Raw genomic sequence first — 115,343 nt, 5'->3', positions numbered from 1 at the left:
AGCTCGCCATTGAGATTGACCGCGATCACTGCCCGGGCGCCAAGAGCGCGTGCGGCGGAGACGGGCACGGGGTTGACCAACGCGCCGTCCATCAGCCAGCGCCCACCGACGCGCACGGGCTCGAAAATGCCGGGCAGGGCATAGGAGGCCCGCATGGCGGTGACCAGATTGCCGCGCGTCAGCCAGATTTCATGGCCTGGGCCGATCTCGGTGGCGATCGCGACGAAGGGAATGCGCAGGTTTTCGATCTGCACACCATCGAGCCCGTTCTGCAGGAGAAGGGCCAGCTTGGTGCCGGACATCAGGCCGCTGCCACCGAAATTGAGATCGAGAAAATTGAGAACCCGGCGCTTGGTGAGACTGCGAGCCCAATCTTCGATGTCGTCGAGCCTGCCGGCTATATAGCAGCCGCCAACCACGGCTCCGATCGAGGTGCCAGCTATCACGTCGACGTCATAGCCCGCCTCGACCAGCACACGGATCACGCCGATATGGGCAAATCCCCGTGCAGCGCCGCCGCCGAGGGCAAGACCCAGAACAGGGCGCGGCGGCTTGACGATTTCGTTCTTCGGAGGCGGAGGCAATTCCGCCACGTTACCCTGACCTCGCCACGGCAAACTCTGAAACATGATGCATTCCTGACCCGAGAAATACGCCACTGGAACCGATAAGGATATGGGCAATCCATCCGGATAGAACAGGGATGGCACCCTTAATGGCGCGACAATAGCACGTGATCGGGCGATTTGCCCTGTATCATAAGGTCTACGACTTGCCCCGAATCAGGCATTTTCGGTAAGTCAACCGCATGGATGAGATGGACGATCCGCCGGAAGGCGATGGAGTCAGGACGGTCAATCTGCGCTCGGAGCTCGAGCAGCGCTACCTTGCCTATGCGCTCTCGACGATCACGCAACGTGCCTTGCCCGATGCGCGCGACGGCTTGAAGCCGGTGCATCGGCGCATCTTGCATGCCATGCGCCTGCTACGCCTCGATCCCGACCAGGCCTTCAAGAAATGCGCCCGCGTGGTGGGCGACGTCATCGGTAAATTCCACCCCCATGGCGACCAGGCTGTCTACGACGCGCTGGTCCGTCTGGCGCAGGATTTTGCCCAGCGCTATCCACTGGTGGACGGGCAGGGCAATTTCGGCAACATCGACGGCGATAATGCCGCTGCCTACCGCTACACCGAGGCGCGGTTGACCGAAGTCGCCACGCTGATCTTGGAAGGGATCAACGAGGACGCTGTCGATTTCCGCCCGACCTATAATGGCGAGGACGAGGAACCGGTGGTGATGCCCGGCGCCTTCCCCAACCTGCTCGCCAATGGCGTGCAGGGCATCGCCGTCGGCATGGCCACCTCGATTCCTCCGCACAACGCCCATGAATTGTGCCAGGCGGCGCTGCACCTGATCGACAATCCCAACGCTTCCACCGCCGACCTCCTGCAGTTCGTCAAGGGACCGGATTTTCCCACCGGCGGCATCTGCGTGGAGAGCGCCGGCTCGATCCAGGAAAGCTATCGCACCGGTCGCGGCGGTTTTCGGGTGCGCGCGCGCTGGCATAAGGAAGATCTCGGGCGTGGCACCTGGGTGATCGTGATCACCGAGATTCCATGGGCAGTGCAGAAAGGCCGCTTGATCGAGAAGCTGGCCGAGCTTCTCGAAGAGCGCAAGCTGCCACTGGTCGGCGACGTGCGCGATGAATCGGCCGAGGACGTCCGCATCGTCATCGAGCCGAAATCGCGCAATGTCGACGAGGCCGTGCTGATGGAATCGCTGTTCAAGCTTTCGGAGCTCGAAAGCCGCATTCCACTCAACATGAACGTGCTGGTCGATGGCCAGGTGCCGCGTGTGCTCTCGCTCGGCGAGGCACTGCAGCAATGGCTCAGCCATCGCCGTGTCGTGTTGGTCCGCCGCTCCAAGTACCGCCTGGCCGCTGTCGAGAAGCGCATGGAGGTGCTGGCCGGCTATATCGTCGCCTATCTCAATCTCGACGAGGTCATCCGCATCATCCGCTACGAGGATGAGCCGAAGGACGAACTGATCAAGGCGTTCGACCTGACGGATGTGCAGGCCGAGGCGATCCTCAATATGCGCCTTCGCAATCTGCGTAAGCTCGAGGAGATGGAACTTCGCCGCGAGCATGACGATCTCGCCAAGGAAAAGACCGGCATCGAGAAGCTGCTGGCCTCCGAGGAGCTGCAATGGAAGACGGTGGGCTGGCAGGTTAGCGAAGTCGCCAAGAAGTTCGGCCCGGACACGCTGCTCGGCAAGCGCCGCACCGAGATCGATGCCTCCAAGGCGGGCACCATCGATCTGTCGACGGTGACCGAGGCGATGGTCGAGCGTGAGCCGATCACCGTGATCGTCTCGGAAAAGGGCTGGATCCGGGCCCAGAAGGGTCATCTCAGCGATCTCTCGGGGCTGAGCTTCAAGGCCGACGACCGGCTCAAGCTCGGATTCCAGTCCGAGACGACGGCCAAGCTCCTCATCCTCGCCACCAATGGCAAGGTCTATACGCTGGAGGCATCGAAGCTCCCGGGAGGGCGCAGCATGGGCGAGCCGATCCGCCTGATGGTCGATATCGACGAGGGCGCCGATGTCGTCGACGTATTCGCCTATCAGGGCGGACGCCGGCTGCTGATCGCGGCGACCGACGGACGCGGTTTCCTGGTGCCCGAAGACGATATTCTGGCCAATACCCGCAAGGGCAAGTCGGTGCTGAATGTCGATGCGCCGTCGGAAGCCAAGCTGATCGTGCCCGTCATCGGTGACACGGTCGCCGTGATCGGCGAGAACCGCAAGATGCTGGTCTTCCCGCTGCACCAGATCACCGAGATGTCGCGGGGTAGGGGCGTGCGGCTGCAGAAGTACAAGGACGGCGGGCTCTCCGACGTGCGTGTCTTCGACAAGGCGCAGGGCTTGACCTGGAGCGATTCCTCCGATCGGACCTGGACCGTCACCGACCTCGTCGAATGGACCGGAAATCGTGCCGATGCCGGGCGCCTGCCGCCTAAGGGCTTCCCCAAGAACAACCGGTTCACGGGCAAATAGGGGCTGTACCACAGCCTCTGGACCGTCTTGGACGGAATCGGTCTCTCGGCCCGGATGCCTCAGTCGAGCAGCGATGTCACGCGATCGAGAAAGCTCTCGATGTCATCGGGGCTCGCGTCGATGGATATCGGCCTATCGGCGTTAGGCCAAAGGCATCCGCGGGTCAGGTAGACTCCCGGCTGCTCGAAAACCTCGCCCAGTCGCATCTGGACCGCGTTCCAGTGCCCGATGCAGCCGATCACGGTTCCTGGCCCGGCAAAGACGGAGCCATGCATTGCCGAGCCATATTCGCCGATGAGAGCGCAGGCCTGCGAGAGCATTGCGATCTGATCGGGCAGGCTCAATTCTTCGGGGCGGATGACCTCGAAACCGCGCCGCCTGGCGTTCTCCTCAAAGAAATCCCGCTGCCTGAAAGGCCTGTTGGCCGAGGGGCCGGGCCCTCCTCGTGAAAGGCAGAGGCGTCGGCGAGCCTCCCCCGCAGCCGGGGCCAGCGACCTGTAGAACTCACGCATATAGGGGTGGAAGGTGTATTCGCCGGAAAAGCAGAATGTCGGTATCACCGCGCGCGCGAAGAGCAATCTCTCCTGTCCCGGTGCATAGCGCAGGATTGCATGCCGCGGGACGTTGCAGGCCGACAGCAGCAGGTCCTCGACCCAGGACGGTGTGTCTTGGGGCAGCGGGATGATCCACTCGTCACGCAGCGATGCGAGCAACTGGCTGGCAATGGACACCCGCGGCAGGAATTCGGCGAGCCAATGGCCCCAGATGCCGTATCCAGGGCCGGCCACGACGAGGGCAGGGCGGTCGACTCGCCTTGCCGCTGCCTGCTCACCGAAACGCGAGGGAAAACCCGCATCGGCGCGCGCCACGAACAAGGCGACATTGGTCGACAGATTGGCATCGTCGACGACCTGACCGCCGTGGACGAGGATGCCGGGACGCCAAACCTCGATGTCGCGCAGCAGAAAACAGCCTATCGCATCGACCGTGGCTCGTGGCTTCTTCCAATGCAGGCCGTAAGCCCAGCCGGCCGTCCCGCCTTCGCCCAACATATGCGCGGGACAAGCCTTGGCGGCTTCCTGGGAGGGGCGAAACTGGAGAAAGCCGCGCCATTCCTGCGCTGCGGCCCCGCCAGGATCCGGCGTGGCCAGGGCGGATATTGGAAGCGTGACAAAGCTCATGGCGCGCTGCCCTCAAGGCGTGGGAGATGCCTTTGATGACGAACTCACGGCGAAGGATATAAGATGCCTTTCCGCAAGGACGACCGATCCCATCTGAACGCATGCTGAACAAATGGTTAAAAAATAGCGACTTTCTGCCGCTGCTATTGCCACAATTACGCCCGTCGTTTCCGGGATTGTCACAGCCATCTTGCCTTGCATTGCTCTGCAGGGCGCAACCCCGGGCGTTCTTCCGGGACGTGTGGTTCTCGACATGACGATTGCAAGAAAAGCGCTTTTGCCCGCCCTGGCCCTCCTGATGATTGCAGGGACGGCCCATGCCCAAGAGTGGGGCGATCCTCCGGACGACGGCTATTATCAGGACGATGGCTTCTCCCGTCCGCGCCAGTGGCGGGAACCTCAGCCGACCTATCGGGCTGATCGGCGTTTCGAGGAACCCTATGACTACCAGGACGATCCCAATGGCTATTATGGCGATCAGGAGGGCGATGTGACGCCCGGCCGACGCCCCCAGCGTCAGGCCTCGATCGATCCGAACAGCATCTCGCCCAATCTCGATTCCGGCATCAAGGACGACGGCCAGGCGATGCTGGCCAGCTCGCCGATCCCTCGCACGGTGGTGCCTTTCTCAGGCTACAGCCCCGGCACCATCGTGATCTCGACCAAGGAGAAGCGGCTCTATCTGGTGCAGGAGGATGGCACGGCGCTCAGATATGGCATTGGCGTCGGCAAGCAGGGCTTCACCTGGAAGGGCACCGAAACCATCAGCCGCAAGGCCGAATGGCCGAGCTGGACACCCCCCAAGGAAATGATCGCCCGGCGCCCCGAACTGCCCGATCGCATGGAAGGGGGCCTCAACAATCCTCTGGGCGCGCGGGCGCTCTATCTCGGTTCCACGCTCTATCGCATCCACGGCACCAACGAGCCGAACACTATCGGCCGGGCGGTGTCCTCCGGCTGCATTCGCATGGCCAATCCGGATGTCATGGATCTCTATGAGCGCGTCGGGGTGGGTGCCAAGGTCGTGGTGCTCTGAATTCCTAAAACGTTTTGCCATTTGAGGAAGTCGCCTGGAATCGCAACGGCGCGTCGAAGCAAGGAACTAGGGAAAATAAGCGTTCAGGCATGAACGCTCTTTGTCTGGCGACCGCAGAGATGCCGGTTTCTTCGGGGTTTGCTACGATCCGATCATGACGATACCGAATCTGATCACCATCCTGCGCTTTTGTCTGGTGCCGCTGGCGGTATGGTGCATCGCCTCGGGAGCGTGGGGCTGGGCTTTCGCCATCTTTCTGACGGCGGGTATTTCCGACGGTGTCGACGGGTTCATCGCCAAGCGCTTCGACATGCGCAGCGAGTTGGGAGCCATGCTCGATCCGCTGGCCGACAAGGCCTTGCTGGTCTCCATCTTCGTCACGCTGGGGATCGTCGGCGTGGTGCCCGCCTGGCTGGTGATCCTGACCGTGTTCCGTGATTTCATGATCATTGGCGCCGTGCTGGTGTCCTGGGTCATGAGCCAGCCGATACAGATCGCGCCGCTGATGCTCTCCAAGCTCAACACCGCGGTGCAGATCGCTTTCGTCGCCCTCGTGCTGTTCGCCAAGGGCACCGGATGGCCGTTTCCTTTCCTGATCGAAGTGGGGTCCATTCTGGTCACGCTCTTGACCATTGCATCGGCTGCCGCCTATCTGCGCCAGTGGCTCAACCATATGGCCGGATGAAAATTCCGTCCGAGGGAGGCCATCCGCCACCTCAGCCGTCTCGGACGACGCTTGTTTGGCCGGAGGAGAACGGTTTGGATCGAGCTTCAGGAGCGTGTGGATGAGCCTTCAAAGGCAGGTGTTCTTCTGGCTCGGCGCGCTGGCCTTGTTCGTCGCGCTGATCTGGCTGCTTCAGGGCATGTTGCTGCCCTTTATTGGCGGCCTCGCGATCGCCTATTTCCTCGACCCCGTCGCCGACAGGCTGGAGAGCCTCGGCTTGCCGCGCTGGGCCGCCGCCTCCGTCATTCTGCTCGGCTTCATCTTCGTCATCGTGCTGGCCATCCTCCTGGTGGTGCCGATGCTCGGCGAGCAGTTCAACGGCTTGCGCGAGCGGCTGCCGAGCATCGTCGCGTCCATGCAGCGCATTCTCGGTGAACTCAACCAGGGCTGGCTTGGCGGGATCTTCGCCGAGAGGCTGCAGAACATCCAGAAATCGCTCGGTGACTATGTCGGGCAGGGCGCCCAGCTTCTCGGCACCTTCGTCTCCTCGATCTGGTCGGGCAGCCAGGCGGTCATCGGGGTGATCAGCGTTCTCATCGTCACGCCGGTGGTGGCCTTCTATATTCTGCTCGACTGGGACAACATGGTGGCGCGCGTCGACAGTTGGCTGCCGCGCGACCATGTCGAGGCCATCCGCGGCATCTTCCGTGATATCGACGCCGCCATCGCCGGCTTCGTGCGGGGCCAAGCGACGGTCTGCCTCCTGCTCGGCCTGTTCTACGGTTCCGGCCTCACGCTGCTCGGCGTCAGTTTCGGCTTCCTGATCGGACTGTGCACCGGCCTTGCTTCTTTCATTCCCTATGTCGGTTCGATTCTGGGCTTCGTTGTCACCGTCAGCGTGGCACTGGTCCAGGTCTGGCCCGACTGGCATCTGCCTGTTTATGTCGCCCTCCTCTTCGCGGCGGGGCAGATCCTCGAAGGCTATGTTCTCTCGCCCCGGCTGGTCGGCGGCTCGGTAGGCCTGCATCCTGTCTGGCTGATGTTTGCCCTGCTGGCAGCCGGCAGCCTGTTCGGCTTCATCGGCCTGCTGGTCGCCGTGCCGGTGGCGGCGGCGATCGGTGTCCTGGTGCGCTTCGCCCTCTCGAGCTACCTCGCCAGCCAATACTACACCGGTCATGTCAACCACGATGGCTCTCTCTCTTCGGACCATTCGTCGTGACGACACCCCGCCAATTGGCACTCGATCTGCCTTTGCAGGTCTCGTTCGCCCGTGAGGATTTCCTGGTCTCGCCCTCCAACGAGGCGGCCTATGCCTTCATGGAACGCTGGCCGGACTGGCCTTCCCGCCGTGCTCTGCTGATCGGCCCGAGCGGCTCGGGCAAGAGCCATCTGGCGGCAATCTGGTCCAAGCTGGCGGGTGCGGTCACCCTGGCAGGCGAGGCGCTCGGGGAAGAAAGCGTTCCCGAACTGGTTTCGCACAAGGCGGTGGTGATCGAGGATGCAGGACGCGGCGTCGACGAGACGGCGCTTTTCCATCTGCTCAACCTCACCGGCGAGGCCGGCGCCTCGCTGCTGATCACCGCCCATGAGCCGCCCGAACGCTGGGGCCTGACGCTTCCCGACCTCATCTCGCGCCTCAGGGCCATGACGGCGTTGACCATCGCCACGCCCGACGATGATCTCTTCCGCATGCTGCTGGTAAAGCTCTTCCTCGATCGCCAGCTCATCGTCGATTCGAGCCTGGTCGACTTCCTCGTCCGGCGCATCGAGCGCTCCTTTGCCGCAGCGCGCCAGGTCGTCGCCGTGCTCGATCGCGAAGGTCTTTCGCGCGGCCGCCGCATCACGCGGGCACTGGCCGCTGAACTGCTCAAGGAAGTGCTTGCCTCTCCGCTGGACGATGAGTGAGGTCGATGGCGCCTCGTCGCGGTCCGCCCGTCATTGTGCGAGTTCTATCGCAGACGGATGCACTGGCCGACGGTGTTCATCTGCAACTGGCCGCCGGTGAAGGACGCCGCGCCGACGATATGGACAGGGGAGCTCTGCGTTCTCGTAGTGAAATCGAACGCGAACGGACCGACGCCCCTAATCTCCGGGCTCGACCATTCACCGGTTTCCATGAACATGCCTTGTCCAGGGGCGGCCGGCATCGAGGCGGGCTCGGTACTGAAAGCTCCCTGAAAGGCATGAACCTTGGCATCCCTAGCCGGCAGGAGCTGGAGCCGGGCATGACAGTTCCACACACCTGGCCCGAGAGAGAAGGTCCCGATGTCGTTGACCGTCCCATCGGTCATATCGACTGGCGGCGGTGATATCTGCACGAACTCGCCAGCGAGGCCCTGATAGAGGGCCGATTGGGCATCCGAAGCGGCCCATGAGAACGCATTGGAAGGCGGCGGCCCTGGCTTGAAGAACTCGGTAAAGAGATTTCCTGCGACAACCACTCCGCTGGTACCGGCGGTCTTGACGATCATGGCCACTGAGGTTGTCAAGTTTCTGTACTCGATCTTATTGTTCCTGATCTGCACGTCCGATGCACCGGCTCCGCTCGGAATGCCGCAGGAGTCGGCGGTAACATTGATCAGGGAGCGAACCCCGAGAGCCTGGGCGTTGTTGGAAATCCAGGCCCCCTCGAGGCGTACCGTGGAAGCGCGGCAAAAATTGAAGAAGTTCTTGCCAGCCGGGCTCCACGAACCGGCGGCGGGGTGGATCAGCCAGTTGCCGCCCTTGATGGACAGATGCGAGACCTGTCTTGCGTCGACATGCCCCTCATAGGCATCGCAGGAGAAATTATCCGCCACATATTGGAGGGGAGAATAACCCTTGTAATCGGAATCGATCTGGATGCAGGTGCCTACCTCCCCGGCCGCCGAATTGATCAGGCTCTGATCCTCGAGCCCTAGCATCTTTGGGGGATTGGTCGACTGGAAGCGATATCCGACCCTGTAGTGCTGTGTCAGCGTGTTCTGGATCCGATTGACGAAGGTGTTCGTTCCGCGAAACCAGATGCCGGTTCCCGCGGTGGCGAGGCCTTTGCGCGACGGTCCGGCAGTGATCATCCCGCCCTCGATCGTGGTGCCGGCCGAATTGACCAGGACCATGCCGGTGTTGAAGTTCTCTAGGGCGAAGTTGGAGTAGGTTCCATTGACGCTGGGTGCAAACCTGGCGTTGATTCCGATGGTGTTCGTGGAAGCGGTATCGCTGGACTGGAACTTGATGCCTTGGAGTTCCAGCTTATCTCCCGTCGGGGCGCCGGCATGGCAGTGATCCCAGCCATTACTGGCGCCGAAGCGAAATATGGTGAGTTCCGGTCCGGCTCCTTCGAAACGAATGCTCTTGCCGCAGGGAGAGGTGATCGGCGCGGAGAAACGCCCAGTCAGAGGGCCTAGACGGAACTTCAGGGCGCCCGGCCTCGTCTGGATCAGCGAGTTGATCACGGTGCCGTCGATCTCATCCGAAAGGGCGCGGGCTGCCGGAAGTATCATCTGCCACTGTGCCAGGGACCAGCCGGCGGTACTGCGGCCGTTGAGAGTGGCGACGCTGGACAAGGGGTGGTTGCCTCCATCGCCTACAAACCCATAGGATCTCAGGACGCGCTCGTCGATATCTCCCTGATTGCGGAGGTTCGAAGGCAACTCGAAAGCGCCCGTCGTTGGGTTGAAGCAGCCGATGAGCGCGGTTCCATTTCTATTCGGATCGCCGGAATCCCGTACCGAGACGCATCCGGATGCGCCGGATTGATCGGCTTGGAGGGCTGGGCTGGTGTTGGTCCGGGCCACAATGTGCATCGGTTGAAGGAGCAAGACGGTCAGGATGACCATGGAGAAAAATATGAGCCTGCGCATGCCGGATTTGCTCCTATGCAAAGTCCTCTTGATTGAACCATGGTTACAATCCAGAGGACTCTGCAAGACACCAAACATTTGCGAGGTTTATCGGCAAGGCCTGTCCGTGGGTCTTGTCGGTAAACTCTGCTTGGAACGGACAAATCGTTTCGTCCGTCGTAGATGGACGATTGGAGGGCCGGTCGGAAGATACCTTATACAGTCCGGTCGGGGCCAGTTCGTTCAGCCAATCCGGGGAGGCTCCACAGGCGATGGGGAGGAGTTTTGCGAATTTTCCCCATGGCGGTCATTTTATGTGACAGCATTGTCATATAGGCGGCCTAAGCAGATTTCCCCATGACGGGCAGCGATTCCGACCGGCGGGACCTGTAACGCCGGCCTAAAGCGTTTTACGATTTGGCGGTCACGCCAAGAATCGCAAGGACGCGTCGAACCAAAGAGCGAGAGCAAACAAGCGTTTCCGTCTAAACGCGCTTTGCTCCGGGACATAGTGAGCGGCATTAACGACCATGACCAGCACGGCACAGACGGCGGAAGAGAGTGTGATGCGAGGCGAGACGGCGCGCGAGGCGGCTCCTGCTCAGGACCCGATCGCACTGCGCGTCAGCCCGGATCGCTTCATCAACCGCGAAATTTCCTGGCTGCAATTCAATCGCCGCGTGCTGGAGGAGGCGTCCAACAAGAGCCATCCTCTGCTTGAGCAGTTGCGCTTCCTATCGATCTCGGCCAGCAATCTCGACGAGTTCTTCATGGTGCGCGTCGCCGGCCTGATCGGCCAGGTGCGAGAGGACGTCACGGCGCGCAGCCCCGACGGCCTGTCGCCGGCCGAACAGCTCGTCAAGATCGGCGAGGCCGTATCCAAGCTTGCCAGCGACCAGCAGAAACGCTGGACCGAGTTGCGCGACGACCTATTGCTCGAAGGCATCGTGATCACCGAGCCGCGTGACCTTTCCAAGGCGGAGCGCGCCTGGCTGGACGATTATTTCCTCAGCTACATCTTTCCGATCCTCACCCCGCTGGCGGTGGATCCGGCCCATCCATTCCCCTTCATCCCCAATCTCGGCTTCACCATCGCCCTGCAGCTCAAACGCGTCAGCGACGGGCGCATGTTGAATGCCCTGATCCGCGCGCCGCACAAGGTGGAGCGCTTCATCCGCCTGCCGGATTTCGCCGAGACAGGGGCGGCCCGCTACATCACGCTCGAAAATCTGGCGGTGCTGTTCATCGCCAAGCTGTTTCCCGGCTATACAGTGAAAGGGCAGGGCTCCTTCCGCGTCATCCGCGACTCGGATCTGGAAGTCGAGGAAGAGGCAGAAGACCTGGTGCTGCTGTTCGAGACGGCATTGAAACAGCGCCGGCGCGGCGTGGTGATCCGCCTTGAGATCGAAGCCGGCATGCCCGACAGCATCCGCCAATTCGTCACCGAGGAACTCGATGTCGCCGACGACGCGGTCTTTCGCGTCGAGGGTATGCTCGCCCTCAACGAATTGTCGCAACTCGTCGGGCTCGACCGTCCGGACCTCAAATTCAAGCCCTATTCGCCGCGTTCGCCCGAACGTATCCGCGATCATGGGGCCGATGCCTTCGCCGCCATCCGGCAGAAGGACATCCTGGTGCACCATCCCTACGAATCCTTCGACGTTGTGGTGCAGTTCCTCAACCAGGCGGCGCGCGATCCGAATGTGGTCGCCATCAAGCAGACACTCTATCGCACCTCCTCCAACAGCCCGATCGTCAAGGCACTCGCCGAGGCGGCCGAGGCCGGCAAATCGGTGACGGCGCTGGTGGAACTGAAGGCGCGCTTCGACGAGGAAGCCAATATACGCTGGGCGCGCGACCTCGAGCGTGCAGGTGTGCAGGTGGTGTTCGGCTTCATCGAGCTGAAAACCCACGCCAAGCTCTCGCTGGTGGTGCGGCGCGAGATGGGCCAGCTCGTATCCTATTGCCATGTCGGCACCGGCAACTACCATCCGATCACCGCACGCATCTACACGGACCTATCCTTCTTTACCGCCGATCCTGTGATCGCGCGCGACGTCTCGCGTATCTTCAACTTCATCACCGGCTATGCCGAGCCGGCGGCGCTGGAACGCATGGCGGTCTCGCCTGTCTCGCTGAAGCAACGCATCCTCGATCACATCAATGCCGAGATCGAGCACGCGAAGGCCGGCAGGCCAGCGGCGATCTGGGCCAAGTGCAATTCGCTGGTCGATACCATGATCATCGATGCGCTCTATGCCGCCAGCCAGGCGGGAGTGCAGGTGGATCTGGTGGTGCGCGGCATCTGCTGCCTCAGGCCGGGGGTATTGGGCCTGTCGGAGAACATCCGCGTCAAGTCGATCGTCGGCCGCTTCCTGGAGCATGGCCGCATCTACGCCTTCGGCAACGGGCATGGCCTGCCGCACCAGAAGGCGGCCCTCTACATTTCCTCGGCCGATCTGATGGAACGCAACCTCGACCGCCGCGTCGAAGCGCTCTGCCCGATCCTCAATCCGACGGTGCACGAGCAGGTCCTCGATCAGATCATGATCGCCAACCTTATCGACAACCAACAGAGCTGGAGCATCTTGCCCGACGGGACCGCCGAACGCATAGTCCCGCAGCCTGATGAAGAGCCCTTCAACGCCCATAAATATTTCATGACCAATCCCAGCCTATCGGGACGAGGCAAATCTCTTGAACACAATTCTCCCAGAACGCTCCTCAGCCGCAGACGCTGATACCGTTCCTCACGTCCAGGCCGCCGATATCGCGGGTCCGAGGCCGTGGCAGCCCGGATTCGCACAGGGCCGCATCTGCCAGGGCCCGCCGATCGCGACCATCGACATCGGCTCCAACTCGGTTCGTCTCGTGGTCTATGAAGGGCTGACGCGCAGCCCGACAGCCGTCTTCAACGAGAAGGTGCTGTGCGGCCTCGGCCGCGGCGTGATGACCACCAAGCGCCTTGATCCAAGCGCTGTCGCCAAGGCCTATGCCGCTCTGGTGCGCTTCCGTGCCTTGTGCGACACCATGGGCGTGAAGGACCTCTATGTGCTGGCGACGGCTGCGGCGCGCGATGCCGAGGATGGCGAGGAATTCATCGCTCGCGCCACGGCGATCTGCCGTGCTGAGATCGAAGTGCTGTCGGGTAAGCGCGAGGCGCGCCTGTCGGCTTATGGGGTGATCTCGGGCTTCCACATGCCGGATGGTGTCGTGGGCGACATGGGTGGCGGCTCCCTCGAACTGATCGAGGTGCATGGTCATCGCGCCGGCGCGGGCATGACGACGCCTCTCGGTGGGCTCGCCTTGCAGGACACCTCCGGCCAGTCTGTGCGCAAGGCGGCGAAGATTGCGCAGGAAAAGCTCGCCAAGGCGGACCCACTGAAGCATCTGAAGGACCGCACCTTCTACGCGGTCGGCGGGACCTGGCGGTCGCTCGCCAAGCTGCACATGATGCAGCTCGGCTATCCCCTGCACATCATGCATGGCTACAGCGTGCCGGCGCGCGAGATGCTCGACTTCTGCAAGCTGATCATGCGGGTCGACAACACCACCTTGATCGGCAAGGACACCGTCTCGACCGGGCGCCTGCCGCTGCTCGCCTATGGCGCGGCGGTGATGAGCGAGGTCATCAAGGCCGGCAAGCCGCGCGATGTGGTGATCTCGGCCCAGGGCGTGCGCGAAGGGCTGCTCTATTCGTTGCTGGACGAGGAGAGCCGTAAGCTCGATCCGCTGATCAGCGCGGCGAGCGAACTTAATATCCTGCGCTCGCGCTCGCCCCAGCACGGTGAGGAACTGGTGCGCTGGGGCGACCGCTTCATGGCATCAACCCATATCGACGAAACCCCCGACGAAAAGCGCCAGCGCCATGCGGCCTGCCTGGTGGCCGATATCGGCTGGCGCGCCCATCCCGATTATCGCGGCGAGCAGAGCCTTAATATCATCGCCAACGCCGCCTTTGTCGGCGTCGACCATCGCGGCCGTGCCTATATGGCGGTGGCGAACTATTTCCGCCATGTCGGCCTGAACGAGGAGGAGCTGTCTCCCCGCATCCGCGAGATCGCTACCGCGCGCATTCTTGACCGGGCGCGCATCCTCGGAGGGTTGATGCGGGTGGGGTATATCCTGTCCGCTTCGATGCCGGGCGTGCTGCCGCGCGCCCCGCTCTATGTCAGCCACGGCAAATTGTTGCTGGACGTTCCGCGGGACCTGGAGGGGCTGGTGGGCGAGCGGCTCAACGCCCGCATGAAGGCGCTCGGCCGCCTGATCGGCCGTGAGGCGACGATCCGCATCATCGATCCCGCTGACAACGTTACGGTCGCGGCGGAGTAGGGGGCGTTAGGCGGGGCATCCACCGTTTTCAGGTCTTCCCACTGTTCGAAGGGATTTTGCTCGCCATCTCGCCAATGAGGCCGCGACAGCGCAAAGTGTCGAGAACTTGTTCGCGACGTTTCGCGCTGGCGGTCTGATCGCGACCATAGATGCTTGGTGCTTTGATCAGGCCGGCGAGAAAGGCTGCGTCTTGGTCGTTGAGTTGGCTCGCGGCTTTGCCAAAATAGACCATGGCGGCGCAGCGATAACCATAGGCCCCCATACCGAAATAGACCCGCTCCAAAAACGCGCGGTCGATTTCAGCCCGGGCGTGGGTCAGACGTAGTTGCAAGGCCCTCACCCAGCGCAACAGGTGGTTCCGGCCTTCGGAAGCATCCGGCGGAAATGTCTGATCCGCGACATAGCCGACTGGCATGTCTGGCGATATTGACCAGAAACGATCCGACGGATCGCCCCTTTCGATGGCGAGAACGAAGCGCGCCACTTTGTCGGTTAGATCCGCCGAGCCTTCGGTTCCAGCGATGGGGCAGGCCGCGAGAGGGCGGAGATCGTTCAAGCTGATCGCCGGCAGATCTCGAACCAGATACCAGCCGAGGCAAAACGCCGTCCCGCTGAGGAGGGCGAGGGGGATCAGGATGATGATAAACAGGCGGCGCGTGCCGATACCTGACGTGTGATCGTTGCTTTGCGCCCTCGCTGCCGGCGAATTGAGGCGCGACTGGCTCGCGCGGTGGCGTTTTCAGGTTTCAGCCATACCGGCTCAGCCCCAGATCCGAGACGTCGATCTCCGGCTTCTTGCCGCCGACGATATCGGCCATCACCCGGCCGGAACCGCAGGCCATGGTCCAGCCCAGTGTGCCGTGGCCGGTGTTGAGCAGCAGGTTCTTGTAGCGGGTGCGGCCGATCACCGGGGTACCGTCCGGCGTCATCGGACGTAGGCCCGACCAGAAGCTCGCGGCGGCGAGATCGCCCGAGCCGCCGAAAAGATCGGTCACCGACTGGGCTAGCGTGTCGCGGCGGGCCGGCGGCAGGTCCTTGCTGAAGCCCGAGATCTCGGCCATGCCGCCGACGCGGATGCGGTCACCCAGCCGGGTGATCGCGATCTTGTAGGTCTCGTCCATGATGGTGGAGACCGGCGCGCGGCTCTCATCGACGATCGGAATGGTGAGGGAATAGCCCTTGATCGGATAAACAGGCACCTTGAGGCCGAGAGGCGCGACGAAATCGGGCGTATAGCTGCCGAAAGCCGCGATATAGGCATCGGCCTTCTCGACGCCGGCACCGGTCTCGACACCCTCGATCTTGTCGCCGGCGAACAGCAACCGCTTGACCTCGACACCGTAACGGAAGCGCACGCCGAGCGTTTCGGCGAGTTGTGCCAGCGCTCCGGTGAATTTGTAGCAATCACCGGTCTCGTCATTGGGCAGCCGCAGGCCGCCGCGGATCAGGGAGCGAACATGGGTTAGAGCCGGTTCGGCGGCGATGCAGCCATCCGCGTCGAGGACCTCGAAGGGAACACCGTCGCGCTTGAGCACCTCGACATCCTTGCCGATGCCGTCGAGCTGCTTTTGGGTGCGGAAGAGCTGCAGCGTGCCCTGCATGCGCTCGTCATAGCTGATGCCGGTGGCGGCCCTCAGCTCGATCAACTTGTCACGGCTGTATTCGGCAAGGCGAACCATGCGGCTCTTGTTGATCGCATAGCGCTCTGAGGTGCAGTTGAGCAGCATGCGCCAGACCCAGGCGACCATCGCCGCATCGGGGCGGGGGCGCAGGATCAGTGGAGCGTGTTTCATCAACAGCCACTTGATCGCCTTTTGCGGGATGCCTGGAGCCGCCCAGGGCGAAGCATAGCCGGGGGAAACCTCGCCGGCATTGGCGAAGCTGGTCTCGAGAGCCGGGCCGGACTGGCGATCCAGCACGACGACCTCATGTCCCGCCTTCGCCAGATAATAGGCGGAGGTTACTCCGATCACGCCGCTGCCGAGAACCGCGACCTTCATTTATGCCCACACTCCTGCTTGCGCCGCGCCAATACGGTCAGTGAATCCAACGATTCGCCCAGCTTTCGCTTGGCTGATAGCGCAAGTCAATTACAGGCGGCTATCGGCTAATTGCCGCGACCTTGCCGCGCTCGATCGCCAGCGCGAGCTTCCCATGCTTGAGGGCGAGCGCCTTCTCGCCGAACAATTCCCGGCGCCAGCCATGCAGCGCCGGAACGTCGGCGGTGTCGCTGTCGGCGATCATGTCGAGGTCATCGGTGGTGGCGATGACCTTGGCGGCGACGCCCTGGCTTTCGGCTACCATCTTCAGCAGCACCTTAAGCAGTTCGACGGTGGCGCCGGCTCCGTTGCTCGCAATGCGCGGGGGAGCCTGACGCGGCAGGCTGGCGGGATCACGCGCGAGGCCCGCCTTGACTGCCTCGATCAATTCCAGGCCGGGACGGGAGCGCTCCCAGCCTTTGGGGATCATGCGGATGCCGGCGAGTTTCTCCGGCGTGTCAGGGGCCTGTAGCGCGACTTCGGTGATGGCGTCATCCTTGAGCACGCGCGAGCGCGGTACATTCTTGGACTGGGCCTCTCGCTCGCGCCATGCCGCCACTTCGATCAGAACGGCGAGATCACGCGGCTTGCGCACGCGCCCACTGACCCGGCGCCAGGCATCTTCGGGGGCCTGCCGGTAGGTATCGGGCGATGTCAGGATAGACATTTCGTCGCCAACCCAATGGCTTCTCTTTCTTTTCTCAAGCGATGCCGCAAGCTTGAGATAAACGTCGCGCAAATGGGTGACATCGGAAACGGCGTAATTGATCTGCGCGGGGGTGAGGGGGCGCTTCGACCAGTCCGTGAAACGAGAGGACTTGTCGATATGGGCGTTGGTGATGCGCTGGACCAGTTGATCATAGGCAATGGAGTCGCCATAGCCGAGCACCATGGCGGCGACCTGCGTGTCGAACAGCGGTGCGGGAATGAAGCCGGCCAGGTGCCAGACGATCTCGATGTCCTGCCGGGCGGCGTGGAAGACCTTCAGCACCTTCTCGTCGCGCAAGAGCTCGAACAGGGGGGCAAGGTCGAGCCCCTCGGCAAGGGCATCGATGACCACGGCTTCCTCGGGGCTGGCGACCTGGACGACGCAGAGCTTGGGCCAGAAGGTGGTTTCACGCAGGAATTCCGTGTCGACGGTCACGAACGCATGGGCGGCGAGACGGGCGCAGGCGGCTTCCAGATCCTGGGTTGTGGTGATGATGGCGGCGGGGTGGGCGGAAGATTGTGGCATGAATATGCTTATCGGGCACGCAGCGTCACATGGCAAGGTTTTAGGCCCTGAATGCACGTTCAGGGCCGTCCGATACCGGAGAAGGCAAGCTCAACCTTGACGGCGACCGTGGCGTTGGGGTCTATGACCTCAAACTCCAGAGCGAAGCGCGTTTCGGCGAAAACGCACTTATACTCTGGCACCATAATTTGACGCGTCTTTGCGATTCTCGGTGGTACCGTCCAATCGCAAAACACTTTGTCCGGAAAGACACCCTTATGCACCGTTACCGTTCTCACACCTGCGCCGATCTTCGCCTCGACCACGTTGGGCAGGACGTGCGGCTTTCCGGCTGGTGCCACCGCATCCGCGACCATGGCGGCCTGCTGTTCATCGACCTGCGCGATCATTACGGCCTGACCCAATGCGTGGTCGATCCGGATTCACCGGCCTTCAAGGTGGCCGAGACCTTGCGCTCGGAATGGGTCGTGCGGGTGGACGGCAAGCTGCGCAGGCGCCCCGAAGGCACTGAAAACCATGAAATGCCGACCGGTCTGGTGGAAATCTATGTCACCGAGATCGAGGTGCTCGGCCAAGCGGCGGAATTGCCGCTGCCCGTGTTCGGCGACCAGGACTATCCAGAAGAGACGCGCCTCAAATATCGCTTCCTCGATCTCAGGCGCGAACGCATCCACAACAACATCATGCTGCGCGGCAAGGTCGTCGATGGCATGCGCACCCGCATGAAGGCCGCTGGCTTCAACGAATTCCAGACGCCAATTCTGACGGCCTCCTCGCCGGAAGGCGCGCGCGACTTCCTGGTGCCCTCGCGCATCCATCCCGGCAAGTTCTACGCTTTGCCGCAGGCGCCCCAGCAATATAAGCAGCTTTTGATGATGGCGGGCTTCGACCGCTACTTCCAGATCGCTCCCTGCTTCCGCGATGAGGATCCGCGAGCCGACCGCTTGCCGGGCGAGTTCTACCAGCTCGACCTCGAAATGAGCTTCGTCACCCAGGAGGACGTCTTCGCCACGATCGAGCCGGTGATCACCAGCATCTTCGAAGAATTCGCCGGTGGTAAAAGCGTCACCAAGGGGTGGCCGCGCATTCCTTATGCGGAGGCGCTGCGCAAATATGGTTCGGACAAGCCGGATCTGCGCAATCCGTTGATCATGCAGGAGGTCTCCGAGCATTTCCGTGGCTCGAACTTCAAGGTCTTCGCGCGCATGCTCGAAGATCCTGCCAATCAGGTTTGGGCCATTCCTGGGCCTGGCGGTGGCCAGCGCACCTTCGCCGACCGCATGAACTCCTGGGCGCAAAGCGAGGGGCAGCCGGGCCTTGGCTATATCCTCTTCTTCGACAAGGCGACAGACGAGACCAGCAAGCAGGCGGATCCGAATGCCGAAGGTGTCGGCGCCCGCGGGCCGATCGCCAACAATATCGGACCTGAAAGGGCGGAGGCGATCCGGCTGCAGCTCGGCCTGAAGGCCGGCGACGCCGCCTTCTTCGTCGCAGGCGATCCGAACAAGTTCTACAAGTTCGCCGGCGCCGCCCGCACCAAGGTCGGCACCGATCTCAAGCTGGTGGACGAGGGCCGCTTCGAGCTCGCCTGGATCGTCGACTTCCCGATGTTCGAGTGGAACGAGGACGAGAAGCAGGTCGATTTCGCGCACAATCCCTTCTCCATGCCGCAGGGAGGCCTCGAAGCGCTTACCACTCAGGATCCGCTGTCGCTGAAGGCCTATCAGTATGACATCGCCTGCAACGGCTTCGAGATCGCCTCGGGCGGCATTCGCAACCACAAGCCGGAAGCAATGGTGAAGGCCTTCGAGATCGCCGGTCACAGCGAGGAGACGGTGATCGAGCGCTTCGGCGGCATGTACCGGGCCTTCCAGTACGGCGCGCCGCCGCATGGCGGCATGGCAGCGGGTGTCGACCGCATCGTCATGCTGCTCGCGGGTGAGCAAAATCTGAGGGAGATCTCACTGTTCCCGATGAACCAGCGCGCCGAGGATATCCTGATGGGCGCTCCCTCCGAGGCGACGCCCAAGCAACTGCGTGAGCTGCATATTCGTCTGAACGTCCAGGAAAAATAGCAGCCTTAGGGCTGGCGGCCGCGACGTCATGCGCTAAAACGAACAAGGCCAGGGCCGAGTAGGCCCGCGGCCCAGAGCGTCTACCGATTTGAGGAAGCCACCGAGAATCGCAAAGACGCTTCAGTCAATCCGTCGGATTGGCTTGGAAACAAAGAGCTGGAGTAAGGCAGCGTTCTGTCATGAGCGCATTTTGCTCCAGCCAACAGGACGGGAAACGCAATGTCAGATGTCCAGCCCGGCTCGGCACCTCCCACGAATTCCTCGACCATGTCCGAGGATCTGCGAACTGGGGCGCTGATCTATCATCGCTATCCCAAGCCGGGGAAACTGGAGATCCAGGCGACCAAGCCGCTCGGCAACCAGCGCGACCTTGCTCTGGCCTACTCGCCTGGTGTGGCCGCCGCCTGCGAGGCCATCCACGCCGATCCGCTCGAGGCCGCCAACCTGACCGCGCGCGCCAATCTTGTCGCCGTCGTCTCCAACGGCACCGCCGTGCTCGGCCTCGGCGACATCGGCCCGCTCGCCTCCAAGCCCGTGATGGAGGGCAAGGCGGTCCTGTTCAAGAAGTTTGCTGGCATCGATGTCTTCGACATCGAGATCGCCTCCAGGTCGATCGAGGAGATCGTCACCGTCGTCGCGGCGCTGGAGCCGACCTTTGGCGGCATCAACCTCGAGGACATCAAGGCGCCCGAATGCTTCGAGGTCGAGCGCCTCCTGCGTGAGCGCATGGCGATCCCGGTCTTCCATGACGACCAGCATGGCACCGCCATCATCGTCGGTGCCGCCGTGCGCAACGGCCTGGAACTCGCCGGCAAGGCGATCAGCGAGGTCAAGATCGTGGCGTCGGGGGCCGGCGCGGCGGCCCTGGCCTGTCTCAATCTCCTGGTCTCGCTCGGTGCGAAGCGCGAGAACATCTTCATCTCCGACATCAAGGGTGTGGTCTATAAGGGCCGCGCCGAACTGATGGATCCCTGGAAGGACGTCTACGCCCAGGAAACCGAGGCGCGCACCCTCAACGACATCATCGAGGGAGCCGACGTGTTCCTCGGCCTCTCTGCCGGCGGCGTGCTCAAGCCCGAGATGATCGCGCGCATGGCGCATAATCCGCTGATCATGGCGCTCGCCAATCCGTTTCCGGAGATCATGCCCGAACTCGCCAAGGCGACCCGCCCGGATGCCATGATCTGCACGGGGCGCTCGGATTTCCCGAACCAGGTCAACAATGTCCTGTGCTTCCCCTATATCTTCCGCGGCGCCCTCGACTGCGGGGCCACGACCATCAACGAGGAGATGAAGCACGCGGCCGTCGAGGCGATCGCGGCGCTCGCCCGCGAAACACCGTCGGATGTGGTGGCGCGCGCCTATGGCGGCGAAAGCCGTCGCTTCGGTGCCGATTCCCTCATTCCTTCGCCCTTCGATCCGCGCCTGATCCTGCGTATTGCCCCGGCCGTGGCGCGGGCTGCCCAGGAAACCGGCGTGGCAACCCGTCCGATCACCGATCTGGAAGCCTATGCCGAAAGCCTGACGCGTTTCGTCTTCCGCTCCGGCTTCGTAATGAAGCCGCTGTTCACCGCCGCCAAGGCTGATCCCAAACGCGTGGTCTATGCCGAAGGCGAGGACGAGCGCGTGCTGCGCGCGGCCCAAGTCTTGTTGGAGGAGGGGCTCGCCCGCCCGATCCTGATCGGTCGCCCTTCCGTGATCGAAACCCGCATCCAGCGCTTCGGCCTGACGATCAAGCCGGGGCAGGATTTCGAGGTGATCGATCCAGCGGATGATCCGCGCTACAAGGATTACTGGTCGCTCTACCACCATCTGGCCGGGCGCGGTGGTGTTACGCCGGACACGGCGCGTACCATCGTGCGCTCGAACACTTCGGTAATTGCGGCGCTGGCCCTGCATCGCGGCGATGCCGATGCCATGATCTGCGGGCTGGAAGGGGCCTATATGCGCCATCTGCGCTATGTGCGTCAGATCATCGGCCTGGCACCCGGCGTACGCGATTATTCAGCCCTGTCCCTGGTGCTGACGGCCAAGGGCGCATTCTTCATCTGCGACACCCAGGTCAAGCCCGACCCCTGTGCGGAGGAGATCGCCGAGATGGCGATCCTGGCGGCCGAGCATGTCCGCCGCTTCGGCATCGACCCGAAGATTGCCCTGCTGTCGCATTCCGATTTCGGCTCCTATGACACCGAGGCGGCCCGCAAGATGCGCAGGGCTCTGGAACTCCTGGTCGAGCAGCGCCCCGATCTGGAGGCCGATGGCGAGATGCAGGCGGATACGGCGCTGGATGAAAGCCTGCGCGACCTCAAGCTGAGTTCATCGCGGCTGCGGGGCGAGGCGAATGTGCTGGTCATGCCCAATCTGGATGCCGCTAACATTGCTTTCCAGCTCACCCGCATGCTGGCGGATGCCCTGCCCGTCGGCCCCATCCTGATCGGTGCCGCCAAGCCGGCCCACATCCTCAATCGCGCCGTCACGGTGCGCGGCGTGGTCAACATGACGGCCGTGGCCGTGGCCGAGGCGCAAGCCACGCAGGGGTGATGCCGAACCGCCGGGGTCGCAAGCGTTCCCGGCGTTTCACCTCAGGACAGCATCTGGCCGAGGCCGCGTATGGTGTTCCAATTGCGCGCGGTGCCGATGCCGAGCCGTTTGGTGGAGAGGGCGCTGGCCAGGCGGCTTTCGCTCGGGCGTCCCGCGAAGGCGATCCATAGATCGCCTTCGACCAGGGCAAGGCGTTCGCCCTTGTCGAGATAGCGCTCCAGCTTGTTGACCAGAACGTCTTGGCCGAGCGGTGCGCGCATCAAACGGGCAATGACGAGGCTGCCGTCACGCTCGGACTCGACCGGAAACGGGTTGCCGGCAACCGTCCGCAGCCAGTCCTCCGTGCAGCGTATGATGATGTCGACATGTTTGCCGTAATGGCTCAGGAAGCCCGCCTCCAGCCGGGTTTCGAGGGTCGTGATGTCTTGTTCGGGCGCTTCGAAGACGAGATTGCCGGTCGAGGCCAGGGTACGGGGATGCTCAAACCCGCAGCCAGTGGCGATCGCGCGCAATTCGTCCATCACCACCCGCCGCTGCGGCGTCAGCACGATGCTGTAGAGGAGGGCGACATAGCCGGCCATGGCAAGGGGTTCGTCGGCAAAGGGTTCGTCGAAATTGTCCGGCAGGTCTTGAGGGCCCGCCGGCTGGCAAGAAAATCAGGAAGAGGCCACCGGCTGGAACCGCGTTTCGATGGATTCCACATCACCCCGGGTGGGCAGCTTGGCTTCGTTGCCGAGAAACTGGATCGCGTGGGTAGATGCACCGCGCGCGAAACGGAAATGCTCCTCCCAGCGCGACAGGGGGCGGCTGAGATAGGAATACATATAGGCGCCATGGAAGATGTCGCCGGCACCGTTGGTATCGACCACCGCGGCCTTGGGCACGTTGAGAGCGGGCAGGCGCTGCACCTTGCCGCTCTCGTCATACCACAGCATGCCACGCTCGCCGGCAGTCACGCCGGCGATCTTGCAGCCCTTGCCCTTAAGATAATCGAGCATCTCGGTCTCGGACAGGTTCATTTGCTCGCACAGGCGCTCGGCCACCACGGCGACATCGACATAGTTGAGCAATTCGTCGGTGTTGGAGCGCATGCCACCGCCATCGAGCGAAACCAACCGGCCGAGCTTGCGGAATTCCTTGGCATAGTAGAGCGCGGCATCCGCCAGATGGCCGTCGAGATGCAAGGCGCGGCAATTGCCGAGATTGAGATGCGGATAGGGATGCAGATAGTCATCGTCGCGGGCGCGAACGATGGCGCGCTTGCCGTCCTTGGGCATGATGAAGGAGAGCGAGGAGCGCTTGACCTTGCGAGGATGGACGGAGATGCCGTACTTCGCCGCCATGTCCATGAACATGCGGCCGAGCCAGTCGTTCGAGTTGGTGGTGATCAGATCGGGTATCACACCAAGCTTGGCGCAGCAGAAAGCGGCCGTCGTGGCGTTGCCGCCGAATGCTACGGCATAGTCCTTGGCTACCGACTTTTCATCGCCGCGCGGCATGTCATCCGCCACGAAGGTCACGTCGATATAGGCATGGCCGATGAAGAGCGCTTCCATCGCTTGTCGCTCCAAACTATCTAGATATCCGTACATTCCCGCTTAATCGTCATGGCGCGCTGGTGCAAGCGGCCTTTTCGCAGTTGCGAGAGAAGCGCTGTTCAAGGCTACTTTCCGACCCTCGAAAGGCACTGGTACACGAAGGGGAACTTGTCTTCGCCGTAGAAGTTAGTATGTCGGTGAGATGCGTCATTTCGGTTGAGTCGGCAGTGAAATGCTCCGGCCCAGGCTGAAAGCGATGGCATCTGAAGCACGAGCTATCCTTACCTAGTCATTCATCTCCGGTTCATGGTGTGCATGATGTAAGAATCGGGCTTTGCACTCGGTTGTATCTGTATATGATCGATACGGATCGGCATCCACGGAGGATCTCCCATGAAGAAGCTTTTGATCGTAGCAGCTGCAGGGCTTTTGCTCGCGGGCTGCTCGGAATATTCGCGAGGTGACCGCGCGCTCGGTGGCGCTGCCATCGGTGCTGGTGGCGGCGCGCTGATCGGTGGCCTGGCCACGCGTTCGGCCGGCGGCGCCATCGTCGGTGGTGTGCTCGGCGGTGCTGCCGGTGCCATTGTCGGTGCCGAAACCACGCCGCGTGCTTGCACCCGTCGTTACTATGACTACTACGGCAACGTGCGGTATCGCCGCGTGCAGTGCCCGTAAGGGGTGAGATCCCTTAGAGCAAAGCGCGTTTTTGCGAAAACGTACTTTTGCTCTAACTCCTTGTTTGGACGCGTCTTTGCGATACTTGACGATTTCGTCAGATTGCAAAACGCTTTGAGGATTTTTCATCTGACGCAAGTCGCACCCACGCAGTCCACTGCGTGGGTTTTTCTATGGAAAGGCCAGCCTTGTCGTTCTCCGATCTGACCTTGCCGGGTTTGGGCGTGTTGGCGTGGGCCTATTTCTATTCCGAATGGGCCGTGCGCCTCGTCATGATCGTGGTGGTGCCGTTCCGTCGCAATTCGGACGCGGCGCGAAGCTGGCTGCTGCTGGTGATGTTCCTGCCCTGGCCGGCGCTGGTGCTTTATCTCCTGATCGGGCGCGCTACCTATCCGCGCTGGCGGCGTAAGCGTTTCGAGCGCCTGCCGGATATCCTGAGCCTGTCCGCGGACAAGGTTCGCGAACTCACCGAAGTCGCGCGCGAGCGGCTGCCCCGGCGCTTCACGCGTGCCGCGGTGCTGATCGAAAGAGTGGGCAAGCTACCGGTCGTCGATGGGGCGAGGGTGGATTTCCTGGCCGACTATTCGCGGATGGTCGATCGGCTGGTGTCCGACATCGACGCCGCCCAGCATCATGTCCATCTACTATTCTACATCTTTTCCGACGACGAGGTCGGACAGACGGTGATGCAGGCTCTCGGCCGCGCCCAGGCCCGTGGCGTGAAGTGCCGTGTCCTCATCGATGCCGTCGGTTCCAGGCAATGGGCACGCAGCGTACTGACGACGCTTGCCGAATATGGCGTCGAAGGCCATCCCATACTTCCGGTCACCTTCTTCCGGCGCAAGTCGGCGCGGGCAGACCTGCGCAATCATCGCAAGATTGCGGTGATGGACGGGCGCGTGGGCTATGTCGGTTCGCAAAACATCATCGCGGCCCGAACAGTCCTCGACATCTCCAACCAGGAGTTGATGCTGCGCCTGGAAGGGCCAGTGGTGTTGGAACTGCAAGCCGTCTTCATCGCCGACTGGTTTCTGGAGACGGAGGAGGCGCTGCCACTCGACAGCGTGATGTCGCCGACATCGGCCTGCGGCACGCTGGCCATGCAGGTGTTGCCGAGCGGGCCGGATTATCGGATCGGGGGCATCGAGAGCCTGATGGTCACCGCCATTCATTCGGCCCTGCAGCGGGTGGTGATCGTCACGCCTTATTTCATTCCGAGCGAGGCCGTCCACAAGGCGATGCAGATTGCGGTGCTGCGCGGCGTGGCCGTGCATCTGGTCGTGCCCAAGGTTTCGGACCATCGCATCGTGCGTTTCGCCCAGCAGTCCTATTATGGGGGACTGCTTGCGGCAGGCGTGAACATCCACCTGTTCCGGGACAAGTTCCTGCATGCCAAGAACGTGTCGATCGATACCGAAATTGCCCTGATCGGCTCGAGCAACATGGACATGCGCTCCTTCGTCCTGAACTCGGAGGTTACGGTCGTGATCTACGATCGCGAGGTCACGCTGCGATTGCGGCGCATGCAGGACGACTATTTCGCGGGCAGCGACAGGCTCGACCTTGGAGAATGGCGCCGGCGTCCCTGGATCCGTAAGGTCGCCGAGAATCTCGCGCGGCTCGTCAGCCCGCTTCTATAGCGGAGCGTCGCCAACGGCCAGGGAGCGCGCGGACCGCGGCGCACAGACCTGGGCCAGCAGCGCTATGATCACGGTGAAGATGGCGGCCACGTAGAAGATACCGGCGAACGAGGTCACATGGGCGACGGTTCCAAGCAGCGGCGGAGCCACCAGCAGGCCGGCGTAGCCCATGGTCGATACCGTTGCGATCTGCACCTCAGGGCGGGGCATGGCGCCGGCCGTGCTGAACAGGACAGGCACCACATTGGCAAAGCCGATGCCGGTCAAGCCATAGCCGACGATGGCGACATAGACATTGCCGGAGAGAGGCCCCATCAAAAGCCCGATCACGGCGAGCAGGCAGCCGCCCCGGACCAGATAGACGCCGTCGACATGGCGGCGGATGGGATCACCCAGAAAGCGCACGCTTGCCATCGCTCCGGCGAAAGCGGCATAGCCGACATTGGCAAGTTCCTGGCCCGCTCCCAGTTGCTCGCGCAGGAAGACGGCCGCCCAATCCAGCACGACACCTTCTCCGCTGAAGGCGAGGGCGGCCATCAGGCCGACCACGACGGCAAGGAGGACCGGGCGCAAGGAGGGTGATTTACCGCCGCCGACAGCAGCCTCGACCTTGCCGGGGGCAAGGCCTCTCTGCCCCCAGGCGAAGATCGCGACCAACCCCACCGTGATGATCAACGCCTGGGAAGCGCCATCGGTCCAGCGCAGCAACAGGGTGGCGATACCGGCTCCGGTCAACCCTCCGAGGCTCCACATGCCGTGGAACGAAGACATATAGGGGCGCCCGACCTGCTTCTCGATCCTGGCTGCATCGGCATTCATCGCCACATCCATGCAGCCGCCACTGGCACCGAACAGGAAGACGACGGCGGAGAGAAGCCAGACGTCTGGCATGAGGGGAATGATCGGCAGCAGGGCCGCGAAAATCACGCCACTCAGCCGGATGAGTGCCGCCGTGCCGATACGCTGGATGATCCAGCCGCTGCCGGCCATGGCGAGCACGGCTCCGGCGCCGAGCATCAGCAGGACGATGCTCAGCACGATGGGGTCGAGCCCCAGCCGTTCCTTGGCGAGAGGGATCTGCGTGGCCCAGACGCCATAGAGCGCGCCATTGACGTAGAAGCTTGCGGCGGTCGGGTGCCAGACCTGCCAGCCAGGCCGATAAAGGGACGTTTCAGACAAGGTGGATCTCCACGCCGCTTTCGCTGTAGCGCTGCAGGATTGTGTTCGAGGTCGCATTCTCGGTGACCATGTGATCGAGGCGATCGAATGGCATCACCTGATAGGCCGAGCGTGTGTCGAGCTTCTCGGCGGTGATCAAGGCCACCGTCGAGCGGGAGGCGGCGACCATGGCGCGCTTGAGACAGGCATCGTCGTGGTCGACCACGGTTACGCCCTCGACCCGATCGACGGCGCAGGCGCCAAGGAAGCATAGATCGGGCTTGAGGAAGGCAACCTGTTCGAGCGCCCCGGCACCGCTGGCGCTGCGGGACTGGGTATCGACCTGCCCGCCGATCAGCACCAATTTGCCGACGCCGCGGTCGAGTACGGCGACTGCGATATCGGGCGAGGGGGTAATCACGGTGAGGCCGGCCTCGACCGGAAGCTGGTGCGCCAGCATCAAATTGCTGGTGCTCTGGTCGAGCAGGACGACCATGCCCCGTTCGACGAAACGCAAGGCGTAGCCCGCCAGCTGTTTCTTCTGCGCCTCGCTGCTGATCAGGCGCCGATCAAATCGATGTGAAGTGCGGGACTTGCGCAAGGCACCGCCATGCACGCGCTCGATCAGGCCGGCGTCGGCGAGTTCCTTGAGGTCGCGGCGGATGGTGTCCTCCGACACCGCGAAATCCAGCGCCGCCTGGACGGAAGCGATGCGACCATCCTGTTCGATACGCTGCAGGAGCAGGCGCTGCCGCTCGGCAGGTATGAGGCTGGTGTCGAGAAGGTTGGAGATTTCCATGGCGGGCGCGAGATCCGATGAGCAGGCTGCTTATGTCGCTTAAGCGGGAGCAATGCAAGTATGAAAATGCAGAAAGACGCATAAACGCGCGCATTCGTGCATTGCTTCGGCCGCCATGCTCATGACCGGCTTACCCTTGAGGATGACTCTGCCAGATGACCGGCTATAGTCGAGGCGGAGAGTGATTCATGGTTGCACAATCCGGCGGGAAGCCTGCCGACGCGCCGAGCAACGAGCCGGACAAGTCCGGGCAGTCTGAGCAGTCGATGGGTGGGCTGCTGCTGCAGCTCAACATGATGGCCCGCGCCTTCGTCACTTCGCCCCATCGCAACCAATTGCTGCTGCTGCTCGTCGGCGTCGTCCTGGTAATCCTGGTCACCAGCTATTTCCAGGTTCTGCTGAACGCCTGGAACCAGCCTTTCTACGATGCTTTGGCCCGTAAGGACCTCGCTGAATTTCTGCAACAGCTCCTGGTGTTCGTCGCCATTGCCGGCGGCCTGTTGACCCTTAACGTCACTCAGACCTGGCTGAGCTGGATGGTGAAGCTGAAGTTGCGGCAGGGGTTGGTTGAGGATCTCATCAGCCAATGGATGAAACCTCGCCGCGCGTTCCGCCTCGCCAATTCCAGCAAGTTCGGTGTCAATCCGGACCAAAGATTGCATGAGGACGCCCGCCATCTGACCGAACTGTCGACTGATCTCGGTATCGGGCTCTTGTCGGCGTCGATCTATCTGGCCAGTTTCATCACGGTGCTGTGGAATCTCTCAAGCGGATTCGTCTTCAATGTCGGTGGCTACAGCTTCGCTATTCCCGGTTATATGGTCTGGGCGGCGCTTTTTTATGCCGTCACCGCCTCCCTGCTTTCCTGGCATGTCGGTGGTCCGCTGATCGGCTTGAATGCCGATCGTTATGCCCGGGAGGCCGAGTTTCGGTTTTCACTCGTCCGGGTCAGCGAGCATGTCGACGCCATCGCATTGAACAATGGCGAGAAGGACGAGGAGCGTCAGCTCAATCTCGACCTCAAGGCCGTGCTGCAGGCCATGCGACGGCTGGTGACGGCGACGGCCAGGCTCGCCTGGGTGAGTTCGGGCTATGGCTGGTTCACTCAGGTGGCGCCCTTCCTGGTGGCGGCGCCAATCTATTTTGCGGGCAATCTGACCTTTGGCGGGCTGATGGTGGCGGTGGGCGCCTTCAATCTGGTGCAGGCGCAATTGCGCTGGTTTGTCGACAATTTCGGCACCATCGCAGACTGGCGCGCGACTTTGTTGCGTGTCGCGAACTTTCGCTATGCTGTCACCCAGATTGACAGCCAGCAGGCCGAGGCGAGCCATATCGAGTTCACTGAGACCGAAGATGAGGTGATCCGTCTCGATGATCTGGTGGTCGAAGCCCCAAGCGGGCGCAGCCGGCTCAATGAAAGCAAGGTAGAGATCAAATCCGGAGAGCGGGTTTTGGTCGTCAGCGACGCTGGTGCCAACAAGACACTGCTGTTTCGGACCATTGCCGGCCTGTGGCCTTTCGGTTTCGGCCAGGTCGGCCTTCCCAAGGATGGGCACGTCACCTTCATGCCGCGCCGCCCTTATCTGCCTCAGGGAACGCTCAGGCAGGTTCTGTCCTATCCCCAGCCCGTGGCGCAATTCGAGCAGGCCGATTTCGAGCATGCCTTATCTGCGGTGGGGCTCGGTCATCTGGCCGACGACCTCGACCGCAATGTGCGTTGGGACAAGGATCTGGCCGACGAAGAGCAACAGACCGTGGCTTTCGCCCGCGTCGCCTTGCAGAAGCCGGCCTGGATCGTCATCGACGAAGCCCTCGAAGGGCTGGACGAGGGCACCCGGGATAAGGTTTTCGCCATCTTCGAAAAGGATCTTGGCCAGTCCGCCATCGTCCATATCGGCCGGCCCGGTTCCAAGGCCAGCTTCTTTCCGCGCACCCTTCGGCTTCTCAATGAACGGACGCAAGCCGATCATACGGCGGACAAGACGGAGCAAGGCGAGGGGAGTGAAACCAAGGATGATGTATAAAAAGAATTTATTTTTCAGATAAATACGTAATTCTGTTAAAGCGTTTATCTAAAGATCGGTCACGCAAGTCAGCAAAGCTTGCAACGGGTGAAAGACGGGACGATGGCAAAGGACAAGGCCGGCAAGAAGAAGCCCTCCAAGGGTGACAAGAAAATCGCAGTGGAGAAGGTCGGCGAGGGCATGACGAAAGCCGGCTTGGCTGGGCAACTCTACAAGGCCGCCGATCTAATTGATCTGCCCGACGAGGAATTGCTGGAAGCCGTGCAGCGCCAGACCTTCCGCTTCTTCTGGGAGGGGGCGGAGCCGGCCAGCGGCATGGCCCGCGACCGTAGCACCCGCACGGTGGATACACCCAACGACCTGGTGGCCATAGGCGGGACGGGCTTTGGCATCATGGCCATGATCGTGGCGATGGAGCGGGGTTGGATCACCCATGCCGAAGGCTTGGAGCGGTTGACGAGGATCATCGACGTCATCGAGCCGACGACGTGTTTCCATGGCGCCTATTCGCATTTCATGCATGGCGAGACCGGCAAGGTCTGGCCCTTCAGCCGCAAGGACGACGGTGGCGATCTCATCGAAACCGCGTTCCTGTTCCAGGGCCTGCTTTGCGCCCGCGAATATTTCGATGCAGATTCCCTCGCCGAGACAAAGCTGCGAAAGCGCATCACCGGTTTGTGGGGTGAGATCGAGTGGAACTGGTATACACAGGGACGCCATGCGCTCTATTGGCATTGGAGCCCGAATAACGGCTTCGTGCTCGACCATGACATCCATGGCTGGAATGAGTGCCTGATCGCCTATGTGATGGCGGTGTCGGCGCCGCGCTATCCCATCGATCCCGCCGCCTATCATCGTGGCTTCGCCGCCAGCAAGGATTTTGGGGCGCCGCGCAGCTATTACGACATCGAATTGCCGCTCGGCCCCGATCGGGGGGGGCCGCTGTTCTGGGCGCACTACTCCTTCCTGGGCCTCGACCCCCGGGGATTGAAGGACCGCTACGCCGATTATTGGCAGCAGAACGTAGCCCATACGATGATCAATCATCGCCATTGCGTGCTCAATCCGCATGGCCACAAGGGCTATGGCCCCGATTGCTGGGGGCTGACGGCGAGCGATGATCCGGATGGGTACGCTGCGCATCAACCGAGCGAGGACAACGGCGTAATCAGCCCGACGGCAGCCTTGTCGAGCTTTCCCTATGCGCCCAAGGAAGCCATGGCGGCGCTGCGCCATTTCCTCACCAAGCATGGCGACAAGCTCTGGGGGCGCTTCGGCTTCGTTGATGCCTTCAGCGAAGAGCAGGACTGGTTCGCCGAGACCTTTCTGTCGATCGACCAGGGCCCCATCATCGTGATGATCGAGAATTATCGCACCGGCCTGATCTGGAACCTGTTCATGCGCATTCCCGAGATCCAGGCAGGTTTGCGCAAGCTTGGCTTCGAGAGCCCCCATCTCACGGCAGAAGCTGCGGCCTGAGAGGGGATTCGCGAGGCTCTGTGCGGCCCCTTCCCCTTACCTTCTCCCCGTAAGAACGGGGAGAAGGGGATCTCTATGGCGCGACTTATGAGGGAGCGACCTCATCTCGCTCAACCGTGGGGCGAGATGACAGGCTGGACGTCGCATTAATCTCGCAGCCGCCCGACATTGCGCACCAGCACTGCCGCCAGGATGATCAGACCGGTGAGGATGTCCTGCATGTAGTTGGGCACGCCGACGATAGTGAGGCCGTTTGCCACCACGGCGATGATCACCGCGCCCAGTAAGGTGCCGAGGGCGTTGGCGTCGCCGCCGCGAAAAGCCGTCATGCCGAGAAAGACGGCGGCATAGGCCTGCAACAGGAAGCCGTTGCCGCCGGTCGGATGAGCGCTGCCCAGCCTCGCCACCAGCAGGAGGCCGACAAGTCCAGCGAACAGGGTGCAGATCGCAAAGCCGAGCACCGTGCTGCGCACGATCGGAACACCGGTGAGGCGGGCTGCCTCGCGATTGCCGCCAATGGCCGCCATGCGCCGGCCGGGCTCGGTGTAATCCAGCAGGACGACGCAGATCGCCGTCATCGCGACGGCCCACAGCGTCAGCACCGGCACGCCGGCCAGCGTGCCGCGCCCGAGATCGCGGAATGCGGGCGGAATATTGCCGAACAGCGTCGCGCCGTCGCTGATCCAGAAGGTGAAGCCACCGACCACCGTGCCGATAGCCAGGGTGGCGATGAAGCTCGGCACACTCAGGCGCGATACAAGATAGCCGCTGATGCAGCCGACGATCGCGCAGGACACCAGCGTGGTGAGAATGGTGGCCGGAATGCCCCAGCCTTGCGCGAACAGGCTGACGGCCAGGATTCCAGCCCAGGACACCACTGCACCGACCGAGAGGTCGAATTCCGACAGCACCATCACGCAGGTCGCGCCAAGGGCTACGATGGCGAGCAGCGAGGATTGCTGGGTGATGTTGATCAGATTGGAAGGCTGGGCGAAGGAACCCGGTGAAAGAGCCGAGAAAACCCCGACTATGACGAAAAGGCCCAGAAGCGTGCCGTAGCGGGCGGTGAAGTTCAAGCTGTCCTCCGGGAGTGATCGGCCCGATGCGGTTTTGCCGTGCGAAAGGTTGCCGCGAGCACCTGCAGGCGGGATAGGCCGTCGGTGGGAGCGTCCAGCGCGATCTCGCCATTGGCCATCACCACAATGCGCCCGGCCAGGGCAAAGAGCTCCTCGATGTCGCTGGTGGCAAAGAGGATCAGCGTGCCGTCGCCCGCGAGTTGGCGGCAAAGCGCGTGGATTTCGGCCTTGGAGCGGACGTCGACACCCCGCGTCGGCTCGTCCAGCAAGAAGAGGCGCAACCCAGGCCTGAACCAGCGTCCGATCAGCACCTTTTGCTGATTGCCGCCGGACAGGGTGGCTATGCGGTCGGCGAGGCGGCCATAGCGGACGGCGAGCCGTTGCAGCATCGTGCCGGCATTGCGCCGCAGGGAGGGCCAGGACAGGAAGGGCAGGCCCGCCAGGAGCCGCCCGTCGGAAAGGCGGGGTAGGGTGGCGTTATCGAGGATGGAATGGCCGACCACCAGGCCGCTGCCACGGCGGTCTTCCGGTGCAAACGCGACCCCCGCCCGGATGCGGGAGGGGATGCCGGAGGCCGGCAGGGACCGTCCTGCCAATGACAACCCGCCGCGTGCCTGCGGCATCGCCCCCCAGAGCGCTCTCAGAAGGCTTGAGCGGCCGCTGCCGACGATGCCGTAGAGGCCGATGATTTCGCCGCCATGAGCGCTCAGTTGCAGGGAGCCATGGCGCGGCGAGGGCGAAAAACCGTTGAGTTCGAGCAGCCGCTCGCTCCGCCTGGGCGGAAGCGGAACAGCATCACGCAGCTGGCCGTCCCCCGCCATCATCGTCACGGCGGCATCAGGGGTGGTTTCGGCGATCAGGCCCTGGCCGACCGTGACGCCATTGCGCAGCACCGTGTAGTCCTGCGCGAGTTCGAACACTTCCTCCATGCGATGCGAGACGAAAATCACGGCACATCCCGCCAGTGCGAGATTGGTGACCACCTTGCGCAGGATGCAGGCCTCGCTTTCGCTCAGGGAGGCCGTCGGCTCGTCCAGCACCAGGATGCGCGCTTCGTCCATCAGCGCCCGCAGGATCTCGACCAACTGGCATTGGCCCACCGAGAGATGGCGAACCGGCACGTCCAGCGGCAGGGCGATGCCGAGCCTGTCGCTGACAGCCGTCAGGCGTCGTTGCATGGCTTGGCGATCGATCAGGCCGAAACGGCGCGGATAGCGCCGACCGACGAAGGCGTTCTCGGCCGCCGTAAAACCCGGGACCAGGGTGAGCTCCTGGTGCACGAAACGCAGGCCCGCGGCCTCGGCTGCCCTCGGATCGCGGGGAGCGTAGAGAGCACCGTCGAGCTGCATGGCGCCGCCATCGGGCTGATACACGCCCGACAAGCATTTGAGCAGGCTCGACTTGCCGGCGCCATTCTCGCCCAGCAAGGCGTGGACCCGGCCCGGCGCGACCGTGAGGTTGACGCCATCAAGGGCGTGCACGCCGCCGAAATGCTTCTTCAGGCCGGTGATCTCAAGCCGCGGAACGGGGCGACCGGAAGGCTGGCTCATTGAGGACAAGTCACGCCCAGGCTCGCGCGGTCGACCACCTTGGCCTCGACCTGGATCTCCTGTTTGCTGACGGGCTTGCCCTCCAGCACATTAGCGATTTCCGTCACGGCGCTATGCGCGATCCCCGGAAAGTCCTGGCGCACGGTGGCGATCAGGTCGGTGCACTGCTTGATCAGGTCGACGGCTTGCGGATTGCCGTCGATGCCAGCGATCACCATCTTGGAATCGGGCGCGTCGCTCTGCTGGGCGAGGAGGGCGCCGATCGCCGGCTCGTCCCAGGCGGCCCAGACGCCGTCGATCTTGGTGCCATGCTGGCGGATGAAGGTCTCCATGGCGAGACGGGAATCGTCGATCGGGCCGGGGACCTTCACATAATGCTCGGCGATCACCTTGATGCCGGGATTGGCGGCGAGCGCCTTGTCGAGGGCGAGTTCGCGCTGATGCACGCCGGGATGGGCCGAATAAAAGAATTTGACGATGTTGCCCTTGCCGCCCAGTTGCTTGAACAGCTTGTCCGACAGGATGGTGCCGAGGGCGAAATTGTCGGTGGCGATGCTGGCGGTCACGCCAGGCGCGAGGGCGCCATCGAGAGCAAAGACAGGGATCTTCTTGGCGGCCGCGGCGGCGACCTGGTCGGCGATCTGCTTGGGATCGACACTGACCAGGACGATGGCCGTGACGCCGGCATTGGTGACGTCTTCGACGCGGCTCGCCAATTGCTGAAGGTCGCCGCGCGTATCGACGACATTGACGTTCCAGCCCTTGCCGGCAGCATCCTTCTTGAAGGTCTCGACGATCTCGTTGGTGGCGACCGAACTGATATAGGGCGTCAGCACGGCGATATCCTCGGCCTGGGCCGCACTTGAGATGAGGCCAGCCAGAGCCATGGCCAAGATTGAAACACCGGTCTTCACGTGGATCCCCCCGATACCGCTCAACCCGGATCCGAACTACCGGGGCGGGTTCTTTGCGTTGCTATGGCATAGTCCGCGGCAGTTCGCGCGCGAAATCCGACGCAGCGCGATAGCTGTGATAGCGCCGATCCGCCACCTCCGCCCGGGCTGGATTCGGCTCGACCGTGACGCTGCCCGCCAATTGCTGCACTGGCTCGAAACCGAGCCTGGGCGCAAGCATGCGATAAATGCCGAGCGCCGGCATCTCCTGGCTTGCGGCCGGAGCGATCACGGGCTGGTTCAGCGCTTCGGCCAGGAAGCGTTGCTGTAACGGGCTACGGGCGCCGCCGCCGATCACAGTCAGCGGCTGGCGTGGCAGGCCGGCGGCTTCCAGATTGTGGCGAATGGCAAAGGCGATACCCTCGAGCACGGCGCGGCACAGCGCGCCCGGCCCGTGACCGCGATCGAGGCCGAGGAAAGCGCCGCGAACCGCGCGATCCTCGAAGGGAGAACGTTCGCCGAAGAGATAGGGCAGGAACAGGGGATGAGGGCCATCGCCATCAGCAGTGGCGTGATCCAGCAGCATTTCTACCGGCAGGGACGTGATCTCGCTCAACCAGTCGAGCGCCGCTCCGGCGCAAAGGAACGGCGTAATGACGATCGCGCGGCTGCCCTTGACGGGATCGGCCAGGGTATAGCTGTCACGAGGGGGGCGGGCATCGGCAAGGTCCATGGTGCCGGCGACCCAGCCGGTGGTGCCGACATAGGCATAGGCAGTGTTGGGCGCATCGGCGAAGGCGCCCCAGGTTGCGGCCGCGCCATCGCCTGCTCCGTTGTGGACGGGGATGCCGCGTGGCAGTCCGAGAGCGGCGGCGGCTTCATCGGCAAGCGGGCCGGCGACGGCATCCGCGGCCAGGATTTGCGGCATTTGCCCAGGCCCGACGCCGGCAACCGCCAGCAAGGCTTCGTCCCAGGCGCCACTCACGATGTTGTAGAGCCCGGTCGTGGTCGCGGTGGTGGGATCGATCACGCTGCGCCCGGTGAGCCGCTTGATCACGGCATCTTTGGCCCCGAAGAGAAAACCGGCGACGGTGTCGAGCGGCAAGCCGGGAAGGAAGCGATCGAGCCGCATCAGCTTGAGGATGGGATGGGCGGGATCGAGATGATTGCCGGTGCGCTGGCCGTAATCGCCGGGAAGTCGACCACGCAGCTCCGCCACTTCGTCTTGCTCGAGGCGGCGGTCGGAATAGAGTATCGCCGGGCCGACGGGTTCGCCCTCGGCGGAGAGGGCGATGAGGTTCTGCATCGAACCCGCCAGGCCGAGCGCGCAGACATCGGCGCGGAACGGCAATTCGCTCACCGCAGCCTGCGTTGCCGTCCACCATTGCCGTGCATCCTGCTCGACGGAACCATCGGTGCGGGTCTGCGTGGTCAGGGGGCGCGTTGCCGAGGCCACGGCCGCGCCGGCGCGATCATACAACACCGCCTTGAGTGCGGTGGAGCCCACATCGAGAATGAGAAGCTTGTCACCCAAATCTTGCTTCCAGGGAGCTCCGAAGGCGGCGGCCGGCAGCGGCGCCCTTCGCAATGCCAGTTCTTGAAGCAAAGTGCGATTTGGACAAATCGCACTTTGCTTCAACCTCTTGTTTCAACGCATTTTCTTAAGCGAAAAGGCCGCCGGCCTTTTTGGAAGAAGCCTTACGCTTCGTCGATCTGAAGGAAGGCCACGCAGGTCGGCGTACCGATCTGGATTTCCGTACCGGTCGGGGTCAGCTCGCCGCTCTCCTTGTTGATGGCAAAGACGGCGAGCTTGTCGCTGTTCTGGCTGGCGGCGACCAGGAAATTGCCCGAGGGATCGATGGCGAAATGGCGGGGAAACTGCCCGCCGCAGGGTACGCTGTGCTCCAGCACCATGCCGCCTTCACTGTCGAGGGCGATGACGCCAATGCTGTCATGGCCGCGATTGGCGACGTAGAGATAGGCACCGTCGGCCGAAATCGCGATCTCCGAGCAGAAGCTGCCCGACCCGGCCGATTCGGGCAGTGCCGAAATCGTGCTGACCGATGTGAGCTTGGCCTGGTCCGCCTCGAAAACGAAGGAGGTCACGGTGGAATCGAGTTCGTTGGCGACATAGAGCAGATTGCCGCGTGGGTGGAAGACGAAATGGCGAGGGCCTGCGCCGGCAGGAACAGAAGCGGCTCCGGCACGGGCGATCGCCCCGGTCTGGGCATCGAAGCGGTAAACGACCAGAAGGTCGAGCCCGAGGTCGGCAACCACGATGTGGCGGTTATCCGGCGTGACGCGTACGCAGTGGGGATGCGGGCGTTCCTGACGCTCCGGATCCGGTCCCGTGCCCGCATGGGTGGCATCGCCGACCGCGGCCTTCAGGCCGCCATCCTCGCGGATCGGCAATACTGCGATCGCCTTGTTGGGCAACTCGCCTTCCGGGGTCAGGCTGTAATTGGCGACGAGCAGGAAGTTGGCGTTGCGGTCATGGCTGTTGAAGGCCGCGATGCTGCCCAGGGTCGGCTGTTTGTTGATGTAGCTCAGCGTGCCGTCGGCAGGATCGACCGCATAGGCCGAGACCGTACCCTCGTTCCAGCCGAACACTTCGCTGTTGACGTGCAGGACTTTGCGTTTGGCGTCGACGCCGATCCAGGTGGGATTGTCGATACCTTCGATCAAACCGACCGGTGCGATGGCACCGGTTGCCTGGTCGAAGGAGAAGGTGGAAATGCCCTTGGCGTTGTTGGTTGGATAATACGGCGTTGGCCGCGTGGGGCCGCCGACATAAAGATAGGTGCGCTGTCCGGACATAATACCGCCTTGTCAGACTCAGAAACTCGATGCGGCGCCGACCATATGGGACAGGGATGGCCCGGGCAACCGGGCCAGGGGTAAGTTCGTGCCTTTCCGGGGTGGGAACCTGGTTGGCGGGCTGCCGCTCGCACTCTGCAACGATTGCTATTTGAATATATCATACAAATGCAGCTATCAATCGGGGGAGCGGGCGGGCACGCCTGAAATTGTCGTGCCCGCCGCACTACGCAGAATTTCCTGGTGAGGCTCGTGGATGGGCTTCGCCAGGAAACTCTGCAAATGTTTGATAACTTGCTGCTTCTTCCTGGTCGAGCCAAGGGCACGATCAAGAAGAAGCCGCTTGACAAGCCTTGAGCAAAGAGCCGGCTGAGCCGGAGATCGACGACGGAGAGTGAAATGTCCCAATCCTTGCAGGGCAAGACAGCCCTTGTCACCGCGGCAGCCCAAGGGATCGGCCGCGCTTCCGCGATCGCGTTGGCCCGCGCCGGCGCGCGCGTGGTCGCTACCGACATTGCCGAGGACAAGCTGGCAGATCTTGCCGGGGTTGAAGGCATCGTCGTCGAACGGCTGGACGTGCTGTCGCCGGAGACGATCGCCGCCTTCGCCGAACGTCATGGTCCCCAGGCCGACATTCTCTTCAACTGCGCCGGCGTCGTCCATGCCGGCACGATTCTCGACTGTACGGAGAAGGACTGGAATTTCGCCTTCGATCTCAACGTCACCGCGATGTTCCGCATGATCCGGGCTTTCCTGCCGCATATGCTGGAGCGCGGCGACGGCAGCATCATCAATATGTCTTCGGTGGCGTCGTCGGTGAAGGGAATCCCCAACCGTTTTGCCTATCAGGCATCGAAGTCGGCCGTGGTCGGCATCACCAAATCGGTTGCGGCCGATTATGTGAGCAAGGGCATACGCTGCAACGCCATCGCGCCCGGCACTGTCGAAAGTCCCTCCCTGCGCGAAAGACTGGAGGCGACCGGCGATTATGAGGCGGCACGCGCCGCTTTCGTCGCGCGCCAGCCGATCGGGCGAATTGGCCAGCCCGAGGAAATTGCCGACCTCGTCGTCTATCTCGCCGGCGCTACCTATACCACGGGACAGATCCATATCATCGACGGCGGCTGGACCGGCTGAAGGCGGTCGATCGAGATTTTCCGCAGCCATAGCTCTGTGTTGAAGGTAAAATTTAGCCCCGGCGCTCGGTAGTATGTGACATTCTGATCTGCCATAGGTCCGTTCCGTCATGAAATTGTCATCGAGCGGCCTGGTCGGCCCAAGAGGTGGCGTCGCTCGGAGTAAAGACGTGGAAACAGGCAGTAGACCCGCACCGGCAATGCCAGCACCGACATTGCCGGTCCCGGCTGCCAATCGGGAAATCGAGCTCAAGCTGCTGGCCCCCGCCGGCAGCTTCGATTCTCTGGCTGCAGTTCCGGTCATTGCCCAGCATGCGCGCAATCGCGGCGTCTTTCGCAATTTCGAGAACGCCTATTACGACACGCCCGATCGCCAGCTCTATCGCAACAAGATCGCCCTCAGGGTGCGCAAGAGCGGCAAGACCTTCATTCAGACCCTGAAACGCCCGACCAGCGGCACCAATCCCCTGGCTCGCCATGAATGGGAAGTGCCCGTGCCGAGCCTGGAGCCGGATCTGGCGCTGCTGCCGCCCGAGGCGCTGGAAATCGGTATGGACGGCGTCGGCAACGGCGTGCTCGAGGCGGTCTTCGTCACCAAGTTTCGCAGGCGCATCCAGGCACTCGACCTGCCGGCCGCCAATCTGGAGCTCGCCTTCGACCAGGGGGAGATACGGGTCGGAGAGCGCCGCGAGGCCATCTGCGAGCTCGAGCTCGAGCTCAAGGGCGGCGACGCCGGCGCCCTTTACGATGTTGCCCTGGCCCTGCTCGATGCCGCCCCTCTTCGCGTCGGCACGCTGGCGAAAGCCGATCGCGGCTACAGACTCGCCTATGATCCGCCCGCCGAGGGCGTGCGGGCCAGCAAGGGCAGCATCGGTGCCGGCGACAATGTCGACGAGATCGTCGCCAAGCTGCTCGGCGACTGCCACCGCCATATGGCGGCCAATCAGGCCGTGGTGGAGGAGGGCAGGACGCCCGAGGGCGTGCACCAGATGCGAGTGGCGCTGCGACGCATGCGCACCGCGATTTCGATCCTCCAGCGCCAGATCGGCTCACCGACCCTCGCGCTGCTGGCGGTCGAGGCCAAATGGCTGGCATCCACGCTGGGCCCCGTGCGCAATTGGGATGTGCTGGTGGTGGATACGATTCCCGGCATCGAAGCCCATTGCCCTGACGAGAAGGCCTTTGCCGCGATGCGGGCTCATGTCGAGCCGCGGCGGCTGCATGGCTATCAGCATTTGCGCGAGCTGTTCGCCGGCGCCCGCTATAATCGTTTCCTGCTGACGCTCGGCCGCACCGTCGAAAGGCGTGCCTGGCGCAACGATATCGCCAGCGGCTCGCTCGGCATCCTGGCGGAGACGGCCGACCTATTCGCCCGCCAGGCGCTCGAACGGCTGCATCGCCGTGCCCTGAAAGGGGGAAAGCATTTCAGGCGGCTGGAGCCGGTGGCCCAGCACGAACTGCGGCTCGTGCTGAAGAAGCTGCGTTACGGTGCCGAATTCTTCCGTAACGTCTATGATACCAAGGAAGAGGCGCAGCGTTATCTCGCCCGGCTCGCGGACCTCCAGGAAGGGCTTGGCCTCGCCAATGACGCGGCGACGACGGGTGGTCTGCTGACGGTGCTCACTGACGAATCGCCGGATGCGGCCCTGCATCGTGGTGCTGGCTTGATCAGTGGCTGGCAGGCCCGCGACAAGGAAGTCGCCGCCGGCTCGTTGCACAAGCTGTGGAAGCGTTTTGCCCAGGGCTCTCCTTTCTGGCTGCCATGACGGCCGATCGCAGGTTGTCACTGACCTGAATCTGCGGCACACCGTGAGGGTTGCCAAATCTTGGCCGAGTCTGGGCGGTGAGCTTTGCTGTCTGGTGCCGGCCGAAGCTTGCCCGAGGCCGTGATGAGCCGTATTGCCTATGTGAACGGGGTCTATGTGCCGCTGCGTGATGCCTGCGTGCATGTCGAGGACCGCGGTTTCCAGTTTGCCGACGGGGTTTATGAGGTCTGCGAGGTTTTCGGCGGTCGGCTCATCGACGAAACCCGCCATCTGGCTCGACTCAAGCGCTCGCTTTCGGAACTGGGTATCGCCATGCCGGCCAGCGAGGGGGCTCTCAGGGTGATCGCGCGTGAGACCGTCCGGCGCAACCGCGTCCGCGACGGCCTGGTTTATCTTCAGGTGACGCGCGGAGCGGCCCGGCGCGATTTCGTGTTTCCGGCGGCAGATACGCCGCCTACCTTGGTGGTGACCGCCCGCTCCGTCGATCGCAGCAAGGCGGAGGCCGGCGCTGCGAGCGGTATTTCGGTGATTAGCCTGCCGGATAATCGCTGGGAGCGGGTCGATATCAAATCCACGGGGCTTTTGCCCAATGCACTGGCGCGGCAACGGGCCAAGGAGCGCGGCGCCAAGGAGGCCTGGTTCATCGACAAGGACGGCTATGTCACCGAAGGGGCGGCCAGCAATGCCTGGATCATCACCCGGGAAAATACCCTGCTGACGCGCCCGGCCGAGAGCGGCATTCTGCGCGGTGTCACCCGCACCACGCTGCTGGACCTTGCCCGGCGCGACAATCTGCTGGTCAGCGAACGGCCTTTCACACTGGCGGAGGCCAAGGCGGCCAAAGAGGCCTTCGTGACGGCGGCGACGGCGCTGATCATGCCGGTGGTGCGCATCGACGATACGACCATCGGCGATGGCAAGCCGGGGGCCCTCACGGTGCGGTTACGGGCACGCTTTCACGAGGTGGCCGAGCGTTCACTTTAGTGGCGGGCATACCATTGCTGCTTGACAGATGACGGCTTGACCTCCATCTGCGATCATTCCGACAGATTGGGCGGAATGACGCGTTGGGATTGCAAACTTTTGCTTGCGCGACGCAGCATCCCCGTCGACTATGTAGGATGATTGCATGAAAGGCAGGCGCGTCAGCGTTGGCTGATTTTGCTTGTGAACGTCCGCGGACCAACCGCGGTCAAGGAGTTTCGGGGGTATTATGGCGGCGGAGCGCACCCAAAATCTACAGGACACGTTTCTCAACAATGTCCGCAAGAACAAGATCCCGCTCACGATCTTCCTGGTGAATGGTGTGAAGTTGCAAGGCGTTGTGACCTGGTTTGACAATTTTTGCGTGCTTTTGCGCCGCGATGGTCATTCCCAGTTGGTCTACAAGCACGCGATTTCGACGATCATGCCGGGCCACCCCGTCCAGCTCTTCGAAGGCGGTGAGATCGAAGGCGCGGACAAGCTTTGATTCTTGCCGTACCGGCGGTGGTGGGGGCAACCCCGCCCGAAAGTTGACGTTTGACAGCAAATACTCTCAAGGATCCGGCGCACCGCATCGATGCGCATGAGCTGGAAGTTGCTTCCGGCACAAGAACCTACGTCGTCGCTCCGGTGCTTTCGCGCCGGAGCGAAAGCGATTTGGTTCGATCACCCGAAGCCAAGCTCGAGGAGGCCGTCGGCCTCGCCGGCGCCATCGATCTCAACGTGGTCGGCGCCGTCGTGGTCACGCTCGGGGAAATCCGCCCCTCGACCTATATCGGCAAAGGCAAGGTCGAGGAGATCAAGGCGGTCGTCGAGGCCGAGGAGATCACCCTCGTGCTGATGGATTGCGCCCTGTCGCCCGTGCAGCAGCGCAATCTCGAGAAAGCCTGGGGCGCCAAGGTGATCGATCGCACCGGCTTGATTCTGGAAATCTTCGGCCGGCGTGCGCGCACCAAGGAAGGCACGCTGCAGGTTGAGCTCGCCCATCTCAACTATCAGAAGGGACGCCTCGTCCGGTCCTGGACTCATCTCGAACGCCAGCGCGGCGGCGGCGGCTTCCTCGGCGGTCCCGGCGAAACCCAGATCGAGTCGGACCGGCGCCTTCTGCAGGATCGCATCGTCAAGCTGGAGCGTGAACTGGAGCAGGTGAAACGCACCCGTTCCTTGCATCGCGCCAGCCGGCGCAAGGTGCCTTATCCGATCGTGGCGCTGGTTGGCTATACCAATGCCGGCAAGTCGACACTATTCAATCGCCTGACCCGAGCCGAGGTACTGGCGGAAGACATGCTGTTCGCCACGCTGGATCCGACGCTGCGCGCGCTCAAGCTGCCGCACGGCACCAAGGCAATCCTGTCGGATACGGTGGGGTTCATTTCCGAATTGCCGACCATGCTGGTCGCGGCCTTCCGTGCCACGCTGGAAGAGGTGCTGGAAGCGAATGTCATCCTGCATGTGCGCGATATCTCTCATGGTGATACCGAAGCCCAGGCTGGCGATGTGCGCTCCATCCTGGCCAGCCTCGGTATCGAGGAGGGCGCCGGGCAGTCGGTGATCGAGGTCTGGAACAAAGTCGATCTCATCGAAGAGCCGGCGCGCGAAGCGTTGTTGACGGCTTCACGGCGTGATGGCGAAAATCGGCCGATCGTCGTCTCGGCCGTGACCGGAGAAGGACTGCCGGTGCTGCTTGATCGGGTCGAGGCGGTGGTTGCTGCCGGGCGCCTGACGCTTGCCATCGATATCCCGCCAGCGGACGGGGCAGGCCTTGCCTGGCTCCATGCCAATACCGACGTGTTGGCTCGCGAGACTGATCAAGATGGCGTCACCCATGTCTCCGTCCGCGTGGCTCCGGAAAGAGCAGAGCAGGTCAGGCGGCGGTTCGGGATCGTGGCTGTTGAATGAGCTGAGCGCGCATTACACGGACCCGCGTCTTGCGGCTCTCTACGACGTACAGAACCCCTGGGGGCCGGATAGCGAGTTCTACCTCGCCTTGGCGGGAGAGCCGGCCCAGGCCATCCTCGACATCGGATGCGGGACGGGGATGATGGCAGCAGCCTTTGCCAGGCAGGGGCATGACGTCACGGCCGTCGATCCTGCTGCAGCCATGCTGGACATCGCCCGCTCGCGTCCGCATGGGCATCTGGTGCGCTGGGTTCAGGGATTGGTCAGCGACGTCCAGGGGCACTTCGATCTCTCGGTGATGACTGGGCATGCTTTCCAGGTTCTGCTCGACGACGAGACGTCGCTAGCCTTCTTACTGGCCGTGAAGCAAAGACTAGTGCCAGGAGGGCGTTTCGCTTTCGAGACGCGCAATCCGGACGCGCAGGCCTGGAAACAATGGGCCGGCCAATCGATGTCGGGCCCCTCGACAGGTGCCGGCACGGCTCATGTCGATGTCGAGAAGAGGGGCGAACTTGTATCGTTCCGCTCCATCTATCGTTTTGAAGATGGAACGGAAGTCTGCAGCCACAACACATTGCGCTTCGCGTCACAGGCCGCGATATCGGCGCTCGCCGCGAAAGCCGGGTTTTCGCGGCAGACATGGTACGGGGATTGGGATTATCAGCCAGTCAGGCCGGATAGCCGAGAGCTGATCCTGGTTGCCGGTTTCGACTAGGCTGAACCTGCCTTCAACACGGGCCGGGCCGAAGTGTCTGCGGGCCGGTGATGGTGCAATGGCAGTCCGAGCCATCCCAATGCACACTGTGCGACACCCATGACGGTCGCCGGCCGCAGGCATCGACCGGGGGCGAGCAGGTCGGGCAAACGAAGGCCCCCGCATTGTTCATGGTGATTTCGCCCGCTCCGTCCGCGGGCGTGATCGCTACGCCAAAATCCCCGGTGCGATAGAGAAAAACCCTCATCCGCCCGCGGCCATGCAATCCCTGCTATAGATCGCTCTGGGCGTTTCCAGATCGGCATCGACGGAAAGAAGCTTGCCGCCGGCGCCGGCCGCCTTCTGCAGGCCGGCGAAGTCGTGAATGTCTCGCAGCACGGCGGCCCAGGCGCTCGTGATGGCCACGCTCGCATCGGGCTGCCCGGAATCGCGAGGTGGCCACGGCGTCTGTTCCGACGAGAATGCCGGCGGCGCCGTGCAGATCGTCAGAATGACGGTCCCCGCCAGGCCCATGACCGGTCTCGACATCGAGGGCACTCCGCACATGCCGTAAAACGACAGCCGGACTATGGCGCTCGGCGGGCGCGAACGTCAATTGGAGGGGCGGAACTGGTACCAGTCCGCGTTGCCTCTGGCTGTCCGGCTGGCGCCACGGACTCTGCTTCCCAGAGCAAAGCGCGCCGTCAAATCGCAAAACGCTCCAGGGCGAGCTTTGAGCGCTGGCTTCAGAACCAACTGGTCCTCGCCGGCTCGGGCGTCGTGACGAGACCGACGACGGCGCCTGTGGTTGCCCCGATGGCGCCGCCGACCAACGCACCGGTGGTCGGCTGACGAGCGACCAGGCTGCCGACGATGGCCCCGCTGGTGCCACCGATCAGGGCCCCATTGAAGGCCCGCCCAGCCGGGCTGGAACTGCAGGAAGCCGTGCTGACGGCAAGACCGGTGATCAGGATCAAACCCGGAAGTCTCTTCATCCTTGAGCATCCTTACGCTACGCTACGATGAATAGCTCATTTACTGAATATTAACTGTTGGTCTCGAATCGGACAGAAGCAAGGCTCCGTTAGACAAGATTCAGCCCAATATATTAATGGCAACGGGTTCCGGCGTTGATTTGAGACGCTTTACCAGCTGAAATGGCGTTAATCAGGAACAAAGAGGGTAGTTTTTCTGGTTCTTGGCGGAAGGAATCGGGCAGTTTGCATTCGTGCAACATGGTTAATATTGGAGCCTTTGCCAGGTTGCAGTCCTGTCGAGATGAGGCTGCATGGCGGGGATTGGCGGGGGCCGGGCGCGCGACAAAAGTGGTCGCTAGGGTGCCGGAGCGCTGGGGTCGGGCAAGGCCAGCTTCTGGCGTAGCGCTTTCAATACCCCGTCCCCCATGGCCGCCTGGCCGAGGGCATTGGGATGGAATGAGCCGCTGAGAGTGGCGGCCAGGACCGGCTGAGCTCGACCGTTCATATGAGGATCGCCGCCACTGCCGGCCAGCGTGCGCATGGTGTTGGCGGTGAGGAAGGCATCGTTTGGCGTGACAAACCAGCGTTGGCGCGGCCGGTAGGCTTGCCAGGCCGGCGGCGAAAACGGGATCCAGCGTTGCCCCGTGGGATTGCTGACCGGAAAACGTAGCCCGTCCGGGGCATTGCTGCCGTCCGCCATGCCCGGCTGACACAAAGCGTGGCCCTTGAACTCCGCGGCGAAGCCGGTCACCACCTGCCAGCCTATGTCGCTACCGAGATCGCGGATCTTGGCATTGAGACCATCGACGAAGGTGACGGACTCCTGTCCAGTGGTCGGTTTGCTGATCCGGAAGATCTCGTGAAGGTCCATTCCAGCCGTTCCGGCTTCGCCGTTCGGGGCATGTGGGCAGGTGCCGGTGCCCGTGTGCAGCATCTGAGGATAGCCGGTTTGAATGACCTGGGACGCATTCAGGCCCAGGAGCCGTTCAATGGCTTGGCCCAGGATGCGATACCGCTCGGCCAGCGAACTCTCCATGGCGGTGGCGTCCTGGAAGGTGATTGGATCGACCCCCTTGATCCATAGTTTTTCGGCCGCCCGGCGGAGCGAGAGGAAGTTACTGCTCGCAACCAGGGCTTCACCGGCAATGACCCGTGAAAAGCCGATATCGTTTCCGCCGATGCTGAGCAGCAGGATGTCGGGTTTGCGCTTGAAGGCGGCGCAGCGTTTGAGATCGCTCTCCCAGGAAAAGCGCGGTGGCGGCGAGAAGCGGTTGAAGCCCTTCAGGGGCCTGGGACAGAGGTCACGCAAGGCGCGCATCAACTGTGGTGAGGCATCGTACTGACCCACTTTACCCCGCCGATCCTTGGGAACGTCGTCGCGGGCTGTCCAATAGCCGAGAAGCCCCTCGAAGACCTCCGCCCCGGTGCAGCCATAGCCCAGATAGGTCACACTGACATGCGGCGCTTCGAGCGCGATCGCCAGGGCGGCCTTGAGTTGGTGCGAATAGAGCGAGCGATGGCACTGCTGATTGATCCATAGGGCGCCGATCCCGAAGCTCTTGTCGAAATTGTGTTTGTCGCGGAGGGGATAAAGCCGCAGGCGGCCGCGCCATCCCGATTCACCCGGCAGGTGGGAAGATTCCTGGAAATTGTTGACGTCGGTACCGAGCACCGCAGCCTTGTCCGGATTGCCTTCGCCAGAGGCGAAGGAATCGCCCATGCCGAGGACGGTGATCGGCCGGATGATCTGCTCGGCCGCTTCGCCCAGCACCACGCCATCGGCCTTGACGCTCAGGGTAAAGACAGCATCGATGGGAATGCCGGCAAGGCGGATCTGCGCGGCGCCGCAGGCTGTCGCCGCCGCCACGGCGCCATTGACCAGCCATTGGCACTCACGGCCCGCAGGGGCCTCCCTGACGCTGGCGAGGATGTCGGCCTTGCGGGCGCCGACATAATCCTCGCCATTGGTCAGCTTGCAGGCCCAGTGCCCGCGATTGGTTTCGCTGAAACAGGTGCTGCGGGCAAGGGCGGAGGCCCAGCCGAAACGCCAGATCGTTGCGGGATCGCCAAAGGCTTTGCCGAGTTGCCTGGCATCGGCGCGTTTTTCGAGTTCGACCTCCAACGCCATCACGGGTTGGTTCTGCCGATCGGCCAGGGGGAGGCCTGCATAGATGCCGGCAAGAGCGCGGAAATGGTCTTCGTTGCGGAACAGCGGGAAGCGGTTGGCCACTTCCCAGGTGATGACGGGCGCGGCCTCGGCTGGGGCTGTGCTCAAGGCAAACCCCAGGGCGGCGGCGCAAAGGCCGGCTCCGTGCCCGATATGCCGCAGGCGCGATCGCCCAAGCCCGACAGTACCTTCATATGGCATGGCAGCCCCCTCGCATGCGATCGGTTCGCCAGATTAGGGGGAGGGGCGTGATGGCGCCGTTATGGCAGGAGGCGCGCCGGGGTCAGTCGGCCCGCATGAACCGAAATATCGCGTCGACGGTCGCTTGGACCGGCTGGCGGGTGTCGATCTCGAAATCGGCGGACTGGCGTAACAGCGGCTCGACCGCCGCGACCAGTTCGGCGACCTTGCGACGTTCTGCTTCGGCATGGCCGTAACCGCCACCGGTGCGGGCCGCGAGCCGCGCCAGGATGGTTGCGAGGGGAACCGAAAGCAGGATGGTGGCGTCGATCTTGGGAAGGAGCGCAACCATGTTCTCGGCGCAGCCGCTGACGAACACGGGCCCGGACGTCGACCGTGATAGCAGGGCCGCGACCTTGTCGAGTTGCCAGACCCAGTCCTCTCCCTGGCCGGGTATCAGATCGTCTCCCGGGGCGGCAGGGACCCAATGAGACCATTCCGGCGTGTCGAGGTCATGGGCCTCGTTGCCTCGGGCCAGCAATTCGCGGATTACCGAAGTCTTGCCGGTTCCGGACATGCCCGTGATCAGGATGCGTCTCATCGCCGCCTTGCTCCGAAAGGGACCTGAAAGGCCACCCCCCATGACTGCTCGCGAAGCTGTCACGCCCGTAACGCCGCTGCAACGGCGGCAATAAAAATGGCCGGACGAACCGGCCATTTTCAGGGGTAAGACGCTTGGCCTCTTGCAGGCGCGCCCGTTACATCATGCCGGTCGCCTTGGCGAGCATGAGGGCGACGATGCCGCCGATCACCGGGCCGACGACAGGCACCCAGGAATAGCCCCAGTCCGAACCGCCCTTGCCGGGGATCGGCAACACGGCGTGGGCGATGCGCGGTCCGAGGTCGCGGGCCGGATTGATGGCATAGCCGGTGGGACCGCCAAGCGAGACGCCGATGCCCCAAACCACCATGCCGACGATGAAGGGGGCGAGATAACCCGGCGTCGCCACGGCCTTGGAGCCGATGGCCGCGACCACGAACAGCAGGGCGAAGCCGCCGATGATTTCCGTCACCAGATTGGCGCCATAGTTACGGATGGCGGGACCGGTGCAGAAAACGGCGAGCTTGAGACCCTGGTCTTCGGTTTCGCCCCAATGCAGCAGATGGGCGAGCCAGACCAGGATCGCACCGATGAAGGCGCCGATGAACTGGGCCGCGATGAACGGGACGACATTGCTCCAATCGCCGGTCGCAGTGGCGAAAGCGAGGGTCACCGCCGGATTGAGGTGGCCCGGGGCACCGGCCGCAACGGCGACGAGCACGCCGCAGAGCACGGCGAAGGCCCAGCCGGCGGTGATGACGATCCAGCCGGAGTTCTGGCCCTTGTTCTTGGCCAGCAGCACATTGGCGACCACGCCGTCACCGAACAGGACGAGCGTAGCGGTGCCCATGAGCTCGCCGATAAACCCAACTGCCATGGTATGTTTCCTCTTGTTATGGGGCGGCACCCCCCGGTGCGGCCCTTTTGCCGGTGTTGATCAGTCGACCCAGTCGAGCGAGCGGCTGACGGCCTTGTTCCAGGCGCTGAAGAGCTTGCTGCGCTGCTCTTCCTTCATCATCGGATGCCAGCGCTTGTCGACGCCCCAGTTTTCCGAGATGTCCTTGGTGGAGTTCCAATAGCCCGTCGCCAGGCCGGCCGCGTAGGCCGAACCCAATGCAGTCGTCTCGATGACCTTGGGACGCACCACCGGAACATTGAGGATGTCGGACTGGAACTGCATCAGGAGTTCATTGACGACCATGCCGCCATCGGTCCGCAGTTCCTTGATCTGGACACCCGAATCCTTGGTCATGGCGTCGAGCACTTCGCGGGTCTGATAGGCGGTCGCCTCCAGGGCGGCACGCGCGATATGGCCCTTATTGGCAAAGCGCGTCAGGCCGGCGATCACGCCGCGGGCGCTTTCCTTCCAATGCGGCGCGTAAAGGCCGGAGAAGGCCGGCACGAAATAGACGTCGCCATTGTCCTTCACGGTATTGGCGAGAGACTCGATCTCTGGTGCGGTCTTCACCAGGTTGAGGTTGTCGCGCAGCCACTGCACCAGAGCGCCGGCGATGGCGATCGAGCCTTCCAGGGCATAGACGGGCTTGTTGTCGCCGAGCTTGTAGCCAAGCGTGGTCAGCAGGCCGGCCGTCGAGTGGAAGGGCTTGTCGCCGGTGTTCATCAGCATGAAGCAGCCGGTGCCATAGGTGTTCTTCGCCTCGCCCGGCTGCAGGCAGGCCTGGCCGAACAGGGCGGCTTGCTGGTCACCGAGAATGCCCGCTACGGGGATGTCGGCCAGCACGCCGGTGCATTTGCCGTAGACTTCGCTGGAGGAGCGGATCTGCGGCAGGCAGGCCCGCGGGATGTCGAACAGGTTGAGAATATCGGCATCCCAGTCCAGCGTCTCCAGGTTCATCATCTGGGTACGCGAGGCATTGGTGACGTCGGTCAAGTGCAGGCCACCCTTGGTGCCGCCGGTGAGGTTCCACACCAGCCAGGTGTCGAGGTTGCCGAAGAGGAGGTCGCCCGCTTCTGCGGCCTTCTGGGCGCCGGGCACGTTGTCGAGCAGCCAGCGCAGCTTCAGGCCTGAGAAATAGGTTGCCAGCGGCAGGCCGGTCTTGGCGCGCAGGCGATCCTGGCCGCCATCCTTGGCGAATTTGCCCACGAGCTTATCGGTGCGGGTGTCCATCCAGACAAGGGCGTTGTGCACCGCCGCGCCGGTCTTGCGATTCCACAGGACCGCCGTCTCGCGCTGGTTGGTGATACCTACCGATGTGAGGTTGGCCGTGGTCAGTCCCTTCTTTTTCAGGGCTCCGGCAATCACGCTCTGGGTGTTGCGCCAGATCTCTGCCGGATCATGCTCGACCCAGCCGGGCTTGGGATAGATCTGCTCATGTTCCTTCTGGTCGACGGAGATGATCTCGCCGCGACGGTCGAAGATGATGAAGCGAGTACTGGTCGTGCCTTGATCGATGGACCCGACATATTTGGTCATGCTTTCCTCCTCGATATGTTCTTGCAGTCCGGTTTGGTCTCAGAACGAGTTCAGTGGGGAACGGGCGCCTTCTGCCTGGCGGCGAGATAGGCGGAGATGTCACCGGCCACCTCGGGCGGCAGATGCAGGCCGAGCTTGGAACGGCGCCAGAGAATGTCCTCGGCAGTCACGGCCCATTCCTGGTCGGCGAGATAGTCGATCTCGGCGGCGGTAAGGCCCTTGCCGAAATCGCGGCCGAGATCGGCCATGCTGTTGGCGCCTTCCAGGAATTTGAGGGCGCGCGTGCCGTATGCCTTGGCAAGACGCCGGGCGAGGGCAGGGGACAGGAAGGGCTTGCGCGCCATCAGCGAGCGGATGAAGGCGTCGAGATCGGCGTTGGGCATGTCGCCGCCTGGCAGGGGCGCGTCCGCGGTCCAGGGCTTGCCCCTGGCGCCAAGCGTTTTCTCGATATGTTCGAGGATCGATTCCGACAGGCGGCGATAGGTGGTGATCTTGCCGCCGAAGATATTGATCAGTGGCGCGCCGTCGATCAACTCCTCCTTGATCACATAGTCGCGGGTGGCTGCCTGGGCGGCCGTGGCGTGATCGTCATAGAGGGGGCGCACGCCCGAATAGGTCCAGACGATATCGGCGGGCGTGATTTCCTTGGCGAAATACTCGCTCGCCGCCTTGCACAGATAGTCCGTCTCGCTGGGCGTGATCGCGACCTTGGCCGGGTCGTCCTTGTAATCCTGGTCGGTGGTGCCGATCAGGGTGAACTCGTCCTCATAGGGAATGGCGAAGATGATACGGCCATCGGGGTTCTGGAAGATGTAGCAGCGGTCGTGGTCGAAGAGCTTGGGTACGATGATATGGCTGCCCTGGACCAGGCGCACCTGGTTCGGCTCCTTGTGCGCGACCACGTCCGCCAGCACCTTGTCGACCCAGGGACCAGCCGCATTGACGACAAGGCGGGCGGTGACCTCGTTCTCCGCACCATTGGTCTGATCCAGCAGCCGGAGGCGCCATAGGCCGCTGTCGCGACGCGCAGCGACGACCTTGCAGCGAGTACGGACGACGGCGCCGCGGTCGGCGGCATCGCGGGCATTGAGGGCCACGAAACGGGCGTCATTCACCCAGCAGTCGGAATATTCGAAGGCCTTGGAGAAGATCGGCTTCAACGACTTGCCGGCCTCGTCGCGCCGAAGGTCCAGCGTCCGGGTGGGTGGCAGCTTCTTACGGCCGCCGATATAGTCGTAGAGGAAAAGGCCGATCCGCAGCATCCAGGCCGGGCGCAGGCCTTTGAAATAGGGCAGCACGAAACGCAGCGGGTGGACGAGGTGTGGGGCGTTGTGCCAGACGATCTCGCGTTCGGTGAGAGCCTCCCGCACCAGGCGGAACTCGTAATATTCGAGATAGCGCAAGCCGCCATGAATCAGCTTGGTAGCCTTGGAGGACGTGCCGCTGGCCAGATCGTTCATCTCGGCCAGATAGACTGAATAACCCCGCCCGACGGCGTCGCGGGCAATGCCGCAGCCATTGACGCCCCCACCGATGACGAAGACGTCGAAGATGTCGTTGGAGGATGCCTGCTCGCTCATCGGGCGACACCGCGGATCGTGACGGCAGTCAGGATGTCGATCGGGCGTGGCGAGATGGCTTGAACCATTGCGTTCCGTCTCCCTGCATTTCGCCCCTCATCGGCGAGGGCGTCACATTCGGGAGGCATGTTGGCGCGGTTTGGTATTTTCGCAATAGAAAATTTTACCTTTCGTTTCCCGGAAAACGAAAATTACAAACTGTTCCAAAAGTGAAACCTCTTTGAGGCGTCAATAATAAGATACCGACAGCATATGAGAGATTTCTTGGTTTGGGCTGCGGATTTGGCCCGCACACGTCGCATCGTGGATAGTTTAGGTAAAATAATAGGGCCTCGAATGTTCCTTCGAATTTTAAATTACAATCAATGGGTGTTGAAATTTGAATCGTCGCGCGACTGCTATTTTCGCAATGTTCCAATTCGAAAGGAGCCGCGGGCTGTTTTTTTCATGACAAACTGTGTCACAAATCAAGCCGGCCCTCTTCGAGGACGGCCCAACGCAGCGATGCCGGTCAGGCGCCGGCGATATGAAGCTCCGTGCCGCTGGTCGCCAGCAATTCGGTGAGCGCCCGAGGCGGCGCCTTGTCGACGAAGACGGCGCTGACTTCGGTGATCGACGCCATGCGCAGGAGTGGTCTGCGCTGGAACTTGGTGTGGTCGGTGACGAGATAGGTCTTGCGCGCATTGTGCAGGATGGTCTGGGCGGCGCGGATCTCGTCATAGTCGAAATCGAGCAGCGTGCCGTCGGTATCGATGCCACTGATGCCAATGATGCCGATATCGACGCGAAATTGACTGATCATGTCCACGCAGGCCGGGCCGAGCACGCCGCCGTCGCGGTTGCGCACCGAGCCGCCAGTGATGGTGATCTCGAAATCGGTGTGCCGCGAGAGAATCGTCGCCACGTTGAGATTGTTGGTGATCACCCGCAGATCCTGGTGATGGATCAGCGCGGCGGCCACCGCCTCGGTGGTGGTGCCGATATTCATGAAGATGGAGACATGATCGGGTACGTGGCGCGCCACCAGCTTGGCGATCTGCTCCTTCTCCGCCTGGTTCAAGATCTGGCGGGCACTGTAGTCGATATTGGCGACGCTGGAGGGTAGGCCGCCGCCGCCGCGATAGCGCGCCAGCCGCCCCTCGTCACTCAAATCGTTGAGATCGCGCCGGATCGTCTGAACGGTGACATTGAACCGGCCCGCCAGCATTTCGACGCCGACGAAGCCGTGCTGACGCACCAGATTGACGATGGCTTCGCGTCGTTCCTCAACGCTGAGAGCGGCGGATACATCGGTGGGCGGCGGGCTGGACGACATGGCGGATCACGCGAAGACGAGGAATGCAGGTGAGCCTGGTTTGTCGCATGGAATGCCGTTTGCGGCCAGTCAGGCCATGCGGGCGCCGGCTATGCAGGCCTGCCTCGGTGGGGCGGCGCGCTTCTCGGCAGAAGGAGCGGGGCTTATAGGCCCGCTCGTTTGGCCTCGTTCCACAACCCGTCCATTTCTTCCAGGCTCGACTGGGCCGGAGCCGTGCCCTTCTCGCTCAGGCGAGCCTCGATGAAATGAAAGCGCTTCTCGAATTTGGCATTGGCGCCGCGCAGCGCACCTTCTGCGTCGACATGGGCATGGCGGGCAATATTGGCGACAGCAAAAAGCAGATCGCCGATTTCAGCCGCCAACGCGTCTTTGTCGGCTCCCTCGTCGAGGGCGGCCTCGATCTCGTCAGCCTCTTCGCGCACTTTGGCGAGCACCATGCGAATGTCGTTCCAGTCGAATCCGACCTTGCCCGCCTTCTCCTGCAGCTTGACCGCCCGCGTCAGGGCCGGCATGGCGGCGGGAACGCCTTCGAGGGCACTCGTCGGGCCAACCGGCGGATGGCGGTGCGCGCGTTCGGCCTTTTCCTGCGCCTTGATCTCCGCCCATAGTTTCTTCACCTCCGCCGGCGGCAGGTTCCGGGCCTCGCCGAAAACATGCGGATGGCGACGGATCAGCTTGGTGGTGATCGCCTCGACGACATTGCCGAAATCGAAAAGACCTTCCTCGCGTGCCATCTGGGCGTGAAACACCACCTGCAGCAGGAGATCGCCAAGCTCGTCAGTGAGATCAGCCATGTCGCCGCGCTGGATCGCATCAGCGACCTCATAGGCTTCTTCGATCGTATAGGGGGTGATGCTGTCAAAATCCTGTTCAAGATCCCAGGGGCAGCCGGTGCCGGGAGTGCGCAAGGCGGCCATGATATCGAGCAGGCGCTCGATGTCCCGACTGGGAGCAACGGCAGTGCTCGATTTGGCGGTACTGTTCATCCAGGTCCTCCCACGGCTTCCGAAAGTGCCTTGCGATTGGACGGAATCACCTGGAACCGCAAAGGCGCATCGAAACAAAGAGCGTTTTGCTAGAGCGCACTGTCCTCTAAAGCAAACGGGGTTCGAACGGAATGCTCGTCGTGCCGGTGCCTCGTTTCGCCGCGCTTGTGTCTTTCTCGACATCTCTGCCGGGCTTTGCGCGGGCTTTTGCGTGTCAGATCGGTGATTTTCACGCTCCGATCGGCTGCGACTGAGACCGAAGAGATCGCGCAGATGACAGTACCCGTCACAAAGCTTGGGGCTCGTTGCGATTTTACCTTGATTGCCGGAACGGGATTGTCTATCCGGAGGGCATTGGAGACGTGGCCGAGAGGCTGAAGGCACTCGTTTGCTAAATGAGCATACCCCACAAGGGTATCCAGGGTTCGAATCCCTGCGTCTCCGCCACCCCCCTTCCCATGACATCCATATTGCCACGCAAGGGATGCAATCGAAGAGGCCATAGCGTCGCGCATCGCTGACGGCCAAGATATCCCGCCGGCCGATCGTGTGGAGTCCAGGAGCGTCACATGGTTCGACCCTACCTGGGGACACAGCTGAAAGTGCAGCTTTACACGGCTCTTCGTGCGGCCGGCATCACCCGCGCGAAACTGGCGCGCCGGCTTGGCTGGCAGCGGGAGTCCGTGGACCGCCTATTCCGGCTTGATCATGCGTCAAAGCTTGATCAGATCGATGCGGCGTTTGCTGCGCTGGGGCTGAACATAGAAATTCAGGTGCGGAGTGGCCCGGCCGCCCGATCGGGTGGAGCGGCGGCCCTGCCGGTGACTGCGCCGACAGGAGCACTTAGCTAAGGCGATCAGAATTTGTAGTTGACGCCGAGGCGTACGACGTTTGTTGTGACGTCGTGCTTATGCGAATAGCAAAGATCGGTAGCGAAGTTGTTGCACGAAGATGATTTTGTGCTTCCAAAGTCGGCATAGAGGTATTCAAGCTTCACTGACCAGTGATCGTTAATTGCTTACTCGACACCGGCCCCAATGGTCCAACCGGATTTGAATTCCGATTTTGACACACCCTGGAAACTACCCGGATAAGCTGACGAGTCACGAAAATCCAACTGTGTTCCCGCCCAACCGCCGGTGGCATAGATGAGTGTCTGATCAAATGCATAACCAAGGCGAACGCGGGCGGTATATAATCCCGTCGCTTTTCCAGTCTGGGTAACCGAATTGCTAGGGAAATCGGGGAGAAGGCTGCGGGTTTTGGAGAATGATTTCTGGTAGAAGTCGGCATCAGCTTCTGCACCGACTACGAAATGCCCTTGCTGCCAATTGTAGCCGATCTGAGCGCCGCCAAGGAAACCGTCAAGGTCGTAAGAGTGGTTGGTGAGCGACTGCCGTAGCGCAATAGCGTCAGGGTCATCGCCTCCGCTGGTGTGCCGCCACCCTTCTTCAGACTTGGTCATGGCATACCCGGCGTTCACGCCAGCATAAAAGCCTGTCCAACTGAAGGGCGTCGCTACCGGTGCAGTTGGCTCAATGGCTGCTGGCGCGAGATCCGCAGCCATAGCCGGAACCGAGAGGCACACCAGAGCAGAAGCGGCGAAGAGAAGCTTGCGCAGGGCTACAATCCAAGAGAGTACTCCCCATCAATATCTTTAATAGGAGATAAAATTTGTTGCCAATTGGCGACATTTCGAAAAAATTATGTATATTAATATTTGAAAATTACTATATCGTAGAGAAAAATACAATAATTATATAGATAAATTATATAAAATCAAAAATATTCTAAAAAAATAATATACTTATAGTATGATTCGCTGTATTTTAAGGTATAGAAGAAATAACAAAGGCGAAAAACCCTGATGGGCCAGTGTGTTTTTGTCCTTCTATTAAGAAACTGCAAGCGAAGTTGATCACAAGATGGTATCCTGCCTTCGTGCGTCTGGGGAATTTCCCCGAATGCCAACTCAGCACTAGGTAGAGCGCAACGGCACGACATACCTTCAAGATACGTCAAACATCGGCCGGGCGCGGGCTGGCCGCTCGGAGTCCCCGGTTACAGCGGCCGGGACGGTTGCTCCCTTTAGGTGACGCTCGCGATGCGCACAAAGTGTCATCGCCTCAATGTATCCACGTGATGTCGTGTCGCGTTTGTGCATTTTCGGGAACATTCATCTTATCGAACAGTTATCGGATCCTCTTTGACGAGGATTTCTGAATGAAAAAATCAAAAGGCAAGGGAACTGATGGCGGCCCACCGAAGAGCGCCCTTACGGTAACATCAGACCTTTACTATAGAATGAGAGCAGATACGCAAAGATCGCTGAAGCGGCAACAGTTGTCGGACAGCAAGTCCCCGTCAGCCAGAGCCCGCTCACAAGACGCGGCCGAAAGATCTCTTTTGTCCATGAGAGAGGATATGGGGCTCTCGCGTGAGAAGCTAGCCAGTTTGGCGGGTGTCTCTGTCGCCGATATTTCCCGAATTGAAGACGGTGACACAGGTCTGCCGCTTTCAGTATACCTTAAGTTGGCCGAAATACTTAATGTAAGCGTCGATCGATTCAAATACGATCGACATAAATATTAAAATATACTCCGATTTGTATGTTTGTTTTGAAAAAAATATGAAAGTTATTTAACAAATACACCGATAATATTTAATTATAGAGAAAATATTGGGAGCTAAATTCAAAGATCTGTTCTGTGCGATAGTCTCTATCGCATGGGTTTTGGGGCTTTTCTGCATCTGTTTTGCTATTTGGTCTCTGGTTTCATTTTCTTCAACTGCGCTAGCTTCACTTATACGCAGCCTGCGTGACCACTGACTCACGTTGGGGATTCCCAAGCAGTCGAAAGTCTGGATCTATGGGCCCTTGAATGGAGGGGGGGACCATGGGCTTGGCGATCGGCTTGCGAGCGGATTATGACGGAGCGGCGTTGCGGCGATTGGCACGGACGTCGAGAAGTGCGAACCAAGCGCGGCGCCTGCTGGCCTTGGCCGAGATTTACGACGGCGGGAGCCCGAGCGCGGCAGCACGGATCGGCGGCGTGGGCTTGCAGATCGTGCGTGACTGGGTGGTTCGGTTCAATGACCGTGGCCCGGGCGGCCTCCTGGATGGCAAAGCCTCCGGCCCTCGATCCCGGCTCAACGATGCCCAGCGCCAGGCGCTGGTCGAGATTGTGGAAAGTGGCCCGATCCCAGCGATCCATGGCGGGGCTTTGCCGCCGAGCTGGCACAGGTCAGGGCAACCCTCCCGAAGGGCACGCCCATAGAGATATGGTTTCGCTGCGCGTCCTCCAGATCAGGACGAAGCGCGTGTCGGTCAGAAGAATAAGATCACCCGGCGCTGGGCGCGGCGCGGAACCCGGCCGTCGGCGCCGAAGGATCAGAGGACCAAATCGGCCTACATCTTCGGCGCGATCTGCCCTGAACTGGGCAAGGGCACCGGCCTGGTCCTGCCCTTCTGCAATACCCAAACCATGTCGCTGCATCTGGCCGAAGTATCGTTGGCTGTCGCGCCCGGCGCTCACGCGGTCGTGCTGGTGGATCAGGCTGGCTGGCACACAACCAACAAGCTTGAGATGCCCGGCAACATCAGCATCATCTCGCTGCCTGCCAAATGTCCCGAGCTGAACCTGGCTTTCGCGAAGCGAAGGCGCTTCGCTGTCGCCCGAGGGGGCGAGAACATCTGGCAGTTCATGCGCGAAAACTGGCTCTCCAACCGCGTCTTCACATCCCACGACAATATCGTCGACCATTGCTGCCAGGCCTGGAACAAGCTCATCGACCAGCCTTGGCACATCATGACCATCGGACGTCGCAAAGGGCCTATGGGTTCTGATCAGCGCAGGTTGATATAAGCTGCCGATCCGGGTTCGATTCCGGGCGTGGCTGCCATCGTCGCCGATTCGCGGGCAGGGGGAATCCACACAAATTTGGAGTCCATATCGTCCCTAAAACCCGAGTTTTCAGTGGGGAAGAAGGTAGGGAAGCGGTTTAATGGTAATAAAATATATCAATACAAACAAATCGATAGAAGAATTTTTAGGCGCTGCGTCTCCGCCACCCCCGTTCATTCAGATATCTGCTCGACATGCCCTGACTTTGTCTTGGGCCGATCGGTATCGTGGGGGGTGATGCCCCCTGTTCACCCGATCGTCGTCGCCTGATCGTGAGAGGCGTATTTGCTTTGTGGTATTATGATGCGTCCACCCTGGCGTAAATCGATATAATTCGACCTTCACTTCCTAAACGGAGTTTGGGCTATGGACAGGTTAGATTTTCCATGTAGCACCGTTATGCTAACAATGCCGTTCAAGAGTTTACGGGTGTTATTTCTGCCGAGCGACGATAGCAAGGCTAGTGTCCAGGCGCAGACTTATCTCGCGAAAGCTTAACGGAAAACAGAGCTTTTTTGGGGGAAGGAGAGTGCGCTCTCTTTCCCCGTATTTCTTTTAAATAGGCAATTCATCCCAGTGCATCCGCGGGGCAGGAGACGGATGCCGTAATGTGGGCCAGTCGGCAGCAGGGTAGCGAATCGGCGCCCGTGGACGTTTGGACAAAAGAAAACCCCACCGGATGGCAGGGTGTTCGTGCAGGCTAAAACCTGATGGAGGCTGCTCATGCCCTGCTACACCGCGCAAATGCCACCTTGGGCGCTCGGGTGTTGGGCTAAACGCTTACGAGCAGTGTGCCGGGCTCAGCGCGGGAACGGCGTATCCGGCCCGACGACGTAAGCCGGACGGCGGTCGGCCTGGCCGTAGTCACTGGCGCAGGCTGCCAAGCCAGCCAGGACGAAAACGGCGGTGAGGATCTTGAGAATTGTCATTGTCGCTTCCATTTTTTCGGACAGCAGCGATGTAGGTCTAACACCGAACCATTACCGAGGGCACTTTTGTTTTCATCGCATAATGCTGCGAAACCGTAAACGTTTCATGCTGGCAATCCCGGTTCTTGCCGTTTTTTTGACCTCTTGTCATGTATCGATTGAAGGCTGGTGCTAGGGTGCTACCCTGAGTAGTGGTGGCCGCTCGACTGCCATCGCGACGCTCTTGCCGCAATTCTCTATCCAGGAAGGTTTGTGACGCACGGAACTGTCCGCTGCCCCATCCATGATCCATAACAGCCATCAGGATGGCTCGCCTGCAGCGTGATAAACGCTCCCGTCACGGAGACTATTGAATGTGTCATGTGCGTTTCGGCACCTCGTTTCCGATCCTGACGGGGCCTAGTGCCGCTGTACCGGTTCACAGCCGGTCCTGAACGTCCACCGCTCTTTCATCGACCCAAGCGTGCGCACCTCATGATTTTGGGTTAAGAGTGCGCCGCGAAACGGCTTCCCACCCACTGAAGGAAACTCCATGCAACTTCTTCGCATGAAACGCCGCAGTCCCGCCGCCAGGCTGGCCTTTCGGAGCACGCTACTGGCCGCGACGCTGCTGAGCGCTCCCGCCTTTGCGCAGGGCGTATCGGCGGATGGCGCCAAGCAACTGCAAGACAGCCTGGCCAAGACGTTCGGCAGCGGCCTTTTCGAGAAGGGCATCCTGTCCATCACCCCGCAGGGCAGCGCCTATGCCGTGAAGCTTGATCTGGCCTCCACCCTGGCCCAGCTCAAGGGAGCCGGCGTCACTGCGAGCTTCGATCCGATCACCTATCTGGCCACACCCAATTCGGACGGCACCTATGCGGTGACCAGCGATTCGCCGATCAACTACAATTTCAGCGGCACCCAGGGCGACAAGCCTTTCGCCATGAAGGTTGCGGCGCCTTGCAAGTCGGCAGGCGTGTTCGATCCGAAGATCTCGACCTTCTCGACCTATGAAGTGACCTGCGCCTCGATGGCGATGGACATGGAGGATCCCGAGAGCACCGTGACCGCGAGCATGGGCGCGATCACCTCCAAGCTGACCGGAACCGCCGGCAGCGGTGGGGGCGTCAACATCAGCACCACCGGCTCGGCCACCGATTTCGTCGAGAACATTGTTGGCAAGACCAAGCCCCTTACCATCAAGGTTTCGGCCAAGTCGCTGGCCTCTGATGGAAAGGTCGACAATCTCCAGCTTACGACAGTGCTGGAATTCATTGGCATGGCCGCCAATTCCAAGGATCCCAAGGAATTGATCGGCAAGCAGGCCGAGATCAAGCAGAAGCTGACTGCAGCCCTGCCACTGTGGAACAACCTGTCCGGCACGACCAAGCTGAATGAGGTCACCGTCGAGACGCCGTTGGGTCCGGTCAAGCTCGGAAGCCTGAGCTACGGCGTCGGCATGACCGGCGCGGTCAAGGATGCCTCCTATGGCATTGACATCAAATATGATGGCTTGGCGTTGCCGCAGTCCCCGGCCATTCCGGGCTGGGTGGCTCCGCTGGTTCCGGGCGAGGGCAATATCGACGTGAAGTTCGAGGGCGTCGACCTCGAGGCCATCGCCAAGCTGGCGATCGAGAATTTCGATGCGAGCAAGGATCCGCCGATCCCCAACGAACTGACGCCGCAATTCCTGGCTCTCTTCATGGCCGGACAGCCGCATGTGACCCTGGCGCCCAGCACCTTCACCGCCCCGGCCGGAGCGGTGAGCGCGGAAGGCAAGATGAGCGTCATGCCGAGCCAGAAGGGCAAGGTGACGATTTCGGCCACCAATCTCGACCAGATCATTGCGGCCGTGAACAACGCCCAGGTTCCCAACAAGGAATCGGCCCTGATGGGCATTGCCCTGATCAAGGGGCTGGCCAAGACCGGTGCTGACGGCAAGGCCGTCTGGGACGTCGACTTCGACGCGGCAACCAAGGCCGTGAGCGTCAATGGCCAGGTGCTCAGCGCCGGCAACGGCGGTGGAGCCGCACCTGGTGCCGGCGGCGGTGACGAAGGCGGCGACGATGAAGGCGAGGGCGACAACGCCCAATAAGGAGCGATTGTCGATCCCAAGGTCGATGCAATGAATGGGGGCAGGCGCGAGCCTGCCCCTTTCGTTTGGAACCAACGGCTTTTCGCCAACGAGACGGAATCGCCTAGACTTGTAGAGACGTGCCGGAACGCAGCGTTGGGACAAGCGTTCGCATGTGAACACGCTTTGCTCGCGGCCAACGCCAAGGGGAGAGATCGAGAGCCAAAGAAAAACCCCCGCGGATCGCTCCACGGGGGTGATGATTTCGGCCTCGAAGGAAAGGCTTAGTCGGCCTTGGCTTCACCAGCCGCTTCGCCCGAAGCCGGCTGCTGGGTCGGTTCGGCGGCGCGCGCATTGTGCATCGGGCGGATCGTCTGGAAGGAGGCGCGCTCCTGAACCGCCGGACGGCCGGTCAGGCTGACGACGTCACGGCGGATCGAGGCGATCAACTCGCGGATGGAGCCGCTGTCGCCGTCGGGACGATATTCCTCGCCGAGCACGTCCAGCTTGGCGCAGAGCTCGACGGCGTTCTTGGCGGGGGCGCGGGAGATCGAATTGGCGATGGAGCGCAGCTCGGAGACCAGTTCGTCGCGCAGCCCCTTCTGGTCATCCGCATCGATGATCGGGGAAGCGAGCATGCCGCGCAAAGCGGCGCGCCGCAAACCCAGAGCCGCTACCGTGTTGGCTCCGTCGGTCGCTTCGCGCTGTTGTCCTGGTCCTGCCATTTTGCTGCCCTCGTATGGAACTAAGAATGAGTGTGCGGATCCCCTGCACGCCCAATGTGGCGAAAGAGCGATGACGGAAAGCGCGGTTCTGATTTTCGACCTGCTTGTTGGGCAAGTTATCGGGCAAAGGCAAGGTTTTCTTGGCCAGATGCCGCAGATTCCCACATGATTCGAGGCGGAACGACAGACTGCGGTATGGTGTGGTCTTTGGGGTGGTTTGGTAAGCGGATCGTTAAGGCGGGCGCTTGCATTGCACGAACAAATGTGGAACAAAACTAATTGTGCACGAAGCCAATTCCCTTGCAGGCGTGGCGCCGGGAGCATGCTAGAGCAGAAATGATGGAGGCGCCTTTCGGGGTGCCATGGGGCGTGCAGGGCGGTTCGGCCGGCACGCTGTGAAGCGAAGGAAGGAAGCCTCGATGTCGGGCTCGGTGAACAAGGTCATTCTGGTCGGTAATCTCGGCCGCGATCCTGAAGTGCGGCGGCTCAATTCGGGCGAGCCGGTCGTCAACCTCCGTATCGCCACGACGGAAAGCTGGCGCGACAAGGCCACCGGCGAACGCAAGGAGAAGACCGAGTGGCACAGCGTGGTCATCTTCAACGAGGGGCTGGCACGCATCGCCGAGCAATATCTGAAGAAGGGTGCCAAGGTTTACCTCGAGGGCCAGCTGCAGACCCGCAAATACAATGACGCTTCGGGCGTGGAAAAATATTCCACCGAGATCGTGCTGCAGCGCTATCGCGGTGAAATGACACTGCTGGACTCGCGCGGCGGCGGTGGGCAGGGTGAGGGCGCCCGGGACTATCAGGGCAATGATTTCGGCTCGTCGAGCCCGATGGAGCGCCGTCCGGCACCGGCCGGTTCGAGCAAGTTCTCCTCGGCCGACATGGACGACGACATCCCGTTCTGACGTCGGAACAGACCCGTCGACAAGGTGCCTGAAGCGCCGGTCACGTCTCGTGGCCGGCGTCTTGCTTTTGTGCGCGATCGAAGGCTCGGTCATCGCCCTGCCGAGACGGAGAAATGGTGTCGAACGCAGTGCGGGCCCTTATCCGGTCACGATCGCCCTGACGCCATCGACGATGAACTGCACCGCCAGGGCCGACAGGACGATGCCGAGAAGTCGGGTCAGCACGACATTGCCGGTGATCCCCAGCAGCTTGTTGATCACGCCGGCAAGGCGGAAGGAGACGTAGCAGCAGGCCGTCACGAAGGCGATGACGAGAAACAGGGATGCGAATTTGGCCGGCTCGCCATGGGTCTGGGCCGATAGCAACATCACGGCCGTGATGGCGCCGGGACCGGCAATCAAAGGGATGGCGAGCGGGAAGGCAGCGACATTGGAGATGAAGTCCTTGGTGATGGCGGTCTCCGCAGTCTCGTTCTTGCGCATGGTGGAGCGGTCGAACACCATTTCATAGGCGATGGCGAAGAGCAGCAGGCCGCCGGCGATACGGAAGGCCGGCGTGGTGATGCCGAGCAGCCTGAGGAAGGGTTCCCCGGCGACGGCAAAGAAGGCGAGCACGCCGAAGCCGATCACGCTGGCGCGCCAGCCGACCGAGTGCTGCTGCTCCTTGTTCATGCCGCGGGTGACGCCCAGGAAGATCGGGCCGAGGCCGGGCGGGTCGACCACCACCAGCAAAGTAACGAGAGCGGCGGTCAGATAGTCCAGAATCGACGTCATCACGCCCCTCGACCGATCATTTGCACGCGCCAAGATTGACGCTGCGGCCCAGCCTGAATATGGCTGTGCCTTCCGCTTGCGGTCGAGAAAAATCAAGCCGTCTCGCACGCCACTTGGCTTCCCATCCACAAGCAGCAGAAAGAAATCGGATCGAACATGTCAAATCTCTATCCGGCCGAGCTCGTCGCGGCCGCCAATGTCTCTGCCGCCTGGCCATTCGAGGAGGCGAGGAAGCTCGTTGCCCGTCTGCAGAAGCGCGCCGGCGACAAAAAAGAGATCCTGTTCGAGACCGGTTACGGTCCCTCGGGCCTGCCGCATATCGGCACCTTCGGCGAGGTCGCGCGTACCACCATGGTGCGCAATGCGTTTCGCCTGCTGACGGAAGATCGTATCCCGACCCGGCTGATTTGCTTCTCCGACGATATGGATGGCATGCGCAAGATCCCGGACAATGTGCCGGATCCCGAAGCGCTCAAGCCTTATTTGCAGATGCCGCTGACCCGTGTTCCCAATCCGTTTGGCGGCGCTTACAAGAGCTTCGGCGATCATAACAACGCCATGCTCCGCCGGTTCCTCGATACGTTCGGGTTCGATTACGAATTCGCCAGCGCGACGGAATACTACACATCCGGCAAGCTCGATGCCGTGCTGCTGAAGGCCGCCGAAAAGTACGACGAGATCATGGCCGTCATGCTGCCGACCCTCGGCGAGGAGCGGCAGGCGACCTATTCGCCGTTCCTGCCGATCTCTCCGAGCAGCGGGCGGGTGCTCTATGTGCCGCTCAAGGAGGTGAATGCCAAGGCAGGGACCATCACCTTCACCGACGAGGACGGTGTCGACAAGACGCTACCGGTCACCGGCGGCAAGGTGAAGCTGCAATGGAAGCCGGATTTCGGCGCGCGCTGGGCGGCGCTGGATGTCGACTTCGAGATGTTCGGCAAGGACCACCAGACCAACGCACCTGTTTATGACGCCATTTGCGAAATCCTCGGCGGCACGGCCCCGGAGCACTATGTCTACGAACTCTTCCTCGACCAGCACGGTCAGAAGATCTCGAAGTCGAAGGGCAACGGCCTGACCATCGACGAATGGTTGACCTATGCCACGCCGGAGAGCCTGGCGTTGTACATGTACCAGTCGCCCCGCTCGGCCAAGAAACTGCATTTCGACGCCATTCCACGAGCCGTCGACGAGTATCTGCAGTTTCTGGGCGGCTTCGGGCGGCAGGATGCAAAGAATCAGCTTGGCAACCCGGTCTGGCATATTCATGGCGGAAATCCGCCGGCGCCGGAGACGATCGGCCAGGAAGGGGCGCGCACCACGATCAATTTCGCGCTGCTGCTCAATCTGGTTGCCGTCGCCAATGCGGAGAACAAGGACGTGCTGTGGGGCTTCCTGCGTCGCCATGCTCCGGACGCATCGCCGCAGACCCATCCGCAGCTCGACAGGCTGGTCGGCTACGCGATCCGCTATTTCCAGGATTTCGTGAAGCCCGCCAAGAGCTATGCCGTGCCGACCGAGGAGGAGAGGGGGGCACTGCAGAAATTGTCCGACGCCCTCGGTGCCCTACCTGACGATGCGGACGCCGCGGCGATCCAGGAGGCGGTCTACGATGTCGGCCGCTCTCTGCCGCCCTATCAGGACTTCAAGGCCAAGGGCGCCACGCCCGAGCGCCCCGGCGTCTCGCTGGAGTGGTTCAACACACTCTATCGCATCCTCCTGGGCGAGCAGCGCGGCCCTCGCTTCGGCTCTTTCGCGGCTATCTACGGCATCCCGGAGACGAGGGCACTGATCGCCAAGGCACTGTCGGGTGATCTCGTGCGTGAGCACGAGGCTTTTGTTGCCTCCCGGCAGCCTGGTTGATCTTCAAAAACGGGGGGCTGGCGCAGTTCATGCCAGCTTCCCATATGACAGGGGTAGTCAGCGGGCCTCGCTTCGTGTAGGAACGCGCCCGAATTCTTTCCGGATCAGTTCATGCAAACCGTTCTCATCTCGATCCACCTGATGGTGGTGCTGGCCCTTGTTGTTGTGGTGCTGTTGCAGCGCTCCGAAGGTGGGGGGCTCGGCATCGGCGGCGGAACGGGCGGTTTCATGACCGGACGCGGCCAGGCGAATCTGCTGACGCGGACGACGGCCGGTCTGGCAGCTGCCTTCTTCATTACCAGCCTGCTGCTGACGATTCTCGCCAATCAGCAGAGCCGCCCGGGTGGTTCGCTGCTCGACCAGTATCGTCCGGCCGCGCCGGCCAGCCAGCCGGCCCAATCTTCGCCATCGGCTCCCGCTCAGCCGGCACCGGCGGCTCCGGCCCCGTCCAATGGCGGTTCGGTGTTCGACCAGTTGCAGGGCGGTGGCGAACCGGCTGCGCCGGCCAAGCCGTAACTGTGTAGCCCGGCAGTCATTTGTCGGGCTGAGGACTGTCGCGTCTTTGCGTGAACTGAAAATAATCCTGCGGGCAGCGATTGTTCGCTCGTCGAATCATTGTGTTTTTGTCTAAGTGGGGCTCCATGACGCGGTACATTTTCATCACCGGCGGCGTGGTCTCCTCGCTTGGCAAAGGGCTGGCCTCAGCGGCCCTCGGCGCGCTTCTTCAGGCGCGCGGCTACAAAGTCCGCCTTCGCAAGCTCGATCCCTATCTCAATGTCGATCCGGGCACCATGAGCCCGTATGAGCACGGCGAGGTCTTCGTCACCGATGACGGGGCCGAGACCGACCTCGACCTCGGCCATTACGAGCGCTTCACCGGGCGTCCAGCCTCCAGGGACGACAACATCACCACGGGCCGGATCTATCTCGACATCATCACCAAGGAGCGGCGCGGGGACTATCTCGGCGCCACCATCCAGGTCATTCCCCACGTCACCAACGCCATCAAGGATTTCGTCCTCAAGGGCAATGACGGCGTGGATTTCGTACTAGTCGAGATCGGCGGCACCGTCGGCGACATCGAAGGCCTGCCCTTCTTCGAGGCGATCCGCCAGATCAAGAGCGACCTGCCGCGCGGTGCCTGCATCTACACCCATCTGACGCTGCTGCCCTTCATTCCCTCGGCGGGCGAGCTCAAGACCAAGCCGACGCAGCATTCGGTCGCCGAACTGCGTTCGATCGGTATCCAGCCCGACATCCTGCTCTGTCGTTCCGACCGGGAGATTCCCAAGGAAGAGCGCCGCAAGCTCGCTCTGTTCTGCAATGTGCGCGAAACCGCGGTGATCGAGGCGCGCGACGTCGCTTCGATCTATGATGTGCCGATCGCCTATCACGAGCAGGGCCTGGACACCGAGGTGCTGGCGGCTTTCGGGATCGAGGACGCGCCCAAGCCGGATCTGTCGCGCTGGCGCAAGATCTCCCAGACCGTCCACAATCCCGAGGGCGAGGTCACTATTGCCATCGTCGGCAAATATACCGGCCTTAAGGATGCCTATAAGTCGCTGACCGAGGCGCTGACCCATGGTGGCATCGCCAATGGCGTCAAGGTCAAGCTGGACTGGATCGAGAGCGAGATCTTCGAACAGGACGATCCGGCTCCGCATCTGGAGCATGTTCACGGCATCCTGGTTCCCGGCGGCTTCGGCCAGCGCGGCGCCGAGGGCAAGATCAAGGCGGTGACTTTCGCCCGCGAGCGCAAGGTGCCGTATTTCGGAATCTGTTTCGGCATGCAGATGGCGGTGATCGAAGGTGCCCGTTCGCTCGCTGGTATCAAGGGCGCCAACTCGACCGAGTTTGGCGCGACCAAGGAGCCGGTCGTCGGCCTGATGACCGAATGGATGAAGGGCAACGAGCTCGAGCAGCGCGCCCAGGGCGGCGATCTCGGTGGCACCATGCGCCTCGGCGCCTATCAAGCCACGTTGAAGCGGGATTCCAAGATTGCCGATATCTACAACTCGACCTCGATCTCCGAGCGCCATCGCCATCGCTATGAAGTGAATATGAGCTATCGTGAGCGCCTCGAAGACAAGGGCATGGTGTTCTGTGGTACGTCGCCGGATGGCCTGCTGCCGGAGACCATCGAATATGCCGACCATCCCTGGTTTATCGGCGTTCAATATCATCCCGAACTGAAGTCGCGTCCCTTCGAGCCGCATCCCCTGTTCTCGAGCTTCATCGCAGCTGCCGTCGAGCAAAGCCGGTTGGTTTGACCGGGGGCGGGTCTTCAGACCCGCCCTTCCTGACACGACCCTGTTTCAGGCGGGTCTGAAGACCCGCCCCCCGATTCCGACTGGAGCGGCCTCATGTCCCGCGGTCTCGATCATCTCGTTCTTGCCGTTCGCGACCTCGATGCCGCCGCTGCGCATTACCGGGCACTCGGCTTCACGGTCGGCACTCGCAACCGCCATCCCTGGGGTACCGAGAACCACGTGGTGCAATTTCCGGGCATCTTCCTGGAATTGATCACGGTGGGGGCTGACGGCATCACGGATGCCGCCTGGGCCGATCGCTCCCGCTTCGCCTCTTTCTCCCACGACTATCTGGCCAGCTTCGGGGACGGCTTCGCGATGCTGGTGGTGGAAGCGCAGGATGCCGCCGCCGACAAACTCAGTTTCGACGAGGCCGATATTGGCGGCTTTGAGCCGTTCTTCTTCGAACGCCAGGCCACGCGGCCGGATGGTTCGGTGGTTCGTGTCGCCTTCACGCTCGCCTTTGCCGCCGACACCGCCATGCCGGCTGCAGGCTTTTTCGCCACACAGCAGCACGAGCCGCAGAATTTCTGGAATCCCGACTTCCAGCGTCACGCGAACGGGGCGGTCAAAGTCGGCGGCATCGTCATGCTGGCCGCTGAGCCGGCGGCAACGGTGCCTTTCTTCGAGGCCTTCACGGGGGCAAGGGCGGTCTGCGCCAGCGCCCGCAACATGGCGATCGTCACGCCACGCGGGACGGTCGAGGCGATGTCGCCGGATTGCTATCGCGACGTGCTGGGCCTGGAGCCCGATTTGTCGCTGGCCCACGGACCGCGTCTGGCTGCCTTCAAGGTGACGGCACCGCTCGAAGCCGTCGCTGCCCGCCTGGATGAGGCAGGCATTCCCTTCATCCGCCACCGCAAGCATCTGGCCATCGCGGCCGCCGACAATTTCGGCACCGCCCTGATTTTCGAAGAGCCCAAGACTTGATCGGAGGGGTACGATTTCCAGGATCGTAGACGCCTCGCCTGACGCAATCGCGCATCTATCTCGTTAAAATCAGCGCATTAGGGGCGAGACGCCTGATGCCCCGTAGCATGCGCCAAGCTTGCCTTCGACTGCCGCCAGCCTTATCTCCGCGATATCGATCAACCTCAGGAGCGCTCATGACCGCCGCCAATCCCGTCGTCTCCCTCGGCAAGCTTCGCATCGGCAATGCGCTCCCGCTCACCGTGATCGCCGGCCCCTGCCAGATGGAGAGCCGCGAGCATGCCATGGAAATGGCTTCGGCCATCAAGGAGATCACGGACAAGCTTGGATTGGGCCTGATCTACAAGAGCTCCTTCGACAAGGCCAACCGCACCTCCGCCAAAGGAGCCCGCGGCGTCGGCCTCGACAACGCACTGCCGATCTTCGCCGAGATCCGCGAGAAGTTCGGCCTGCCGGTGATCACGGACGTCCATGAAAACGATCAATGCGCCAAGGTCGCTCAGGTTGTCGACGTGCTGCAGATTCCCGCTTTTCTTTCGCGCCAGACCGATCTCCTGGTGGCCGCTGCCCGCACCGGGCGGGTCGTCAACGTCAAGAAGGGGCAGTTCCTGGCACCCTGGGACATGAAGAATGTCGTCGCCAAGATCACCGAGGCGGGCAATCCCAACGTGCTGGTGACCGAGCGTGGCGCCTCCTTCGGCTATAATACGCTGGTGACCGACATGCGTGCGCTGCCGATCATGGCCGAGCAGATTGGCGCGCCCGTGGTGTTCGACGCCACCCATTCGGTGCAGCAGCCGGGCGGACAGGGGACGTCGAGCGGTGGCCAGCGCGAATTCGTGCCGGTGCTGGCCCGCGCTGCCGTGGCGGTGGGCGTGGCCGCCGTCTTCATCGAGACGCATCAGGATCCTGATCACGCCCCCTCCGATGGCCCGAACATGGTGCCCCTCAATCAACTCGAGGCGCTGCTCACGCGCCTGAAGCAGTTCGACGCCATCGCCAAGAGTTAGCGTCACGGTTGCGGTTTGCGAGCAACTTTTGGAGCGCCGATCTCCTCAGCTCCATCAAGTGATGGAACGAGATCGACAAGCCTGGATACGCGGCATTCCCAGCCAAGAAAGATGTCAGCCCCGCTCCATCAGGTGATGGAGCTGTGAGGCTGACACTCCGCGGAGCTCAGCCCCGTCCGCGATAGCTCGGGACGCCCTGATCGGGCAGCCATAGGGCCTCGGGCGGCTTGCCGGTCTGCCAGAACACATCGATCGGGATGCCGCCGCGCGGATACCAATAGCCGCCGATACGCAGCCAGTGCGGTTCCAGGAGGTCGGCAAGGCGGCGGCCAACGGCCACCGTGCAGTCCTCATGGAAGGCACCGTGATTGCGGAAGCTGGTGAGGTAGAGCTTGAGCGACTTGGATTCGACCAGCCAGTCCTTCGGCGCATAATCGATGACGAGATGGGCGAAGTCGGGCTGCCCTGTCACCGGACAGAGCGACGTGAATTCCGGGCAGGTAAAGCGCGCGAGATAGAGCGTATCGGCCTGCGGATTGGGAACGCGGTCGAGCCTGGCTTCCTCGGGAGTAGCGGGGATCTTGCTGTTGCTGCCGAGTTGAAGAGAGGAGGGGTCGAAACTGGTCATGTTTGGCTCCCATGCATGGTTCATCTGCTCGGCAATCGGTGATTTCTTGCACCCATGCAAGCTGTTTCGAAGGGAACGTCGCCTGTCGTGACAATGTGACTATTTCGTGGCAGATCTCTCGTGCTAACGCTGGGGAATGCCATGCCGGTCATCGCTTTGGTCCTGAGTGCCCTGATGGGCTGGGTCGTCTTTTGGCTGATCCGTTTTGATGGCCATGAGGTCATCGCCTCTTATTTCAGTGCGGCAGCGCGCCAGCGGCGCATGCAGCGGGCTCGAGACGCGGAGGTCAAGGCGGCTGTGCGCTCGGTGACGGAAGCGCGCGATGGCGCGCTTGCCCTGTTGATCAAGCTCGGCAGTGTCGACCACGCCGTGCTGCCGGCTGCGGAAAGCCTGATCGACGAGGCTGCCCGCACCGTGTTCGGCTATGGCGACAAACTGGTCGAACATCGGACCTTCGCCGAATATGTCGCCCGCAATACGCCGAGCTTCTCGGTACTATTCCGTGAATTGGTGCCGCTGTTCGAGAAGCAACTCGCGGCGGGAGAGCGCAAGGATCTGATCGATCTCATGCACAAGGTGGCTGAGGCTGCTGGTGGCATGACACCGGCGCGCCGGGAAATGCTCGACGAAGTACAGGCTCGTTTGTTACCTCCCAAGGCGGCGCGCGTCTGAGATGGCGGTTTGGTGACGTTGTTTTACTCTTCCGCCATGGCCGTTCATCCGCTATGAGCGCGACGAACAATCCGTCATCACAAACAGGAGCAGCCCCATGACCGCTATCAGCGACATCATCGCCCGCGAAATTCTGGACAGCCGCGGCAATCCGACGGTCGAGGTCGATGTCCTGCTGGAAGACGGATCCACGGGAAGGGCTGCGGTGCCATCAGGCGCTTCCACTGGCGCGCATGAGGCTGTCGAATTGCGTGATGGCGGCAAGCGCTATGGCGGCAAGGGCGTCGAGAAGGCGGTGGAAGCCGTCAATGGCGAGATCTATGAGGCGCTTGGCGGCCTGGACGCCGAGGACCAGATCCAGATCGACCAGACCATGATCGACCTCGACGGCACCCCGAATAAGTCCCGCCTGGGCGCCAATGCCATCCTCGGCGTTTCCCTCGCCGTCGCCAAGGCTGCTGCGCAGTCAGCCGACCTGCCGCTGTGGCGCTATATCGGCGGCCCTGCCGCTCGCGTCCTGCCGGTACCGATGATGAACATCGTCAATGGTGGCATGCATGCCGATAACCCCATCGACTTCCAGGAATTCATGGTGATGCCGGTCGGCGCGCCGACCTTCGCCGAAGGCCTGCGCATGGGCGCCGAGATCTTCCATACCCTGAAGAAGGGGCTGAAGGATGCTGGCCACAACACCAATGTCGGTGACGAGGGCGGCTTTGCTCCCAACTTGCCATCCGCCAAGGCTGCGCTCGATTTCGTGATGAGCGCCATCGAGAAGGCCGGCTACAAGCCAGGCGAGGATGTCATGCTGGCGCTCGACTGCGCCGCCACCGAGTTCTTCAAGGATGGCGTCTATGACTATAGCGGCGAGGGCGTAAAGCGCTCGATCGCCGAACAGGCCGATTATCTCGCCCAGCTCACGGCGGACTATCCGATCGTCTCGATCGAGGACGGCCTGTCCGAGGATGATTTCGAGGGCTGGAAGCTGCTCACCGACAAGGTTGGCAGCAAGGTGCAACTCGTCGGCGACGACCTGTTCGTCACCAACACCGAACGTCTGTCGATGGGTATCAAGAAGGGGTTGGGTAACGCGATTTTGGTTAAGGTCAACCAGATCGGCACCTTGACCGAGACGCTCGCGGCCGTGGAAATGGCTCACAAGGCAGGCTATCGCGCCGTGATGTCCCATCGTTCGGGTGAGACCGAGGACTCCACCATCGCCGATCTCGCCGTGGCCACCAATTGCGGGCAGATCAAGACGGGCTCGCTGGCGCGCTCCGACCGCACGGCCAAGTACAACCAGCTTCTGCGCATCGAAGAGGCGCTCGGCACGCAGTCTCTCTATGGCGGCCGCGCCGCGCTGAAGGCGCTCGCCTGAGCCTGATTCACTTGGGTTGAAGACCAAAGCCGGGGAGCTTCTGCTCCCCGGCTTTTTATTTGGGCCGCATTTTTGCATGGCGGTCCTGCCGGACCGGCATGCGGGAGGGGCTGAAACGTCGTGGATTTTGCGCTGCAGCAAGCGGCGTCAACGGAATATCAACCATCCAGGGTTAACCATGGCCGCATGGTCATTCGCACACGCATCCGCGCCATCTTGAACCAGCTCGCGCTTCTGGCGGGAGCGGCCGCAGCCATCGCTTATTTCTCCTATCAGGCCTTCAATGGCGAGCATGGCATCCAGGCACAGCACCAATTCGACCAGCAGAAGCAGGATCTGGGCAGTGAATTGGTCCTGCTGCAGAAGGAGCATGCCGCTCTCGATCGGCGTGTGAACCTGCTCAGGTCACAGGCGATCGATCCGGACATGCTGGATGAGAAGGCGCGTGACGTGCTGGGCCTCGTTCATCCCAATGACGAAGTAGTGTTGCTGACCAAGTAGGATCGGCTTTCCACTTGTTGCGACTTCTCTCCCGTTAAATCGATTCTATTTCGACGACGTTCCAGGGCAGTGTCGAAGTTTGACAAAAATGTGTCGAAGAATAACGGGAATTGAGTTCATTGCTAAATGAACTGAAATTGAGTTTATTCATAATTGTGTTGCATGTTCAATATGTTGCAGTGCAGCATTTGGGTGTGGCTCTCGCTTTTTGATATTGGATGCGCTAGCACTTCCTCAGCTTAGCCACCAATAATCGGAGGGTTCATGGCCGCTACAGCCGCAAAGGCCGCTGCTACCGCTAGCAAGGCTTCGAAGACTGCCGCCCGCTCGGGCAAGGCAGCGGGGGCAACCAGGACGGCATCGTCGTTCTCCCGCGACCAGGAGCTCAAGGCTTATCGCGAGATGTTGCTGATCCGCCGCTTCGAGGAGAAGGCCGGACAGATGTACGGCATGGGCCTGATCGGCGGTTTCTGCCATCTCTATATCGGGCAGGAAGCCGTCGTGGTCGGGCTGCAGATGGCTTCGCGTGAAGGCGATCAGGTCATCACTGGCTATCGTGACCACGGCCATATGATCGCGGCGGGCATGGCCCCTCGCGGCGTCATGGCCGAGCTGACCGGACGCCAGGGCGGTTATTCGCACGGCAAGGGCGGCTCCATGCACATGTTCTCGGTGGAGAAGGCTTTCTATGGCGGCCACGGCATCGTGGGCGCGCAGGTATCGCTCGGCACCGGCCTGGCTTTTGCCAATGCCTATCGCTCCGACGGCAAGGTGAGCCTGACCTATTTCGGCGACGGCGCCGCCAACCAGGGCCAGGTCTATGAAAGCTTCAACATGGCGGCGCTGTGGAAGCTGCCCGTCGTCTATGTGATCGAGAACAACAAATACGCCATGGGCACGTCGGTGAATCGCGCCTCGGCCCAGACCGACTTCTCCCGCCGTGGCCTCTCCTTCAACATTCCCGGCGAACAGGTGGACGGCATGGATGTGCGCGCCATCTATGCGGCGGGCCAGAAGGCGATCGAACATGCCCGTTCCGGCAAGGGCCCCTACATCCTGGAGATGCTGACCTACCGCTATCGCGGCCACTCGATGTCGGATCCGGCGAAGTACCGTTCGAAGGACGAAGTCCAGAAGATGCGGACCGAGCACGATCCGATCGAACAGAGCCGCGCACGCCTGCTGGAAGAGCATGGGGCGAGCGAGGAGGAGCTGAAGAAGATCGATTCCGAAATCCGCGACATCGTCAACGATTCCGCCGATTTCGCCACCAGCGATTCCGAGCCCGATCCCTCGGAGCTGTGGACCGACATCCTGAAGTGATGGTCGGCAGTTCCAGCCTGCTCGCGTAATTCCATTCTCCAGACTTCGAGGCACCCATGCCTGATATCCTGATGCCGGCCCTCTCTCCCACCATGGAGCAGGGCAAACTCTCCAAATGGCTTAAAAAGGAAGGCGACACCATCAAGTCCGGCGACGTGATCGCCGAAATCGAGACCGACAAGGCGACGATGGAAGTCGAAGCCATCGACGAAGGTGTGCTCACGCAGATCCTGGTGCCCGAGGGTACCGACAATGTCGCGGTGAATACCAAGATCGCCTTCATCCAGGGTGAGGGCGAGGCAGCCGCGCCGGCAGCGTCGGCACCGGCCCAGCCGGCCGCTGCTCCCGCCGCGGCTCCGGCTCCCAGCGTTGCCGCTCCCGCCGTGGTGCAGTCGGCGCCGGCTGAAGCCCATGATGCCTCTGGCGAGATTCCGGCCGGCACCGAGTTCGTCACCCAGACCGTCCGCGAAGCCCTGCGCGATGCCATGGCGGAGGAAATGCGCCTCGACGCCAACGTCTTCGTCATCGGCGAGGAAGTTGCCGAGTACCAGGGCGCCTACAAGATCACTCAAGGGCTGTTGCAGGAATTCGGGGCACGGCGCGTCGTCGATACGCCGATCACCGAACATGGCTTCGCCGGTATCGCCACCGGCGCTGCCATGACGGGCTTGCGCCCGGTCGTGGAGTTCATGACCTTCAATTTCGCCATGCAGGCGATCGACCACATCATCAATTCCGCGGCCAAGACCCTCTATATGTCCGGCGGCCAGATGGGCTGCCCGATCGTGTTCCGCGGCCCCAACGGCGCGGCGGCGCGCGTGGGTGCCCAGCACAGCCAGGACTATGGTTCCTGGTACTCGCATGTGCCCGGCCTGAAGGTGGTGGCGCCCTATTCGGCGGCCGATGCCAAGGGCCTGCTCAAGGCAGCCATTCGCGATCCCAATCCGGTGGTCTTCCTGGAGAATGAAATTCTCTATGGCCACAGCCATCCCGTGCCCAAGCTCGACGATTTCGTCTTGCCGATCGGCAAGGCCAAGGTGGTCAAGCCGGGCAAGGATGTCACTTTGGTCGCCTGGTCGATTGGCATGACCTATGCCCTGAAGGCGGCGGAGGCCCTGGCAGGCGAGGGGATCGATGCCGAGATCATCGACATGCGCTCGCTGCGCCCGCTCGACACCGATACGGTGATCGCCTCGGTGCAGAAGACGGGCCGCTGCGTGGTGGTCGAGGAAGGCTGGCAGCAATCGGGTGTGGGTTCGGAAATCGCTGCCCGCGTCAACGAGCAGGCCTTCGATTATCTCGATGCGCCGGTCGTGCGTGTTTCGGGCAAGGATGTGCCAATGCCCTATGCGGCGAACCTCGAGAAACTGGCTCTGCCGAGCGTGGCTGACGTCGTCGGGGCGGCCAAAGCCGTCCTCTATCGCTGAGGAGTTGCCGATGCCTGTGAATGTACTGATGCCGGCTCTGTCTCCCACGATGGAGAAGGGCAACCTGGCCAAATGGCTGAAGAAGGAAGGCGACTCCATCAAGTCCGGTGATGTGCTGGCGGAGATCGAGACCGACAAGGCGACGATGGAAGTCGAAGCCATCGACGAGGGCGTTTTGGCCAAGATCGTGGTGCCGGAAGGCACCGCCGACGTGCCGGTCAACGACCTCATCGCCGTGATCGCCAGCGAGGGCGAGGATGTCAAGGCCGTCGCCGCCAGCGGCGGGGCTCCAACCCCGAAGGCTGCCGCTCCGGCCGCCGCGGCTCCGGCTGCTGCTGCACCGGCTCAGGCCGCGCCAGCAACTGCTCCGGCCGCAGCGCCTGCCGCCGCGTCGGCGCCTGCTCCAGCCCAGGCCGGTACGCGTATCTTCGCATCGCCTCTGGCCAAGCGTCTCGCCAAGGAGGCCGGCCTCGACCTCGGCGCCATCCAGGGCTCCGGCCCGCATGGCCGCATCGTCGAGAAGGACGTCAAGGCGGCCATCGCCGGCGGCGGCGCCAAGGCCGCCCCCGCGGCGGTTCCTGCCCAGGCCGCGGCTGCTCCCCAGGCGGCGCCAGCGCCGGCCGCGCCGGTCGGCGCTTCGGACGACGTCACCAAGAAGCTCTTCGCTCCTGGTTCCTTCGAGGAGATTCCGCATGACGGCATGCGCAAGACCATTGCGCGCCGCCTGACCGAGGCCAAGTCGACCATCCCGCATTTCTACCTGACGGTGGAAGTCGAGATCGACGCGCTGCTCGCCTTGCGCGAGCAGATCAACCACGGCGCCCCGCTGACCAAGGAAGGCAAGCCCACCTTCAAGGTCTCGGTCAACGACATGGTGATCAAGGCCTATGCGCTGGCGCTCAAAGCCGTGCCGGATGCGAACGTATCCTGGACCGATGGCGCCATGCTCAAGCACAAGCATGCTGATGTCGGCGTCGCCGTCTCCATCCCGGGCGGCCTGATCACCCCGATCATCCGCAATGCCGAGGCCAAGACGCTTTCCGCCATCTCCAACGAGATGAAGGACCTGGCCGCGCGGGCCAAGGGCCGCAAGCTCAAGCCGGAGGAATATCAGGGCGGTACCGGTTCGGTCTCCAATCTCGGCATGTTCGGGGTGAAGTCGTTCGCGGCGATCGTCAACCCGCCGCACGCCACCATTCTGGCGGTTGGAGCCGGCATCAAGCAGCCGGTGGTGCATGGCGGTGAGATCAAGGTGGCGACGATCATGTCGCTGACCCTGTCGACCGACCACCGCGCCGTCGACGGCGCACTCGGTGCCGAGCTGATGCAAGCCTTCAAGGGCTATATCGAAAAACCCATGGGGATGCTGGTGTGAGCGGCGGGGCCGCAGGACGGACTTTCGCGCCGGGTATCGTGATCCTGGCGCTGGCGGCCGGGCTTGCCGGGTGCAACACCCCGGGCCTCGCCGGCAAGCCTATCGTTGCGGCCCCACCCAAGCCCGAGCCGACCATGGATCAGGCACGCGAACTTGCCATGTCCGGCACGGCGTCCATTGGCGACGGCATCCTGGTGAAGCTCCAGGGCGACGGATCGGGTCATGGTTGGCGCACCGGCGCGCAAGGCGTTTTCCCAGTCGCCTGGACGGTCGTCGATACCGATCAGGTCGCAATCGACCGGGCAAAGCGGGCTAGAGATCCTTCTACGACACTTGCGACTATAGAGCAGCAGATCCAGAAGGACGGGCAGGCAGCCCAGGAGCGCCGCCAGCGCGGATTGCCGCCAACCTATCAAATCTGCGTCGAACTGCCGGTGACCCTCGGGCTCACCTCTGGCCGGAAACGCTGCATTTTCGCCCGGGACTGGAAAACGCAACCCAGCACCGTGCCGGCGGGAACGGCATCGGGCGGAAACGCTCCGAAGCCAGGATCGGCACCGAGCGCAAATTAGCATCGCGACTATGGCAGGTAGGGAGAGCAGAGCCATGCCCAGGGGGGCGATTTCCGGAACACCAGTTTTGCGAAGATGGCACCGGCGTTTGGCGTGGCTGGCTTGCGCTGGCAGCGTACCTTTTATGATGGCAGGGTGTGTTCATACACCACCTCCTTCAGCGAGCGTGGCCGCCAATTCATCGGCAGAGCTGCTGCGCCGTCCGCCGGCCTCGCGTGAAGAAGTGGTGGCCAGACTTACCTCCGGGCCGGTCAGTTCCGTGCCGGTGAATTTGGGAGGCGGCCAGTGGGCAGGAGTTTCGGCCCACTACATGCTCTATCCAGACGGTACGGGGTGGAGTTGGGGAACCGGTTTGCTCTCGTCGACAAAGGCGGTGCGTTGGGAGGTTCAGTCGGCCGGCCAGGCTCTCGAGCGCTGGAGCGCGGAATCCAAGCGCGGCATGGGAAACCTGGCTCAAATAATGGTTTGCATAGGCCCTCCCGAAACCAAGGCTCGGCAATGCCTGAATGAACGGTTTTTCGTGAAGGCCGACCCTTCCCTGCAAGTTCCGGAGGCGGCTAGGCGCAAGACCTAGAAGCGAGGCGCCGCCGGGCTTTCGACAGGGCGGCGATATTTGATGATTTGAAGTTCCAGCGCCGCGCCAGGTCATGTTGCGCGGATTGCTCGAAAGGAGAGACACTCCATGAGTTCCTACGACGTCATCGTGATCGGTTCCGGCCCCGGCGGCTATGTCACCGCCATTCGTGCCGCCCAGCTCGGCCTGAAGACGGCCGTGGTCGAGCGCGAGCATCTGGGCGGTATCTGCCTCAATTGGGGTTGCATCCCCACCAAGGCGCTGCTGCGCTCGGCCGAGGTTCTGCATAATTCCCAGCACGCCAAGGATTTCGGTCTCGTGCTCAGTGGCTCGATCAGCGCCGATGTCGGCGCCGTGGTCAAGCGCTCGCGCGGGGTTTCCGCCCAGCTCGCCACCGGCGTCGGCTTCCTCCTGAAGAAGAACAAGGTTGACGTGATCTGGGGCGAAGCCGAGATCACCAAGCCCGGCGAGATCGTGGTCAAGGCTTCGACCAAGTCGGTGCAGGGGCCGGCCATCCCGGCGCCCAAGGGCGCGCAGGGCCCCGGAACCTACCAGGCCAAGAACATCATCGTCGCCACTGGCGCCCGCCCACGCGTCCTGCCGGGCCTGGAGCCGGACAAAAAGCTGATCTGGACCTATTTCGACGCCATGGTGCCGCCGGACATGCCCAAATCGCTGATCGTGGTCGGCTCGGGCGCCATCGGCATCGAATTCGCGTCCTTCTATCGCACGCTCGGCGCCGAGGTCACGGTTGTCGAGGTGCTGCCGCAGATCCTGCCGGTGGAGGACGAGGAAATCGCCGCCCATGCGCGCAAGCGCTTCGAGAAGGCGGGCATGAAGATCCTCTCCAGCGCCAAGGTGACCAAGGTCGAGAAGACGGCCAATTCGGTCAAGGCGACGGTGGAGACGGCTGACGGCAAGTCGCAGGTAATCGAGGCCGACCGCATGATTTCAGCCGTCGGCGTGGTCGGCAATATCGAGAATCTCGGCCTGGAGAAGCTTGGCGTGAAGACCGATCGCGGCTGCGTGGTGGTCGACGGCTTCGGCAAAACCAATGTGCCGGGGATTTTCGCCATCGGCGACGTTGCCGGGCCACCGATGCTGGCGCACAAGGCCGAGCATGAGGGCGTGGTCTGTGTCGAGGCGATCGCCGGCAAGAACCCGCATGCCTTCGAGAAGGACAAGATTCCCGGCTGTACCTATTGCACGCCGCAGATCGCCAGCGTCGGCCTGACCGAGAAGAAGGCCAAGGAGGCGGGCTTCACCGTGAAAGTCGGCCGCTTCCCCTTCATCGGCAACGGTAAGGCCATTGCCCTCGGCGAGCCCGAAGGCCTGGTCAAGACGGTGTTCGACGCCAAGACCGGCAAGCTCCTGGGTGCACACATGGTCGGCGCCGAGGTGACCGAACTGGTCCAGGGCTTCGTGATCGCCATGAATCTGGAGACCACCGAGGAAGACCTCATGCATGCGGTGTTCCCGCATCCGACCCTGTCGGAAATGATGCATGAGAGCGTCCTGGACGCTTATGGGCGCGCCATCCATATGTAATGATCGACTTGATCGCATGCCTGCGATCGCGCGAGGCATGCGATCAGGAGAAGGTTGCCGGGCTTGTCCGGCAATGGTGCAGCGCGGGCGTTCCTGATATACCGGCCGCAGTGAACCGAAAGGCTTGTCATGGCTGTCGTCCTCGACCTCCTCAACAACGACAACCGGCCCCGCCATCCCGAGAAGGCGCACCGGCCGGATCAGCCCATGCTGCGCAAGCCGGACTGGATCCGCGTCAAGGCGCCCGGTTCACCGGGTTGGCGCGACACCCAGGCGATCGTCAAGGAGAACAAGCTCGTCACCGTCTGCGAGGAGGCGGGCTGCCCCAATATCGGCGAGTGCTGGGACAAGAAGCACGCCACCTTCATGATCATGGGCGACACCTGCACGCGGGCCTGCGCCTTCTGCAACGTCAAGACAGGCATGCCCGGGGCGCTCGACCCCAAGGAGCCCGAGCACACCGGCATTGCCGTGGCCAAGCTCGGCCTCAGCCACGTGGTGATCACCTCGGTCGATCGCGACGATCTCAAGGATGGCGGTGCCCAGCATTTCGCTGAAGTGATCAAGGCGATCCGCCACCATTCTCCCGGGACGACCATCGAGATCCTGACGCCCGACTTCCTGCGCAAGGAAGGCGCGCTCGAGATCGTGGTGGCGGCCAAGCCGGACGTGTTCAATCACAATATGGAAACGGTCGCTTCCAATTACCTCACCGTTCGTCCCGGCGCGCGCTATTTCCATTCGATGCGGCTGCTGCAGCGGGTGAAGGAGATCGACCCCACCATCTTCACCAAGTCGGGCATCATGGTCGGCCTTGGCGAGAAGCGGAACGAGGTTCTGCAGCTGATGGACGATCTGCGCTCGGCCAATGTCGATTTCATCACCATCGGTCAGTATCTGGCGCCGTCCCGCAAGCACCACCCGGTGGTCGCCTATATCACGCCGGACGAATTCAAGAGTTATGAGACGGTGGCCTACACCAAGGGCTTCCTGATGGTCTCCTCCTCGCCGCTGACGCGTTCCTCCCATCATGCCGGCGACGATTTCGCCAGGCTGAAGGCCAATCGGTCTGCAAAGCTGGGGCGGTAATCGTCAACAATACCGGCGTCCGCTCTTCGGCACCACGCTCTATAGATCCAGCGTCCAGGTCTGGCCGACGAGGTCCTTGCCGAAGGAATGGTGGCGGTTCTCCGCTGCCAGCTGGAAGCCTTCTGCCTGATAGATCTTCCTTGCCGCTATCAGGATGTCGTTGGTCCACAGCGTGAGCGAGGCATAGCCGAGCGCCCGGGCACGCTCGATGCAGGCGCGTACCAGCCTCTTGCCGAGCCCGTGCCCGCGGGCGCTGGGGTCGACATAGAGCAGGCGCAGCTTGCCGATGGGGGCGCTGTCGCTCTTCATCAGGAAGATCGAGCCGACGATGCGCCCGTCGAGCTCGGCGATCCAGGCATCCTCGCGGGCCGGATCGAAATTGGCGACAAAATCACCCAGGATCGTGGCGACCAGCCCTTCATAGGTCCAGTCCCAGTCATATTCCTGGTGATAGAGCTGGGTCTGGCGATGGATGACCCAGCCAAGATCCCCGGGCCTGGGCTTGCGGAGAATGACCGGCTGCGGCGAAGGCTCTTTCACGTCGAGCAGCTTCTTGATCTCCTGCATGGCGCCGACGAGTTGACCGCGCTCTCCCTCGCCGAGAGGGGAGAGCAACCTGTCGAGCTGCGCCGTGGTGCCGGCTTCGAGCTCGGCGAACGCATGGCGGCCGGCAGGTGATAGCGACAGGAGATCGCGGCGGGCATGCGCGGGATCGGTACGGCTTTCCAGCAGGCCGTCGGCCTTCAGGCGCGCGACGATCCGGCTGAGATGCGCCTTGTCCATGTCGAGGCGCCGGCCGATGTCGGCGGCAGTTTGCTCCCCGCCGGCAGCGAGTTCGTAAAGCACGCGCGCCTCCGGCAAGGGGAAGGAACTGGCTGGCATGTGCCGATCGAGCAGGCGAAGCTTATGGGTATAGAAGCGGTTGAAATCGCGGATATCGTCGATGACGGACATGGGGGAGCCATTGAATGTTGACTAAGTCAACATTGTAATCCCTCGACGATTTGTCAAACGAAATCGCGAGCCGGTCTCGCCATCTCAAGCCGGAACACCTCGATTAAACTGTTTTGCATGCCGTCCCTTGCCTATATGAAGGCATCGGAGTTTGATCATGCCTTCTTTCCGCACCACGCGCCGCGTCAAGCATTCGCCAGCCGACATGTTCGATCTGGTGGCCGATGTCGAAAAATACCCGCTCTTCGTGCCGCTCTGCTCGGCGCTGCGGGTTCGCAGCCGTCAGCCTCACGACGACGGCCGGCTTGTCATGGTCGCCGACATGACGGTGGCCTACAAGTTGATCCGCGAAACCTTCGCCAGCCGCGTGACCATGGACAGGGACAAGCTTCAGATCCTCGTCGAATATCTCGATGGCCCCTTCAGCCATCTGGAGAACCGCTGGTCCTTTTTGGATGACGGGGCAGGAGGCTGCGTCGTCGAGTTCTTCATTGACTACAGCTTCCGCTCCCGCACCCTCGGCATGCTGATGGGCGCCATGTTCGAGGCCGCCTTCCGCCGTTTCGCCGAAGCCTTCGAGAAACGGGCTGACGTCGTCTATGGGCGCAAGGTGACCGCGGCGTCCTAGACGGCAATCCTGATCTCGCCAGCAAGTTTCAAAAGGAGGTCGAGGGCCTGCTCTACGGCTTGCTTGCGGATTTCCGAACGCGACAGCTCACCGAAGCGGCGCTCCACATGCAGGCGTGGTCCCTGCTGGCTCCAGGCCGCGAAATGCACCAGGCCCACTGGCTTGGCGGCCGTGCCGCCACCAGGGCCGGCGACCCCCGTGACCGCAACCGCCAGTCCCGCCCGGGAATGCAGCACCGCTCCCTCGGCCATGGCGAAGGCGACGCTTTCGCTCACCGCGCCGTCACGCTCGATCAGGGCCGGCGATACGCCGAGCATCTGCGCTTTTGCCTCGTTGGAATAGGTGACGAAGCCGCGATCCACCACGTCGGACGAGCCGGGGATGGCGGTGAGGGCGCCGGCCACGAGACCGCCCGTGCAGGATTCCGCCGTTGCCACCATGAGGCCCTTGGCGCGGCAGGCAGCGAGCACCTTTGCGGCACGCTCGAAGAAGATCTCGTCATTCATGATGCGCTCTCCTTATGATGCTCCCGATCATCCCCAGGGGAGCCTTACGGTCGCCGACGCCATGGCGGCGATGCCTTCGCGTCGGCCGGTAAAGCCCAGGCCCTCGGTGGTGGTCGCCTTGACTCCCACCCGGTCGACGGCAATTCCGGCGATCTCGGCGATGCGCGCCCGCATGGCGTCTCGGTGCGGGCCGATCTTCGGTGCCTCGCACAGCAGCGTGACGTCGAGATGGGCGATGGCACCACCGCGCGCCCGTACCAGGCCAACGGCATGAGCCAGGAAACGATCGGACGAGGCTCCCTTCCATTGCGGATCGGAAGGAGGGAAATGCGAGCCGATATCGCCGTCTCCGATGGCACCCAGAATGGCGTCGGTCAGGGCGTGGAGGCCGACATCGGCATCCGAATGCCCCTTGAGCTTGTGGTCGTGGGCGATCTTCACGCCATTGAGCCAGACATGGTCGCCTTCGGCGAAAGCATGGACGTCGAAGCCTGTTCCCGTTCGGGCATCGCCGAGGGCTGCCAATTCGTTGGCTGCCCGTTCCGCACGCTGGAAGTCGCTTTCGGTCGTCAGTTTCATGTTGGTTGCTTCGCCTTCGAAGATATGGAGAGGATGGCCGGCCCACTCGGCGACCGCGCCATCGTCGGTCAATGTCTCGATGCCGGCTTCCGCTGCTGCGAGATGAGACGACAGGATCAGGTCGAAGCCGAAGGCCTGCGGTGTCTGTACGGCGCGCAGCAGGCTGCGTTCCGGCGTCGCCTTGACCCTGCCGTCCAGGTCGATCTGCTTGATGGTATCGGTAACCGCCAGTCCTGGCACTGCCGCTCCGTGCGCCCGGGCCGCTTCGATGGCCCGGTCGATCAAGGCGGGGCTGGCGAAGGGGCGTGCCGCGTCGTGCAGCAGCACGATATCGGGCCTGTCGCCGATAAGTGCCTTCAGGCCCGCCAGACAGGATGCCTGCCGGGTGCTGCCGCCGAGAACCCAGCCGGCCTGCTTGCTGATTCCCGCAGAGCTTGCCGTAAAGAACGCCTCGTCTCCCGCGCCGATCACCGTGACGATGCTGTCGATGGCAGGATGCTGCTCGAAAAGGGCGAGGGTGCGGGCGAGGACGGTTCGTCCGCCCAACAGGCGATACTGCTTGGGAACGGCGCCGCCGACACGCGATCCGCGTCCCGCTGCGACGATCAGCGCTGCTACGCGCAACTTGGCTGGAGCCTTCATGATCTTGATAACACGAACATAGATGGAATTCTTTCTCGCCACCGGCGCGGAACTTGTTACACTCGTAGACGAAGTGGCGAAATGCCTGTGGCGCAGGAAAATTGCGACCGGGCAGGGTCAAGGTAGTATTTTGGTGGATCGAAGTTTGGAGGCACAAGCGCCTCGGTCGAGTGAGGGTGCACATCTGCCCGTGCCGCAATTCCGGCAAGGAGAACAGCCGCGCCGTCACCACACCTATGCCGCGCTTGATCTTGGCACCAATAATTGCCGCCTTCTGGTTGCGCGCCCGACGGGAGAAGGATTTCGCGTCATCGACGCCTTCTCTCGCATCGTGCGGCTAGGCGAGGGGCTGGGAGCCAGTGGCAGCCTGCATATCAACGCCATGGGCCGGGCTGTCGATGCCTTGGCTGTCTGCGCCCAGAAGATGCGGGATCGCCGCGTTGACCGGGCAAGATTGATCGCCACCGAGGCCTGCCGTGCGGCCGATAACGGCCTGCTGTTTGTCGAGCGCGTGCTGAAGGAAACCGGGCTCGACCTCGAAATCGTCGACCGGGAGACCGAGGCCAGGCTCGCAGCCGCAGGCTGCATTCCCTTGATCGATCGCAATCTCGACGGTGTGGTGCTTTTCGATATTGGCGGCGGCTCCTCCGAGATCGTCTGGCTCGACATCGATCCGGCCGATCGGAACCGGCAGCCCAAGGTGCGTGGCTGGACGTCGCTCCCCGTCGGGGTGGTGACGCTCTCCGAACGCCATGGCGGCGTCAGGGTGACGCGCGAGAGTTTCGAGCGCATGGTGGACGATGTTTCGACCATGCTGGCCTCATTCTCGCACCGGGAGGCCATCGCCAAGCGGGTCAAGCGCCTGCATTTGCTGGGCACCTCGGGCACGGTGACTACCATGGCCGGCATCCATCTCGAACTGCCGCGCTATGATCGGCGTCGGGTGGATGGCTTGTGGATGTCGCGCGGCGAGATCGACGACGTGCTCGAACGCCTGCTGGATATGACCTATGAGGAGCGCGTCGCCAATGCCTGTATCGGCCCGGAGCGGGCCGATCTGGTGATGGCCGGATGCGCCATTTTCGAGGCCATTCGGCGGGCTTTTCCCTGTGAACGATTGCGCGTGGCCGATCGTGGCCTGCGCGAAGGATTATTGGTGCAGATGATGCAGGAGGATCGCGTCTGGCGTCACAACGGTGCGGGGCGCAACCCGTGAGTGGTGGAGCAGGCAAGGGCGGTGGTCCCGGCAAAGGCAAGAACAGTTCCGGCCGGGGCAGTGGCGCGCGTGAACTGGGCGTTCGGCTGAAGACGGCACGGGGACGGACACATTCCTCGCAACTCTGGCTCGAGCGCCAGCTCAACGACCCCTATGTCGCCCGCGCCAAGCGGGAGGGACGGCGTTCGCGCGCGATCTACAAGCTGATCGAGATCAACGACAAGGCCAAGCTCCTCAAGCCCGGCCAACGTGTGCTCGATCTCGGCGCGGCCCCTGGCGGATGGTCCCAGCTGGCGGCGGAGATCACCGATTCCGTCAATGGCCGCGGCAAGGTGGTGGCGATCGACCTCCTGCCCATCGATCCCATTCCAGGCGTCGATTTCGAGCAGATGGACTTCATGGACGATGCCGCGCCCGACCGGTTGAAGGCGATGCTCGGCGGCCCCGCCGATCTCGTCCTGTCCGACATGGCCGCCAATACGGTCGGCCATCGTGCCACGGATCATCTGCGCATCATTGCGCTGGTGGAAGCGGCGGCGTATTTCGCCGTAGAGGTACTGGCCCCAGGCGGGGCTTTCCTCGCCAAGGTCTTCCAGGGCGGTACCGAAGGCGATGTCCTGACCCTTCTCAAGCGCGACTTCGCGGTGGTGAAACACCTGAAACCGGCGGCGAGCCGCGCGGGTTCGAGCGAGATGTATGTGCTGGCGACCGGGTTTCGGGGGAGGGGCCCTTCGGCCGATCGAGAGACCGGCAACGCCTGAGCGGAAGTTCTCTCGATCTCTTCGCGCAAGAATCGCCATGATTGCCGCTATCAAGGCACGGAAACGGTATCTTCGGAATCGCTGGCATGGCTTGCCGCCCACGACTGACGCGCCGATCATTCCTTGCAGCCTCTGCGGCCTCGTTCCTGCCCTTCGAGGCGAAGGCGGTGTCCGCCTCTCCGGCACTGCCGCCGCTGGTCACGCGTGATTACGCGCTGGATCGCCAGAGTTTCCGCAGCCATCTCCTCAAGTCAGGTCCGGCGCCTGATCACGGCGATGTTTTGACGGAACCCCCACGCGGAGCCCAGATTCTACCTTATCGATCGGGTTCGCTCGACCTGCTGGCCTGGCGATCTCGACCAGACGGAAAGGGCGGCAGGAAACCGGCGGTCCTCTTCCTTCATGGCGGCAATGCGCTGGGGCTCGGCCACTGGGAACTGGCCAGGCCTTACCTCCAGGCCGGCTATGTGGTGATGGTACCGGCCTTCCGGGCGGAGAATGGGCAGAGGGGAGCCTTTTCGGGCTTTTACGATGAGAGCGCCGACGTATTGGCGGCCGCTGAGGTGCTGGTGGCCCAATCCGACGTCGATCCTTCGCGGCTCTTCGTTTGCGGCCACAGCGTCGGCGGCACACTGACGCTGCTTGCCGCCCTCAGCAGCGGCGGCTTTCGCGGTGCCTCCTCCTTCTCGGGCAATCCCAGTGCTTTTGCCTTTTTCAAGCGTTTTCCCGAGGATATCCGCTTCGATACGGACGACCCGCGTGAATTCGAGATGCGTTCGGCGGTCTGTTATGCCCCGAGCTTCAAATGCCCGGTTCTCATCCAGCACGGCACGGCAGAGGTGCACATTCAGGACATGTCGGTGCTGACGGAGCGGCGCGCAAAGGCCGCCGGGCTGCCGGTCGAGCACGCCGCCGTTCGCGGCGACCATTTCTCGGCGCTGCCGGAAGAGACGATGCGCAGCCTGGCCTTCTTCGCCAGGTTGGGAAGCGGGCGCGCCGGATGAGCGGCCTGATCAATCATTATCGCGATATGACGCGTAGCAACGCCTTTTCCAGCGCCAGCCTGCCCAAGGCATGCTGCCGGCTCAGCGACGATCGCGACCTGCGCGAGACGGCTGCGCGCCATTTCGATGCCGGTGCCTGAAGGCTGCCTTTTGGTGCTCTATCCACCAAAGTTGGAAAGTTCATCGCGAGAAATCCCTGTCTGGATGACTTGATCCCGGCAGCGTGCCATTGCACAAGTGCGCAATCTCTAGTTCGGACTGATGATGGCTGATCCTCTTAAAATCGGTATTGCCGGCCTTGGCACCGTCGGTGCCTCCACCATTCGCCTTCTCGATCGTCGTGCCAATGCGCTTGCCGCCAGTTGCGGCCGGGGCGTGACGGTCACCGCCGTTTCCGCCCGTTCGCGAACGCGCGACCGCGGCTTGCCGATGGAGCGCTTTCGCTGGTTCGACGATCCGGTCGAGCTGGCTCGCGATCCCGGCATCGATGTCTTCGTCGAATTGATGGGCGGCGAGGAGGGAGCAGCGCATGAGGCGGTGAAGGCGGCCCTCGATGCCGGCAAGCCGGTGGTAACGGCCAACAAGGCTCTGCTGGCGCGCCATGGCTTTGATCTCGCCAGGCGGGCAGAGGAGGCCGGCGTCGCTCTTAATTTCGAAGCAGCCGTTGCCGGCGGCGTGCCGATCATCAAGACGCTGCGCGAGGCGCTTATCGGCAACAATATCGATCGCGTCTACGGCATCCTGAACGGCACCTGCAACTACATCCTGACCAAGATGGAGGCCGAGGGCCTGTCTTTCGACGCCTGCCTGAAGGAGGCTCAGCGCCTGGGCTATGCCGAAGCCGACCCCACCTTCGATATTGGCGGCTTCGATACCGCCCATAAGCTGGCTCTGCTCACCAGCCTGGCCTTCGGCACGCAGGTGAATGCCGATGCCATCCATGTCGAGGGTATCGAGCGCATCACCACCGAGGATCTGCTGGCCGCCGACGAACTTGGCTATCGCGTCAAGCTGCTCGGGGTCGCCACCCGTTCCGAAGCGGGTGTGGAGCAGCGTGTTCACCCCACCATGGTACCGAAGTCGACCCCGATCGCGCAGGTCAACGGCGTCACCAATGCGGTGGCTGTCGATGCCGATGCCGTTCCGGAACTGACCCTGGTCGGCCCCGGCGCGGGCGGCGAGGCTACGGCCTCTGCGGTGGTCGGCGATATTGCTGATATCGCGCGAGGACAGGCCATAGCACCGTTCGGGCGCAAGACCGGTGATCTTGAGCCGCTGCCGGCGGCCGCCATGCAGGCCCACAAGGGCGGTTATTATGTCCGCCTTTCGGTGGCGGACAGGCCGGGCGCGGCGGCGGGCATCGCCACCCGCATGGCCGAACGCGGGATTTCGCTGGAATCGATCGTGCAGAAGCACCGGGGCGGCAGGGTCTATGGTGGCGACGACCCGAGCAAGGTCGCCGGCGCGGTGCCCGTCATCCTCATTACCTACGCCACGACCGAGGCGGATATTCGCGGCGCCGTCGACGCCATGGTTTCCGATGGCTACATCGTGGAAACGCCGCAATTGATCCGCATCGAGCGCGAATAAGCAACATCTCAGGGCGTGTCGCCAGTTATGGTTTGACCTCGTCAAACGCCAAACCATAACTGACGACACGCCTAACAACGGAGGAAGCCATGTCGGAGATTATTCAGGTCAAGCCGACGGATGTCATTGAGCGCATCCTTTCCCTTGAACTGGTTCGTGTGACCGAACGCGCCGCCGTTGCCTCGGCATTGCTGCGTGGAAGAGGGGATGAAAAGGCCGCAGACAAGGCGGCTGTCGACGCCATGCGGCGCGAGCTCAACAAGATGCCGATCGACGGTACCGTCGTCATCGGCGAGGGTGAGCGCGACGAGGCGCCGATGCTGTTCATCGGCGAAAAGGTCGGCAATGGCCTTGGCCCCAAGGTCGACATCGCCGTCGATCCGCTGGAAGGCACCACGCTCTGCGCCAAGGACATGCCGGGTTCGATCGCCGTGATGGCGATGGCCTCGGCCGGTTCGCTCCTCAACGCGCCGGACGTCTATATGGACAAGATCGCCATCGGGCCCGGTTATGCCGAAGGCATCGTCGATCTCGACGCCAGCGTGGAAGACAATCTGCATGCCCTGGCCAAGGCCAAGGGCGTCAAGCCGCGCGAACTGACCGCGCTGGTGCTCGATCGTCCGCGCCACGCCCCGATCATCGAGGCGATCCGCAAGGTCGGCGCTTCGATTCGCGTCATCACCGACGGCGACGTCGCGGGAGTCATCTTCACCACCAATGCCCACGAGACCGGCATCGACATCTATCTGGGCATCGGCGGCGCTCCGGAAGGCGTGCTGGCGGCTGCGGCACTGCGCTGCGTCGGCGGCCAGATGCAGGCCCGTCTCATCCTCGACACCGAGGCCAAGCGTGAGCGCGCCCTGAAGATGGGCGTCACCGATCCGGCCCGCAAATACAAGATGGAGGAACTCGCCTCCGGGGACGTCATCGTTGCCGCGACCGGCGTGACCGACGGGGCTCTGCTCCAGGGCGTGAAGTTCCGCGGGCCCGTGATCACCACCGAGACGGTGATCTACCGTTCGCTCAACGGCACGGTGCGCCGCATCCATGGCGAACATCGCCAGATGTCGAAATTCAATCTCGACTGATGGATATTCGTGCGCTCACGGCCGAGGAACGCCCTGCCTGGGAAGCGCTCTGGCAGGGCTACCTCACTTTCTACAAGGCGTCGGTGCCCGAGGAGACCACGGCACTGACCTGGGCACGATTCCACGATCCCGCCGAGCCGATGTCCGCCTATGGCGCCTTCATCGACGGCCGGCTTGCCGGCATCGTGCACCTGATCCTGCATCGCTCGACCTGGACGCCGGGCCCCTATTGCTATCTGCAGGACCTGTTCACCGCCGAATGGGCGCGCCGCCAAGGCGTCGCCCGCGGATTGATCGAATGGTCCTATCAGGAAGCCACGCGCTGGGGTGCCAGCCGCGTCTATTGGCTGACGCACGAAACCAATGTGGAAGCGCAAGCCGTCTACGACCAGGTAGCGTCCCGTTCGGGCTTCATCCAGTACCGCAAGATGCTGCCGGCCTGAACGGCCGGCAGGCTTCATCCCGCTCTGGTTACGGCCTCGCTTCGAGGATGAGATTGAACGGTGTTTCCGTTGCACGACGGAAGCGGGTGAAACCGGCTTCCGCCGCCACCTTGCGCAGCCGAGCCTCCCCGGCTTGCGCGCCGAGCGCCAGGCCGACTTCCTGGTCGAGTGAGGCCGGCGTGCAGATCATGGTGGAAGCGGCGTAGTAGATACGCCCGACCGGATTGAAATTATCCTCGAGCCTGTCATTGGCGAAGGGTTCCACCAGCATGCAGGTGCCTTCAGGGGCCATCGTCGTCCTGACGTGGCGCAAGGCTCCGACAGGATCACCCATGTCGTGCAGGCAATCGAAGAAACATACAAGATCGTAGCCGTGCGCCGGCACCGTCTTGGCCGTGCTCACCTCAAAGGTGACGCGGTCGGCGATTCCCGCGGCTGCGGCGGCACTTCTGGCGTCTTCGATCGAGCCGGGGTGATAGTCGAAGCCGTGAAAGCGTGAATTGGGGAAGGCGCGAGCCATGATCATGGTCGAGACGCCGTGTCCGCAGCCGATATCGGCAACGCTCGCGCCTTGCTCCAGTTTTTCAACCACACCGTCCAAGGCGGGCAGCCATTCCTGCACGAGATGGTGGCGATAGGCGGTGCGGAAAAAACGGGCCGTGCCGCAGAACAGGCATTTGTTCCGCTTGTCCCAGCCGACCCCCTTGCCAGTCCGGAACGCATCGGAGATGGCCGGTTCGTCTCGCAAGGTCGCGGCGACAAGATCGCCGACAGCACCCAGAAAGACGGGGCTGTCTTCATCGGCAAAGACCGCGGCCTGCTCCGGCTGCATGGAAAAGCAGCCGGTCCCGGGATCATAGTCCACATAGTCGGATGCGGCTTGCGCGGCGAGCCATTCGCGTATGTAACGCTCGGAGGTCCCGGTCTTCTCGGCGAGTTCCTGAGATGTCATCGGCCCGGCCTCTGCGAGGGCCTTGTAGAGGCCGAGCTTGTCGCCGATGAGGAGCAGCGACGCATTTATCGCGGCGCCGACATCGCCGAGCATCTTGCCCATGAAGGCGTTGAGCTTGTCGGGGTCTATCGTTCTATTCTGTACGGCCATCGCTGCTCTCCTGTCGTTGGATGCGGCCGTCGTCGGCATTCCGATCGGATTCCCTCGGCGATGCGGTCCTTGCGTGTTTCGTTTCGAGGCAGGCATGAGGCATCACTGCCGGGTGACAGCGATCTGCGACTTGAACCGTGAAATTGGCGACGCCTGAACTGGCTCGATCACGAGACGAGAGCGAAGGCTTGCATGACGCCTGCGCCGGGAACCCAAGCCGGCGACGATGACATCTTCGTCCTTGCGGGATCTTTCGTTACAACCATACCTTGTGCGCGATGAATAATACCACAGCAAGATGAGCGCTGCTCTTGGCCATTAGGCGGATGCCGCAACGTCGGGATGGACAAAATCCCGGGGTTCCGGTCGACGGGCTGGTCATTTTTCGAGGCATCGATTAGATCACCGCCATGTCGCCACCCGCATCACCATCCGGGCTGCCGGGCCCGCCGCCATTGTCCGTCTTCATCATCGCCTTCAACGAGGCCGATCGCATCGGCGCGACGATTGAAGCGGTGCGCGCCCTAACGGATGATCTCGTCGTGGTCGATTCAGGATCGACCGACGGCACGCAGGCGATCGCCGAGAAGCTCGGCGCCAAGGTGATCCACAATGCCTGGCCCGGCTATGGTCCGCAAAAGCGCTTCGCCGAAACGCAATGCCGCCACAACTGGATCCTCAATATCGACGCGGACGAGGTCGTGTCCTCGCAGCTTGCGGCCGAGATCCGCACCCTGTTCTCGGGCAGCGGCCCTCAGGCCGATGGGTACGAGATCAACATCGCGGAGGTCTTTCCGGGGGAAAGGGAGCCTCATCGCTGGGGATACACGTTGGCGCCGGTGCGGCTCTATCGATTCGATCGTGGCCGCTATGCCGATTCGACCGTGCACGATCGCGTGCATTTCAACGATCAGCCGCGAATCGCACGGCTCAAGGGGCGCATTCATCATTATTCGATTCGCTCGCTCGGCGACGAAATTGCCAAGTTGAATGCCTATACCGAGCAACAGGCCGAAGATCTCGACAAGAGAGGAAAGACACTCGGCAGTTGGCGGATTCTGACCGAGTTCCCCCTCAACTTCCTGAAGGCCTATATTGTACGCCGTCATTTCGTACGCGGCCTCTACGGCATCGCGACGGCGACGAACTATGCCTATTTCCGGTTTCTTCGCCTAGCCAAGCATATGGAGAGGCGTCGCCTGCGCAAACTTCGGTGATGCCCTATCATTTGGCTTGTCTTCGCGAGATGAAGGAGGGACAGTCCGCCTACATCTTTCTCGAGGGGCGATGCGATGAGCGACAAACCCGAATTCGATGCGCAGGCGGTCATCGATGCGATGGCACCGATGATCGGAATCGAAGTCGATCCTGATTTTCGTGAAGGCGTCGCCGCCAATCTGAAATTGACTGCCGAATTGGCGCAACTGGTGCTGTCTTTCCCGATCGAGGACAGCAATCAGCCCGCTGCGGTTTTCGAAGCATGACAAGCCTGCTCGATCAGGGCTGCTCGCCGCAACTGGGCGTTCTGGAAATCTCCTCCGGCATCCGCAGCGGCCGCTTCACTGCCCGCGCGGCGATCGAGCACAGCCTCGCGCGAATCGAACGCCTGGATGGCAAAGTGGGGGCCTTTACCGCTGTGCTCACCGAGCGCGCACTGGCACGGGCCGATGCCATCGATGCCCGCCATTCCGCCGGCAAGCCGGTCGGGGCCCTCGCCGGCGTCCCCTTCGCCGTGAAGAACCTCTACGACATCGCCGGTCTCGTCACACTCGCGGGTTCCAGGATCAACCGGGACAATCGGCCGGCCACCCGGGATGCGACGCTGATCGAGCGCCTGGAAGGGCAGGGGGCGATCTGCGTGGGCGCGCTCAACATGAGCGAATACGCCTATGATTTCACCGGCCAGAACCCGCATGGGGCGCCTTCCCGAAATCCCCACGCACTCGATCATCTGGCCGGCGGATCCTCCAGCGGCCCGGCCAGCGCGGTGGCGGCGGGCTTCGTACCCCTGGCCCTGGGCAGCGACACCAATGGAGCGATCCGTGTGCCGGCCTCTCTGTGTGGGCTGTTCAGCCTGAAGCCGACCTATGGTCGACTCAGCCGCGCACGCAGTTTTCCTTTCGTCGCCAGCCTCGATCACATGGGCCCGCTGGCACGCTCGGCCCGCGACCTCGCCTTCGCCTATGATGCAATGCAGGGGCCCGATCCCGACGATCCAAGCTGTGCTCAACGCCCGGCGCAGCCGGCCCTGTTCGAACTCGGCCGGGGGATCGAGGGGCTGCGTATCGCCGTGGCCGACGGTTACTTTCATCCAGAAGGCAATCGCGATGCTATCGAGGCCGTACGGCGCTGCGCCAAAGCGCTCGACGCCAGCGAGACCGTCGAGGTCCCCCAGGCAGCGATAGCCCGCGCTGCCGCCTTCCTGATCACCATTACCGAGAGTGGAGGACTGCATCGCGAAAGGCTGCGCGTGCGCGCCAAGGATTTTGCGCCGGCCGTGCGGGACCGCTTGATCGCGGGCAACATGGTGCCAGCGACCTGGGTAACAGCGGCGCATCACTTTCGGCATTGGTTCCAAGCGGAGATGCATCGCATCTTCGAACGAATCGATCTGATCCTGGCACCGGCCACGCCCTGCCGAGCCCCCAGAATCGATGCGACCACTATCGAGATCGGTGACCAGACTATGCCGCTTCGTGCGAATCTCGGACTGTTTACCCAACCGATTTCCTTTATTGGATTGCCCGTGGTTACGGTGCCGCTCTGGAGCGAGGGCGAGAGACTCCCGATTGGCGTTCAGATCATCGCTCCCGCCTGGCGGGAGGATCTGGCCTTGCGGGCTGCCTGGGCGCTGGAAACGGCAGGGGTCGTGCGGGCACCGGTCGCCGATATCGAATAGAGTCCGACCCGCTAGGCTATGGCGTTTTGCGATCTGGCGGAATCGCCAGGAAACGCAAAGACGCGTAGGACCTACACAGTGAGAGCAAACAAACGTTTCCGTCCAAACGCGCTTTGCTCGAAGGAAAAGCAGACATAATGATTGGTTCTTTGTTGCGTGCCATCGGGTTGGGGGCACTTGCGATGGGGCTATGCTGGGCCGCCCTGTCGCAGCCGGCATCCGCCGCCGCCATGGACTTCAAGGTGGTGAGCCTGTCCTTCGGCTCCAAATGCGGCAAGCGCTGTCCTAGCCTGATGGTCGCCAATGGCGAGATGACGAGCGGCACGGTGCAGCGTTTCATCGCCTTCGCTCAACAGGCCTCGAAACTCGGCACCAGCAATGTGCTGATCATCGATTCGCCCGGCGGCCATCTGGTCGAAGGCGTCAATCTGGGCCATGTGCTGCGGAAATTGCGCACGAGCGTGTTCGTTGGACGCGTGATCACGCTGGGCGGGCAGACAATTGCGGTCAACGGCTCCTGCATGTCGGCCTGTGTCTATGCGCTGATGGGCGGCAATAAGCGATTCGTCACGGCCGGATCGCGAGTCGGCGTGCATCGCGAATATCTGCCCAACAGCTCCGGCAGCGATCCGCTCTCGGTCCTGCGCAGCACGAGGCGATTCCCGGAAGTGACGCAGATGCTGCGCGACTACTCAAAAAAAATGGGCGTGAACCCCGCTTTGATCGATCTCGCAGAGCGATATGGCGTCGGAAGCATCCGGATTCTGACGCCGGAGGACATCAAGCGCTTTCGGCTGGCGCGCATTGCGAACTGAATTTGCAGTGCGTTGCGAAATGTCGCTTGACACTGCGCGGGTGGCCCTCTAATCACCGCGCCACGCCAGCACGGTTCGCCGCCGCTGGCGGAGACGGGGGAGTAGCTCAGTTGGTTAGAGCGTCGGCCTGTCACGCCGAAGGTCGCGGGTTCAAGTCCCGTCTCTCTCGCCATTTGTGACAAAAAGCCAGCCTTCGGGCTGGCTTTTGCATTTTCAGCCCGACAATACGCAAGGCGGTCGGTTGCAGGCATATGGCTCCTTGCAACTCATATCGGCTATGCGCCAAGATCATGCCAGAATCGCCCGATATTCTGCCGCAGTGCGGTAGGAATCTCTTGGCTGGAACGCTTCCAAGCTTGCGCCTCCCATAGCCGTGGTTTAAGGCTCGCTGCAGGTCGTTCACGACGCAGCATGATGGTGGTTTTCCAAAGCGCTGTAGAGGGATGACCGGTGTGAGCGCCGCTGTCGAAGCGCGCCCATACTCGTATCGTCCAAACGTGGTGGCCCCGAGTTCAAGCGCTCCCGGTCGATCACAGCTGGAGCAACGTGCGTCTCAGCGAAAACGCCGCATTGCTCCAACTCTTTGTCTCGACGCGTCTTTGCGATTCCTGGTGAGCCCACCAAATCGCAAGCCGCTTTAGGGTTCGTGCTGATGGACAACCTTCTCGCCGGCTATCTGCCGCTTATCATCTTCATCGGGGTCTCGGCCGTCATTGGCCTGGCGCTTCTGGTGGCGCCCTTCCTCGTGGCGTATCAGCGCCCGGACCCGGAAAAACTTTCCGCCTATGAGTGCGGGTTCAACGCCTTCGACGACGCGCGCATGAAGTTCGACGTGCGCTTCTATCTGGTGTCGATCCTGTTCATCATCTTCGACCTCGAAGTGGCATTCCTGTTCCCCTGGGCGATCAGTTTCAAGGAGGTTGGCCTGTTCGGCTTCACCTCGATGATGATTTTCCTGGCCGTGCTGACCATCGGCTTCGTTTATGAGTGGAAGAAGGGCGCGCTCGAATGGGATTGAACCTGGACACAGCCGGCGGCACGCTGGTGGCGCCGGCGCCCAAGGGCATCATCGACCCGAACACCGGCAAGCCGGTCGGTTCGACCGATCCGTTTTTCGTGGACATCAACGCTGAGCTGGCCGATCGCGGCTTCCTCGTCACCTCGGCCGACAACCTGATCAACTGGGCCCGCACCGGCTCGCTGATGTGGATGACCTTCGGCCTTGCCTGCTGCGCGGTCGAGATGATGCAGGTCTCGATGCCCCGTTACGACGTCGAGCGCTTCGGCTTCGCGCCGCGCGCCTCGCCTCGGCAGTCCGACGTGATGATCGTGGCGGGCACCCTGACCAACAAGATGGCGCCGGCCCTGCGCAAGGTCTATGACCAGATGCCAGAGCCGCGTTACGTGATCTCGATGGGTTCCTGCGCCAATGGTGGGGGCTACTACCACTACTCTTATGCGGTCGTGCGTGGCTGCGATCGCATCGTGCCCGTTGACATCTACGTGCCCGGCTGCCCGCCCACTGCGGAAGCGCTGCTCTATGGCGTGCTGCTGCTGCAGAAGAAGATCCGCCGTACCGGCACTATCGAGCGTTGAGCGGAGCTGACATGGCAAATTCGCAAACCCTGCAGGAGATCGGCGAGGCGCTTCAAACTGCCTTTCCGCAAGCCGTGTCTGGCCTGGTCCACGCCTTCGGCGAATTGACCGTCAGCACGGATGCAGACAACGTCCTGGCTGTTCTCAAGCATCTGCGTGATGACGCCGGCTCGCGCTTCGTGTCGATCATCGATGTTTGTGGAGCCGACTATCCGGCTCGCGAGAAGCGCTTCGATGTGGTCTATCATCTGCTTTCGCCGACCAAGAACGTGCGCATTCGCGTGAAGCTGGAGACGGACGAGGCGACCCCGGTGCCCTCGGCTATCGAGCTGTTCCCCGGCGTGCTCTGGTTCGAGCGCGAAGCCTACGATCTCTACGGCATCCTGTTCACCGGCCATCCCGACCTGCGCCGGCTCCTGACCGATTACGGCTTTGACGGCCACCCCCTGCGCAAGGACTTCCCGATGACCGGGTTTGTCGAGGTGCGCTGGGACGACGAAGCCAAGCGCGTGGTCTACGAGCCCGTCAGGCTCAACCAGGAATTCCGCAACTTCGATTTCCTGTCGCCATGGGAAGGCACCGATTACGTGCTGCCCGGCGACGAGAAGGCGAAGGCGAGCTGACGCGTTCCCGCGCGCCGGATCAGGACTAGCAAGACTCTCGAAATGGCTCCGAACAAGCTGGCCAACTCGGAAAGTTTGGAAACGACATGAACGACCAACCGCATCTGCGCAATTTCGCGATCAATTTCGGCCCGCAGCATCCGGCGGCGCACGGCGTGTTGCGTCTGGTCATGGAGCTGGACGGCGAGGTGGTCGAGCGTGTCGATCCCCATATCGGCCTGCTGCATCGCGGTACCGAGAAGTTGATCGAAGCCAAGACCTTCATGCAGGCCATTCCCTATTTCGATCGGCTCGATTATGTCGCGCCGATGAATCAGGAGCATGCCTATTGCCTGGCCATCGAACGCCTGCTTGGCTTGGAAGTGCCCAGGCGTGGCCAGCTTGTCCGCGTCCTTTATTCCGAGATCGGCCGCATCCTCTCGCATCTGCTCAACGTCACCACGCAGGCCATGGATTGTGGTGCGCTGACCCCGCCACTGTGGGGCTTCGAAGAGCGCGAGAAGCTGATGATCTTCTACGAGCGTGCCTCGGGCAGCCGCATGCATGCCGCCTATTTCCGCGCGGGCGGCGTCCACCAGGACCTGCCGCCGGAACTGATCGACGACATCGAGGCCTTCTGCGATCCCTTCCTCAAGGTTTGCGACGACCTTGAGGGGTTGCTCACCGACAACCGCATCTTCAAGCAGCGTAATGTCGATATCGGCATCATCGCTTTGGATGACGCCTGGGCATGGGGCTATTCGGGTGTGATGGTGCGTGGCTCGGGCGCCGCCTGGGATCTGCGCAAGTCGCAACCCTACGAATGCTATTCCGAGCTCGATTTCGACATTCCGATCGGCAAGAACGGCGACAATTACGATCGTTACTGCATCCGCATGGAAGAGATGCGCCAATCGGTCCGCATCATGAAGCAATGCTGCGCGCTTTTGCGTACGACGAGCGGGCCGGTTTCTGCCGCCGACAACAAGGTCGTGCCACCCAAGCGCGGCGAGATGAAGCGCTCGATGGAAGCGCTCATCCATCATTTCAAGCTCTACACCGAGGGCTATCACGTGCCTGCCGGCGAGGTTTACGCGGCCGTCGAAGCGCCCAAGGGCGAATTTGGCGTCTATCTGGTCTCCGACGGCGGCAACAAGCCCTATCGCTGCAAGATCCGCGCACCAGGGTTTGCGCATCTACAGTCGATGGACTGGCTGTGCCGCGGCTACATGCTGGCCGACGTCTCCGCCATCCTGGGTTCTCTCGACATCGTGTTCGGCGAAGTCGATCGTTGATTTCTTAGGTCGCAGCCGGCCTTGAACCGGCTGCAAAAGCGTCTTGTGATTTGAGGGGATCACCACGAATCGCAAAGACGCATCGAAACCAGAAGTGAGAGTAAATGGGCGTTTGCCAAAACGCGCTTTGCTCTAGCAGTTAAAGAGGAATGCGCATGTCCGTCCGCAGGCTCGCGCCCCAGGAACTCCAGCCGGCAAGCTTTGCCTTCACGCCCGAAAACGAGGCGTGGGTGGACAAGCAGATCGCCAAATATCCGCCCGGCCGCCAGGCTTCGGCGGTGATTCCGCTGTTGTGGAAGGCGCAGGAGCAGGCCGGTGGCTGGGTATCCCAGGCGGCGATCGAGGTGGTCGCGGCCCGTCTCGACATGCCAAAGATCCGCGTTCTGGAAGTCGCGACCTTCTACACCATGTTCGCGCTGGAGCCGGTCGGCAAACATTTCATCCAGCTCTGCGGCACGACGCCCTGCCAATTGCGTGGCGCCGGAGCCATCCGGGACGTGGTCAAGAAGCGCATCGGTCCCGAGCGTCATGTGACGGATGACGGCAAGTTCTCTTGGCTCGAGGTCGAATGCCTGGGCGCCTGCTGCAATGCACCAATGGTGCAGATCAATGCCGATTTCTACGAGGATCTCACCCCCGAGATCATGGAACGCATCATCGACGATCTTACCGCCGGCAAGGAAGTGAAGCCCGGGCCGCAGAATGGCCGCTTCTCGTCCGAGCCGGAAGGCGGCGCCCAGACCCTGACAGACCCGTCGCTCTATGACGGCTCGATGATCGGCTCCTGGAAGCAACGCCTGGCCGAGGAAAAGACCAAGCTGGAAGCTGCCAAGGCAGCGGCGGCCGAGGTCGCTGCGGCGGCGCCGGCCAAATCGTGACTTTTAACAGGGCAGGGGTTGGGATGACCGGCTCCTTTCCGACGACGTGTTCTGCCGCAAGCCTTGCATCGGCGACAGGACGATCCCCGTTCTCAGATATCCGGATCCGCCATGCTTGCTGATCGCGACCGCATCTTCACCAATCTCTACGGCCTCCAGTCGCCCGGACTGCAGGCGGCCATCAAGCGTGGCTCGTGGGATGGCACCAAGCAGATCCTCGAGATGGGGCAGGACTGGATCATCAACGAGATGAAGGCCTCGGGGCTCAGGGGCCGCGGCGGCGCAGGCTTTCCGACCGGCCTGAAATGGTCGTTCATGCCCAAGAAGTCCGATGGACGGCCGAATTATCTCGTCGTCAACGCCGACGAGTCCGAGCCCGGCACCTGCAAGGACCGTGAGATCATGCGGCATGATCCGCAGCATCTGGTCGAAGGCTGCCTGATCGCCTCCTTCGCCATGAATGCGCATGCCTGCTACATCTATATTCGCGGCGAATATATCCGCGAGCGCGAGGCTCTGCAGCGCGCCGTGGACGAGGCCTATGAGGCCGGCCTGATCGGCAAGAACAACAAGAACGGCTGGGATTTCGACCTCTACGTTCATCACGGTGCCGGCGCCTATATCTGCGGCGAGGAGACCGCGCTGCTCGAAAGCCTCGAAGGCAAGAAGGGCATGCCGCGCATGAAGCCGCCCTTCCCGGCGAATATGGGGCTCTATGGCTGCCCGACCACAGTGAACAATGTCGAGTCGATTGCCGTCGCCCCGACGATCCTGCGCCGCGGCGCAGGCTGGTTCGCTGGCATCGGCAATCCCAACAATGTCGGCACCAAGCTCTTTTGCGTGTCGGGGCATGTGAACAAGCCCTGTAACGTCGAAGAGGCGATGGGCATTCCGTTCCGCGAACTGATCGAGCGCCATTGCGGCGGCATCCGTGGCGGCTGGGACAATCTGAAGGCCGTGATCCCCGGTGGTTCGTCGGTGCGCATGGTGCCTGCCGAGCAGATCATCGACACGCCGATGGACTTCGACTCGCTGTCGAAGCTGCGCTCTGGCCTCGGCACCGCCGCAGTCATCGTGATGGACAAGTCCACCGACGTGGTGCGGACGATCGCGCGGCTTGCCTATTTCTACAAGCATGAGAGCTGTGGCCAGTGCACCCCTTGCCGCGAGGGCACGGGCTGGATGTGGCGCGTGCTCACCCGCATGGCCGATGGCCGCGCCCAGAAGCGCGAGATCGACATGCTGCTCGACGTCACCAAGCAGGTCGAAGGGCATACGATCTGTGCGCTCGGCGATGCGGCGGCCTGGCCCATCCAGGGCCTGATCACCCATTTCCGTCATGAGATCGAAGCGCGCATCGATCAGTATGCCGCCAACCCCCATTCCGATCCTGTCCTGCAGGCGGCGGAATAACAGGCCGGCTTCCGCCGGTTACAATCTACCAAGGCAAAACGCGTTTTAGCGAAAACGCACTTTGCTCTGGCTCGTTGATCGAACGCGTTTTGCGATTCTTGGTGACTCCACCAAATCGCAACACACTTTGGGCTGGGATCGTCTCCCGTTTCCGGCCTGTCACAGCGCTGAATTTTCGTTTCGCGATGTTGATCGCGGCACTGAATTTTGCGAAGTCGAGTTTGGAAAGAGTCTGGACTGCGTCTTGCATTCCAGGCCTGATCGTCAAGGTTATCCATGGCCAAGTTGATCGTCGACGGACAGGAAATCGAGGTCCCGGCGGAGTACACACTCCTCCAGGCCTGTGAGGTCGCGGGTGCAGAGATCCCGCGTTTCTGCTTCCACGAGCGCCTGTCGATTGCCGGCAATTGCCGCATGTGTCTGGTCGAGGTGAAGGGCGGTCCGCCCAAGCCCACGGCCTCCTGCGCCATGGCGGTACGAGACCTCCGTCCTGGCCCGAACGGCGAGCCGCCGGTGGTGCTCACCAAGAGCCCGATGGTCAAGAAGGCTCGCGAAGGGGTGATGGAGTTCCTGCTCATCAACCACCCGCTGGACTGCCCGATCTGCGATCAGGGCGGCGAGTGCGACCTGCAGGACCAGGCCATGGCCTACGGCGTCGACAAGAACCGCTATGCCGAGAACAAGCGTGCGGTCGAGGACAAATATATCGGCCCGCTGGTCAAGACGGTGATGAACCGCTGCATCCATTGCACGCGTTGCGTCCGCTTTACCACTGAGGTGGCCGGCGTCTCCGAACTCGGCGCCATCGGCCGTGGCGAAGATATGGAGATCACCACCTATCTCGAAAAGGCGATGAGTTCCGAACTGCAGGGCAATGTCATCGATCTCTGCCCGGTCGGCGCCCTGACCTCCAAGCCCTATGAATTCCATGCCCGTCCCTGGGAGCTTTCCAAGACCGAATCCGTCGACGTGATGGATGCGGTGGGCTCCGCCATCCGCATCGATGCGCGCGGGCGGGAAGTGCTGCGCATTGTGCCGCGGACCAATGAACTGGTGAACGAGGAGTGGATCTCCGACAAGACCCGCTTCATCTGGGACGGCCTGCGCACCCAGCGCCTCGACCGACCCTATCTGCGTGTCGACGGTCGCCTGACGCCTGTGAGTTGGCAGGAGGCCTTTGCCGCCATCGCGACCAAGGTGAAGGCAGCCAAGCCTGAGCGCATCGGCGCCATCGCCGGCGATCTCGCCGCGGTGGAAGAGCTGTTCGCGTTGAAGGATCTCATCGGCAAGCTCGGTTCCAAGAACCTCGATGCCCGCCAGGACGGCGCCAAGATCGATCCCGCTTTGGGCCGGGCCAGCTACCTGTTCAACCCGACGATCGCTGGTCTTGAAGAGGCGGACGCGATCCTGTTGGTCGGCACCAATCCGCGCAAGGAAGCGTCGGTCCTCAATGCCCGCATCCGCAAGCGTTGGTTGCGCGGCGTCAAGGTTGGCCTGATCGGTGAACAGGCCGATCTGACCTACGACTATGATTATGTCGGAGCCGGCCCCGATACCCTGGCCGAGCTGGCTGCCGGCAAGGGCTCGTTCGCTGACCTGCTGAAGGGGGCGGCCAAGCCCGTCATCATCGTGGGCAGCGGCGTCTATGCGCGCGCCGACGGTGCGGCCCTGCTTTCGCTGGCCGCCAAGGCCGCCCAGGCCCTCGGCGTGGTCAAGGACGGCTGGAACGGCTTCGGCGTGCTGCACAATGCAGCCTCGCGCGTGGGAGCGCTCGATGTCGGCTTCGTGCCGGGGGAGGGCGGTCTCGATGCGGCCGGCATGGCTAGGGACGGGGCACTCGACGTGCTCTTCCTGCTGGGCGCCGACGAGGTCACCATCGAACCGGGCGCCTTCGTGGTCTATCAGGGGAGCCACGGTGACCGCGGCGCGCATCGTGCCGATGTGATCCTGCCGGCGGCAGCCTATCCGGAACGCTCGGGCCTGTTCGTCAACACCGAAGGGCGGGTCCAGCTTGCCAACCGCGCGGCGTTCCCGCCGGGTGAGGCGCGCGAGGACTGGGCGATCCTGCGGGCGCTCTCTGAAGCGCTCGGCGCCAAACTCGGCTACGACTCGCTCGGTGCCTTGCGCAAGACCTTGTTCGCGGCAATTCCCCACCTCGGCCGGATCGGCGAAGTCGCCGCCGGCGATGCCTCCGGCGTGACGGCCCTGGCGGGACTCGGCGGAGACGTCGACAAGTCGGCCTTCGCGGCAACGATCAGCGATTTCTATTTGACCAACCCCATCGCGCGCGCTTCGGCCGTGATGGCGCAGTGTTCGCAGCTCGCCTCGGGCGCGCTGCCGCTGGCGGCGGAATAAGGACGGGCCATGACGATCTGGGAAACACTGCTCTGGAAGGTCGGCCTGCCGCTGGTGCAAAGCCTGGTGCTGCTGGTCTGCCTGCTTGTCTTCATCGCCTATTATCTGCTGGCCGACCGCAAGGTCTGGGCGGCCGTGCAGCTGCGCCGCGGGCCCAACGTGGTGGGTCCGTGGGGGTTGTTCCAGTCCTTCGCCGACCTGCTCAAATTCGTGCTCAAGGAGCCGGTGATCCCGGCAGGCGCGAACAAGGGCGTCTTCCTGCTTGCCCCCTTCGTGACCTGCGTGCTCGCTCTGGCGGGCTGGGCGGTGCTGCCGGTGGCGGCCGGCACCATGATCGCCGACATCAATGTCGGCGTCCTCTACGTCTTCGCCATCTCCTCGCTCGGCGTCTACGGCACCATCATGGCGGGCTGGGCCTCGAACTCGAAATATCCCTTCCTGTCGGCCCTGCGCGCCGCCGCCCAGATGGTGTCCTATGAAGTCTCCATTGGCTTCGTCATCATCACCGTGCTGCTTTGCGCCGGTTCGCTGAACCTGACGGCCATCGTCGACGCTCAGCAGAGCCGCGGCCTCGCCAGCCTGATCGGTCTGCCCTGGCTGACCTTCCTGAACTGGTACTGGCTGCCGCTCTTCCCGATGTTCATCATCTTCTTCATCTCGGCCCTGGCCGAGACGAACCGGCCGCCCTTCGACCTGGCCGAAGCCGAGTCCGAACTCGTGGCCGGCTTCATGGTCGAATACGCCTCGACGCCTTACCTGCTGTTCATGCTGGGCGAGTATGTGGCGATCATGACCATGTGCGCCCTGACCACCATCCTGTTCATGGGTGGCTGGAGCGCGCCGATCGATCTGCCGCCCTTCACCTGGATCCCGGGCTTCATCTGGTTCCTGGTCAAGGTGACCTTCGTATTCTTCATGTTCGCGATGGTGAAGGCTTTCGTGCCGCGCTACCGCTATGACCAGCTGATGCGTCTCGGCTGGAAAGTCTTCCTGCCGCTGTCGATCGCCATGGTCGTGATCGTTGCTGGCTTCCTCCAGATCACCGGATGGGCACCATGACCGCCGCCAATCCCAGCCGGCCGCGTGTCGGTCTCGATCAGGCCGCCAAGGCTCTGTTCCTGAAGGAATTCGTTTCGGCCTTCTTCCTGTCGATGCGCTATTTCTTCAAGCCGAAGGCGACGCTGAACTATCCTTTCGAAAAGGGACGGTTGTCGCCGCGCTTCCGGGGCGAGCACGCTCTGCGCCGTTATCCCAACGGCGAGGAACGCTGCATCGCCTGCAAATTGTGCGAGGCGATCTGCCCGGCCCAGGCCATCACCATCGAGGCCGGCCCGCGCGGCAATGACGGTACGCGGCGGACCACCCGCTACGACATCGACATGGTCAAATGCATCTATTGCGGCTTCTGCCAGGAAGCCTGCCCGGTGGATGCCATCGTCGAGGGGCCGAACTTCGAGTTCGCCGTCGAGACGCGCGAAGAACTGTTCTATGACAAGGATCGTCTTCTGGCCAATGGTGACCGCTGGGAGCGGGAAATCGCCAAGAATATCGCCAAGGACGCGCCTTATCGCTAGGCACCGAGCGGACCTGCGGGGCCGAGTTTGTTTGTAGTGCTTCAGCCACGCTGAAGCGGTTGAGACTAGACGGCACGGAAACGAGCCGGAGAGGGGTTTGAACATGAATGTGGCGACAGCCTTCTTCTACCTGTTCGCCTTTGTTTGCGTGGCATCGGCCTTGATGGTCATCCTGTCGCGCAACCCTGTGCATTCGGTGCTCTATCTGATCCTGGCCTTCGTCAACGCGGCCGGCTTGTTCATGCTCACCGGGGCTGAGTTCCTCGCGCTGATCCTGATCGTGGTCTATGTCGGCGCCGTCGCCGTGCTCTTCCTCTTCGTGGTGATGATGCTTGACGTCGATTTCACCGAATTGCGCCAGGGCTTCCTGCAATATCTGCCGATCGGCTTCCTGGTCGGCCTGATCGTGCTGATCGAACTCCTGATGGTGGTGGTCGGCTGGGCGATCTCCCCCGGCATCGTCGTCAATCCGCAGACGCAGATCGACACCTCCGTCACCAACACCGAGGCGCTCGGACGCGTGCTCTACACGCACTATGTCTTCTTCTTCCAAGGCGCCGGGCTGGTGCTGCTGGTGGCCATGATCGGCGCCATCGTGCTGACGCTGCGCCACAAGGAAGGCGTCAAGCGCCAGAATCCGGCCTTGCAATCGGCGCGCACCAAGGCGCAGTCGGTCGAGGTCGTCAAAGTTCAGCCAGGGCAGGGGATCTGACACATGGCCGTCGATCTTTCCCATTTTCTCGCCGTTGCCGCCGTTCTCTTCACCATCGGCGTGCTTGGGATTTTCATCAACCGCAAGAACGTCATCGTCATCCTGATGTCGGTGGAACTCATCCTGCTTGCGGTGAACATCAATATGGTCGCCTTCTCCGCGGCGCTGCATGACATTACGGGCCAGGTCTTCACCCTGCTGATCCTGACGGTCGCCGCCGCCGAGGCTGCGATCGGTCTGGCCATTCTGGTGGCGTTCTACCGCAATCGCGGTTCGATCGCCGTCGAAGATATCAACGTGATGAAGGGCTGAGGGCGTGTATAACGCAATTGTCTTCCTGCCGCTCCTCGGCTTCCTGATTGCCGGCATCGCCAACATGCTGACCTGGCGCCTGGCGCCGGCCGATGCCGCCGAGACCTCCGGACATGGTCATGACGACCACGGCCATGGCTCTCATGCTGCGCATGGACACGATGATCATGGCCATGATGCCCATGGTCATGATGCGCACGGTCATGACGATCATCACGCCGTTGAGGAATCTCCCCACTCCCCAGGCAAGATCCGCTTCGCCGAGTATCTGACGACGGGCCTGCTCTTCCTGTCCTGCATTTTGTCCTGGGTCGCTTTCATCAATGTCGGCTTCAACGGCGCCACCACCACGGTGCCGGTGCTCGACTGGATCCATGTCGGCAAGCTGCAGATCGACTGGGCCCTGCGCATCGATACGCTGACGGCGGTCATGCTGGTGGTGGTCACCACCGTGTCCTCGCTCGTCCACCTCTATTCCATCGGCTATATGGAAGAGGATCCCTCGCGGCCGCGCTTCTTCGCCTATCTGTCGCTGTTCACCTTCGCCATGCTGATGCTGGTGACCTCCGACAATCTGGTGCAGATGTTCTTCGGTTGGGAAGGCGTCGGTCTGGCCTCATATCTGCTGATCGGCTTCTGGTACAAGAAGCCCTCGGCCAATGCCGCCGCCATCAAGGCCTTCGTGGTCAACCGCGTCGGTGACTTCGGCTTCTCGCTCGGCATCTTCGCGGTGTTCGTCATCTTCGGGCAGGTCGGCTTCGAGGGTATCTTCAAGGAAGCCGCCGGCAAGGCTGCTACCACCATCCACTTCCTCGGCTATACCCTGCCGGCTCTGGAAGTCGCCTGCTTCCTGCTGTTCATGGGCGCCATGGGCAAGTCGGCGCAGTTCCTGCTGCACACCTGGCTGCCGGACGCCATGGAAGGCCCGACGCCGGTCTCCGCGCTCATCCACGCCGCGACCATGGTCACGGCCGGCATCGTGATGGTGGCGCGCTTGTCGCCCCTGTTCCAGCATGCCCCTAATGCGCTGGCCTTCGTCACCTTTATCGGCGCTACCACGGCCTTCTTCGCCGCTACCGTGGGCCTCGTCCAGAACGACATCAAGCGCGTCATCGCCTATTCGACCTGTTCGCAGCTCGGCTACATGTTCGTGGCTCTGGGTGTCGGCGCCTACAATGTCGGCGTGTTCCACCTGTTCACGCACGCCTTCTTCAAGGCCTTGCTCTTCCTCGGTGCCGGTTCGGTGATCGTGGCGATGCATCACGAGCAGGACATGCGGAAGATGGGCGGCCTCAAGTCGAAGATTCCATGGACCTACGCGGCCATGATCATCGGCACGCTGGCGCTCACCGGTGTCGGCCTGCCTTTCACCCAGATCGGCTTCGCCGGCTTCAATTCCAAGGATGCCGTCATCGAGGCGGCCTGGGCCAGCTATGCCGAAAGCGGCCGCCTGATCCCGCTCTATGCCTTCTGGATGACGATCGTCGCCGCGCTGATGACCTCCTTCTATTCCTGGCGCCTGATCTTCATGACGTTCCACGGGCAGACCAGGGCTGACGCGCACACCTATGATCATGCGCATGAATCGCCGCTGCCGATGATGATCCCCCTCGCGGTGCTGTCTGTCGGCGCGGTGATCGCCGGCATGGTCTTTCACCATGCCTTTATCACCGAGGAAGGGCTGGAGCATTTCTGGCGCGAGGCGGTCTCCCTGGGCGAAGGCACCAAGATCCTGGAGGGCATGGAGCACGTTCCGGCGTTCGTGCATCTGGCGCCCTTCACCATGATGCTGATCGGCTTCCTGACGGCCTACTACATGTACATCGTCAAGCCGACGGTGCCGGCGGCGATCGCCGAACGCAATCCGCTGCTCTACAACTTCCTGCTCAACAAGTGGTATTTCGACGAGCTCTATGACTGGGCCTTCGTTCGCCCGGCCAAGTGGCTCGGCCGCTTCCTATGGAAGAAGGGCGACGGCGCCACCATCGACGGCCTCGGCCCGGATGGTGTTTCCGCCCGCGTCGTCGACGTCACCCGCGGCGTCGTCAAGCTGCAGACCGGCTATCTCTATCACTATGCCTTCGCCATGCTGATCGGCATTGCGGCCTTGTTCACCTGGTCCATGCTCGGAGGCACGCACTGATGTCCTGGCCGGTTCTTTCCGTTACGACCTTTCTGCCACTGGTCGGGGTGGTGCTGATGCTCGTGCTTCGGGGCGATCCCGAAGGCGTGAAACGCAATTCGCGCATCATCTCGCTGTGGACCACCATCGCGACCTTCGTCGTCTCGTTGCTGCCGCTGTTTGCCTTCGATCCGGCGAATACCAGCTTCCAATTCGTCGAGAACACCAACTGGCTCGGCGGCACCACGGGTGGCGCCATCAACTACCGCATGGGCGTCGATGGCATCTCGTTGCCCTTCGTCATCCTGACGACCTTCCTGATGCCATTCTGCATCCTCGCCTCCTGGCGTTCGATCCAGAACCGCGTGCGCGAATACATGATCGCCTTCCTCGTGCTGGAAACGCTGATGATCGGCGTGTTCTGCGCGCAGGACATCGTGCTGTTCTACCTGTTCTTCGAAGGCGGCCTGATCCCGATGTTCCTGATCATCGGCGTCTGGGGCGGGCAGCGGCGCATCTATGCCAGCTTCAAGTTCTTCCTCTACACGCTGCTCGGCTCGGTGCTGATGCTGATCGCCATCATGGCGATGTATTGGAACGCGGGCTCCTCGGACATCGCCGTGCTGCTCAAGCACCAGTTCCCGGCCCATATGCAGACCTATCTATGGCTGGCCTTCTTTGCCTCCTTCGCGGTGAAGATGCCGATGTGGCCGGTGCATACCTGGCTGCCTGACGCGCATGTCGAAGCGCCGACGGCGGGCTCGGTGATCCTGGCCGGCATCCTTCTGAAGATGGGTGGCTACGGCTTCATCCGCTTCTCGCTGCCGATGTTCCCTGCGGCCTCAGAATATTTCGCGCCGCTGGTGTTCACCCTCTCCGTCATCGCCATCGTCTACACCTCCCTGGTGGCGCTGATGCAGGAGGACATCAAGAAGCTGATCGCCTATTCGTCGGTCGCCCATATGGGCTTCGTCACCATGGGCCTGTTCTCGATGAACGAGCAGGGCGTGCAGGGGGCGATCTTCCAGATGATCTCGCATGGCATCGTCTCGGGCGCGCTCTTCCTCTGCGTCGGCGTCGTCTATGATCGCATGCATACCCGCGAGATCGCGGCCTATGGCGGCTTGGTCAATCGCATGCCCTGGTATGCGCTGGCGCTGATGGTCTTCACCATGGCCAATGTCGGCTTGCCCGGCACCTCAGGCTTCGTCGGCGAATTCCTCACGCTGGTGGGCGCCTTCTCGGCCAACACTTGGGTGGCCTTCTTCGCCACGCTGGGCGTGATCCTTTCGGCGGCCTATGCGCTCTGGCTCTATCGCCGGGTCGTCTATGGGGCGCTGGAGAAGCCGAGCCTGGCCGGCATCGCCGACCTGACGGGCCGGGAATTCATCATCCTGGCGCCCCTGGTTCTCCTCACGATCTATTTCGGTGTCTATCCCAAGCCGATCCTGAACATGAGCGAGGCTGCCGTCACCCATCTCATCCAGGCGGCGAAAGCTGCCAGCGTTGCGCTTAACTGATCCGAAGGCGAGCCATGTCTGCTTCTGAAATTGCAACGGCGCTTCCGGAGATCGTTCTGGTTCTCGGCGCTATCGCATTGTTGATGATCGGCGTCTTCTCGGCGCCCCGCGGCTACGGCCTCGTCACCACGCTCTCGGTGCTGCTGCTGGCGGTGGTCGTGGTGCTGGTGGCAATCAGCCATGACGGCAAGGCCTTCAACGGGTCCTTCACCGTCGACGCCTTCGCGCGCTTCACCAAGATCCTGGTGCTGATCGGATCGGGGGCGGCCATCCTGATGTCGGGCGACTTCCTGCGCTCGAGAGGCATCGAGAAGTTCGAATATCCGGTGATGATCCTGCTGGCCACCACCGGCATGTTGATGATGCTCTCGGCCAACGACCTCATCGCCCTCTATATCGGGCTCGAACTGCAGTCGCTCGCCCTCTATGTGATTGCCTCGATCCATCGCGACGATCTGAAGTCGACCGAAGCGGGCCTCAAATATTTCGTCCTCGGCGCCCTTTCCTCGGGCATGCTGCTCTATGGCGCCTCGCTGATTTACGGCTTTGCTGGTACGGTGTCGTTCACCGGTATCGCCACCGCCGTGCAGGGGCATGTCGGCCTCGGTCTGGTCTTCGGCATTGTCTTCCTGCTTGCGGGGCTGGCCTTCAAGATCTCCGCCGTGCCCTTCCATATGTGGACGCCCGACGTCTATGAGGGCGCTCCCACGCCTGTGACGACGCTGTTCGCCGGCGCGCCGAAGATCGCGGCCATGGGCTTGATGGTCCGCGTGATCATCACGTCTTTCCCCTCGGCGCTGGCGCAGTGGCAGCAGATCGTGGTGTTTATCGCGATCGCCTCGATGGCGCTTGGTTCCTTCGCCGCCATCGGCCAGAGCAATATCAAGCGACTGATGGCCTATTCCTCCATCGGCCATATGGGCTTTGCCCTGGTCGGCCTGGCGGCGGGCACTTCCGAGGGCGTTCAGGGCGTGCTGATCTATCTGGCGCTCTATCTTGCCATGACCCTCGGCACTTTCGCGGTGATCCTGTCGATGAAGCGCAAGGGCGTCTATGTCGAGAGCATCAGCGATCTTGCCGGCCTGTCGCGGACGGATACCTTAACGGCCTATGCCTTGGCGGCCCTGATGTTCTCCCTGGCCGGCATCCCGCCGCTCTCTGGCTTCTGGGCCAAGTGGTACGTCTTCGTCGCCGCCGTGCATCAGGGACTGTGGCCTCTGGCGATCCTCGGCGTGCTCTGCAGCGTGGTCGGCGCGTTCTATTATCTGCGCGTCATCAAGCTGATGTTCTTCGACGAGCCAGCCGAGGCCTTCGAGCCGATGCCGGTGACACTGCGTGCCGTGTTGGTGCTCGCCACCATCGTGACCGTATTCTTCATCGTCTGGCCGACGCTGATCACCGGCCCGGCCGCGACGGCCGCAGCCCTCGTCGCGGCTGCGGGCTGATGCTTTCGAGGCGATGAAACTCGGGGCAGGAGCACAGGCGGCAGGCTTCCGTCATCTACACTTCGACAGCATTGGCTCAACCAATGCCGAAGCGCTGGAACGTGGCCAGGACCGTCTGTGGGTGACTGCCGGCGAGCAGGTAGCAGGCAAGGGGCGGCGCGGCCGCCCCTGGAGTTCGCCAAGAGGCAATCTTTATGCTTCGCTCCTGCTGGTCGATCCGGCTGAACCGAGGCGGGCGGCGGATCTGTGCTTCGTCGCCGCGCTGGCGCTGAGTGATGCCGTGTTGTCAACGGCCCCTCGGGCGGCTCCGGCCCTGGCGTTGAAATGGCCCAATGACGTACTGATCGGCGGGGCCAAGGTGTCCGGCATCCTGGTCGAAGGTGCCCATGCCGGCGGCGGCTTTTCGGCGGTCATCGGCTGCGGCGTCAATATCGCCAGCCATCCGGATGGCACGCCTTATCCTGCCACGCATCTGGCCATGACCGATGCGACCGTCAATGTGGTAAATTTCTTTGCGGCCTTGACGGATGGCTTCGGCCGACGCCTGGAGCAATGGCAGCGGGGCCTCGGCTTTGCGACGATACGGGAAGCATGGCTGGAACGTGCCGCAGGTCTCGGGCGCAGGATCGTGGTGCGGCTGCCCTCCGGTGACATAGACGGCGTATTCGAGGCCTTGGATACGGAAGGGGTCCTGATCCTGCGTGACGATTCCGGCGCGCGTCGGGAAATTTCCGCAGGCGAGATCTTCTTTCCGGGCCTGCTTTCTTGAGCAAAGCGCGTCTGGAGCATCGTGCCGAAAGGTGGGCGCCGGTCTTCGGCGAAAACGATGCGGCGACAACGACCAGCAGCATCAGGAGCGCTTCCGACATCGGGTCCGATGCTGTAGACGGAAACCCTCTTTTGCTCGAACTCTCTGGTTCGACGCGTTTTTGCGATTCTTGGCGATTCCGCCAAGCTGCAAAACGCTTTAATTCATCCGATTCATGAACATGTCGGTTGCCACGCTTGTAGCCGGTTATGAAACAGTGGCGCGTTCGCGCCCGTAAGGAACCTGATATGGCACGCGACACCACCGATCTCGTCTTCTGCGCCCTGGGCGGCATCGGCGAGATCGGCATGAACATGGCTCTCTATGGCTATGGACCGGCCAACAAACGCCAATGGCTGATGGTCGATTGCGGCGTATCGTTTGCCGATGACAATTTGCCCGGCGTCGATCTCGTCATGCCCGACACGCGCTTTATCGAAGGCCAGCGCAAGAACCTGACTGGCATTGTGATCACCCATGCGCATGAGGACCATTTCGGCGCGCTCATTCACCTGGCGCCCAAGCTGCAGGTGCCGATCTACGCCACCAGGTTCACGGCAGCCCTGCTGGAAGCCAAGCGCCTGCATGATCCGGATGCCCCCAAGCTCGACGTGCGCATCATCCCGTCCCAGGCCCGCTTCACCTTGGGTCCGTTCGACATCGAATTGATCAATGTCGCTCACTCCATTCCGGAATCGAACGCGCTAGCCATCCGCACGCCGGCGGGCATGGTCATCCATACCGGCGACTGGAAGATCGACGAGACGCCGGTGATCCCGCCCCGCACCGATTCCGAACGCCTGAAGGCGCTGGGCGACGAGGGCGTGCTGGCACTGATCTGCGATTCCACCAATGCGATCCGCGAGGGACGCTCGCCGTCCGAGCGTGACGTCGCCAAGAGCCTTGGGGAAATCATCGCCGCCAAGAAGGGCAGGGTGGCGGTGACCACCTTCGCCTCCAATGTCGGGCGCATCCGCTCGATCGCCGAAGCCGCCATGCAGAATGACCGCAGCGTGGTGCTTGTCGGCCGGGCGATGGAACGGGTCTGCCAGGTTGCACGCGAATGTGGCCTGCTCGACGGCATTCCCGATTTCCTCAGCCCGGAAAGCTATGGCTTCCTGCCGCGCGAGAAGGTGGTGGCCGTGCTGACCGGCAGTCAGGGTGAACCGCGCGCCGCGCTGGCGCGTATCGCCCGCAGCGAACACCCCGAGGTCACCCTGGCCAAGGGCGATACGGTAATTTTCTCCTCGCGCACCATTCCGGGCAATGAGAAGGCTGTCGGCAACATCATCAATGGCTTGGTACGGCAGGGCGCGGAAATCGTGACCGATCGCAACCAACTCGTGCATGTCTCGGGCCATCCCCGCCGTGGCGAACTCACGGACATGTATCAATGGACCCGGCCGAAGATCGCCATCCCCGTCCATGGCGAGGCCTGGCACCTCGCCGAGCACGCTGACCTTGCCCGTTCGCTCGGGGTGCCCGAGGTCGTTGCCGCCGGTGACGGCCAGATCATCGCGCTGCGGGAGGGCGGCACCCAGGTGGTGGACGAGGCACCGACCGGCCGCATCTGCCTCGATGGTGATGTGCTGATCAATGCGGCGGAGGAAACCATCCCCCAGCGGCGGCGGCTGTCCTGGTCCGGCGCCGTCTCGATCGCCCTGGCGCTGTCGGAGAAGGGCGAGATCGTCAACGAGCCCGATGTGAAGTTTTCGGGTCTGCCGCTGCGCATCGGCGATGGGCGCCTGATGGACGAGGTCATTGCCGAGGCGGCCCTGCAGGTGCTCGAGAGCCTGCCCAAGCCGAAGCGGCGTGATCCGGACGCGGTGGAACTGGCAGTCGAGCGCGCCGTGCGTTCGGCCGTGAACGGGGTATGGGGCAAGAAGCCCGTCTGTCATGTGATCGTGCTGGTGGTCTGATAGGCGGCTTGGCAGCCACAGAATGGACCTTGCCCCGTGACCGTTACAGACCGAAGCAGCAGCAAGACACGCCGTACCCGCAAGCCGGAGGAGCCGGAAGAAGGCCATAACGGTTTCGAGCGTGTCGCGCTGCTGCTGCAAGGCGGCGGTGCGCTCGGGGCCTATCAGGCCGGCGCCTACCAGGCTCTCGAAGAAGGGGGCGTTCAGCCCAACTGGATCGCCGGCATTTCCATCGGCGCTATCAACGCGGCCCTTATCGCGGGCAATGCCCCCGGCAAGCGTGTCGCCCAATTGCACCGCTTTTGGGAGATGGTGAGCGATCCGCCCTTCGAGCCGGCCCTCGAATGGATCCGCCTGTTCGCCCGGGAGGGTGACCGCCAGCACAAGCTGGTGAACCAGTTCCAGGCCGGCCAGGTTCTGCTGAAGGGGACGCCGAAATTCTTCGAGCCTCGCTTTCCGCCGCCTTACCTGATGCCGCCCGGCTCGGCCGGCGCCACCAGCTTCTATGACACCGCGCCTTTGAAGCAGACTTTGCTGGAGCTGATCGATTTCGAGCGGCTCAACAGCGGCGAGACCCGCTTTGCGGTCGGCGCCGTCAACATCGCCAGCGGCAACTTCGCCTATTTCGACAATGGCAACGGCACCGCCCGCCTCACGCCGGAACATATCATGGCAAGCGGGGCGCTGCCGCCCGGCTTTCCCCCGATCGAGATCGACGGGCAGTTTTATTGGGATGGCGGATTGGTCTCGAACACGCCGCTGCAATGGATCCTGGAGCGGCAGGACCTCGATACGCTCGCGTTCCAGGTCGATCTATGGAACGCCCGCGGCGACATTCCCAAGGACATGGCCGAGGTCGAGGTCCGGCAAAAGGAGATCCAGTATTCCAGCCGCACCCGTGCAGCCACGACCCGTGCTCGCGACTATCAGCGCCTGCGCGGCGCCCTCAAGCGCATCCTGGCAAAGCTGCCGGAGGATTTCGGCCAGGAGGAGGACGTCGGGTTGCTGAGCAAGGCCGTCGAGCGCAAGAGTTGCAACGTGGTGCAACTGATCTATCGCGCCCAGAAATATGAAGGGGCCAGCAAGGATTACGATTTCTCGCGCCTGATGATGGAGGAGCACTGGGCTGCGGGCTATGAGGATGCCAGGCGGGCGCTTGCCCACCCGGAGATCTTTCGCAAACCCCGCAATGCCGAAGCTTTTGCCAGCTACGATTTCGGCCGGGGAGCGTGAAGCCCTTCCTCAGGTCGCCATGGCAGCCAGCAGGAATTCCATCGGTCCATGAACTGCGGCTTGCCATTATCGGTTCGGCGGCTCATATACGATCGCTTCCCCACCTGATTTAACGAACGCACAGAGACGCCGATGCCCGCCTATCGTTCCCGTACCACTACCCATGGCCGCAACATGGCCGGTGCCCGTGGCCTCTGGCGCGCCACCGGCATGAAGGACGGGGATTTCGGCAAGCCGATCATAGCGGTCGTCAACTCCTTCACCCAATTCGTGCCCGGCCATGTCCATCTCAAGGACCTCGGCCAATTGGTGGCGCGCGAGATCGAGCAGGCCGGCGGCGTTGCCAAGGAGTTCAACACCATCGCGGTGGATGACGGCATCGCCATGGGCCATGACGGGATGCTTTACAGTCTGCCTTCGCGCGAACTGATCGCCGACAGCGTGGAATATATGGTCAATGCCCATTGCGCCGACGCGATGGTGTGCA

The 115,343-nt window shown here is 62.4% G+C and carries 99 protein-coding genes, 2 tRNA genes and 2 pseudogenes (2 of these 103 running past the window's edge); 70 read left to right on the top strand and 33 right to left on the bottom strand.

The annotated features are described in order from the left end of the window. Positions 1–629, bottom strand: the 5' portion of a protein-coding gene (locus ACR9ZN_RS12130) for a patatin-like phospholipase family protein (RefSeq protein ID WP_434956702.1). 382 nt of this gene lie to the left of the window's left edge; 629 of the gene's 1,011 nt are visible here — the first part of the coding sequence; its start codon is at positions 627–629; its stop codon lies beyond the left edge, outside the window. Positions 630–808: 179 nt separating this feature from the next. On the opposite strand from ACR9ZN_RS12130, the gene parC reads away from it, so the two are divergent. Beyond that, positions 809–3,058: a DNA topoisomerase IV subunit A gene (gene parC, locus ACR9ZN_RS12125; protein WP_481272331.1), complete on the top strand. Its 2,250-nt coding sequence runs from the start codon at positions 809–811 to the stop codon at positions 3,056–3,058. A 59-nt stretch (positions 3,059–3,117) separates the two neighbouring features. Here parC and ACR9ZN_RS12120 read toward each other — a convergent pair whose 3' ends face one another. Continuing rightward, on the bottom strand, positions 3,118–4,239 hold the full coding sequence (locus ACR9ZN_RS12120) for a glycosyltransferase family 61 protein (RefSeq protein ID WP_481272330.1): 1,122 nt from the start codon (positions 4,237–4,239) through the stop codon (positions 3,118–3,120). A 253-nt stretch (positions 4,240–4,492) separates the two neighbouring features. Between ACR9ZN_RS12120 and ACR9ZN_RS12115 the strand changes: the two genes are divergently transcribed. The 4 genes from ACR9ZN_RS12115 to ACR9ZN_RS12100 all read left to right on the top strand — a co-directional run bounded on the left by ACR9ZN_RS12115 (position 4,493) and on the right by ACR9ZN_RS12100 (position 7,844). Continuing rightward, a complete protein-coding gene (locus tag ACR9ZN_RS12115) occupies positions 4,493–5,275 on the top strand; it encodes a L,D-transpeptidase (protein WP_454814137.1) in 783 nt (260 codons plus the stop codon). A 154-nt stretch (positions 5,276–5,429) separates the two neighbouring features. Further along, on the top strand, positions 5,430–5,960 hold the full coding sequence (locus ACR9ZN_RS12110; RefSeq protein ID WP_454814136.1) for a CDP-alcohol phosphatidyltransferase family protein: 531 nt from the start codon (positions 5,430–5,432) through the stop codon (positions 5,958–5,960). A gap of 100 nt (positions 5,961–6,060) precedes the next feature. Further along, positions 6,061–7,158, top strand: a complete 1,098-nt coding sequence (locus tag ACR9ZN_RS12105) for an AI-2E family transporter (protein ID WP_481272329.1) — start codon at positions 6,061–6,063, stop codon at positions 7,156–7,158. Then, the gene (locus tag ACR9ZN_RS12100; protein ID WP_434956696.1) at positions 7,155–7,844 is read left to right on the top strand and encodes a P-loop NTPase family protein; all 690 of its coding nucleotides are present in this window, start codon (positions 7,155–7,157) and stop codon (positions 7,842–7,844) included. The genes ACR9ZN_RS12105 and ACR9ZN_RS12100 overlap by 4 nt, the downstream gene beginning before the upstream one ends. Positions 7,845–7,888: 44 nt before the next feature. Here the strand turns inward: ACR9ZN_RS12100 and ACR9ZN_RS12095 are convergent, their stop codons facing one another. Continuing rightward, complete coding sequence (locus tag ACR9ZN_RS12095) at positions 7,889–9,757, bottom strand: hypothetical protein (RefSeq protein ID WP_481272328.1); 1,869 nt, start codon at positions 9,755–9,757, stop codon at positions 7,889–7,891. A gap of 569 nt (positions 9,758–10,326) precedes the next feature. On the opposite strand from ACR9ZN_RS12095, the gene ACR9ZN_RS12090 reads away from it, so the two are divergent. Next, the gene (locus ACR9ZN_RS12090) at positions 10,327–12,501 is read left to right on the top strand and encodes an RNA degradosome polyphosphate kinase (protein ID WP_454816780.1); all 2,175 of its coding nucleotides are present in this window, start codon (positions 10,327–10,329) and stop codon (positions 12,499–12,501) included. Positions 12,502–12,529: 28 nt separating this feature from the next. Next, positions 12,530–14,092 carry a Ppx/GppA family phosphatase gene (locus ACR9ZN_RS12085; protein WP_481274350.1) on the top strand — a complete coding sequence of 521 codons (1,563 nt, stop codon included), beginning with the start codon at positions 12,530–12,532 and terminating at the stop codon, positions 14,090–14,092. Between the two features lie 28 nt (positions 14,093–14,120). Here the strand turns inward: ACR9ZN_RS12085 and ACR9ZN_RS12080 are convergent, their stop codons facing one another. The 3 genes from ACR9ZN_RS12080 to rnd all read right to left on the bottom strand — a co-directional run bounded on the left by ACR9ZN_RS12080 (position 14,121) and on the right by rnd (position 17,365). Then, the gene (locus ACR9ZN_RS12080) at positions 14,121–14,648 is read right to left on the bottom strand and encodes a transglycosylase domain-containing protein (protein WP_481272327.1); all 528 of its coding nucleotides are present in this window, start codon (positions 14,646–14,648) and stop codon (positions 14,121–14,123) included. A 190-nt stretch (positions 14,649–14,838) separates the two neighbouring features. Continuing rightward, on the bottom strand, positions 14,839–16,092 hold the full coding sequence (locus ACR9ZN_RS12075) for a D-amino acid dehydrogenase (protein WP_434956693.1): 1,254 nt from the start codon (positions 16,090–16,092) through the stop codon (positions 14,839–14,841). Positions 16,093–16,192: 100 nt separating this feature from the next. Beyond that, positions 16,193–17,365 carry a ribonuclease D gene (gene rnd, locus ACR9ZN_RS12070; RefSeq protein WP_454814130.1) on the bottom strand — a complete coding sequence of 391 codons (1,173 nt, stop codon included), beginning with the start codon at positions 17,363–17,365 and terminating at the stop codon, positions 16,193–16,195. A 257-nt stretch (positions 17,366–17,622) separates the two neighbouring features. On the opposite strand from rnd, the gene aspS reads away from it, so the two are divergent. Both aspS and ACR9ZN_RS12060 read left to right on the top strand, forming a co-directional pair. After that, the gene (aspS, locus tag ACR9ZN_RS12065) at positions 17,623–19,440 is read left to right on the top strand and encodes an aspartate--tRNA ligase (RefSeq protein ID WP_481272326.1); all 1,818 of its coding nucleotides are present in this window, start codon (positions 17,623–17,625) and stop codon (positions 19,438–19,440) included. Positions 19,441–19,659: 219 nt separating this feature from the next. After that, on the top strand, positions 19,660–21,981 hold the full coding sequence (locus ACR9ZN_RS12060; RefSeq protein ID WP_434956690.1) for an NADP-dependent malic enzyme: 2,322 nt from the start codon (positions 19,660–19,662) through the stop codon (positions 21,979–21,981). A gap of 41 nt (positions 21,982–22,022) precedes the next feature. Here ACR9ZN_RS12060 and ACR9ZN_RS12055 read toward each other — a convergent pair whose 3' ends face one another. Both ACR9ZN_RS12055 and ACR9ZN_RS12050 read right to left on the bottom strand, forming a co-directional pair. Then, positions 22,023–22,562: a DUF1697 domain-containing protein gene (locus ACR9ZN_RS12055; RefSeq protein WP_481272325.1), complete on the bottom strand. Its 540-nt coding sequence runs from the start codon at positions 22,560–22,562 to the stop codon at positions 22,023–22,025. A 75-nt stretch (positions 22,563–22,637) separates the two neighbouring features. Further along, complete coding sequence (locus tag ACR9ZN_RS12050) at positions 22,638–23,537, bottom strand: sugar kinase (RefSeq protein ID WP_434956688.1); 900 nt, start codon at positions 23,535–23,537, stop codon at positions 22,638–22,640. A gap of 375 nt (positions 23,538–23,912) precedes the next feature. Between ACR9ZN_RS12050 and ACR9ZN_RS12045 the strand changes: the two genes are divergently transcribed. Beyond that, complete coding sequence (locus ACR9ZN_RS12045) at positions 23,913–24,194, top strand: bacteriocin (RefSeq protein WP_105862901.1); 282 nt, start codon at positions 23,913–23,915, stop codon at positions 24,192–24,194. A gap of 188 nt (positions 24,195–24,382) precedes the next feature. Further along, positions 24,383–25,834 carry a cardiolipin synthase gene (gene cls / locus ACR9ZN_RS12040; RefSeq protein ID WP_434956687.1) on the top strand — a complete coding sequence of 484 codons (1,452 nt, stop codon included), beginning with the start codon at positions 24,383–24,385 and terminating at the stop codon, positions 25,832–25,834. Here the strand turns inward: cls and ACR9ZN_RS12035 are convergent. Together ACR9ZN_RS12035 and ACR9ZN_RS12030 are read right to left on the bottom strand one after the other, a co-directional pair. Then, complete coding sequence (locus ACR9ZN_RS12035) at positions 25,829–27,013, bottom strand: MFS transporter (RefSeq protein WP_481272324.1); 1,185 nt, start codon at positions 27,011–27,013, stop codon at positions 25,829–25,831. The genes cls and ACR9ZN_RS12035 overlap by 6 nt on opposite strands. Continuing rightward, positions 27,006–27,791 (bottom strand): DeoR/GlpR family DNA-binding transcription regulator, encoded by a 786-nt coding sequence (locus ACR9ZN_RS12030; protein ID WP_454814127.1) that lies wholly within the window; start codon positions 27,789–27,791, stop codon positions 27,006–27,008. Before ACR9ZN_RS12030 ends, ACR9ZN_RS12035 begins: the two co-directional genes overlap by 8 nt. 188 nt (positions 27,792–27,979) lie before the next feature. Between ACR9ZN_RS12030 and ACR9ZN_RS12025 the strand changes: the two genes are divergently transcribed. Beyond that, a complete protein-coding gene (locus ACR9ZN_RS12025; RefSeq protein WP_481272323.1) occupies positions 27,980–29,815 on the top strand; it encodes an ABC transporter ATP-binding protein/permease in 1,836 nt (611 codons plus the stop codon). 102 nt (positions 29,816–29,917) lie between these two features. Then, the gene (locus tag ACR9ZN_RS12020; protein WP_454814125.1) at positions 29,918–31,294 is read left to right on the top strand and encodes a glucoamylase family protein; all 1,377 of its coding nucleotides are present in this window, start codon (positions 29,918–29,920) and stop codon (positions 31,292–31,294) included. Between the two features lie 146 nt (positions 31,295–31,440). Here ACR9ZN_RS12020 and ACR9ZN_RS12015 read toward each other — a convergent pair whose 3' ends face one another. From ACR9ZN_RS12015 to ACR9ZN_RS11995, 5 genes are all read right to left on the bottom strand, one after another. After that, positions 31,441–32,370 carry an ABC transporter permease gene (locus ACR9ZN_RS12015; RefSeq protein WP_454814124.1) on the bottom strand — a complete coding sequence of 310 codons (930 nt, stop codon included), beginning with the start codon at positions 32,368–32,370 and terminating at the stop codon, positions 31,441–31,443. Beyond that, positions 32,367–33,920, bottom strand: coding sequence for a sugar ABC transporter ATP-binding protein (locus tag ACR9ZN_RS12010; RefSeq protein ID WP_454814123.1), 1,554 nt, complete (start codon positions 33,918–33,920; stop codon positions 32,367–32,369). The genes ACR9ZN_RS12015 and ACR9ZN_RS12010 overlap by 4 nt, the downstream gene beginning before the upstream one ends. After that, complete coding sequence (locus ACR9ZN_RS12005) at positions 33,917–34,834, bottom strand: sugar ABC transporter substrate-binding protein (RefSeq protein WP_481272322.1); 918 nt, start codon at positions 34,832–34,834, stop codon at positions 33,917–33,919. The genes ACR9ZN_RS12010 and ACR9ZN_RS12005 overlap by 4 nt, the downstream gene beginning before the upstream one ends. 61 nt (positions 34,835–34,895) lie before the next feature. Then, on the bottom strand, positions 34,896–36,347 hold the full coding sequence (locus tag ACR9ZN_RS12000) for a xylulokinase (RefSeq protein WP_454814121.1): 1,452 nt from the start codon (positions 36,345–36,347) through the stop codon (positions 34,896–34,898). A 164-nt stretch (positions 36,348–36,511) separates the two neighbouring features. Next, the gene (locus ACR9ZN_RS11995) at positions 36,512–37,630 is read right to left on the bottom strand and encodes a lactonase family protein (RefSeq protein WP_481272321.1); all 1,119 of its coding nucleotides are present in this window, start codon (positions 37,628–37,630) and stop codon (positions 36,512–36,514) included. 399 nt (positions 37,631–38,029) lie between these two features. Between ACR9ZN_RS11995 and ACR9ZN_RS11990 the strand changes: the two genes are divergently transcribed. The 6 genes from ACR9ZN_RS11990 (at position 38,030) to ACR9ZN_RS11965 (ending at position 44,130) form a co-directional block, all read left to right on the top strand. After that, on the top strand, positions 38,030–38,767 hold the full coding sequence (locus ACR9ZN_RS11990) for an SDR family oxidoreductase (RefSeq protein ID WP_434956677.1): 738 nt from the start codon (positions 38,030–38,032) through the stop codon (positions 38,765–38,767). 169 nt (positions 38,768–38,936) lie between these two features. Further along, positions 38,937–40,532 (top strand): CYTH and CHAD domain-containing protein, encoded by a 1,596-nt coding sequence (locus ACR9ZN_RS11985; RefSeq protein WP_481272320.1) that lies wholly within the window; start codon positions 38,937–38,939, stop codon positions 40,530–40,532. Between the two features lie 123 nt (positions 40,533–40,655). Beyond that, positions 40,656–41,516 (top strand): D-amino-acid transaminase, encoded by an 861-nt coding sequence (locus ACR9ZN_RS11980; RefSeq protein WP_481272319.1) that lies wholly within the window; start codon positions 40,656–40,658, stop codon positions 41,514–41,516. Between the two features lie 229 nt (positions 41,517–41,745). Further along, the gene (hfq, locus tag ACR9ZN_RS11975) at positions 41,746–42,003 is read left to right on the top strand and encodes an RNA chaperone Hfq (protein ID WP_068290859.1); all 258 of its coding nucleotides are present in this window, start codon (positions 41,746–41,748) and stop codon (positions 42,001–42,003) included. 50 nt (positions 42,004–42,053) lie between these two features. Then, positions 42,054–43,415, top strand: a complete 1,362-nt coding sequence (gene hflX, locus ACR9ZN_RS11970) for a GTPase HflX (RefSeq protein ID WP_454814117.1) — start codon at positions 42,054–42,056, stop codon at positions 43,413–43,415. Then, positions 43,408–44,130, top strand: coding sequence for a class I SAM-dependent methyltransferase (locus tag ACR9ZN_RS11965; protein WP_481272318.1), 723 nt, complete (start codon positions 43,408–43,410; stop codon positions 44,128–44,130). The genes hflX and ACR9ZN_RS11965 overlap by 8 nt, the downstream gene beginning before the upstream one ends. Positions 44,131–44,373: 243 nt before the next feature. Here the strand turns inward: ACR9ZN_RS11965 and ACR9ZN_RS11960 are convergent, their stop codons facing one another. The 9 genes from ACR9ZN_RS11960 to mazG form a co-directional block, all read right to left on the bottom strand. Next, positions 44,374–44,658 carry a hypothetical protein gene (locus ACR9ZN_RS11960; RefSeq protein ID WP_481272317.1) on the bottom strand — a complete coding sequence of 95 codons (285 nt, stop codon included), beginning with the start codon at positions 44,656–44,658 and terminating at the stop codon, positions 44,374–44,376. Between the two features lie 197 nt (positions 44,659–44,855). Beyond that, on the bottom strand, positions 44,856–45,104 hold the full coding sequence (locus ACR9ZN_RS11955) for a YMGG-like glycine zipper-containing protein (RefSeq protein ID WP_105862915.1): 249 nt from the start codon (positions 45,102–45,104) through the stop codon (positions 44,856–44,858). 337 nt (positions 45,105–45,441) lie between these two features. Continuing rightward, complete coding sequence (locus ACR9ZN_RS11950) at positions 45,442–47,361, bottom strand: SGNH/GDSL hydrolase family protein (RefSeq protein WP_481272316.1); 1,920 nt, start codon at positions 47,359–47,361, stop codon at positions 45,442–45,444. A gap of 175 nt (positions 47,362–47,536) precedes the next feature. Continuing rightward, on the bottom strand, positions 47,537–48,034 hold the full coding sequence (locus tag ACR9ZN_RS11945) for an AAA family ATPase (protein ID WP_481272315.1): 498 nt from the start codon (positions 48,032–48,034) through the stop codon (positions 47,537–47,539). Positions 48,035–48,191: 157 nt separating this feature from the next. Next, positions 48,192–48,911: an MIP/aquaporin family protein gene (locus ACR9ZN_RS11940; protein ID WP_434956669.1), complete on the bottom strand. Its 720-nt coding sequence runs from the start codon at positions 48,909–48,911 to the stop codon at positions 48,192–48,194. 60 nt (positions 48,912–48,971) lie between these two features. Then, positions 48,972–50,468: a glycerol kinase GlpK gene (gene glpK, locus ACR9ZN_RS11935; RefSeq protein ID WP_434956668.1), complete on the bottom strand. Its 1,497-nt coding sequence runs from the start codon at positions 50,466–50,468 to the stop codon at positions 48,972–48,974. A 50-nt stretch (positions 50,469–50,518) separates the two neighbouring features. Then, complete coding sequence (glpD, locus tag ACR9ZN_RS11930; protein ID WP_481272314.1) at positions 50,519–52,048, bottom strand: glycerol-3-phosphate dehydrogenase; 1,530 nt, start codon at positions 52,046–52,048, stop codon at positions 50,519–50,521. A gap of 511 nt (positions 52,049–52,559) precedes the next feature. Then, complete coding sequence (locus ACR9ZN_RS11925) at positions 52,560–53,363, bottom strand: DeoR/GlpR family DNA-binding transcription regulator (protein ID WP_481272313.1); 804 nt, start codon at positions 53,361–53,363, stop codon at positions 52,560–52,562. A 143-nt stretch (positions 53,364–53,506) separates the two neighbouring features. Beyond that, complete coding sequence (gene mazG / locus ACR9ZN_RS11920) at positions 53,507–54,349, bottom strand: nucleoside triphosphate pyrophosphohydrolase (RefSeq protein WP_481272312.1); 843 nt, start codon at positions 54,347–54,349, stop codon at positions 53,507–53,509. 356 nt (positions 54,350–54,705) lie between these two features. Between mazG and ACR9ZN_RS11915 the strand changes: the two genes are divergently transcribed. Together ACR9ZN_RS11915 and ACR9ZN_RS11910 are read left to right on the top strand one after the other, a co-directional pair. Next, positions 54,706–54,796 (top strand) — tRNA-Ser (locus ACR9ZN_RS11915). A gap of 122 nt (positions 54,797–54,918) precedes the next feature. Further along, complete coding sequence (locus tag ACR9ZN_RS11910; protein WP_481272311.1) at positions 54,919–55,200, top strand: hypothetical protein; 282 nt, start codon at positions 54,919–54,921, stop codon at positions 55,198–55,200. Positions 55,201–55,367: 167 nt separating this feature from the next. Here ACR9ZN_RS11910 and ACR9ZN_RS11905 read toward each other — a convergent pair whose 3' ends face one another. Further along, positions 55,368–55,940 (bottom strand): outer membrane protein, encoded by a 573-nt coding sequence (locus ACR9ZN_RS11905; protein WP_481274349.1) that lies wholly within the window; start codon positions 55,938–55,940, stop codon positions 55,368–55,370. Positions 55,941–56,572: 632 nt separating this feature from the next. Between ACR9ZN_RS11905 and ACR9ZN_RS11900 the strand changes: the two genes are divergently transcribed. Both ACR9ZN_RS11900 and ACR9ZN_RS11895 read left to right on the top strand, forming a co-directional pair. Further along, positions 56,573–56,941, top strand: coding sequence for a helix-turn-helix domain-containing protein (locus ACR9ZN_RS11900; RefSeq protein WP_481272310.1), 369 nt, complete (start codon positions 56,573–56,575; stop codon positions 56,939–56,941). Positions 56,942–57,231: 290 nt separating this feature from the next. After that, positions 57,232–58,215: pseudogene (locus ACR9ZN_RS11895) on the top strand (IS630 family transposase). Positions 58,216–59,054: 839 nt separating this feature from the next. On the opposite strand, the gene ACR9ZN_RS11890 reads toward ACR9ZN_RS11895, so the two are convergent. Beyond that, complete coding sequence (locus tag ACR9ZN_RS11890) at positions 59,055–59,183, bottom strand: YgdI/YgdR family lipoprotein (protein WP_245197435.1); 129 nt, start codon at positions 59,181–59,183, stop codon at positions 59,055–59,057. Between the two features lie 532 nt (positions 59,184–59,715). Here ACR9ZN_RS11890 and ACR9ZN_RS11885 point away from each other — a divergent pair. Then, positions 59,716–61,257 carry a hypothetical protein gene (locus tag ACR9ZN_RS11885; RefSeq protein WP_434956662.1) on the top strand — a complete coding sequence of 514 codons (1,542 nt, stop codon included), beginning with the start codon at positions 59,716–59,718 and terminating at the stop codon, positions 61,255–61,257. Positions 61,258–61,520: 263 nt separating this feature from the next. Here the strand turns inward: ACR9ZN_RS11885 and ACR9ZN_RS11880 are convergent, their stop codons facing one another. Then, positions 61,521–61,961 carry a hypothetical protein gene (locus tag ACR9ZN_RS11880; protein WP_481272309.1) on the bottom strand — a complete coding sequence of 147 codons (441 nt, stop codon included), beginning with the start codon at positions 61,959–61,961 and terminating at the stop codon, positions 61,521–61,523. 419 nt (positions 61,962–62,380) lie between these two features. Here ACR9ZN_RS11880 and ssb point away from each other — a divergent pair, with 419 nt between their 5' ends. Beyond that, positions 62,381–62,872, top strand: a complete 492-nt coding sequence (gene ssb, locus ACR9ZN_RS11875; RefSeq protein WP_149255008.1) for a single-stranded DNA-binding protein — start codon at positions 62,381–62,383, stop codon at positions 62,870–62,872. Positions 62,873–63,010: 138 nt separating this feature from the next. Here ssb and ACR9ZN_RS11870 read toward each other — a convergent pair whose 3' ends face one another. Next, the gene (locus ACR9ZN_RS11870; protein ID WP_434956659.1) at positions 63,011–63,646 is read right to left on the bottom strand and encodes a MarC family protein; all 636 of its coding nucleotides are present in this window, start codon (positions 63,644–63,646) and stop codon (positions 63,011–63,013) included. Between the two features lie 156 nt (positions 63,647–63,802). Here ACR9ZN_RS11870 and ACR9ZN_RS11865 point away from each other — a divergent pair, with 156 nt between their 5' ends. From ACR9ZN_RS11865 to kdsA, 5 genes are all read left to right on the top strand, one after another. After that, a complete protein-coding gene (locus ACR9ZN_RS11865; protein WP_481272308.1) occupies positions 63,803–65,509 on the top strand; it encodes a lysine--tRNA ligase in 1,707 nt (568 codons plus the stop codon). 111 nt (positions 65,510–65,620) lie between these two features. Next, positions 65,621–66,025 carry a preprotein translocase subunit SecG gene (gene secG, locus ACR9ZN_RS11860; RefSeq protein ID WP_434956657.1) on the top strand — a complete coding sequence of 135 codons (405 nt, stop codon included), beginning with the start codon at positions 65,621–65,623 and terminating at the stop codon, positions 66,023–66,025. 125 nt (positions 66,026–66,150) lie between these two features. Continuing rightward, positions 66,151–67,779, top strand: coding sequence for a CTP synthase (locus ACR9ZN_RS11855; RefSeq protein WP_434956656.1), 1,629 nt, complete (start codon positions 66,151–66,153; stop codon positions 67,777–67,779). Positions 67,780–67,872: 93 nt separating this feature from the next. Further along, positions 67,873–68,748, top strand: coding sequence for a VOC family protein (locus ACR9ZN_RS11850; RefSeq protein WP_454814104.1), 876 nt, complete (start codon positions 67,873–67,875; stop codon positions 68,746–68,748). 176 nt (positions 68,749–68,924) lie between these two features. Further along, positions 68,925–69,758, top strand: coding sequence for a 3-deoxy-8-phosphooctulonate synthase (gene kdsA, locus ACR9ZN_RS11845; protein WP_434956654.1), 834 nt, complete (start codon positions 68,925–68,927; stop codon positions 69,756–69,758). Positions 69,759–69,924: 166 nt separating this feature from the next. On the opposite strand, the gene queF is transcribed toward kdsA, so the two are convergent. After that, complete coding sequence (queF, locus tag ACR9ZN_RS11840; protein ID WP_481272307.1) at positions 69,925–70,386, bottom strand: preQ(1) synthase; 462 nt, start codon at positions 70,384–70,386, stop codon at positions 69,925–69,927. 141 nt (positions 70,387–70,527) lie between these two features. On the opposite strand from queF, the gene ACR9ZN_RS11835 reads away from it, so the two are divergent. From ACR9ZN_RS11835 to lipA, 9 genes are all read left to right on the top strand, one after another. Then, positions 70,528–71,058, top strand: a complete 531-nt coding sequence (locus ACR9ZN_RS11835; RefSeq protein ID WP_454814102.1) for a hypothetical protein — start codon at positions 70,528–70,530, stop codon at positions 71,056–71,058. A 97-nt stretch (positions 71,059–71,155) separates the two neighbouring features. Continuing rightward, positions 71,156–72,436, top strand: a complete 1,281-nt coding sequence (eno, locus tag ACR9ZN_RS11830; protein ID WP_481272306.1) for a phosphopyruvate hydratase — start codon at positions 71,156–71,158, stop codon at positions 72,434–72,436. 186 nt (positions 72,437–72,622) lie between these two features. Next, positions 72,623–72,937: an FtsB family cell division protein gene (locus tag ACR9ZN_RS11825; protein WP_434956650.1), complete on the top strand. Its 315-nt coding sequence runs from the start codon at positions 72,623–72,625 to the stop codon at positions 72,935–72,937. 264 nt (positions 72,938–73,201) lie between these two features. Continuing rightward, on the top strand, positions 73,202–74,260 hold the full coding sequence (pdhA, locus tag ACR9ZN_RS11820; protein WP_434956649.1) for a pyruvate dehydrogenase (acetyl-transferring) E1 component subunit alpha: 1,059 nt from the start codon (positions 73,202–73,204) through the stop codon (positions 74,258–74,260). Between the two features lie 56 nt (positions 74,261–74,316). Then, positions 74,317–75,687: a pyruvate dehydrogenase complex E1 component subunit beta gene (locus tag ACR9ZN_RS11815; protein ID WP_481272305.1), complete on the top strand. Its 1,371-nt coding sequence runs from the start codon at positions 74,317–74,319 to the stop codon at positions 75,685–75,687. Between the two features lie 10 nt (positions 75,688–75,697). Continuing rightward, positions 75,698–77,062 (top strand): pyruvate dehydrogenase complex dihydrolipoamide acetyltransferase, encoded by a 1,365-nt coding sequence (locus ACR9ZN_RS11810; protein ID WP_481272304.1) that lies wholly within the window; start codon positions 75,698–75,700, stop codon positions 77,060–77,062. Continuing rightward, positions 77,059–77,634: a hypothetical protein gene (locus tag ACR9ZN_RS11805; RefSeq protein WP_481272303.1), complete on the top strand. Its 576-nt coding sequence runs from the start codon at positions 77,059–77,061 to the stop codon at positions 77,632–77,634. The genes ACR9ZN_RS11810 and ACR9ZN_RS11805 overlap by 4 nt, the downstream gene beginning before the upstream one ends. Positions 77,635–78,316: 682 nt before the next feature. Beyond that, positions 78,317–79,756 carry a dihydrolipoyl dehydrogenase gene (gene lpdA, locus ACR9ZN_RS11800; protein WP_454814098.1) on the top strand — a complete coding sequence of 480 codons (1,440 nt, stop codon included), beginning with the start codon at positions 78,317–78,319 and terminating at the stop codon, positions 79,754–79,756. 129 nt (positions 79,757–79,885) lie between these two features. Further along, positions 79,886–80,845 (top strand): lipoyl synthase, encoded by a 960-nt coding sequence (gene lipA, locus ACR9ZN_RS11795; protein ID WP_434956644.1) that lies wholly within the window; start codon positions 79,886–79,888, stop codon positions 80,843–80,845. Positions 80,846–80,884: 39 nt separating this feature from the next. On the opposite strand, the gene ACR9ZN_RS11790 is transcribed toward lipA, so the two are convergent. Further along, entirely contained in the window at positions 80,885–81,799 is a 915-nt protein-coding gene (locus ACR9ZN_RS11790; protein ID WP_481272302.1) for a bifunctional helix-turn-helix transcriptional regulator/GNAT family N-acetyltransferase, read from the bottom strand. 157 nt (positions 81,800–81,956) lie between these two features. Between ACR9ZN_RS11790 and ACR9ZN_RS11785 the strand changes: the two genes are divergently transcribed. After that, positions 81,957–82,427, top strand: a complete 471-nt coding sequence (locus ACR9ZN_RS11785) for a type II toxin-antitoxin system RatA family toxin (RefSeq protein ID WP_454814096.1) — start codon at positions 81,957–81,959, stop codon at positions 82,425–82,427. On the opposite strand, the gene ACR9ZN_RS11780 is transcribed toward ACR9ZN_RS11785, so the two are convergent. Both ACR9ZN_RS11780 and ACR9ZN_RS11775 read right to left on the bottom strand, forming a co-directional pair. After that, the gene (locus ACR9ZN_RS11780) at positions 82,424–82,933 is read right to left on the bottom strand and encodes a CinA family protein (protein ID WP_441771866.1); all 510 of its coding nucleotides are present in this window, start codon (positions 82,931–82,933) and stop codon (positions 82,424–82,426) included. The two genes, ACR9ZN_RS11785 and ACR9ZN_RS11780, sit on opposite strands and share 4 nt — an antisense overlap. Positions 82,934–82,960: 27 nt before the next feature. Then, entirely contained in the window at positions 82,961–84,154 is a 1,194-nt protein-coding gene (locus ACR9ZN_RS11775; protein WP_481272301.1) for a bifunctional 2-C-methyl-D-erythritol 4-phosphate cytidylyltransferase/2-C-methyl-D-erythritol 2,4-cyclodiphosphate synthase, read from the bottom strand. Positions 84,155–84,176: 22 nt separating this feature from the next. Between ACR9ZN_RS11775 and ACR9ZN_RS11770 the strand changes: the two genes are divergently transcribed. From ACR9ZN_RS11770 to ACR9ZN_RS11740, 7 genes are all read left to right on the top strand, one after another. Then, positions 84,177–85,370 (top strand): Ppx/GppA phosphatase family protein, encoded by a 1,194-nt coding sequence (locus tag ACR9ZN_RS11770; RefSeq protein ID WP_441771865.1) that lies wholly within the window; start codon positions 84,177–84,179, stop codon positions 85,368–85,370. Beyond that, a complete protein-coding gene (locus ACR9ZN_RS11765) occupies positions 85,367–86,131 on the top strand; it encodes an RlmE family RNA methyltransferase (RefSeq protein ID WP_434956638.1) in 765 nt (254 codons plus the stop codon). Before ACR9ZN_RS11770 ends, ACR9ZN_RS11765 begins: the two co-directional genes overlap by 4 nt. 86 nt (positions 86,132–86,217) lie before the next feature. Next, on the top strand, positions 86,218–87,135 hold the full coding sequence (locus tag ACR9ZN_RS11760; RefSeq protein ID WP_481272300.1) for an alpha/beta hydrolase family protein: 918 nt from the start codon (positions 86,218–86,220) through the stop codon (positions 87,133–87,135). After that, a complete protein-coding gene (locus ACR9ZN_RS11755; protein ID WP_434956636.1) occupies positions 87,132–87,275 on the top strand; it encodes a hypothetical protein in 144 nt (47 codons plus the stop codon). The genes ACR9ZN_RS11760 and ACR9ZN_RS11755 overlap by 4 nt, the downstream gene beginning before the upstream one ends. 124 nt (positions 87,276–87,399) lie before the next feature. Further along, positions 87,400–88,725: a homoserine dehydrogenase gene (locus tag ACR9ZN_RS11750; protein WP_481272299.1), complete on the top strand. Its 1,326-nt coding sequence runs from the start codon at positions 87,400–87,402 to the stop codon at positions 88,723–88,725. A gap of 89 nt (positions 88,726–88,814) precedes the next feature. Further along, on the top strand, positions 88,815–89,813 hold the full coding sequence (gene glpX, locus ACR9ZN_RS11745) for a class II fructose-bisphosphatase (RefSeq protein ID WP_434956635.1): 999 nt from the start codon (positions 88,815–88,817) through the stop codon (positions 89,811–89,813). Next, positions 89,813–90,256 carry a GNAT family N-acetyltransferase gene (locus ACR9ZN_RS11740; RefSeq protein ID WP_454814092.1) on the top strand — a complete coding sequence of 148 codons (444 nt, stop codon included), beginning with the start codon at positions 89,813–89,815 and terminating at the stop codon, positions 90,254–90,256. The genes glpX and ACR9ZN_RS11740 overlap by 1 nt, the downstream gene beginning before the upstream one ends. Before the next feature lie 28 nt (positions 90,257–90,284). On the opposite strand, the gene ACR9ZN_RS11735 is transcribed toward ACR9ZN_RS11740, so the two are convergent. Beyond that, complete coding sequence (locus ACR9ZN_RS11735) at positions 90,285–91,358, bottom strand: class I SAM-dependent methyltransferase (RefSeq protein WP_481272298.1); 1,074 nt, start codon at positions 91,356–91,358, stop codon at positions 90,285–90,287. 410 nt (positions 91,359–91,768) lie between these two features. Between ACR9ZN_RS11735 and ACR9ZN_RS11730 the strand changes: the two genes are divergently transcribed. The 23 genes and pseudogenes from ACR9ZN_RS11730 to ilvD all read left to right on the top strand — a co-directional run. Further along, positions 91,769–92,575, top strand: coding sequence for a glycosyltransferase family 2 protein (locus tag ACR9ZN_RS11730; RefSeq protein ID WP_441771862.1), 807 nt, complete (start codon positions 91,769–91,771; stop codon positions 92,573–92,575). 75 nt (positions 92,576–92,650) lie between these two features. Further along, positions 92,651–92,842 (top strand): DUF4089 domain-containing protein, encoded by a 192-nt coding sequence (locus ACR9ZN_RS11725; RefSeq protein ID WP_434956631.1) that lies wholly within the window; start codon positions 92,651–92,653, stop codon positions 92,840–92,842. Next, positions 92,839–94,257 carry an AtzE family amidohydrolase gene (locus ACR9ZN_RS11720; protein WP_481272297.1) on the top strand — a complete coding sequence of 473 codons (1,419 nt, stop codon included), beginning with the start codon at positions 92,839–92,841 and terminating at the stop codon, positions 94,255–94,257. The genes ACR9ZN_RS11725 and ACR9ZN_RS11720 overlap by 4 nt, the downstream gene beginning before the upstream one ends. Positions 94,258–94,394: 137 nt before the next feature. Then, positions 94,395–95,072: a COG3904 family protein gene (locus ACR9ZN_RS11715; protein WP_454814090.1), complete on the top strand. Its 678-nt coding sequence runs from the start codon at positions 94,395–94,397 to the stop codon at positions 95,070–95,072. Between the two features lie 95 nt (positions 95,073–95,167). Then, a tRNA-Asp gene (locus tag ACR9ZN_RS11710) sits at positions 95,168–95,244 on the top strand. Between the two features lie 480 nt (positions 95,245–95,724). Beyond that, a complete protein-coding gene (locus tag ACR9ZN_RS11705; protein ID WP_441771860.1) occupies positions 95,725–96,090 on the top strand; it encodes an NADH-quinone oxidoreductase subunit A in 366 nt (121 codons plus the stop codon). Then, the gene (locus tag ACR9ZN_RS11700; RefSeq protein WP_149255038.1) at positions 96,081–96,668 is read left to right on the top strand and encodes a NuoB/complex I 20 kDa subunit family protein; all 588 of its coding nucleotides are present in this window, start codon (positions 96,081–96,083) and stop codon (positions 96,666–96,668) included. The genes ACR9ZN_RS11705 and ACR9ZN_RS11700 overlap by 10 nt, the downstream gene beginning before the upstream one ends. An 11-nt stretch (positions 96,669–96,679) precedes the next feature. Further along, positions 96,680–97,291, top strand: a complete 612-nt coding sequence (locus ACR9ZN_RS11695) for an NADH-quinone oxidoreductase subunit C (RefSeq protein ID WP_481272296.1) — start codon at positions 96,680–96,682, stop codon at positions 97,289–97,291. 86 nt (positions 97,292–97,377) lie between these two features. Further along, complete coding sequence (locus ACR9ZN_RS11690; protein WP_434956626.1) at positions 97,378–98,565, top strand: NADH-quinone oxidoreductase subunit D; 1,188 nt, start codon at positions 97,378–97,380, stop codon at positions 98,563–98,565. Positions 98,566–98,720: 155 nt separating this feature from the next. After that, positions 98,721–99,431: pseudogene (gene nuoE / locus ACR9ZN_RS11685) on the top strand (NADH-quinone oxidoreductase subunit NuoE); the annotation flags it as partial. Positions 99,432–99,554: 123 nt separating this feature from the next. Continuing rightward, positions 99,555–100,856 (top strand): NADH-quinone oxidoreductase subunit NuoF, encoded by a 1,302-nt coding sequence (gene nuoF / locus ACR9ZN_RS11680; protein ID WP_441771858.1) that lies wholly within the window; start codon positions 99,555–99,557, stop codon positions 100,854–100,856. Between the two features lie 276 nt (positions 100,857–101,132). Continuing rightward, entirely contained in the window at positions 101,133–103,211 is a 2,079-nt protein-coding gene (gene nuoG, locus ACR9ZN_RS11675) for an NADH-quinone oxidoreductase subunit NuoG (protein WP_481272295.1), read from the top strand. Between the two features lie 9 nt (positions 103,212–103,220). Further along, positions 103,221–104,270, top strand: a complete 1,050-nt coding sequence (gene nuoH / locus ACR9ZN_RS11670; RefSeq protein WP_434956623.1) for an NADH-quinone oxidoreductase subunit NuoH — start codon at positions 103,221–103,223, stop codon at positions 104,268–104,270. Further along, positions 104,267–104,785 carry an NADH-quinone oxidoreductase subunit NuoI gene (gene nuoI / locus ACR9ZN_RS11665; RefSeq protein WP_068282998.1) on the top strand — a complete coding sequence of 173 codons (519 nt, stop codon included), beginning with the start codon at positions 104,267–104,269 and terminating at the stop codon, positions 104,783–104,785. Before nuoH ends, nuoI begins: the two co-directional genes overlap by 4 nt. 103 nt (positions 104,786–104,888) lie before the next feature. After that, positions 104,889–105,497 carry an NADH-quinone oxidoreductase subunit J gene (locus ACR9ZN_RS11660; protein ID WP_434956622.1) on the top strand — a complete coding sequence of 203 codons (609 nt, stop codon included), beginning with the start codon at positions 104,889–104,891 and terminating at the stop codon, positions 105,495–105,497. A 3-nt stretch (positions 105,498–105,500) separates the two neighbouring features. Then, positions 105,501–105,809: an NADH-quinone oxidoreductase subunit NuoK gene (gene nuoK, locus ACR9ZN_RS11655; protein WP_068282543.1), complete on the top strand. Its 309-nt coding sequence runs from the start codon at positions 105,501–105,503 to the stop codon at positions 105,807–105,809. 4 nt (positions 105,810–105,813) lie between these two features. Next, positions 105,814–107,952 carry an NADH-quinone oxidoreductase subunit L gene (gene nuoL, locus ACR9ZN_RS11650; protein WP_481272294.1) on the top strand — a complete coding sequence of 713 codons (2,139 nt, stop codon included), beginning with the start codon at positions 105,814–105,816 and terminating at the stop codon, positions 107,950–107,952. Further along, a complete protein-coding gene (locus ACR9ZN_RS11645; protein WP_434956620.1) occupies positions 107,952–109,451 on the top strand; it encodes an NADH-quinone oxidoreductase subunit M in 1,500 nt (499 codons plus the stop codon). The genes nuoL and ACR9ZN_RS11645 overlap by 1 nt, the downstream gene beginning before the upstream one ends. 14 nt (positions 109,452–109,465) lie before the next feature. Next, positions 109,466–110,896 (top strand): NADH-quinone oxidoreductase subunit NuoN, encoded by a 1,431-nt coding sequence (gene nuoN, locus ACR9ZN_RS11640; protein ID WP_434956619.1) that lies wholly within the window; start codon positions 109,466–109,468, stop codon positions 110,894–110,896. Positions 110,897–110,909: 13 nt separating this feature from the next. Then, positions 110,910–111,665: a biotin--[acetyl-CoA-carboxylase] ligase gene (locus tag ACR9ZN_RS11635; RefSeq protein WP_481272293.1), complete on the top strand. Its 756-nt coding sequence runs from the start codon at positions 110,910–110,912 to the stop codon at positions 111,663–111,665. Between the two features lie 287 nt (positions 111,666–111,952). Continuing rightward, positions 111,953–113,623, top strand: a complete 1,671-nt coding sequence (locus tag ACR9ZN_RS11630; protein WP_441771856.1) for a ribonuclease J — start codon at positions 111,953–111,955, stop codon at positions 113,621–113,623. Between the two features lie 36 nt (positions 113,624–113,659). Beyond that, complete coding sequence (locus ACR9ZN_RS11625; protein WP_481272292.1) at positions 113,660–114,856, top strand: patatin-like phospholipase family protein; 1,197 nt, start codon at positions 113,660–113,662, stop codon at positions 114,854–114,856. 132 nt (positions 114,857–114,988) lie between these two features. After that, a protein-coding gene (gene ilvD, locus ACR9ZN_RS11620) for a dihydroxy-acid dehydratase (protein ID WP_481272291.1) crosses the window boundary here: on the top strand, positions 114,989–115,343 show its 5' end (the start). Its footprint extends 1,487 nt past the window's final position; the window shows 355 of its 1,842 coding nt (coding positions 1–355); its start codon is at positions 114,989–114,991; its stop codon lies beyond the right edge, outside the window.

The organism is Labrys sp. HAY1-8F (assembly GCF_056754975.1).
This window is presented reverse-complemented; position numbering and strand designations above follow the sequence as displayed.

Excerpts from the sequence above, each read along its gene's own strand:
- parC (WP_481272331.1), top strand. The coding sequence starts at position 809 with ATGGATGAGATGGACGATCCGCCGGAAGGCGATGGAGTCAGGACGGTC.
- ACR9ZN_RS12120 (WP_481272330.1), bottom strand. The coding sequence starts at position 4,239 with ATGAGCTTTGTCACGCTTCCAATATCCGCCCTGGCCACGCCGGATCCT.
- ACR9ZN_RS12115 (WP_454814137.1), top strand. The coding sequence starts at position 4,493 with ATGACGATTGCAAGAAAAGCGCTTTTGCCCGCCCTGGCCCTCCTGATG.
- ACR9ZN_RS12110 (WP_454814136.1), top strand. The coding sequence starts at position 5,430 with ATGACGATACCGAATCTGATCACCATCCTGCGCTTTTGTCTGGTGCCG.
- ACR9ZN_RS12105 (WP_481272329.1), top strand. The coding sequence starts at position 6,061 with ATGAGCCTTCAAAGGCAGGTGTTCTTCTGGCTCGGCGCGCTGGCCTTG.
- ACR9ZN_RS12095 (WP_481272328.1), bottom strand. The coding sequence starts at position 9,757 with ATGGTCATCCTGACCGTCTTGCTCCTTCAACCGATGCACATTGTGGCC.
- ACR9ZN_RS12090 (WP_454816780.1), top strand. The coding sequence starts at position 10,327 with ATGCGAGGCGAGACGGCGCGCGAGGCGGCTCCTGCTCAGGACCCGATC.
- ACR9ZN_RS12075 (WP_434956693.1), bottom strand. The coding sequence starts at position 16,092 with ATGAAGGTCGCGGTTCTCGGCAGCGGCGTGATCGGAGTAACCTCCGCC.
- rnd (WP_454814130.1), bottom strand. The coding sequence starts at position 17,365 with ATGCCACAATCTTCCGCCCACCCCGCCGCCATCATCACCACAACCCAG.
- aspS (WP_481272326.1), top strand. The coding sequence starts at position 17,623 with ATGCACCGTTACCGTTCTCACACCTGCGCCGATCTTCGCCTCGACCAC.
- ACR9ZN_RS12060 (WP_434956690.1), top strand. The coding sequence starts at position 19,660 with ATGTCAGATGTCCAGCCCGGCTCGGCACCTCCCACGAATTCCTCGACC.
- ACR9ZN_RS12055 (WP_481272325.1), bottom strand. The coding sequence starts at position 22,562 with ATGGCCGGCTATGTCGCCCTCCTCTACAGCATCGTGCTGACGCCGCAG.
- ACR9ZN_RS12050 (WP_434956688.1), bottom strand. The coding sequence starts at position 23,537 with ATGGAAGCGCTCTTCATCGGCCATGCCTATATCGACGTGACCTTCGTG.
- ACR9ZN_RS12045 (WP_105862901.1), top strand. The coding sequence starts at position 23,913 with ATGAAGAAGCTTTTGATCGTAGCAGCTGCAGGGCTTTTGCTCGCGGGC.
- ACR9ZN_RS12030 (WP_454814127.1), bottom strand. The coding sequence starts at position 27,791 with ATGGAAATCTCCAACCTTCTCGACACCAGCCTCATACCTGCCGAGCGG.
- ACR9ZN_RS12025 (WP_481272323.1), top strand. The coding sequence starts at position 27,980 with ATGGTTGCACAATCCGGCGGGAAGCCTGCCGACGCGCCGAGCAACGAG.
- ACR9ZN_RS12020 (WP_454814125.1), top strand. The coding sequence starts at position 29,918 with ATGGCAAAGGACAAGGCCGGCAAGAAGAAGCCCTCCAAGGGTGACAAG.
- ACR9ZN_RS12010 (WP_454814123.1), bottom strand. The coding sequence starts at position 33,920 with ATGAGCCAGCCTTCCGGTCGCCCCGTTCCGCGGCTTGAGATCACCGGC.
- ACR9ZN_RS11995 (WP_481272321.1), bottom strand. The coding sequence starts at position 37,630 with ATGTCCGGACAGCGCACCTATCTTTATGTCGGCGGCCCCACGCGGCCA.
- ACR9ZN_RS11990 (WP_434956677.1), top strand. The coding sequence starts at position 38,030 with ATGTCCCAATCCTTGCAGGGCAAGACAGCCCTTGTCACCGCGGCAGCC.
- ACR9ZN_RS11980 (WP_481272319.1), top strand. The coding sequence starts at position 40,656 with ATGAGCCGTATTGCCTATGTGAACGGGGTCTATGTGCCGCTGCGTGAT.
- hfq (WP_068290859.1), top strand. The coding sequence starts at position 41,746 with ATGGCGGCGGAGCGCACCCAAAATCTACAGGACACGTTTCTCAACAAT.
- ACR9ZN_RS11960 (WP_481272317.1), bottom strand. The coding sequence starts at position 44,658 with ATGTCGAGACCGGTCATGGGCCTGGCGGGGACCGTCATTCTGACGATC.
- ACR9ZN_RS11955 (WP_105862915.1), bottom strand. The coding sequence starts at position 45,104 with ATGAAGAGACTTCCGGGTTTGATCCTGATCACCGGTCTTGCCGTCAGC.
- ACR9ZN_RS11945 (WP_481272315.1), bottom strand. The coding sequence starts at position 48,034 with ATGAGACGCATCCTGATCACGGGCATGTCCGGAACCGGCAAGACTTCG.
- ACR9ZN_RS11940 (WP_434956669.1), bottom strand. The coding sequence starts at position 48,911 with ATGGCAGTTGGGTTTATCGGCGAGCTCATGGGCACCGCTACGCTCGTC.
- glpK (WP_434956668.1), bottom strand. The coding sequence starts at position 50,468 with ATGACCAAATATGTCGGGTCCATCGATCAAGGCACGACCAGTACTCGC.
- glpD (WP_481272314.1), bottom strand. The coding sequence starts at position 52,048 with ATGAGCGAGCAGGCATCCTCCAACGACATCTTCGACGTCTTCGTCATC.
- ACR9ZN_RS11925 (WP_481272313.1), bottom strand. The coding sequence starts at position 53,363 with ATGTCGTCCAGCCCGCCGCCCACCGATGTATCCGCCGCTCTCAGCGTT.
- mazG (WP_481272312.1), bottom strand. The coding sequence starts at position 54,349 with ATGAACAGTACCGCCAAATCGAGCACTGCCGTTGCTCCCAGTCGGGAC.
- ACR9ZN_RS11910 (WP_481272311.1), top strand. The coding sequence starts at position 54,919 with ATGGTTCGACCCTACCTGGGGACACAGCTGAAAGTGCAGCTTTACACG.
- ACR9ZN_RS11900 (WP_481272310.1), top strand. The coding sequence starts at position 56,573 with ATGAAAAAATCAAAAGGCAAGGGAACTGATGGCGGCCCACCGAAGAGC.
- ACR9ZN_RS11890 (WP_245197435.1), bottom strand. The coding sequence starts at position 59,183 with ATGACAATTCTCAAGATCCTCACCGCCGTTTTCGTCCTGGCTGGCTTG.
- ACR9ZN_RS11885 (WP_434956662.1), top strand. The coding sequence starts at position 59,716 with ATGCAACTTCTTCGCATGAAACGCCGCAGTCCCGCCGCCAGGCTGGCC.
- ACR9ZN_RS11880 (WP_481272309.1), bottom strand. The coding sequence starts at position 61,961 with ATGGCAGGACCAGGACAACAGCGCGAAGCGACCGACGGAGCCAACACG.
- ssb (WP_149255008.1), top strand. The coding sequence starts at position 62,381 with ATGTCGGGCTCGGTGAACAAGGTCATTCTGGTCGGTAATCTCGGCCGC.
- ACR9ZN_RS11870 (WP_434956659.1), bottom strand. The coding sequence starts at position 63,646 with ATGACGTCGATTCTGGACTATCTGACCGCCGCTCTCGTTACTTTGCTG.
- ACR9ZN_RS11865 (WP_481272308.1), top strand. The coding sequence starts at position 63,803 with ATGTCAAATCTCTATCCGGCCGAGCTCGTCGCGGCCGCCAATGTCTCT.
- secG (WP_434956657.1), top strand. The coding sequence starts at position 65,621 with ATGCAAACCGTTCTCATCTCGATCCACCTGATGGTGGTGCTGGCCCTT.
- ACR9ZN_RS11855 (WP_434956656.1), top strand. The coding sequence starts at position 66,151 with ATGACGCGGTACATTTTCATCACCGGCGGCGTGGTCTCCTCGCTTGGC.
- ACR9ZN_RS11850 (WP_454814104.1), top strand. The coding sequence starts at position 67,873 with ATGTCCCGCGGTCTCGATCATCTCGTTCTTGCCGTTCGCGACCTCGAT.
- kdsA (WP_434956654.1), top strand. The coding sequence starts at position 68,925 with ATGACCGCCGCCAATCCCGTCGTCTCCCTCGGCAAGCTTCGCATCGGC.
- queF (WP_481272307.1), bottom strand. The coding sequence starts at position 70,386 with ATGACCAGTTTCGACCCCTCCTCTCTTCAACTCGGCAGCAACAGCAAG.
- ACR9ZN_RS11835 (WP_454814102.1), top strand. The coding sequence starts at position 70,528 with ATGCCGGTCATCGCTTTGGTCCTGAGTGCCCTGATGGGCTGGGTCGTC.
- eno (WP_481272306.1), top strand. The coding sequence starts at position 71,156 with ATGACCGCTATCAGCGACATCATCGCCCGCGAAATTCTGGACAGCCGC.
- ACR9ZN_RS11825 (WP_434956650.1), top strand. The coding sequence starts at position 72,623 with ATGGTCATTCGCACACGCATCCGCGCCATCTTGAACCAGCTCGCGCTT.
- pdhA (WP_434956649.1), top strand. The coding sequence starts at position 73,202 with ATGGCCGCTACAGCCGCAAAGGCCGCTGCTACCGCTAGCAAGGCTTCG.
- ACR9ZN_RS11815 (WP_481272305.1), top strand. The coding sequence starts at position 74,317 with ATGCCTGATATCCTGATGCCGGCCCTCTCTCCCACCATGGAGCAGGGC.
- ACR9ZN_RS11810 (WP_481272304.1), top strand. The coding sequence starts at position 75,698 with ATGCCTGTGAATGTACTGATGCCGGCTCTGTCTCCCACGATGGAGAAG.
- lpdA (WP_454814098.1), top strand. The coding sequence starts at position 78,317 with ATGAGTTCCTACGACGTCATCGTGATCGGTTCCGGCCCCGGCGGCTAT.
- lipA (WP_434956644.1), top strand. The coding sequence starts at position 79,886 with ATGGCTGTCGTCCTCGACCTCCTCAACAACGACAACCGGCCCCGCCAT.
- ACR9ZN_RS11790 (WP_481272302.1), bottom strand. The coding sequence starts at position 81,799 with ATGTCCGTCATCGACGATATCCGCGATTTCAACCGCTTCTATACCCAT.
- ACR9ZN_RS11785 (WP_454814096.1), top strand. The coding sequence starts at position 81,957 with ATGCCTTCTTTCCGCACCACGCGCCGCGTCAAGCATTCGCCAGCCGAC.
- ACR9ZN_RS11780 (WP_441771866.1), bottom strand. The coding sequence starts at position 82,933 with ATGAATGACGAGATCTTCTTCGAGCGTGCCGCAAAGGTGCTCGCTGCC.
- ACR9ZN_RS11775 (WP_481272301.1), bottom strand. The coding sequence starts at position 84,154 with ATGAAGGCTCCAGCCAAGTTGCGCGTAGCAGCGCTGATCGTCGCAGCG.
- ACR9ZN_RS11770 (WP_441771865.1), top strand. The coding sequence starts at position 84,177 with ATGGAATTCTTTCTCGCCACCGGCGCGGAACTTGTTACACTCGTAGAC.
- ACR9ZN_RS11760 (WP_481272300.1), top strand. The coding sequence starts at position 86,218 with ATGGCTTGCCGCCCACGACTGACGCGCCGATCATTCCTTGCAGCCTCT.
- ACR9ZN_RS11755 (WP_434956636.1), top strand. The coding sequence starts at position 87,132 with ATGAGCGGCCTGATCAATCATTATCGCGATATGACGCGTAGCAACGCC.
- ACR9ZN_RS11750 (WP_481272299.1), top strand. The coding sequence starts at position 87,400 with ATGGCTGATCCTCTTAAAATCGGTATTGCCGGCCTTGGCACCGTCGGT.
- glpX (WP_434956635.1), top strand. The coding sequence starts at position 88,815 with ATGTCGGAGATTATTCAGGTCAAGCCGACGGATGTCATTGAGCGCATC.
- ACR9ZN_RS11740 (WP_454814092.1), top strand. The coding sequence starts at position 89,813 with ATGGATATTCGTGCGCTCACGGCCGAGGAACGCCCTGCCTGGGAAGCG.
- ACR9ZN_RS11735 (WP_481272298.1), bottom strand. The coding sequence starts at position 91,358 with ATGGCCGTACAGAATAGAACGATAGACCCCGACAAGCTCAACGCCTTC.
- ACR9ZN_RS11730 (WP_441771862.1), top strand. The coding sequence starts at position 91,769 with ATGTCGCCACCCGCATCACCATCCGGGCTGCCGGGCCCGCCGCCATTG.
- ACR9ZN_RS11725 (WP_434956631.1), top strand. The coding sequence starts at position 92,651 with ATGAGCGACAAACCCGAATTCGATGCGCAGGCGGTCATCGATGCGATG.
- ACR9ZN_RS11720 (WP_481272297.1), top strand. The coding sequence starts at position 92,839 with ATGACAAGCCTGCTCGATCAGGGCTGCTCGCCGCAACTGGGCGTTCTG.
- ACR9ZN_RS11715 (WP_454814090.1), top strand. The coding sequence starts at position 94,395 with ATGATTGGTTCTTTGTTGCGTGCCATCGGGTTGGGGGCACTTGCGATG.
- ACR9ZN_RS11705 (WP_441771860.1), top strand. The coding sequence starts at position 95,725 with ATGGACAACCTTCTCGCCGGCTATCTGCCGCTTATCATCTTCATCGGG.
- ACR9ZN_RS11700 (WP_149255038.1), top strand. The coding sequence starts at position 96,081 with ATGGGATTGAACCTGGACACAGCCGGCGGCACGCTGGTGGCGCCGGCG.
- ACR9ZN_RS11695 (WP_481272296.1), top strand. The coding sequence starts at position 96,680 with ATGGCAAATTCGCAAACCCTGCAGGAGATCGGCGAGGCGCTTCAAACT.
- ACR9ZN_RS11690 (WP_434956626.1), top strand. The coding sequence starts at position 97,378 with ATGAACGACCAACCGCATCTGCGCAATTTCGCGATCAATTTCGGCCCG.
- nuoF (WP_441771858.1), top strand. The coding sequence starts at position 99,555 with ATGCTTGCTGATCGCGACCGCATCTTCACCAATCTCTACGGCCTCCAG.
- nuoG (WP_481272295.1), top strand. The coding sequence starts at position 101,133 with ATGGCCAAGTTGATCGTCGACGGACAGGAAATCGAGGTCCCGGCGGAG.
- nuoH (WP_434956623.1), top strand. The coding sequence starts at position 103,221 with ATGACGATCTGGGAAACACTGCTCTGGAAGGTCGGCCTGCCGCTGGTG.
- nuoI (WP_068282998.1), top strand. The coding sequence starts at position 104,267 with ATGACCGCCGCCAATCCCAGCCGGCCGCGTGTCGGTCTCGATCAGGCC.
- ACR9ZN_RS11660 (WP_434956622.1), top strand. The coding sequence starts at position 104,889 with ATGAATGTGGCGACAGCCTTCTTCTACCTGTTCGCCTTTGTTTGCGTG.
- nuoK (WP_068282543.1), top strand. The coding sequence starts at position 105,501 with ATGGCCGTCGATCTTTCCCATTTTCTCGCCGTTGCCGCCGTTCTCTTC.
- ACR9ZN_RS11645 (WP_434956620.1), top strand. The coding sequence starts at position 107,952 with ATGTCCTGGCCGGTTCTTTCCGTTACGACCTTTCTGCCACTGGTCGGG.
- nuoN (WP_434956619.1), top strand. The coding sequence starts at position 109,466 with ATGTCTGCTTCTGAAATTGCAACGGCGCTTCCGGAGATCGTTCTGGTT.
- ACR9ZN_RS11635 (WP_481272293.1), top strand. The coding sequence starts at position 110,910 with ATGAAACTCGGGGCAGGAGCACAGGCGGCAGGCTTCCGTCATCTACAC.
- ACR9ZN_RS11630 (WP_441771856.1), top strand. The coding sequence starts at position 111,953 with ATGGCACGCGACACCACCGATCTCGTCTTCTGCGCCCTGGGCGGCATC.